Origin of the sequence: Zhongshania guokunii, assembly GCF_040892635.1 — a bacterium.
GTDB lineage: Bacteria > Pseudomonadota > Gammaproteobacteria > Pseudomonadales > Spongiibacteraceae > Spongiibacter > Spongiibacter guokunii.
The window spans coordinates 115344-230686 of the sequence record NZ_JBFRYA010000004.1; the positions used below are offsets into that span (position 1 = coordinate 115344).

Below are 115343 nucleotides of genomic sequence, written 5' to 3' on the forward strand. Positions count from 1 at the left end.
CCCGACTCACCTCTTTTACAAACGACGTACTGGAAAAATCCAACTCGGCATGGCCAACCCGGTCTTTAAAGACCGGGTGGTCAAAATCGATAGTAAAAGACACTTTAAAGCCGTCAAAAGGGAGGAAACTCGCGACTTTATCACCATCTTTTACCGTCACCGGACGCTTTATACGAATGAACTTTTTCGGCGCATTTTGCTCTTCAATCCCGGCAGACTGAATAAGAAAAACAAATGGACCGGCGCTGCCATCCATAATCGGCACTTCCGATGAGCTGACTTCAACATAGGCATTATCGATACCCAAGCCTGCCATCGCCGACAGTAAATGTTCGACCGTTGATACCCGTACATCACCATTCATTAAAGTGGTCGACAAAGTGGTATCACCCACATTCTCCGCGCGAGCGTGGATTTCAACAACAGGATTCAAATCGGTGCGCCGGAAAATCACACCGGTATCCGCTGGCGCTGGTTTCAGCGTCAGGTAGACCTTATCACCCGTATGCAAACCAATGCCCGTAGCACGGATGGTATTGCGCAAGGTACGTTGCTTAATCATGTTCACACTCACTCTATGGGCCGGACGGCTACATTCACGGGGACGTACTTGTCTTGGTGTCAGCAGACTACTGACACCCCGCCCTCGCGCTGTACCGGCTACAGCTAATTAATCGGCTTGGCGCCGCAGAAACGCTGGAATATCCAAATATTCCATGTCTTTGTCTGCCATTGGCGCCGGAGCCACTTCTCGCGCAACCGCAGCTTGCTGGTTATTGCGCATAACAGTTGGCCGATCGAGCTTGCGGTAATCATTGGAACGCGGCTCAACTGGCCGAGTTTCAACTACTTTCAGTGGTATATCAGCGCCAATGCCATCAAGACCAGTAGCAACCACTGTTACCCGCAATTCATCGACCATATCGGGATCGATTACCGTTCCGACAACAACCGTGGCGTTCTCAGAAGCGAACTCCTCGATAGTATCCCCGACATCGTTGAACTCGCCTAGGGACAGATCCAGACCTGCGGTAATATTAACCAAAATCCCGCGCGCCCCTTGCAAATTCACATCCTCGAGAAGAGGGCTGCGAATGGCGGCCTCTGCAGCCTCACGAGCGCGATTTTCGCCGGTGGCCACACCACTGCCCATCATCGCCATACCCATCTCTGACATCACCGTACGCACGTCGGCGAAATCGACGTTGATCATGCCCGGACGAATAATCAGATCGGCAATACCCTGCACTGCACCTAACAATACATCGTTAGCTGCTTTAAAGGCATCGAGTAAACTGGTGTTTTTACCCAAGACAGGTAGCAACTTTTCATTGGGAATGGTGATCAGCGAGTCAACGTGTTGACGCAACTCTTTCATACCCTCTAAAGCAACGGCCATGCGCTTTTTGCCCTCAAAGGGGAAAGGCTTGGTGACTACCGCTACGGTCAGGATACCCAGCTCTTTAGCAACCTGCGCCACAACTGGCGCGGCGCCCGTACCAGTGCCGCCGCCCATACCTGCGGTGATAAACACCATATCGGCGCCCTGCAATGCTTCGGCGATGCGGTCACGATCTTCCATCGCCGACTGGCGACCGATTTCTGGGTTTGCGCCTGCGCCCAAACCCTTCGTGATGGTGGTGCCCAGCTGTAATACCGTCTTAGAGGCGACATTGGTCAGCGCCTGGGCGTCAGTATTGGCGCAGATGAAATCGACACCATCAACATTACAGGCGATCATGTGCTTAACAGCGTTACCGCCACCACCACCGACACCCACCACTTTAATTACTGCGTTCTGTGGAACGTTATCTACTAGTTCAAACATTGGTTTTCTCCCTTTTGCATATTTGACCGTGCTGCCGGCACGGCCGCCTTACACCTTAAAAATTATTTTGAACCCACTGTTTCAAGCTCGCTAAGAAACCGTTGCGCTTAACTCGTCCACGGCCGCCGTGCTCGGCCTGATGCTTAATGCCGTAATGCAGCAAGCCCACGCCGGTTGAATAAATTGGATTGCGCACGATGTCAGTTAAACCCCGCGCATCCTGCGGTACGCCAATACGAACGGGCATATGGAAAATCTCTTCGGCCAACTCAACCACACCCTCCATTTTTGAGGTGCCGCCGGTCAGCACGATGCCCGCCGCGCACAAATCTTCGTAGCCACTGCGACGCAGTTCGGCTTGAATCAAGGTGAACAACTCGTCGTAGCGGGGCTCAACCACTTCGGCCAGCGCCTGGCGAGACAATTCCCGCGGGGCGCGCTCGCCAACACTGGGTACCTTAATCATTTCACCTTCACCCGCGAGCTGAGTCAGCGCACAGGCGTATTTAATTTTGATCTCTTCCGCGTACTGGGTTGGCGTGCGCAGCGCCATGGCGATGTCATTGGTAACCTGATCGCCAGCGATTGGAATAACACCGGTATGACGAATCGCGCCATCGGTAAAGATCGCGATATCAGTGGTGCCACCGCCGATATCCACCATGCACACACCCAGCTCTTTTTCGTCATCAGTCAATACAGCGTAGCTTGAGGCCAGCTGCTCCAGAATGACGTCTTCAACTTCTAGGCCGCAGCGACGTATGCACTTCTCGATGTTCTGCACCGCATTAACTGCGCAGGTCACTAAATGCACTTTGGCTTCTAGGCGAACCCCAGACATACCCAGCGGCTCTTTAATGCCCTCTTGCTCATCGATCACAAATTCTTGCGGCAGGATGTGCAGCACTTTTTGATCAGCAGGTATCGCCACCGCTTGAGCGGCGTCGATAACCCGATCTAAATCAAGCTGAAATACTTCGCGGTCGCGAATCGCGACAATACCGTGGGAGTTGAGGCTGCGAATGTGATTGCCCGCAATACCTACATACACGCTGTGGATCTCGCAACCGGCCATCAATTCAGCTTCTTCTATCGCGCGCTGAATTGAGTGCACCGTCGACTCAATATTGACCACCACCCCTTTCTTCAGACCGCGAGATGGGTGCGAGCCAATGCCTATAATTTCCAGCTTGCCGTCTTCGTTGCTCGAGCCAACGATAGCCACCACTTTCGAGGTGCCGATATCAAGGCCGACAATCATCCGGCTTGCGTGTGAACTAGCCATTGCTTTGCTTCTCCCAAGTTTGCGATCCGTTGTGCGCCGGCAACTCCATTGCCAGAGCAATTTCCTTAGCCATTACCTTTTGCACCTTTTGTTTCATCCCACGCCACCGCCAAGCCATTGATATAACGTGTATCAACACGTTTAACTCGATCAAAATCACCCGCCAACTGGTGGCGATACACCCACATAAAACGGCGTAGCTTTTCCAGCGGTTCTTGACGACCTAAAACCAGCACGGCACCGCCATTAAGGGTTGCCGTCCACGCGCCGCGATCATTCATCTCTAAGCGCTGTAAAATCAAGTCTTCGTCACCAAGCAGCTGACTCATCAAGCGATACTGGCGCATTATTTCTATGGCGCTGCCATCAGGGCCGCTCAGTAGCGGCAGACCAGCATCTTCGGCCATGCCCTTCGCGGGCAAAAATATTTTGCCGCGGTGATTTAGCAAACCGCCATTGCCCCACATCGCGATGGGCGCTTCTTCAACAATCGTAATTTTCAATTCTCGAGGCCAAACCCGCTCAACAATGGCCCGATACACCCATGGCTCTTGCTCTAATTCGCCCTGGATGGCCTCTAAATCTAGTCCCACGTAACCAACCGCTAAATGTCCAGTTACTCGCTCGACCAAAACATCCCGACTCACGTGACGCAGATCACCGGCAAACACCACCCGATCTACAGGAATAGCGTCTAACTGGCGGCCCAGTTGCTCTACGCCGTAAACAAAACCAATTACCGCCGCAACCAAGAGTAGGCGATTGAGAATACGCCCCCACTCACGCTGCACACGCGGGTCCTTTGGCGCCGCAGACTTGCGCGCTTTCAGGCGATTTTGTTTACCGCTCAGTAGCTTCATTTCAAACTAAGTCCGCCTTTATGCTGCCCGCTAAAATAGCTAACACCAACTGCTCAAAATTAAGTCCCGCCTGTTTAGCGGCCATCGGCACTAAACTGTGGTCGGTCATCCCTGGTACGGTATTCACTTCTAATAAATAGAATTTACCGGCGGCATCGCGCATCACATCAACGCGGCCCCAACCAGCACAGCCCAAGCTACTAAACGCTGCTAAGGCCAATTCACTCAGCTCTTGCTCTTCGGCCGCGCTCAAACCGCAGGGGCACAAATAACGCGTTTCATCAGAAATATACTTGGCGTTAAAATCATAAAACGCGGCATCGGTTTCCAATTTAATCGCCGGCAGCGCCTTGTTGTTTAATATCGCTACGGTGTATTCACTACCGCTAATCCACTGTTCAGCGAATACGCGGCCATAGGCCTGCGCGTTTTGCCATGCGTCAGCCAATTCAGCAGCACTCGCCGCGCGAGCCATACCAATACTTGAGCCTTCACAGGCTGGCTTTACAATTACCGGGCCTAAATCATCAATAATGCCCTGCCAATCACTGTCTGCAGTTAACTCGACAAAGCGCGGGGTCGACAGGTCCATACCTAGCCACAGTAGCTTGCAGCGAAACTTATCCATGGCCAGCGCCGACGCCATAACACCGCTGCCGGTATAGGCAATATCCAAACACTCCAGCGCGCCTTGAACTGTGCCGTCTTCGCCGCCGGGACCGTGCAAGGCGATAAACACCTGCTTAAATTCACCGCTGAGTCGCTGCATCCAATTGGCATCGGCCACGTCTATGCCTTCAACCGCAATGCCCTGGCGCTCAAATGCAGCCATTACCGCCGCCCCGCTTTTCAGGGAAATTTCCCGCTCCGCCGAGCGGCCGCCCAGCAGAACAGCTAGCTTGCCGCCAATCGCCCGATTTATGTTTGCTACTGTTATGTCACTCATTGCCGCGACCTACACCCAATCCTGACTGGCTAATTGCAGCGCCAAGGCGCCAATATTTCCCGCGCCCTGAGTGAGCAGTACATCACCAGCGCGAATACGGGGTTTTAATATGTCAAAAGCAGCTTCGGTATTTTCTACAAATACCGGTTCGAGACTGCCCTGCAAACGAATGCTGCGGCACAGGCTGCGACTGTCGGCGCCCGGAACCGGCTCTTCACCTGCGGAGTACACATCCAGCAGCAAGAGACTGTCGACGGTGGACAATACCCGTACAAAATCCTCGTACAAATCTTTGGTCCGACTATAGCGATGCGGCTGATACAGCATCACTAGGCGGCGATCTGGCCAAGCTTGGCGAGCGGCAGAAATCGTCGCGGCCACTTCGGTGGGGTGATGGCCGTAATCGTCCACCAGCATAAACTCGCCATCGGCCAGCGGCAGTTCGCCATAGCGCTGGAAGCGACGGCCCACACCCTGGAAATTGGCAATACCATTGCAAATAGCGTCTACCGGCAAACCTTCGTCCGTCGCTACCGCGACGGCTGCGGTAGCATTTAGCACGTTGTGCACACCGGGCTGCTGAATACTGAGTTCGATATCGCTGCCATCTGGTCGGCTTACATTGAAGCGGCTCTGCATACCCAGTTTTTGTAGGGAATGAATACGAAAGTCGGCGTCTTCACTAAAGCCATAGGTCAAGGTCGGACGGCCAATATCCGGCATAATGTCACGCACCACTGGGTCGTCAACACAAACCACCGCCATGCCGTAAAACGGCAAATTGTGCAAAAACTCGATAAACGTGCGCTTCAACTTACTGAAGTCACCGTCGTAGGTCGCCATGTGATCGGCTTCAATATTGGTAATCACCGACACCATTGGCTGCAGATGCAAGAAGGAGGCATCGCTCTCATCTGCCTCAGCCACTAGGTAGCGGCTTTCGCCCAAGGCAGCATTGGTGCCGGCGCTATTTACTCGACCGCCAATCACGAAGGTAGGGTCTAAACCGGCCTCGGCAAAAATAGCCGTGATCAAACTAGTGGTGGTCGTTTTACCGTGGGTGCCTGCCACCGCGATACCGTGGCGGTAGCGCATCAACTCTGCCAGCATTTCTGCACGGCGCACTATCGGCACCCGCAATTGACGAGCAGCGGCTATTTCTGGGTTGCTCTCGTTCACCGCGCTGGAAACCACCACGACATCGGAGTCGCCAATATTTTCGCCGCGATGACCAAAGGCAATTCGCGCGCCTAGCTGCTGAAGACGCGCCGTACTGGGCGAGGCTTTAAGGTCTGAGCCTGAAATCACATAGCCCAGATTCAAAAGCACTTCGGCAATACCGCACATACCCACGCCGCCGATACCGATGAAATGAATACGTTTAACTCGACGCATTTCAGGAACCACAAAGGGATGCTTAGGACTCATTGGCAAACTCCATACAATAATTTGCGGCAACGTCAGCTGCATCTATTTTGGCAAGCCGTCTTGCGGCCTCAGCACTAGTCAACAATGACTCCCTATTTGCACGAGCACTCCCCAACCAAGCACATAAAGCCTCGGCATTAAAAACCGATTGATCAATAATTTCGCCGGCGCCGCCATCCACAAACCACTGAGCATTGGCGCGCTGGTGGTCATCAATCGCGTGGGGCAATGGAATTAACAGGGCCGGTACGCCCGCGGCCGCTAGCTCGGCTACCGTCAATGCGCCAGCGCGACAGATAACCACATCAGCCCAACTGTAGGCGGCCGCCATATCTTCAATAAACGCTTCAGCGCGAACCGCTATTCCCGCCGCTTGATACGCTTGCTGTACTAGTTCTTCGTGGGCGCGACCAGTCTGATGCCATAAAGTGGGCCGCTGCGTCTCGCTCAGTTGCTGCCACGCCGCCAGCACCACGTCATTTATCGGCTTGGCGCCTAAGCTACCGCCCAGCACCAAAACCCGTAGGCCGTCACTGCGCTCAGCCCAGCGACTGGCCGGCGTAGCTATTTCTGCAATTTCGCGGCGCACCGGATTGCCAATATAGCGATTGCGCTCGCCACCCAAGTCGATGGGGTAACCGGTTAAGCAGAGCTGCGCAATTTTCGCTAGCAAGCGATTAGTGGTGCCCGCGACCGCGTTTTGCTCTTGAATCAATACCGGCACACCCAACAACTTGGCAGCCAAGCCACCTGGCCCAGAGGCGTAACCGCCCATGCCCACCACACAAAAGGGCTTTAACTTCAAAATAAGACGCATACTATGCAAAACTGCAAGCATCGCTTTGCCGATGGCAAGTAGACGAAATACAGGGTTCTTGCCCCGCACGCCAGCCATATTCAAACAGTGCAAGGGCAAACCTGCGGCAGGTACCAAGCGCGCTTCGATGCCCGCAGCAGTACCCAGCCAATGAACACTTACATTGCGTTCAGCCAGTGCAGACGCCACTGCGAGCGCCGGAAAAACATGCCCGCCAGTGCCACCAGCCATCATTAATACTGTTTGCTCAGCGGCCATCTTGCCTCCGGCATTCCAGTTCGATTCGTCCCACCAGCGACACCATTGCCATACACACAATTAAACTACTGCCGCCGTAGCTGAAAAACGGTAGGGTCAAACCCTTGGTTGGCAGCAAGCCGGTGTTAACGCCCATATTAATAAACGCCTGACCGCTAATCATGACCGCGATACCATAGGCCACAAACGCGTGAAATTGCTTACCCATCATTTCGGCGTAACGGCCTATAAACAAAATCCGACCAATTAAGCCCGCAAACAAAACCAACACCAACAAACTGCCGATAAAACCAAATTCTTCCGCAAAAATGGCGTACACAAAGTCGGTGTGCGCCTCCGGTAAATAAAACAATTTCTGCACGCTATTGCCCAAGCCCACGCCACTTATCTGGCCGCGACCAAAAGCAATAAGCGACTGGGTGAGCTGGTAGCCAGTATTGAACTGATCTGCCCAGGGGTCGGTAAACGCGGTTAGGCGCTTCATGCGATAGGGTTCAAAAATAACCATCGCCACGGCGCCAGCAACACAGCTTAAAATCACCAGCAAAAATTGGCCGAGCTTTACGCCGCCCAAAAAGATCATCACAAACGCGGTGCCAGCGGTTACTACCGTTGCACCAAAATCCGGTTCCAGCATTAGCAGTAAGGTCACCGCGAATAGCAGCGCCATGGGCTTAACAAAACCTGACCAACTCTGCCGCACTTCGTCACGGCGGCGCACCAAGTAACCGGCCAGATAAAAAATGACACACAGCTTTACAAACTCCGAGGCCTGCAAAGTCAGTGGCCCTACGCCAAGCCAGCGCCGACTGCCGTTGACCTCTTTACCAACGCCGGGAATCAAGACCAACGCTAACAGCACAAAACCAAATAACAACCACAGCCAACCCGTGCGTTCCCACAGGTCGACCGGCGTTAGATACATGACCACGCTCAAGCCAAAGGCCAAACTAAAATGGAAGAAATAACGCTTAGCAAAAAAGAAAGCGTCGCCGTAACGACTCGCCGCATGCTCAATAGAAGCCGACGTCATCGCGACAAAACCAATCACCAACAAAGCCAACAGCAGCAGCTGTAAGTGACGATCAAATTGACGCAAATCAAGCCAACGCGACTGCAAATATGTCGTCATTGCAGCCCCCCCATCAGCGCCTTTACCGACTCAGTAAAGACGTCGCCACGATGCTCGTAATTAGTAAACATATCGAAGCTGGCACAGGCCGGCGACAGTAGCACCACATCGCCAGCTTGAGCATTGGCCGCCGCGACACGAACCGCAGTAGGCATGTCCACGCATAACTCCGCGGGCAAACGGCCATCAAGCATACTGAGCATCGCTGGCCCAGCTTCACCAATTAATACTACTGCGCGACCTACATCCAGCAGGGTATCAATCAAAGGCTTAAAGTCGGCGCCCTTGCCAACACCGCCGGCTATTAAGACCACCTTACCAGCACCACTCAAGCCTCTCAGCGCCGACACTGCCGCGCCAACATTGGTGCCCTTAGAGTCGTTGTAAAAGCGCAAACCCTGCCACTGTGCAACAAATTGGCAACGGTGCGCTAAACCGGTAAATTCGGTGAGCGTACTGAGCATAGCGCTCATCGGCAGGCCAGCTGCAGCACCCAACGCCAACGCCGCCATGGCATTGCTAATATTATGCAGTCCAGCCATTTTTAAGGCTGACACCGGCAACAAAGCCTCTCTAGCCAAAGCCAAATACTGCTCGCCGTCTTCTTCTATTAAACCAAAGGCGCGAAAATCTGAGCGCCCTAAACCAAAGCTCCACTTTTCGACGGCGTCGGGAATCAACGGCGTGCTTAAGGCGTCATCGCGATTAATAACAACCTTTTTACAATCACGGAATATACGATGCTTGGCTTGGTGGTAAGCGATCATATTGCCGTGATGATCTAGATGATCTTCACTCACATTTAATACCGTCGCCACTTCAGCGCCGATAAACGCGCAGCGCTCTAATTGAAATGACGACAACTCCAGCACATAGAGTTCGGCGCGGTCGTCGAGTAACTCCAGCGCGGGCGTACCAAGATTACCGCCCACCGCACAACGCCAACCGGCATTGACTGCCATCTCTGCGACGAGTGTTGTCACGGTGCTCTTACCGTTAGACCCCGTAATGGCAACGATAGGCGCCGTGGCTTCGCGACAGAACCATTCAATATCGCCGCTAATAAGCACACCAGTCGCTTTAGCTGCTGCTATCGCAGGCTCAGCCAAGGAGATACCTGGGCTAATGACAAGTTCGGTTGCCGACAAAAACTGATCGTCAGTAAATGCGCCGAGAATAGGTCTTACTGTTGGAAACTCTGCATTAAACAGGGCGAGTTCCGGCGGTGCATCGCGACTATCAGCAATCGCAAAGGACAAGCCACGGCTAGTAAAATAGCGGGCGATAGAAAGCCCGGTTTTACCTAGACCGATGATGACCCGTCTATTGTCGGATGCAATTAAACTCACGTTGCCTATAACTCCCGTTTTAATTAGCGCAGTTTTAAAGTGGCCAAACCAAATAAAACCAACATCACTGTAATAATCCAAAAGCGCACAATTACCCGCGGCTCTGGCCAACCTTTTAATTCAAAATGGTGGTGTATCGGCGCCATGCGAAAGATGCGACGACCGGTTAATTTGAACGAGGCCACCTGCAAAATGACCGACACGGTTTCTAATACAAAAATGCCGCCCATAATAAAAAACACAATCTCGTGGCGGGTGATTACGGCGATCGTGCCCAAGGTTGCGCCAAGGGCCAATGCCCCCACATCACCCATGAATACTTGCGCCGGGTAAGTGTTAAACCATAAAAAGCCAAGACCCGCGCCGGCCAGCGCACCGCAAATAACTATGAGTTCACCGGCTCCCGCCACATAGGGAATATGCAAATATTCTGCAAACTTCACGTTGCCAGTTAGATAGGCGATTAAACCCAGCGCCGCGCCAACCATCACCGTTGGCAGAATTGCCAAGCCGTCGAGACCATCGGTTAAATTCACCGCGTTACTCGCGCCGACAATCACGAAATACGTTAATACAATAAACAATGGGCCCATTTGCCAACTTACGTTTTTCAAAAACGGTAAAAACAATTGGGTATTTACCGAGCTGTCAGCAGTCATATACAAATATAAGGCCGCGCCGAGCCCAGCTACGCTTTGCCATAAATACTTCCAGCGCGCAGGCAAACCCCGCGGATTGCGCTCGATGACTTTGCGATAATCGTCGACCCAACCCACCGCGCCAAAAATCGCGGTTACAATTAGTACCGTCCACACATAGTGGTTCTTAAGATCTGACCACAGTAGGGTGCTGATAAAAATGGCGACCAATATCAGTGCGCCGCCCATGGTAGGGGTGCCAGACTTACTGAGATGCGACTGCGGACCGTCGTCGCGCACCGCCTGACCAATTTGATGAAAATTGAGTTTGCGAATCATCACAGGGCCGATCATTAATGAAATCGCCAGTGCAGTTAATACCCCGAGAATGCCGCGAATACTCAGGTATTGAAAAACGGCAAAACCGCTAATGTACTGGCTTAAATATTCAGCTAGAAGCAACAGCATGTCAGTTGCTCCCCCGCGCCAAGTCTGCCGCCATGGCATCTACCACCACTTCCATTGCGGCGCTGCGTGAACCCTTAACCAATACCGTATCCCCAAGCTGTAAATATGTTTTTAATGCCGAGATCAAGCTCGGCTTATCGTTAAACGCGTGACCATTGCTACCAAACTCCGCAGCCATCATGGCAGCGTACTCGCCCACTAAAAACACGCTATCTAAGCGATTGCCACGCGCGTAAGCCGCTATTTCACGATGCTGCTGCGCCGCTTCATTACCCAGCTCGGCCATGTGGCCAAGCACCAAAATTTTTCGCCCTTTGGCTTCTGCCAAGACATCTATGGCCGCGCGCACCGATCCTGGATTGGCGTTATAACTGTCATCAATCAAGGCGATACCGGCGATTTCGCGACGCAATAAACGCCCGCTCACACCGCGCACCGACTCCAGCCCACTAACGACCTCGCCAAGACTAGCGCCCGCCGACAGTGCAGCCGCGGCAGCCGCCAAAGCATTGGCAACCATATGCCGCCCCGACAGCGGCATACACACCTGTGCGCTCCCTTGAAAACTAACCAGTTCAAAACGAACCTTGCCTGGCTCACTCAGATCAATATCACGCGCAAACACATCGACATCCTCCCGCACCAAACTGAATAAGCGCTGCTGTACATCACAGGCATACGACTGCCAGAGCGCACAGTGAGCATCATCAGCGTTGATAATGGCGAGGCCGCCCTTCGCTAAACCGCGAAATATCTCGCCCTTGGTTTCAGCCACGCCGGTCAGTGAACCAAAACCAGCAATATGCGCAGGCTGAGCATTCGTCAGCACGGCGATCGTCGGTTCTGCAAATTCACAGAGGTAGTGGATATCACCTTGTTTTGCAGCGCCCATCTCGATCACTGCAAATTGGTGTTGCGCAGAGATGGCGAGCAAGCTTAAGGGAACGCCAATCTCATTATTTAAATTGCCAACCGTGGCATATACCTCGCCACATTGAGCAAAGATTGCGGCCAACATTTCTTTGGTGCTGGTCTTACCACTGCTGCCAGTAATCGCGACCAGCGGACCTTTGAAACGACGGCGATTTTCCCGCGCGATTAAGCCCAGTGCGCGACGGGTATCTGTGACCCTGACATTGGCCAAAATATCCCGAGTATCGCTAACAATTGCCGCTGCCGCGCCAGCCTCTTTGGCCGCCGCAACAAATTGATTACCATTAAAATTTTCGCCACTGAGGGCAACAAACAAATCGCCACGTTGAACTTGGCGGCTGTCGGTGCAGACCCGCTCAATAGTCACGTTTTCACCCGTCAACACGCCCTGCGTTGCAGCGGCGATGGCTTGTAAATTCATTGCCGCAATCATTCTGTCGGCCTCGCAGCTAGTGCTAGCCGTGCGCACTGAACATCGCTAAAGGGCAACCTACGACCGGCCACTTCTTGATAGTCTTCATGACCTTTTCCGGCAATCAGTACCACATCGCCAGATTTAGCAGCAGCAATCGCCGCAGCAATCGCCGCATCGCGCTCAGAAACCACCTGCGGTGAGCGGGTCATGCCAGCACATATCTCTGCAATAATAGCGGCGGGCTGTTCTGAGCGCGGATTGTCATTGGTCACCATAACGCGGTCAGAAAATTGTTCGGCAATAGCGCCCATCAACGGCCGCTTGCTGCGGTCGCGGTCGCCGCCGCAACCCATGACGCAAATCAATTCGCCTTTGGTAACCGCGCGCAGCGCCTGCAGCACTTTTTCAAGCGCGTCTGGGGTGTGGGCATAATCAATTACCGCCAGCACGCCATCTTCTGAGCGCAAGCATTCCATACGACCGGGAACCGGTTTTAAGCTTGGAATTGCATCAGCTATCGCCGTCGCAGTGACTCCCAAGCCCAATAGCACCGCACTTGCCGCCACCAAATTAGAAAGGTTAAAACTGCCCAGCAGTGGCGACTGCAACTGAAAACTGCCCCAAGGGCTGTGTACCTGCGCTGCGATCCCCTGCATATCGCAGCGTACATCGGCAGCGTAAACTGCGGCTTGGGAATCGCTAATACTAAAATCAATAGTTTGCTTAGCAGTGGATTCAGACAGCAGCTGGCGACCGAATTCATCGTCGCGGTTAATCACCGCCAAGGGCAAATCTGCCCATTTTAATAGACGCGCTTTCTCTGCACCGTAAGCCGCCATGGATCCGTGGTAATCCAAATGATCCTGGCTCAAATTAGTAAACACCGCCGCCGCAAAATTCAAAGCTTCCACCCGGTGCTGAGCAAGTCCGTGCGAAGACACCTCCATCGCCGCCCAATTAGCGCCGCCATCGCGCCAGTCACTCAATAGCGCCTGAATCGATACCGCATCTGGAGTAGTGTTATTGCCGCTATTCAAACGGCCAAAACGGCCATTGCCCAAGGTGCCAATTAAGCCGCAGGGCTGGCCGATAGTTTCCAACAACTGAGCGACCATCCATGCACAAGAAGTTTTGCCATTCGTGCCCGTAATGCCTATAAGCTGCAGCTGACGTGATGGCCGGCCGTAAAACCGGCCCGCAATTTCACTCAAGCGAGCGTCTAAATTTTCAATCACCACCACCGGCAGCGACCACTGGGCGTCGTCAAAGGGAGCGTCAGCAATAACGGCAACCGCACCGGCCGAGATCGCCGCATCAATATAATCACGGCCATCCACTTGGTGGCCTTTAATGGCCAAAAACACATCGCCGGCCTTTATTTTACGACTGTCTATGGCGAGCCCCGTTACCGGCACCGCAGCAACCTCATGACTTAGGCCTGGCAGTAAGTCTCCCAATAAACGCGGTAATGTGTAGTTTTGTTGGTCTGCCATCACGCTGACGCCCCCCCTTTTACTACCGGTTTAGGCTCTGTCTCTTCTAGGTTGTCTGGCGCGATATTCAACAGCCGCAGAGCATCCGACACCACTTTCGAAAACACTGGCGCCGCGACTAGACCGCCAAAATAATCGCCCTTAGGCTCATCTATCGTCACAACTGCCACAATCCGCGGATTACTGGCTGGCGCCACGCCAGCAAAAATCGCAAAATAGCGATCCTCGGCGTAGCCGCCGGCGATAGCCTTGTGCGAGGTTCCGGTTTTACCGGCAATACGATAAGCGTCAACCTGGGCGCGAGTCGCGGTGCCACCTAGCTCCGTCACCTCTTCCAGCATATCTACAACTTGACGGGCAATTTTGGCGGAAATCACCTGCTGCTGTGCCGGCTTTTCAGTGCGCTTGAGCAGTGAGACTTGCTGAAATACGCCGCGATTAGCGAAGACCGAATAGGCCTGAGCTAACTGTAAGTTGGTCACGGTGATACCATAGCCAAACGCAAACGTAGCCCGCTCGATGGGGCGCCAGTTAGCTCTATTCGTCAACACGCCACTGCTTTCACCGGGGAAACCTGAGTTGGTCGAACGCCCCAAGCCAAAGCGATCGAACACACCCCAAATATCGTGTTCATCCAGCGACAGCGCGATTTTAGTGGTACCTACCTGGCTAGATTTTTTCAACACTTCAGCCACGGTGAGCACACCGTAATTACGGTGATCCTCAAGTAATTTTCTACCAACCTTGATATAGCCGGGATTGGTATTAATCTTGGTGTCTGGCTGGTATTTGCCACTTTCCAGCGCGGCCACCATCGTTAGCGGCTTGACGGTTGAACCGGGCTCAAACATGTCAATAACCGCGCGATTACGAAGCGCATCGGGGGTCAACTGATTGCGATTATTGGGGTTGAACGAAGGCTGATTGACCAAGGCCAACACCTCGCCACTATCACTATCAATAATAACGACCGAACCGGCTTTAGCGCCGGTTCGATTTATTGCTGATTTAAGTTCTCGGTAGGCTAGATACTGCAAGCGCAGATCTATACTGAGCTGGACATTTTTGCCGGGGCTGGCCGCCTCCCCGGCGTCGATCTCTCTAATAATATTGCCGTATAAATCTTTTAATACCCGTTTGCGACCCGGCGTACCATTTAGCCATTCGTCATAAGTCAGCTCTAAACCTTCCTGGCCGCGATCATCAATATCGGTAAAGCCCAATAAATGTGCGGTCACTTCCCCTGCGGGGTAAAAACGGCGATATTCCCGCTGTAAATACACACCGGGAATCTTCATTTGCATCAGCGCCTGCGCGGCGACGGGCGGCAAATGACGACGCAAATACATAAACTGGCTGTCACCATAGCGTTGAACTCGGCGCGTCAATTCACTTACCGACATATCCAACGCCCCAGCCAAGCGCGACCAGTCACTTTTTGCGCCGCGCAGTTCTTGCGGGTTTGCCCAGATAGAAGCCACCGGCGTACTCACCGCCAGTGGCTCACCGTTGCGATCAGTAATAATTCCACGATGGGCGGGGATTACTTCGGTGCGGTTGGTGCGCGCATTGCCTTGGCCTTGCAAGAATTGGTAGCCGCGATCAACATCGAGAACTTGCAGGGTAAGGGCGCGCCAAGCCAATAAAAAGGCGAGCAGCAGCAGGCCGCCGAGCACGATACGGAAGCGCCAGGGCGATATTTGAACTTTAGCCTGCTTTGCCATAACCCCGAACCATTTTGACTTCCCGTATATTGGGTGCCTGCATTTTTAATTTCTGTACCGCCATGTCTTGAACTCTATCTGGCGACGCCCAAGTGCTCTGTTCCAACAGCAGGCGCCCCCACTCTTCTTCCAACGACATGGCGTCGCGGCGCAAATCCTGTAGCTGACCAAAAAGCTTGCGGCTCTTATGAGAACTCTGAATAACCGCAATACATGACATCACCACGAGTAACAGCACCGCCGGAACTAGCAACCCACCAAACGGTGCTGGTGTAGATCGCTCCGATGTTTTGCTCCGCTGCCCAGCTGCCCGCATTGCTATGCACACTCATCTAAAGCGATTTTTTCCGCTACGCGCATTACCGCACTGCGCGAGCGAGGGTTTAACGCAACCTCATGCTCGGTAGCCTTAACCGCCTTGCCAATAATTTTTAATTTGCGATTGCGCTGGCTCTCGGTAACCGGAATATATGCCGGTACTTTGTCTCCCTCAGCCTGACGACGCATAAAACGCTTAACGATGCGGTCTTCGAGGGAATGAAAGCTAATCACCACCAAACGGCCGCCCACTTCAAGATTGTCGACAAGTTTGCTCAGCAGCTTTTCTAAATCCGTTAACTCATCATTTATAAAGATCCGTATCGCTTGAAAGCTGCGCGTTGCCGGATGCTTGTGTTTTTCCCAAGCTGGGTTAGCCTCGGTAACTATTTTTGCGAGCTGGAGAGTACGCGTAATCGGCTGCTCTTCCCGTGCAGCAATAATTGCCCGAGCAATGCGCTTGGCAAAGCGTTCTTCGCCATAGTCTCGCAGCACTTTGGTAATTTCAGCTTCGTCTGCTACAGCAATCCACTGGGCGGCACTCATCCCACGATCAACGTCCATGCGCATATCCAAATCGCCGTCGCGCATAAAACTGAAGCCGCGCTCGGCTTGATCTAATTGCGGCGACGAAACACCTAAATCCAGCAGCACACCGGTAAATGGCGCCACCATACCCTCGGCTTCAGCCAGCTCAGCAAAGTCTGCAAATGAACCTCGAGCAATTTGAAAACGCTGATCAGCGGCGCTCAACTCAAGCCCTTCAGAATACGCCTGGGCGTCTTTATCTATACCCAGCAAGCGCCCGTCGGCACTCAAGCTCGCCAGTATCTGCCGGCTGTGGCCACCACGGCCAAACGTGCCGTCGATATAGCGCCCACTGGTGTCTGTTACCAATGCGCTCACGGCCTCGTGCAGCAATACTGTTAAATGTTGTTCCAAATGACACTCTCTCTATAGTGACAGCGACAACATCTCTTCTGGCATATCGTCACCCTCTCCCGCTGCACCAAGCCAGTCGAACCATCCCGACTCACTCCACAGCTCTAATTTTTTACCCTGACCAACCAGTAATAGTTTTTTCTCAAGATCAGCGTAATCGCGTAATGGTTGCGGCAATAGCACTCGGCCGTTGGCGTCCATTTCCAGAGGGGTGGCATAACCCAGCAACAGCCGCTGCGCTAAGCGCGCTTTGCGATGAATATTGGGTAGCGCCTCAATTTTTGGCAATAAGTCCAGCCATTGCGGCTCGGGATACACCAGCAGACAGCGTTCTTCGGTATGGGCGGTAATAACCAAGCGGCCGCCACACACAGACACCAAGGCGTCGCGTATCTTGGCTGGTATCGCCAAACGCCCCTTGCTGTCCATTGTTATGGCATGACTACCTAGGAACACATTCCCCACCTTTTCCCACTGAGAAAACCATTAAAAACCACAAAAAACCACTTTTACCCACTAAGCGACACTATAGGAACTTGCAAGCCCCAGTGTCAAGCTGGGTCTAAGGGAAAATAGAGGGATTTTTCTTAAAAATGTCAGTAACTTGCGTGCAAAAACAGAGAAAGGGGGGCGAGCTAGAACAACTAAACAATGGGAAACAAAGGCATGAGAAAGCGACTTAATGTATTACATTAAGTGTAAAGAGATTTTAGTAAAGAAGAGGGTAAAAAGTGAGTCGGCCGATAAGCCGGGTTCTGTCTTGGACGACCATTCATCTGGGATCTGCGTCACCGCAAACCTCTAGCAGCCTACCCGAATCCACTGTGGGCCACAGCATTGGATTCCTATTTGGCCTTGCTCCAGGCGGGGTTTACCATGCCACGAACTGTTGCCAGTCGCGCGGTGCGCTCTTACCGCACCATTTCAACCTTACCGGCAGCTTGCGCTACGTAGGCGGTGTATTTTCTGTTGCACTTTCCGTAGGCTCGCACCTCCCAGGAGTTACCTGGCGCCTTGCCCTGCGGAGCCCGGACTTTCCTCCCTGCAGCGAACTGCCGAGCGATCGTCTGGCCGACTCAACTGTAAGAATAACCAGTAGTTAGCGCCGACGCAAGCGCTATTTACCGCAACAACTAGAGAGGATTCTCAATACCGTATTGATATAGCTGATTTTTCTTAATGCCCGTGATTTTTGCACACAGCGCCGCCGCCTGCTTCAAAGGCAGCTCAGCACGCAAAACATCAAGCATCTCAATAACCGAAACTGGAATGCCATCATCGCCGCCAAAGCCTGCTATCAACACCACGCACTCACCGCGCTGCTGATTGCTGTCGGCACTGACCCACTCCAGCATTTCAGCGGCGGGCAACCGTTTAACGGTCTCAAACAATTTCGTTATTTCTCTGGCCAACACCACGGTGCGGTCAGGCCCCATCACGGTGAGCACATCCGCCAAGCTGTCGCGAAGCCGATGCGGCGCCTCATAGAAAATCATCGTGCGGCGTTCGCGCACCAAGGCCTTTAAGGTCGCCTGTCGCGCATGTTGCTTAGCCGGTAGAAAACCCTCAAACATAAACCGGTCCGAGGGCAGCCCAGCCACACTCAGCGCCGCGATAACCGCGCAGGCACCGGGTATCGGCACCACCTTAAAACCCTCGCTCAGCGCAAGATCAACCAATCGATAACCTGGGTCAGAAACCAGCGGCGTACCCGCGTCAGAAATCAAAGCAAGATCTTTACCTCCACGCATATGGTCGAGCAAGCGTTCGAGAGCGGCATTATTACTGTGATCATGATAAGCCACCAAGGGTGTATCAATGTCAAAATGCTTCAATAGCGGACGACTGTGGCGAGTATCTTCCGCCGCGATGAGCGCAACTGTTTGTAGGACCTCTATGGCTCGAGGTACCATATCTGCCAAATTCCCTATTGGCGTCGCAACAACGTAAAGGGTGGGGCTAATTTCCACAATGGATGCCTCGCTCATAATGCATGACCGCGCAGACTAACAATGGCTTATCAATGAAGACAAGAACTTTTGCTTTTGCACTTATTTGCGGCTTGCTGGTTAGCTGTGCCTCCACACAGCCGCCCAGCACTATTTACAAGCGGCCAGACACCCAAAAACCCGCGTCGCAGCCCCGCCCAAACTTCAGCGCAGCCACTAACTTTAATCCGGCCACTGCCGATGCCAGTCTAGTCGAGCAGTGGCTGAGCGAGGCCGCGGCCCTAGATACAGATGAAGCAGCAGATCTACTGCTCCGCGCCGCTGACGTTCTCCTCAGGGAAGGCGAGTTCGCCCGCGCTGACGACGTAGTCGGCGAGCTTATCGCCCCAGAACTAAGCTCCGAGCAAGCTCTCCACCTCGCAATTATTCGGGCCAGAGTGCGTCGCGGCCACGCCGAATTCAGCGAGGCTCTGCGCGAGCTGACCGACCCACTAATCGAAGCAGCGGTCATTGACGCACCGATTCGCCAACAACTGCAATACAGCCAACTACGAGCAAGCCTATTCCAAATTGAGGGCGACCACCTCGCCGCTGCGAGAGAGTGGATTTTTATCGATCCGCTGCTCACTCCCAGCCAGCAATCTGCAAACCGCGAGGCAATCTGGCTCTCGCTGATGCAAATCCCAACCAGCACCTTGATCGAGAATATCGGCAGCAATGGCAACCGCGACTACCTCGGCTGGCTGGAACTTGCCTCCATTGCCAAGGATAATCAAGGCGACATCGAAGCCCAGGTTCGTCAGCGCGATGCATGGCTCGCACGCTGGGCCAAGCATCCAGCACGCTACTCACTGCCCGGTGGCCTCGACAAATTAGACGACCTCATCATTGAGCGCCCCGATCAAGTTGCGTTGATTCTGCCGGTGACCGGCCGCCTCGCTGCCTACGGCAAGGCAATCCGCGATGGTTTTTTTGCTGCCTACTACGAAACCCTCAACCTGGGTGGCAGCGTGCCGACAATCAAACAGTACGATAGTAATATCGGCAGTATCGACGCGGTGTACCAGCAAGTCGTTAATGACGGCAACAAACTGGTTATTGGCCCACTAGAGAAAGAAAACCTTAGCGCCCTCACCGCTAGCCATCCACAATCCATGCTTCTGCCAACCCTGGCCTTAAACCGCATTGAGGGCGATCGTTTCCCCAGCGGCCTCTATCAGTTCGGTCTAAATCCAGAGGACGAGGCTGCGCAAATAGCAGATATCGCGCTAGGCAAAGGCTATAAACGCGCACTAATCATTACTCCCGAGGGCGCATGGGGCCAAAAAGTCGCAGACGCGTTTAGCAGCCGCTGGCAGCAATTGGGCGGTAAAATTGTTGCCAGCCAAACCTTTGACGCAAGCAAAAACAATTACTCCAAGCAGATCAAAAGTATTTTAAATATCGACAAAAGCCAAAGCCGCCTGCAGCGACTGCAACAAATTATTGGCCTGCGACCAAACTATGAGCCCTACCGTCGCACCGACCTAGACTTTATCTTTTTACTCGCCCGCCCCAACGAGGGGCGGGCTATTAAGCCTTTATTGGCCTATCACTACGCGGGCGACATACCCGTTTACGCTACCTCGCATATCTATCGCGGTAGTAGCGCACCCACCAAAGATCAAGATATTAACGGCGTGCGCTTCATTGATATTCCATGGATTTTTAATGAAGATTCAGAGATCCGTCAAGCCATAAACAATGGCATTCCCTCGAGTGCGAGCTACCAACGGATGTACGCTCTTGGTGTAGATAGCTTTCGCTTACACTTGCGACTAAAACAGCTGCGCAACGGCGCCGACAGCAAGGTATTTGGCGAAACAGGCACCCTGAGTTTAAATATATTTGGTCAAATTGAGCGAGAGCTATCCCTTGCGGAAATTCAAAATGGCATCGCAGTGGTCAACCCGATCAACACTGCGGAACAAGATCAACCCTAATGTTTTTGCGGGCAACGGCAGCTGACTCTGGCAAACGCGCGGAATTGGCTGCCGGCTGTTATTTAGAAAAACACAAACTTAAAATTATTGAACGCAATTACCGCTGCCGCTTGGGTGAAATTGATATTATCGCCCTTAGCACAACACACTTGGTGTTCGTCGAAGTTCGCTATCGACACAGCAACAGCTTCGGCAGTGGCGCCGAATCCGTCACCCTGCGCAAGCAACAGCGGATAATGCTCACCGCCCGCCACTATCTCGGCAGTCGTGCCTGCAGCGCCAAGTATCGTGAACTTCCATGCCGCTTTGATGTCATTGAAGCTAGCCCCGAAAAAAACGGTGAGCTGCACTTCAACTGGCTACCCAACGCTTTTCAGGAGTGAGACAAAAACACCGTGGATTATTCTGAGCAAGTTATAGACCTGTTTCATCGGCACATAGAAAGCTGCATGTATACAATGGAATCGTTAAGCGACACCATCGTTCAAGCCAGTGAATGCATCGTAGAAAGCATGCTGCACGAGCACAAAATCATTTGCTGCGGGGAAGGCAGTAGCGGCTTGATTGCCCACCATTTGGCCACCAATTTACTAACCAGCTTTCAGCATGAACGCCCTGCACTACCAGCAATGATTCTCAGTGCCGACGCCGCTACCGCCATCGCCGCCGACTCGAGCTACAACGACATCTACGCCAATCAAATTCGAGCCCTCGGCCAAGCGGGCGACTGCTTGGTACTGTGCTACAACGGCAACGGATCCACCGCCACGCTGCGGGCCATTCAGGCCGCCCACGAGCGCAATATGCGAGTGATTTCACTCTGCAACCTAAGCGGCGGCGACGCCAGTTCACTGCTCGCCCCCGAAGACGTCGAGCTCGCCTTCCCAGTAGAGGATCGCGCCCGCGTCACCGAGATGCAACTTATCGCCATTCACAGTATATGTGAGCTTATAGACAGCCAACTCTTTGGAAGCCCCTAATCATGACCTCTTTTCTACGTATCAGCATACCCGTATTGCTCATCAGCCTTCTCTGTGGCTGCACCCAAATACTGACCGCCACTACCGACAAACCCATCGCAGAGGATCCAGGCAGCCGCAGCTTAGGAAGCTATTTGGACGATGAAATCATCGAGACCAAGGCCTTAGTAAACATTCGCAAAACCGACCCCGCACTGCAGAGCGCCCGCATAAGCGTGACCAGCCACAACGGCATCGTATTACTTACCGGCAACGCGCCGAATGAACGCCTCAGGCAATTGGCAGGAGAAGTAGCTAATGAAATTAAGAAAGTCCGCAAGGTGCACAACGAACTAGCCGTAGGCGGCGACGTAGGTATGGTAGCGCGCAGCAATGACACATGGATAAGTACCAAGGTGAAAAGCCGCCTATCTCTTGACGACAAGCTCGATGCGTCGAAAATCAAAGTTGTTACTGAAAATGGGATCGTCTACTTGATGGGCTTGGTATCGAAGGCCGAATCAGACACCGCATCAAGAATCGTTAGCGAGACCAGCGGCGTACAAAAAGTTGTACGGGTATTTGAATACTATTGAAGGTAATCCTGCCTGACACATAATCAGAAACTGACAGGGCAACACGAAAAACGGGCCTGATTCACATCAGGCCCGTTTTTTATTACTTAACCACTTTAAGACTTGGCTTAGATTTACCGCTAGGTAATTTGCTAAGACTCGCCGCTGGCCTCGGCCCAGGTGGCGTAGGCGGTAGATCAGGCTCTTCTGTTTCAAACAGCATGCCCTGACCATTTTCCTTGGCGTACACACCCAAAACCGCCGAAATTGGCGCACTAACTTCCTGCGGTACACCACCGAAGCGACCACTAAAGGTCAAATAATCGTTACCGACATTCAACCCCATCACCGCAGATGGTGATATATTGAGTACAATTTGGCCGTCCTGCACATACTGCTGAGGTACAAACACCCCTTCGTACAGTGCATTCACAAGTACATAGGGAGTGCAGCCGTTATCGACTACCCATTCGTAAATTGCCCTAATCATATAAGGACGGCTTGAAGTCATTGCCATAATAATTCGGCCAGCGGCTTAGGCTACTGACGCCTCGCTACGATTTTCACGCTCTTTCTCAGTCAGGCTTTCCTGGAAGGAAGGCCGCTCAAACAAACGCGCCATATAATCAAACAACGGCTTAGACTGACGAGTTTGCGGAATAACCACACCTAGCTGCGGCAAACGCCACAAAATTGGCGCCAAGCAGCAATCGACCAGAGTAAATTCGTCACTCATAAAAAACGGCTTCTCTGCAAAGATCGGCGCGACTGTAAGCAGGCTATCGCGCAACTCTTTACGTGCTTTGTCAGCGTTCTTTTGATTGCCACCGGCTAGCAGCTCATCAACCAAACGGCACCAGTCACGCTCAATACGATAAATATACTGGCGGCTTTCACCACGGGCAACTGGATATACTGGCAGCAACGGCGGATGCGGAAAGCGCTCGTCCAAATACTCCATCATGACTTTGGACTCATACAAAGCCAAATCGCGGTCAACCAAAGTTGGCAGCGAATTATACGGATTCAATTCGGCGACTTCTTCCGGCAGAGTGCCCGGTTTTACATCGACGATATCAACAGTTACGCCTTTTTCGGCCAATACAATTCTCACCCGATGACAGTAATGACTCGCTGCGTCGGAAAAGAAGGTCATGGTAGAACGCTTGGCAACAACGCCCATTGATCTCACCTCAAATTATCAAACTAAAAACAACAAACGGGCAGCTCCATAAAGAACCGCCCGCTGACTCTTACCCGCCTGCCCAAAAACCGGCGCAAGCTGATGGATTTTTAATGCACGTCTTTCCAGTATTCGCGATTCAGCAAGAAAGCGAATACGAAGAACAGCGCTATAAACAGCAGTACGAATACACCGATGCGGTGACTCTTCACCTTCGAAGGCTCACCGATATATTCCAAAAAGTTGACCAAGTCATAAACGACTTTATCATACTCTGCCGGACTCAGGGCGCCCTCGGGGCTGTAGGTAAATGAACCGCAGGGGTTAAGTGCCTTGCCATCTTCACCAAACAGAATATCTTCGCCAGTCAAAGTATCGCGCAACACACCGCCATTATGAGCGTGAACTGGACCAGGGGCGCACTGCGGCATACCCTGCAATTCAGCCATAACATGGGGCATACCCACGTCTTTAAAGACCTTGTTGTTCACACCATAAGGGCGCGAAGGATCCGCGTAAAAGGTGCGCAAATAGGTGTACAACCACTCAGGACTACGAGCACGCGCCACCAAGGTCAAATTAGGCGGTGCCGCGCCAAACCACTTTTTTGCATCGGCAGGGGCCATTGAATTATCCATCAGTGAACCAATCTTAGCTTCACTATCAAACTTCAAATGGCTTTCGAACAATTCCAACGGAATACCGAGATCTTCCGCCGTGCGCTGGTAACGCGCATAGCTCAGCGAGTGACAACCCATGCAGTAGTTCATATAGGTAGCCGCGCCGCTTTGCAGCGACGGCAGGTCGGTAACGTCAGTATCAATTTGATCACAAGCAACGGTGCCGCAATCAAAAGCAGACTCAGAACCAGCGGCTTTAAGCGGCAGCACAGTTAGCAGAATCACTACCAGCAACACCAACATACTCTTCCAGAAACCCATGCCACCATCGGTAGTCCGAGTCGGCTCTGGCTTAGTAGCCTCCCACTTAGTCCAGAACGGCATCAGTAAGAAGAAGCCAAAGTAGATCACCGAGCAGATACGCGCCAACAAGGTTCGTGCTTCGGTAGGCGCCTTCACACCCAATACACCGAGGATCAAGAAAGAGGCCACAAAAATCAGGATGGCTGCTTTACTGAAATTACCCTTGTAGCGAATCGACTTCACCTTACTGCGATCCAGCCAAGGCAGCAGGAACAAAATAGCTACCGATGCGCCGAAGGCCATAAAACCAAGCAGTTTATCTGGCACTGCGCGCAGTACGGAATAAAACGGTGTGAAATACCAAACCGGCGCTATGTGCTCAGGGGTTTTCAAACCATTAGCGATTTCAAAGTTAGCGTGCTCAAGGAAATAGCCGCCCATCTCTGGCATAAAGAAAACAATGCCACAGAACACAAACAGGAAGACTGCGATCGCCGTCAAATCGTGCACAGTGTAGTAAGGGTGGAAAGCCACACCGTCTAAAGGAATACCGTTGGCATCCTTATTCTTTTTGATCTCAACACCGTCGGGGTTGTTAGAGCCCACTTCGTGCAGCGCTAGCAAATGCAGCACAACCAATGCAATTAGAATAATTGGCAAGGCAACAACGTGTAGAGCAAAGAAGCGGTTTAGGGTGACACCTGAAATCAGGAAGTCGCCGCGAACCCACTGCACAATGTCTTCACCCACTACTGGGATTGCACCAAATAGCGAAATAATAACCTGTGCACCCCAGTAGGACATCTGTCCCCAAGGCAGTACATAACCAACAAAAGCTTCAGCCATCAGCGCAAGGAAAATGAACATGCCGAAAACCCAAATCAATTCACGGGGTTTTTGGTATGAGCCGTAGAGCAGACCGCGGAACATATGCAGATAGACCACCACGAAGAATGCCGAAGCACCGGTGGAGTGCATATAGCGAATGATCCAACCGAAGTCGACATCACGCATGATGTATTCAACTGAGTTGAAGGCTTCTTCAGAACTAGGAGTAAAACTCATGGTTAGCCATACACCGGTCAGCAGCTGGTTAACCAGCACGACTAGCGACAACACCCCAAAGAAATACCAGAAATTAAAGTTTTTTGGCGCGTAGTATTTACCCATATGGGTATCCCACGCACGCATGATTGGCAGACGGGCATCAACCCAGTCGCGCAAACCCACTAACATTTTGACCATTACGCAGCCCCCTGATCAATACCGATAACAAGCACACTGTTACCCTCGAAGGAATAAGGAGGGACAACGAGGTTTTGAGAAGCAGGTGAACCCTGATAAACACGTCCAGCCAAGTCAAAGCGCGAACCGTGGCAAGGGCAAAAGAAGCCACCTAACCAAGATTTGCCACCCAAATCCGGCACGCCAACTTCAGGGTGATGCTTAGGTGCGCAACCCAAATGCGTACACAAGCCGACCAGAACTAAAAATTCAGGACGAATTGAGCGAGTAATGGTTTCAACATAGGTAGGCTGATCTGAACCGTTCGATTCAGGATCTTTAAGATATTGTGTGAGCTCATTAAGGCCAGCAACCTGCTCTTCGGTGCGACGCACCACATAAACAGGCTTACCACGCCACTCAACAACAACCATCTGACCGGGCTCAAGCTTACTGATATCGGCCTTTACTGGTGCACCGGCAGCTTTTGCTTTAGCACTTGGATTCCAAGAACCCACAAATGGCGTTGCTATACCAACGGCCCCGGCGGCACCAACAACAGATGTTGCGGCCGTCAGGAAACGTCGACGCCCTGTATTTACGCCGTCATTACTCATGACGATTCCCCCATAACATACGAAAAGTCAGGCTGGCTCCGCTAGATGAGCGAAACCCACCCCAAAATTCCAAATGGGCCAAATAGTAATGAACTTGGCCCATTCTGACAATAATAATGCGCGACAAAGATCCATCTCCAGATCTTTGTTCAGGCAAAAAAAAACGCCCACATCGTAGCTCGTGGGCGTTTTCCGAAAGCCGCAATGGGCAGTCTCCACAGGCCAAAGGCCGTCGCGGTTAACGCTTGGAGAATTGTGGCTTCTTACGAGCTTTACGCAGACCGACTTTCTTACGTTCAACTTCACGCGAATCTCGGGTTACGAAACCAGCTTTACGTAGCGGGCTACGCAAACCTTCGTCGTATTCCATCAGAGCGCGGGTAATGCCGTGGCGAATCGCGCCGGCTTGGCCGAAACTACCACCACCGCTGACGGTCACCAAAATATCAAACTTTTCAGACATTTCGACCAGCTCTAAAGGCTGACGAACGATCATGCGTGCTACTTCACGACCAAAATACTGATCAAGAGTGCGATCGTTAACTGAAATAGCACCGGTTCCTGATTTCAGGAATACACGTGCTGAAGAGGTTTTACGGCGACCTGTACCGTAATACTGGGTGGCTGACATATTACGCTTCCGTTAGATGTTCAGTTCAACTGGCTGCTGAGCGGTATGGGGATGCTCAGTACCAGCGTAAACTTTCAATTTTTTAAACATAGCACGACCCAGCGGGTTCTTGGGCAACATACCCTTTACCGCTCCCTGGATCACGCGCTCAGGGGCTTTCTCGATCAACTTCTCGAAGCTCATCGACTTCAATCCACCCGGATAACCGGTGTGGTGATGGTAGATCTTACCACTTGCCTTATTGCCGGTAACGCGAATTTTTTCCGCATTAACAACAACGATATAATCGCCAGTATCAACATGAGGCGTGTATTCAGGCTTATGCTTACCGCGCAAACGATGCGCAATTTCACTGGCCAAACGACCCAATGTTTTTTCGGCGGCGTCTACTACGTACCAGTCATGTATTACGTCACTGGGTTTTGCGCTTAAGGTTTTCATGTGTCTCGCCTATAGGGCCCGTACCGAACAAAGAGCGCGAATACTACATAAGCGCCACAGGTTTTTCAAGCGGAATGTTTGCTTTTCTGAATGAATAGCGCCAAACACCATCATGGACGGTGCTCTTGCCCAAGGTAATCCTCAGACTGCATTTCCAGAAGCCGACTCTGAGTCCGCTCAAACTCAAAATCCAACCGGCCGCCAGTATACAGATTCTCTAGCGATACTGCAGCCGACAATACCAATTTAACGTTACGATCGTAAAATTCATCAATCAAATTAATGAAGCGCCGCGCCTGATCATCACGGCCGGCACCCATTTGTGGCACATTACTAATCACCACCGCATGAAACACCCGCGCCAACTCAATATAGTCATATTGACTGCGAGGACCATCGCAGAGCTCGACAAAATCAAACCATGCCACATCGTCGGCCACATAGCGGGCAACAATGTCCCGCCCCTCTATATCGAGAGCGTGATCAGCGACAGCTGGCTCTGGCGCCAAACGCTGAAAGCTGCGCATCAAACTTTGCTCTGCCGCCTCGCCCAGCGGTTGATAATATAATTCAGCCTGCTCAAGAGCCCGCAAGCGGTAATCAACCCCGCCATCGACGTTGACGACTTCGGTACGTTGATTTAGCAACGCAATTGCTGGCAGAAACCGCGCGCGCTGCAAGCCATCTTTATAGAGTCCGTCTGGAACAATATTTGAGGTCGCCACTAAAACCACGCCGCGCTCAAATAACCGCTCAAACAAACCGGCCAATATCATCGCATCGGTGATATCCGAGACAAAAAACTCGTCAAAACAAATCACTCTCGCCTCATCAGCGATGCGATCCGCGACAATCACAAGGGGATTTTTTTCGCCGGAGAGGGATTTCAGCTCTTTATGAACTCGCTGCATAAAACGATGAAAATGCGCGCGCAATTTATTATCAAACGGCAGAGTGTCGAAAAAGGTGTCCATCAAATAGGTTTTACCACGCCCGACTCCACCCCAGAAATACAAGCCCTTAATGTTAGCCACGGGAGGCTTGCGCCTAGCAAAGCGCGCACTAATACCTGACCAGAATCCCGCAGCCCTTGGCGCGGGCTGAGCCACAAGATCATCGTATAAGCGCTGCAGACACATTACCGCTTGCTCTTGAGCCGCATCATAAGAAAAATCCGGCAGTTCAAGATCACGGCGATATCGCTGTATTGGGGTAGCCATAAGCATGGACCTCGTTCAAGACGGCGCAACTTTACCGACCTGCTTGTGAATTGGCAATTTTTTATCTCGGATTACTGAACCACAGAGCGCGAGCAGTTATACTGCCGTATACGAGAGTGACAAACACGTCGACTCACCGGAGGAGCTTCTGTGCAAGACATTACCACACTGATCGCCGTAGCCATTATCTGCCTACTAAGCGGCGCCGCTATAGGCTATTTCGTCTTGGGCCGACTAAAGCCCGAGCAGCAGAACCGCGCAGCACTGGAAAAACAGTTCAGCGAAATGCAACAGCAACAACAGGACTACCAGCAGCACGTGAGCAGCCATTTCGACCGCACCGGCGAACTTCTCAATGAACTCGCCGAAAGCTACCGCAGCGTGCACAACCACATTGTGGAAGGCGCTCAAAACCTACACAGTTCAGGTATTAGCCCACTACAAGCACTACCAGAAGGCCGCCCAGTACTGGAAAGCAAATCCAATAAAGTAGTGCCATCAGCACCACCACTGGATTACGCCCCTCGCCAGCCAGGCAAAAAAGGCGCGCTACACGAAGAGTTCGGCATGGATTCTGAAAAGAAACCTAAAGAACACATCGAGCCACCGGTAGCGCCGCACCTCTGATTTTTCCGGCCGCCACCCACTGGCACCCGAATTAATCCAACCTAAAAGTCGGCCCTAAAAAACTAGGGCCTTTGCAACCTGCGCCACCGCTAAGCGGGGTTATCAATATCGATAAACTCGTGATGCAAATCAAAACGGCTAGCCAACTCACGCGCTAAGGCCTGCACCCCATAGCGCTCAGTAGCGTGGTGGCCAGCGCCAATATAGTGGATACCCAACTCCCGCGCAGCCAAAATAGTAGGCTCCGACACCTCGCCACTAAGATAGGCATCCATACCCAGCGCGACAGCCTTCTCGATATAGGACTGCGCCCCACCAGTACACCAGCCAATGCGCCGAATTGGCCGGTCGTGACCCAACTCGAGCAAGGGACGCCGCCCCAAAACTTTAGCAACGTGACCGGCAAAATCCTGCGCCGATTGCGGAGCCGACAACACCCCAACATTCCCCACCGAGCGAGGATTATTCGGCTCAAGCCCGCCCTCTACCGTAATACCCAGCCGCCTAGCCAGCTGAATATTATTACCCAACTCAGGATGAGCATCTAAAGGTAGATGGTAAGCAATTAAACTAATATCGTGCTGTAACAACAACGCCAAGCGCCGACGCTTCATACCCACAACACAGGGATCTTCGCCCCGCCAAAAATAGCCGTGGTGTACTATGATGGCGTCAGCCTGTGCGTCTATTGCCGCTTCGATCAAGGCCTGCGACGCCGTCACCCCCGACACGATCCGACGCACATCACTGCACCCAGCCACCTGCAGCCCATTAGGGCAGTAGTCGTTAAAATTTTGCGGCGCAAGCAAGTCATCTGCGGCAGCCACTAAGTCGGTCAATGAAACACTCATACAAGCTCCTAGAAATTCGAAAACGGCGCGAATCATGCTAGGCTAGCACGCCGGCACCCAAGCCGAGGCTAAAACGGCCCATTAGCACATCGCGAGGATCAACTTTTGAAACTGCCCAACCCCAAGACCTTGATCTGGCCGACGCTCTGCGGGGTATTATTGGGCCTATGCATACTTGCCTACCTACCAGGCCAACGCGACCGCGACTACGTTTATGCAGTGGAGCACGCCGCACCGGCAGTCGCCAATATATACACCACCAAGGTTGTGCAACAGCGCCACCCACTTGCCAATGACCCGCTATTCAAACATTTTTTCAGCCGCAACGGCAAAGTCAAACAGCAACTCGAACGCAGCCTAGGCTCCGGAGTTATCGTTAGTGATGCCGGCTACTTACTTACCAATTACCACGTCATAAACGGCGCCGACGAAATATTAGTGCTGCTTCACGACGGCCGCCAAGCCCTAGCCAGCGTTATTGGCAGCGATGCCGACACCGACCTTGCGGTACTCAAAATCGATTTGGACGGACTCACCAGCATAACCATCGGCGACCCCAGTAAAATACGAGTCGGCAATATTGTTTTAGCGATTGGCAACCCCTACGGCTTTGGCCAAACAGTAACTCAAGGCATTGTCAGCGCCACCGGCCGTTACGGCCTTGGCCTAAGCCAATTCGAAAACTTTATTCAAACCGATGCCGCAATCAACCCAGGCAACTCCGGCGGAGCTTTAATCGACACCAAGGGCCGCCTGCTTGGAATTAACACTGCCATCTATACCCAGAGCGGCGGATCAACCGGCATAGGCCTTGCCATTCCCACTGATCTCGCGCTGCGCACCATGAGCGACCTAATCAGTTACGGCCGCCCACTGCGCGGCTGGCTGGGCATTGAGGTGCAACCCGTAGGCACTGGCACAAATGGCGTGGTCATCACCGCCCTAGCCAATAGCGGCCCAGCAGAAAAAGCTGGCCTGAAAATTGGCGACATTCTCACCGAGATTAACGGCGAACAAGTGGGCGATGGTCACGCAGGCATGAAACTAATCACTTACACCCGCCCTGGCGAGCGGGTGCGAATTGGCTTATTGCGTGGTGAAGAGATACTTACTATCGAGACGCAAGTGGCCGAGCGCCCGAATAGCTAAGTCAATCAGCTAGGATGGCCTGTAAAGAGGCAAGCAACACGGCATTTTCTTCTGGGCGACCAATAGTAATCCGCAAAAACTGTTCAATACGGGCTTGCTTGAAATGGCGAACGATTACACCATCTTCACGCAAGTCCGCAGCCAAAGCAGCTGCATCGCGGCGGCTGTGACGACAAAAAACAAAGTTCGCCGCCGAGGGCAATACCTCAAAATCCAGCGCCGTTAACGCTTTCACGAGCTCATCCCGCTCACTAATTACCGCTTGCTGACACTGCTCAAAATAGGCTTGATCGGCAAACGAGGCTACCGCGCCACGCTGCGCGAGTCGATCGAGAGGATAGGAGTTAAAGCTATTCTTAATTCGCTCTAAAGCCTCAATCAAATCTGGGTGACCAACGGCAAAACCCACTCGCAACCCCGCCAGCGAACGCGACTTAGACAAAGTTTGCGTAACGAGCAAATTCGGAAAACGATCCACCAAACAAATAGCCGATTCGCCGCCAAAATCCACATAGGCCTCATCAATAACGACCACCGTCTCGGTATTCACCATCAATAGCCGCTCGATCTCTGCAAGGGGCAAAAAGCTTCCCGTCGGCGCATTTGGGTTTGGGAAAATAATACCGCCCTTCATGCCCGTGTAATCGCCAACCCGAATTTGGAAAGATTCGTCCAGCGGTATCGCCTCGTAGGGAATACCGTACAAACCGCAGTAAACAGGATAAAAGCTGTAGGTAATATCGGGAAATAGCAGCGGCTTACCATGCTGAAACAGACCGTGAAAAATATGCGCAAGCACTTCATCGGAACCGTTGCCAACAAACACCTGCGCGACGTCCACGCCGTGATAATCGGCAATCGCTGCTTTTAACAAATCGCTATTGGGGTCTGGGTAGCGGCGCAAATCATCGCCCAACTCACCCTGTATCGCCGCCAACACCTTTGGCGACGGCCCGTAGGGATTCTCATTGGTATTAAGCTTGGTGAGCTTGTGCATTTTAGGCTGTTCACCAGGCACATAAGGCACCAAGCCCTTAACAAAGGGACTCCAAAATCGGCTCATTTCGACTCCTTTCCAGCATTAGCTGCAGGCAACATTCGATACTCTGCACTGCGAGCGTGAGCAGTTAGGGACTCACCTCTCGCCAACACGGAGGCAACCTTAGCCAGTTCTGCAGCACCCGCTGCCGAACAACCAATAACTGATGAACGCTTTTGAAAATCGTAAACACCCAGCGGCGAAGAAAACCGCGCGGTGCCCGAAGTTGGCAATACGTGATTCGGCCCAGCACAGTAATCACCCAGCGCCTCAGGCGTATAGCGCCCCATAAAAATCGCCCCAGCGTGACGAACTCTTGGCAGCAAGACCTCAGCATTATCTACCGACAACTCCAAATGCTCTGGAGCGATGCGATTACTCAGCGCAATGGCTTCGTCGAGATCCTTCACCAAAATCAGGGCGCCACGCGCCAATAGCGACTGACGAATAATCGCTGCCCGCTCCGACTCTGGCAATAATTTGGCAATACTCGCGGCCACGGCATCCAAAAACGCGGCATCGGGGCTCAGCAAAATAGACTGTGCATCTTCGTCGTGTTCGGCCTGGGAAAACAAATCCATCGCAATCCAATCTGGATCGGTTTTACCGTCGCAGACCACTAGTATTTCCGAAGGGCCTGCAATCATATCTAGGCCAACACTACCGAAAACCTGACGCTTCGCGGTGGCCACATAAATGTTGCCTGGGCCAACGATTTTATCAACCTTAGGTATGGTCTCAGTGCCGTAGGCCAAGGCGCCAACAGCTTGCGCTCCACCCACAGTAAACACCCGATCAACACCGGCAATTGCGGCCGCCGCCAAGACCATATCGTTAACAAAGCCCTTTGGGGTGGGCGACACCATAATCAATTCATCCACCCCCGCCACCTTGGCGGGAATCGCATTCATTAATACCGACGAGGGGTAGGTTGCTTTGCCACCGGGCACGTACAAGCCAACCCGTTCAAGTGGAGTGATTTGTTGGCCCAGCACGGTGCCATCAGCCTCGGTGTAAGACCAAGACTCCTGACGCTGATGCTGGTGATAGCTGCGGATACGCTCGGCTGCTTTTTCCAACGCCGCGCGAACATCCGCGGGAATGGATTGCAATGCCGCCTGCATGCGCGCGCGCGGAATCTCTAGCTCAGCAGCCGTTGCTACATCTACGCCATCAAACTGTTTGGTATAAGCCAGCAATGCCGCGTCGCCGTCGCCGCGAATAGCCGCTAACACACTGGCCACGGTGTTGGACACCATCGGATTGGTCGTTGCCTCCCAATCCAGCAAAGCCGTTAGTGCGACATCAAAATCGGCATCTGCCGCGTTCATGCGCCGAATAAGTTCCGCCATTACACAGACTCCGATGCAGCTTGGCGAGCCTCCACAGCGGCCGTCAATTTGCCAATAATATCTTGAATGCTCTGGTGCTTACGCTTCATCGCCGCCTTGTTAACCACCAAGCGCGAGCTGACATCGGCAATCATATCCCGCGGCTCCATACCATTGGCACGCAGAGTATTGCCGGTATCAACAATGTCTACGATCAAGTCAGCCAAATTCATCAAGGGCGCCAGCTCCATCGCCCCATATAGTTTGATCAACTCGACCTGGATACCGCGCTCAGCAAAATGGCGCCGCGCAACGTTGACAAATTTAGTTGCCACTCGCACTCGGCCGTGAGGCAGTGCTTCGCCAACTCGCCCCGCAGTCATTAAGCGACAGCGGGCAATATTCAAGTCCAGGGGCTCATACATATCTGCCGCGCCGATCTCGAGCAGCATATCTTTGCCCGCGACACCAATATCTGCCGACCCCAGTTTCACATAGGTCGGCACATCGGTACCGCGAATCACAATAAGCTGAATATGAGCGTGATTGGTTTCAAAGATTAACTTGCGGCTGCTGCTGATATCTTCGAGCGGCACAATGCCAGCCTCGGCAAGCAGGGGCAGGGTTTCTTTAAGAATACGCCCTTTGGTTAGGGCGATAGTAACCGGCTGATCCACAAGTAAACTCCAGGAACTGATAAATTCTAATTGGCAACTCGGCGAATATCGGCGCCGAGGGCGAGGAATTTCTCCTCAATACATTCATAACCGCGATCGATATGGTAGATCCGGTCAACTAAGGTTTCACCGTCGGCGACCAAGCCAGCAATAACCAAACTTGCCGAGGCGCGCAGATCACTAGCCATTACCGGTGCACCCTTGAGACGGTTAATACCCTTAATCATAGCGGTATTACCTTCAATAGTGATTTTAGCGCCCATACGGTTCATTTCATGGGTTTGAATCAAACGATTTTCAAAAATCGTTTCGGTAACGTGAGATACGCCATCAGCCACAGTATTCATCGCGGTAAACTGAGCCTGCATATCGGTAGGAAACCCCGGATACGGCATGGTCTTAATGTTCACCGCCTTGGGCTGACGCCCTTCCATGTCGAGGGTAATCCAATCGGCGCCACTTTCGATTTTGGCACCCGCCTCTTCAAGCTTAACGAGCACGGCCTCTAAAGTTTCAGGACCAATATCTCGCAGCCGGATCGAACCGCGACTAGCCGCCGCCGCCACCAAATAGGTACCCGCCTCAATACGGTCGGGCATCACTGAATATGTACAGCCATTTAGCCGTTCAACACCATCGATGGTAATGGTTGCTGTGCCGTGACCGGTAATTTTGGCACCCATTGCAATTAGGCAGTTAGCCAAATCGACAATCTCTGGCTCGCGCGCGGCGTTTTCTAGCACGGTGCGGCCTTTAGCCAGCGCCGCCGCCATCATTACGTTCTCAGTACCACCAACGGTAACCATATCAAACAGTACATGAGCGCCTTTCAAACCGCCCTCAGGTGCTCGCGCAGTGATATAACCTTCGTCGATGTCAATGATGGCGCCCATCGCCTCAAAGCCACGCAAATGCTGATCAACTGGCCGACTACCAATAGCGCAACCACCGGGAAAAGACACCTTGGCGTGACCGAAGTGCGCCAATAAAGGCCCCAGCACCAATATCGATGCCCGCATAGTTTTCACTAGTTCATAGGGTGCGGTAGTTTTAGTGGTCGTAGAACCATTGATTTCAACGCCGAGCCGCTCATCAACAATAAGCTCGGTGCCCATGCTGCGCAGCAGTGCAATCATGGTGGTCACGTCGTGCAAGTGCGGGAGATTGCGGATTAATACCGGCTCGCTAGACAGTAAAGTGGCGGCAAGAATCGGCAGCGCCGCATTTTTAGAACCGGACACGCGAATCTCTCCGGCCAAAGGGCCGCAGCCGCGTATAAGCAACTTATCCATGAAATCTCCTGGAAAGTCCCGTCAGCCTCAGGCTTGGGCTTCCTCGGGGGTAATAGCTTTAATATTAATGGCGTGTAACGAGCCGTCGCGTATCCAATCATTCACCGCCGCATAGACCAGTTGCTGGCGCTTAACCGCACGCAAACCGGAAAATGCTGCACTCACAACACGAACATCAAAATGACTACCGTCACCGCTGACAGCCACTTCGCTCTCGGGAAAATGCTCGGCAAGGCGCTGCTCGATATGGTCTGTTTGCATGACAATTCTACCTGTATTCATCACTAGCGATATCAAGCGCGGAATTGTACGCAATTGCGGTCAACATGGCGAGGTGAATACCCGCAAAGGTCAGTCATGCGGGTATTCAATGCGTGCTAACAAGCGAGCCTTACTTTGCCGCCTGCTCTTCCATAACTTCGCGGGGGGCAACAGTCCAGTTGGCAATAACTTTATCAATATCACCATTATATTGTTTTACTGCCGCATCAAACTGGTTCTGGTAAATCCGCCCCAAATTAAGACCCTCAATTACCACATTACGCAATTTCCAGCTGCCGTCGGAACCCTGACGAACGGTGTAAAGCACCTGATACGGCTTAGCGCGCTCACCGTAAATGTCCTGACGAACACCGACACTGCCAGACAAATCAACGTCATCTGCCAGCGGCAAAACTTCAATCCGGTTGCCATTAAAACCCAACAAGCCCTTGGCGTAGGTATTAATCAAACCGTCTTTAAAGTTATTAGTAAAGCGAATAACCCGCTCGCGAAACAAGGCCCGCTCAGCATCGGTCTTCAAACTCTGGTAATAACCTCGGCTACCGTATTTGCCCATAATGCCGCGAGCAAAACTTTGGAAGTCGACAACATCATCCATTATGCGACGCACTTCATTAGTAAAGCGCTCGGGGTCTTTATCTACATAGCTGCGCGCTTCTTCAATTACCTTCACCAACTCTTGAGTGGTGTCGGCAACGACCTCGTAAGGCCCCTTCTCAGTAGCAGATGCCTGAGCCAGCAGGCCAAAAGTCATCAATGCCGCCAGTAAAATTTGCTTAAACATAGTATCCCCTCGATAAATTTTAACCGCATGAAAACGGCACAACACTGCAAACTGCAAGCTTCGACCCCCTTTTACGGGAAAGTCTCCCAATGTAGAGGCCAGCTAATCCTGTTATTTTGTCACATTGGAAATTATCATAGCTAACATTAGCCCCAGCTTAACGGGCAACTCACTAATTCAGGTAATCTCGTGTGACCACTCCATCATCTTATACTAGCTCTGCTCTACGTGTTATCCGCATGGAAAGAGACGCTGTTGCCGTCCTTGCCGAGCGTATCGACGAAAGCTTTAGTAAAGCCTGCGACATTCTACTCGCCTGCAAGGGTCGAGTCGTAGTGACTGGCATGGGTAAATCCGGTCATATCGGCAATAAAATTGCCGCTACCCTCGCCAGCACTGGCACTCCGGCCTTTTTTGTACATCCCGGCGAAGCCAGCCATGGCGACTTGGGCATGATTACCGCCGGCGATGTCGTTATCGCGCTTTCCAACTCAGGCACCACCGGTGAACTCATTACGATTCTACCGCTGCTTAAACTGCTGGCGGTGCCAGTGATTGCCCTCACGGGCAATCCCGCCTCCGAACTCGCCACTACCGCCGACGTGCACTTAAATGTTGGTGTGGCCGAAGAGGCCTGCCCATTAAACCTCGCTCCCACGTCTAGCACCACCGTTACCTTGGTCATGGGAGACGCACTGGCTATCGCTTTACTCGAAGCCCGGGGTTTCACCGCCAATGACTTCGCATTATCTCATCCCGGTGGCGCCTTGGGCCGCAGGCTGATACTGAAAATAGACAGCATAATGCACACTGGCGACAGCATCCCAAAAATTGTTTTGGGCAGCGCACTGAGCGGCGCCCTGCTCGAAATGAGCAGTAAAACCCTCGGCATGACCACGGTGGTTGACGACAGCGGCGCACTCGCAGGCATTTTTACCGATGGCGACTTACGTCGCGCCATTGACCGCGGTATTGATATACACAGCTGCCCGATCGATGACATTATGACCCGCAATTGCCGCACCATTAAACCTGGCACCATGGCCGCAGAAGCACTGCGCATCATGGAAGATAATAAAATTACGGTACTGGTTGCCGTCAACGACAGCGGCCAACCCGTCGGCGTCATCCACACCCACGACCTGCTCAAAGCAGGCGTAGCTTAGGAAACTGCAGCACCATGCACAGCGTGATTGAAAAAGCGAAAACCATCAAACTACTCGCCATGGACGTCGACGGTGTTCTCACTGACGGCAGCCTCTACTTTGGCAACAGCGGCGAAGAGATGAAAGCCTTCAGCATTCTCGACGGACTCGGCATTAAATTGCTACGTGACGCGGGCATTAAGCCGGCGATCATTACTGGACGCTGTTCAGAACTGGTCAAACGCCGCGCAGGCGAGCTAAAGATTGAACTGATTTACCAAGGCCGCGAAGACAAACTCGTCGCCCTCGAAGAGTTGCGCGCCGACCTCGGTCTTGAAATGCAAGACATCGCTTATGTAGGCGACGACCTACCCGACCTCTCAGCCATTCGCCAAGCAGGCCTTGGCATTACCGTTGCTAATGGCCACCACTTCGTCGCCCGCCACGCCGACTGGCAAACTACAGCCGCTGGCGGCAATGGGGCCATTCGCGAGGTTTGCGAGCTGATTCTTAAAGCACAGGGCAAGCTGAATAGCGCACTGGAACAGTACCTCTAAGATGAAGCAAATTAAATTTACCGTATTCTCGGTACTGTCGGCTATTACCGCCATGGTCGGCACCGTGGTGTACCTCACCCAATTCAGTGAAAGCGGTAAATTAAGCATTGTTGAACGCTTTGAAGCCATACCGGACGCCGACTCACATTTAAGCCAAGTCAGTGGCATAAAATACAGCGCTGACGGTCATATTGCTTATAAGTGGCGCGCCACCAGCGCCGAACGTTTGATATCGGATGGCTCGATAGCATTGCAAGAGCCCTTTTATATCGGCAATATCGCCAACCAGAGACCGTGGACAGCCAGCGCCAAGACCGGCAAGCTGACCCAAGATGGCGAGCATTTAACCCTATTAGATACCGTGCTCGTAAAAGACTTGATTCGCCAAGCACAAATAAGCACTGAGTTATTGCGAATTAATTTAGAAAGCAGCGAAGTTAGTACCGACCAAGCATTAACTCTCTCGCTGCGAAATGGCAAAACCCATTCAATGGGCATGAAAGCCAGCATGAAGAATGAACGAGTTGAACTCCTCGACCAGGTAAAAGGCCACTATGACCCTATCTAAAGCTGCGCTAGTCACCACGCTGCTCCTTGGCGTTAGCAGCATTGCGCTGAGCTTACCCGAAGATCGCAAGCAGGCCATAAACCTAAGCTCCGACCGAGCTATTTATGAAAATAACCAAGGTGTCTACATCGGCAATGTCAGCATGAGCCAAGGCTCACTCAAAATTACCGCCGACAAACTTACAATCATCGAGGCCAATCGCAAGGTAGAAAAAGTTATTGCCGAGGGCAGCCCCGCTTATTTCGAACAGCAACCCAGAGCCAATGAAGGCGTGGTCATTGCCAGTGCTCAGCGTATTGAGTACAGCCTAAAGCAGGAAGAGATTCTGCTGCAACGCAATGCCTCCATCACCCACCAGGGCTCAAAGATCTCCGGTGATCGCGTGGTGTACAGCGGCCGCAAACAAATGGTAGTTGCCGACGGCGGCACCGATGAAAAAGAACATCGCGTTAAAATGACCTTACAACCCCAAGCCATCCCCGACAGCGAAACCGCTGCCGACGACAAGCCCGCTAATAGCCCACCAGCGGAAAGCACCAATAGCGAAGAGTCGCGTTAATTATGCCCGTACTGCAAGCCAGTAATCTCGCCAAAGCCTACAAGGGCCGCGAAATCATTAAGGATGTGTCGCTCACCATTAGCAGCGGTGAAATAGTAGGCCTACTCGGCCCCAACGGCGCCGGCAAAACCACCTGTTTTTACATGATTGTAGGCATTGTGAATGCCGACCGCGGCTCGATCCGGCTCGATGACCGCGACCTTACCCGCTTATCAATTAACGGCCGCGCCAAACACGGCGTCGGTTATTTACCCCAGGAAGCGTCAATATTTCGTAAATTGAGCGTCGCCGATAACATCATGGCCATTCTAGAGACCCGCAGCGACCTCAACCGCAAACAGCGCAATGAAAAACTCGAGGCCCTCCTCCAGGAATTTCATATCACCCATATTCGCAAATCCATGGGCATGTCACTCTCAGGCGGCGAGCGCCGCCGAGTTGAAATTGCACGCGCACTTGCGACCGAACCCAGCTTTATCCTGCTTGACGAACCCTTTGCCGGCGTCGATCCTATCTCGGTAAACGATATCCAAAATATCGTCAAACATCTGCAGGCGCGAGGTATAGGCGTACTAATCACCGATCACAATGTTCGTGAAACCCTCGACATTTGCGACAAAGCCTATATCGTTGGCGAAGGCCGTATTGTCGCCGAAGGTGACGCCAACACCGTACTCAACAACCAGATTGTGCGCGACATTTACCTTGGCGATAAATTTACGCTATAAGCCCACCCGACAGGTTTTAACAGTAACTTTGCGGCCACGCCAAAGGTTCTAAACTTGGCTGTCGCAGTGCACGGCCACCGCCATTGCGCAACACGACGTTTTTATTCAAAGACTACCAGTCTTTTACAAATGAACCGGCACAGGTATTGCAGGCAATGATTGTCCCGACTACACTGAGAGAGAGGCATAATCATTGCCGGTAGAACAAACTCATTTGTTCGTGTTGCCACTGTCCTGTTGTAGAAGCCACTGCCTATGAAACAATCGCTACAGCTCAAAGTCGGTCAAAGCTTGACCATGACACCTCAGCTGCAACAAGCGATTCGCTTATTACAATTATCCACCCTCGACCTTCAGCAAGAAATCCAATCGGCGCTAGACTCAAACCCACTACTTGAAATCAGCGACGAGGGCGAAGACATCGAGGTCAATATCGAACCGACCTCCGCCGAACCCAAAAAGGCCGAAAAAACCAGCGATCAAGAGACAGAAGCGCCACAACCAGAAGCCGACGCCGACTGGGCTGAGCGCAGTGATATACCTGAAGATCTGCCCGTCGACAGCCAGTGGGACGACGTTTACCAAACCACCGGCAGCGGCACGGGCTCAGGCTCCTCGTCGGAAGACAGCGACTACAACAACGATTACCGGAACTCCAGCTCCGACTCCCTACAAGACCACCTGCGCTGGCAGCTTAACCTCAGTCGCTTGTCAGAAATTGACCGCATTATTGCCGAAGCCATTATCGATGCCATCGATGAAAAAGGCCGACTAACCGTTAGCGCCGAAGAATTAGTTGAAGGCTTTGCCAATGAAGACATTGAAATTGAAGAGTTCAATGCGGTTTTACACCTCATTCAACAATTTGATCCTCCGGGGGTCGCTGCCCGCGACTTACAAGAGTGCCTCTTAATTCAGCTGAAGCAATTACCCGCAGGCACAGCCTACGTCGAAGAAGCTAGCCTTGTTGTAAGCCAATATATGGCGCAATTGGGAAATCGCGACTATAACCAGATTATGCGCCGCTGCCGCTTGAAAGAAGAACAGCTTCGCGAAGTGATTAAATTAGTTCAATCACTCAACCCCACTCCCGGTGACGGCATTGGTGCCGACTCAACCGAGTATGTGGTTCCCGATGTGTTTGTAAGCAAGAAGGATGATCGCTGGTTGGTCGAATTAAATCCCGACATTGCCCCCAAAATCCAGATTAATGCCCACTACGCGGCACTGGCGCGGAAAAGCAGCAATAGCAGCGACAACGACTATATTCGCGACAATTTGCAAGAAGCGCGCTGGTTCATTAAAAGCTTGCTCAGCCGCAACGAGACTTTAATGAAGGTCGCCACCAAAATTGTCGAATACCAGCGCGGCTTTTTTGAGTACGGCGAAGAGGCCATGAAGCCACTCGTCCTGCACGATATTGCCGAGGCGGTGGGCATGCACGAATCCACCATCTCACGGGTAACCACCCAAAAATACATGCACACCCCGCGGGGAATTTTTGAGCTCAAATTCTTCTTTTCCAGCCATGTGTCCACCGATACTGGCGGTGAATGCTCCTCTACCGCGATTCGCGCTCTAATCAAAAAACTGGTTGCCGCTGAAAACCCGCGCAAGCCGCTGAGCGACAGCAAAATCACTGACTTACTAGGCGAGCAAGGCATCCAAGTTGCCCGTCGCACCATTGCAAAATATCGAGAATCACTGGTTATTCCGCCCTCAAACGAGCGGAAACGACTAGTATAGTGGCAGTGCCCCTGTTACGGTCATTGTCGTCATACACGCGCCGTGAGGCGCTAGTTATATTCAGCGATGAAGGAGTAAAATATGCAGATTACTGTTAGTGGTCACCACGTTGACGTCACCCCGTCTCTTCGCGATTACGTCAATACAAAACTCGGCAAACTTCAACGACACTTTGACAATATCACCAATACCGACGTCACCCTGTCTGTGGAAAAATTGGTCCAGAAAGCCGAGGCCACCGTTCACGTTGCCGGCGCCGATTTATTTGCCACCTGTGAATCGGAGGATATGTACGCGGCAATCGACAGCCTAACCGACAAACTCGACCGGCAATTAATTAAACACAAAGAAAAATCGCTAGGTCGCTGAGACCTTTCGATCCACTCACTCTCTCTGTTGCAAGAAACCATGATACTCAATTCCATTCTCACACTAGGACGCACCCATAGCGGTGCGTCCGTTACCAGTAAAAAACGTCTTCTCGAATACATCTCTACTGAAATCAGTGCCGATAATGACGAATTTAACGCCGACGAATTATTCAATGAATTGCTCGCCAGAGAACGTCTGGGTAGTACCGGTATCGGCCACGGCGTGGCGATTCCCCACTGCCGCAGCAACCGCTGCTCAGCGATCACCGGCATGCTCCTTAAGCTAGAGCAGCCCATCGACTTTGAGGCCATCGACGACGCCCCCGTGGATCTCGTATTCGCCCTTATTGTCCCTGCCGAAGCCCACGATGAGCACCTCAAGGTTCTCGGCGCACTGGCCACAGCGTTTAACGAGGAAGAGTTTCGTCGCGACCTGCGCAATGCCGACTCCGACCAAGCGCTACTTGAACGTGCATTGAAACCCTAATGGAAATGATCATCCTCAGCGGCCGCTCCGGCTCCGGAAAAAGTACCGCCCTTCACCAACTTGAGGATGAAGGCTTTTATGCCATCGACAATTTACCGGTGTCGCTACTACCTGAACTAGTGCGCGAACTAGCGCAAAACCCGCTGAATGCCCACCAGAAAGTTGCGGTCTGTATCGACGCCCGCAACTCTCCAGTTGGCTTAGCAAAGTTTAAATCGCTCTGTGAACAAGTCAAAAAACACGCTCAACTGCGAATAGTGTTTCTCGATGCTGGTGACGACAAGTTAATTAAGCGCTTCAGCGAAACCCGTCGCCGCCACCCCTTAGCAACCGATTCACTGCCGCTGGCCGACGCGATCAAACTTGAGTCGATCCTCCTCGAACCAATTGTGGTAGAAGCATCGCTGGCAATCGACAGCAGCGACATGACCGTCCACGAATTGCGCGCGACCATACGCGACCGAATTCTTGGCACCGACGCCAGCCGCCTAACGGTGCAGCTGAAGTCCTTCGGTTTCAAGCGCGGACTACCCCTCGACGCTGACCTAGTCTACGATTTACGCATGCTACCCAACCCCCACTGGCAGGAAGGTTTACGTGCCTTAACCGGCAGAGACTCCGCCGTACAAGATTTTCTTAGCAAGCAAGCAGATGTTCAGCAAATGCACGCTGATATTCTGCAATATATACAGACATGGCTACCCAAAATTGAAGCCAGCAATCGCAGCTATTTCACCATCGCCATTGGTTGCACCGGTGGCCAACATCGCTCAGTATATATGGTTGAAACCCTCGCAGAGGTGCTTCGCAACAATTACCCAGACCTCCAAGTTCGCCACCGCGAGCTGCAGCACTAGAGATTACGATGGTCGAAACCAAACTAATAATTATTAATAAATTGGGCCTGCACGCCCGCGCAGCAGCCAAACTTGTCGCCACCACCGCCGCCTATAGCGCTGCGGTTACCATTCGCATTGGCGACAAATCAGTCGACGGCAAAAGTATTATGGCGCTGATGATGCTCGCCGCCAGCAAGGGTACCGAGATCGCCGTTATTTGCGATGGCAGCGACGAAGATGCCGCGATGGCCGCAATACAAGATCTTATTAATCAACGTTTTGGCGAGGGAGAGTAAGATTTAACTTTATTTCACCCGCAACTCCTTCGCGGATTGTTGCGCGGCCCGCTTTAAAGGATAATTAGCCAGACTACTCTTTTAACCATCACGGCTCAGGCTAGGGATAGGTATGGCCCAGACTGCAGACAAGCTTCAAACCGAGAGCCAACTCAAAACCCTCAATGACGCCTTGGGTTCCGGTGGTTTCCTGCAAATCCGCCGCATGCTAAATGGCCTGCCCCCCGCAGACGCCGCCCACCTTATTGAATCCACACCACACAAAATTCGTAGTGTGCTGTGGCAGCTGATCGACATTGAGAATGAAGGTGACATCCTCCAACACCTCAATGACGAAGTGCAGAGCCAATTTCTGCGCCAGATGGACGCCGAAGAAGTGGCCGCCATCACCGAAGGCCTTGAAACCGATGATATTGCGGACATTCTCCAGCAATTACCGGATCGGGTTATTCGTGAAGTTCTCGAGTCAATGGATCATCAGGACCGCCTCCGCGTAGAGCACGTGCTGTCCTTTGACGAGGACACCGCCGGTGGTTTGATGAACACCGACACGATCACCGTGCGGCCTAACATCACCCTCGACGTGGCACTGCGCTATTTACGTCGCCACGAAAGCCTGCCCGAAATGACCGACAACCTAATTGTGGTCAACCGCAACGATCAGTACATCGGCATCTTGTCACTGCGCAAACTGCTGGTATCTGACCCCAGCGTCACCGTTCGGGAAATCATGGACACCGAGGTCGAACCGATCTCGGCCAGCATGTCGTCCAACGAAGTTGCCATGCTCTTTGCCCGTCACGACTGGGTGTCGGCGCCGGTTATAGGCGACGACAGCTTACTATTAGGGCGAATCACCATCGATGACGTGGTTGACGTTATCCGAGAAGAATCCGACCACTCGCTGATGAGCATGGCCGGTTTGGACGAGGATGAAGATACCTTCGCCGCCGTACTCACCACCGCACCGCGACGCGCTATTTGGCTGGGCATCAACCTGCTCACCGCGTTTATCGCCTCTGGGGTAATCAATTTATTTGAAGCCACCATTGAAAAAGTCGTGGCCTTGGCCGTGCTCATGCCAATAGTTGCCAGCATGGGCGGCGTAGCGGGCACCCAAACCCTCACAGTCGTTATTCGCGGTATGGCACTGGGCCATATCAGCCGCGACAATAGCCGCTGGCTGATTAATCGTGAAATCATGGTTGGCGCCATTAACGGCCTGCTGTGGGCGGTCATTGTAGCGGGCGCAACCACGCTGTGGTTTGGCGATCCGCTAATGGGCGCAATCATTGCCGCCGCGATGGTCATCAATTTAATTACCGCAGCTCTTGCTGGCGCCGCGCTGCCACTTATTATGAAATCAATGAAAATAGATCCGGCACTCGCCGGTGGCGTGGTATTAACCACCGTCACCGACGTGATTGGCTTTATGTCCTTTCTTGGCCTTGCCACCTTCTTCTACGCTTAATAGCAACGGAATTTAATGTGACTGACCCGATACCCGAATCAGAACGTCCCAGCAAAACAGCTGTAAAAAAAGAGATGCAGGCCCTTCAGCAGCTCGGGGAGCAGCTGGTTAAGCTCAGCAATAATGAATTGGCCAAGATTCCAATTCACGATGAGCACCTCTCCGAGGCGCTGAGCACTGCGCGCAAACTGACCAGTCGCGAAGCTCTGCGCCGCCAGCTGCAATACATTGGCAAGCTGATGCGCGATACCGACCTCACCGAGATTGAAGCCGGTCTCGCCAAGCGCGAAGAGGGCCAACGGGAGCAGGCCAAACAATTCCAACGCCTAGAGTTGCTGCGCGATGAACTCGCCACCACTGGTGTCAGCGCCATTGAAAAGGTATTAGGGGACTTCCCCCACGCCGACCGCCAGCGCCTGCGCCAACTGGTAATGCAAATCGACAAAGACGCCCAAGCCAAGAAGCCGCCAGCGGCCAAACGCAAACTTTTCCAATACCTCAAAGAACTGCAGATCCACAAACCGGCCGACTAAGCTTTTATCGGCGACGGCTATATGCGGCGATGCTGGGCGACCGGCATAAGCCTGCGCACAGCGGCTTGGGCCTCGGCATCATACTCGGCGCTCACACAGGCCTCGCCCAAGCCCGCCTCAGCTAATACCCGCCCCCAACTATCTATAATTACTGAGCCGCCCGAGGTTTCGCGCTTAGGGTCGTGAACACCCCCCTGATTGGCCGCCACAATTAAGCACTGATTTTCAATTGCCCGCGCGCGTAGCAAGGGCAGCCAATGTGCCCAGCCGGTGCTGCGAGTAAACGCTGACGGTAAGGTAATAATATCGAGTTCAAGGTCTAACATCGCTCGGAATAATTCAGGAAAACGCAGGTCGTAACACACTGCCAAGCCCAGCCGGCCGATACTTGTATCTACCACTGTTACCGCACTGCCAGGAGCATAAGTATCGGACTCCTGATAACGGCCGTGACCATCCGCGACATCGGCGTCAAATAAATGTATTTTTCGGTAGCTGCCCACGCAACTGCCGTCAGCGGCAAACACTAGACTGCACGCATAAACTCGACCATCCTCAGCCGGCAGTGGAATAGTGCCGCCAACCAAGATCAATTTATAGCGACTCGCCAAATCACTCAAAAATACCTGTAAAGGCGCCTCTGCGGCTTCCCGCGCTGCCACTTCTTTAATGTCGGAGCTGCCAAACAACGCAAAATTTTCTGGCAACACCGCAAGCTTAGCGCCCCGCGCGGCGGCCTGTGCCACCAATAATTCAGCCCGTCGCAAATTTACGGCAAGATCATTAACAGACACCATTTGCAGTGCGGCAACAATGACCTTAACAGACGCCTGTACGCCAGAATTGTCGTGTTGCACCTCTGGCCGCGGCGCCATTACTGCATTCCCGGCTTGGCGCTTGAGCGCGCCGCTTCGGCTGGGCTAGCGACCTCGTCGTCAAAAATATTTTTAAAGGTCAGCTCAGGGTCTTGGATCGTGCCCGAAATTTCGTACACCGCACTGGAAAAACTGTCCATCTGCTCTTCAAATACCTTGCTCACCACATACACCCCCGCAGCAGCTGGCAGTCCACCAACAAGCGCCGCCAACCACGGCAAATTACTGCCCACGGGCAAAGTTGCCACTAGGCGCAGATCAGGTACATCGGTTTGTAAATTGATGGCACCGGTCATTTGAAACCGGCTCGACGGTCCGTGCACATCGAGCGGTGATGTCAGTTTTAATTGACCGTCGCCAAGTTGTAAGCCGCCCCGCATGCGATCAAAATAAATGCCTTTTTTGAACACATCGCGAAAATCAAACTTTAGACGGCGGACTATATTAGCCATATTAAAAATACTGAATATTCGCAAAGTGCCGCTGGCTGCATCGGAGCTTTTTAAAAAGCGCCCGTCTTTAAACGAGAAACTAAAATTGCCTGCGCTGTCGACTAACGTCCACTGGCTAGGTGCGCCAGGCCACTCCAAATCTAAATCAAAATTGCCACGGCGAGTTTCCATTACCTTGGGGTAGCCAAAGCCCTGTAAAACGCCGCCCAAGTCGCCAAGTCCAAACTGGCCCCGCAATTGCGACGAGACGTGGCCGCTGTCATCCTGCAGCCAATGTAATGTGCTACTGCCCGCCACCGTCGCTAATTCAATGCCCCGCAGGCTGCCGCGCAAATTATTAAAATGCGCCCCGCCACTATCGCTGCGCAAATCAAAGCCGAGCTGTCCCCAGGCCTCGCCGCCAACATACAGCTGCTTTATGTCAAGATCGACACTCTGCAAGGTACGCGGATCGATGCCAGCCAAACCGCTGCCCTCGCCACTGCTGGGCGCGGGTAAATACAAATGTTCCAAAGTAAGATTAAAGGGCCGGCTCGCTGCCGCACTGCCACGGGGTATATTAATATCACCCAATAATTGGGGGCTGCTAACATGTATGAGCCAAGACTCGGGGTGACTAATCAAGCCGATATCTACCGATTCCAGTAAGTTATCGAAGATCATCAACTCGTCAATCCGCAAATCACTGGCGCTAAACATCATCTCGGACTCGCCGCCGCCGTCGCTCTCGGCAAGCTCAAGATAACGATCAAACACTCGCCGCCATTGGTCGAAATCGGCAAATTCAAGGCGCCCACCAATTGCCATTTGACCAGGCGTAAGTAAATAGGAGCTACTGCCAAGAGGCCTTGCGCCCAGCAATAAGTCGCCGCCAAAGACCTTACCCTCGTGAAAGCCCAACAACAGGCTCAATTGCTCGGCCAAGGTGATTTGCATTACCTGCACATCGCTATCTAGGGGCAAAGTGATATTCATATTGCGTTTTTGCTCTGCCGTTTTATAGAGCGGCTGGGGGAGCAAAATATTAACACCCTGTAAATCGCTATTTACCTGCAAGCTCGGCTCGGCGCCGGTTTGAATATGCAGACGCGCCTTCGTACTACCTGAAAAGAAGCCCATAATTGGCTGAGCGGTCCAGCGCTGCAGATCACTCATCGCAATCAGGCCACTGACGTCGACGTCGAGCTGAGCGCCGGTCTGTTTAATCTTTGCCGTCAATGGTTCGCCAAATAGACGCGCGCGCAAATTGCGGCTGCTCAAACCGCGTTCAGTGTCGTAATGTAAATGCCCTTTCGCCGCGTTTAAACTTAGGCGGTAATCCTTCATTTCCACGCTTGAAAAATCGATGTCGGCATCCACATTTATTGCCAACGCCGGATCATCCGTAAAGGCCATACTAAAAGCAAAATCCAATACCGCCTCACCTTCACCTTGCCAGTGATCAAAGGTTTTCCCCACGTACTGGTGAAGTGGCGTCTCGGTTAACAAACGCTGAGCTTGGGTAAAGTTCGGCTTGGCCGCAGCGCTTACCGTTAAGGTAATATCCCCATCCGATGCAGGAGCCACTGCCGCCCGAAGGTCGTTAACCACTATGCCATCTAGCTGGCCGGCGCCCTCAAGCCAAGCGTCAACATGGCCATTATCAATAAACACCTGCGCGGCACCGGCAGACAACGCCGGCCAGTCTGGCCGAAAAGCCAATTCAATATCAGCCAAGTCTAAATAGAGCTGTACAGCGGGATGATCGTCAGTGGACGCTAACAGTGAACCCCGAAAAATAAACCCTGCAACCTCAGCACGACCACCGCGAATACTTTCCTGCAACCAGTCCAGCAAGGACGCATTTAGCACATTAGGCGTATAGCGCTCGTGCACCCCCACATCCGCATCGCGAGCGCCGATCATCAAGCTCATTTGAGGTTCGACTTCCGTATCTTTGCGCAGTGGCAAGTCCAAACTCAGCAAGGCCGCTATTGGCACGCCCCCATTTTCACCGCGAATCAAGCCACTGTTTACCTGTACCCGCTCATCGTCATAACGCCAATTGAGCTCGGCACTGACCTTTTGCAAAGCAAACGCTTCGTCATATAAATGCGGAAAAGCTAAGGCTAATTGATCGGACTTAAGCAGTAATTTACCCTGTTTGGGCTTGATCTCTAAATACCCAGAAAGCCCACTAGCGGCCGGTGCACCCTGCCAAGCCTCAACGCTGAGTCCACGGGCTTCCGCCCGCATCGTAAAGTCCTCAAGGCCGTCGGCCGAGGTCAATAAATCAAACTGTATATTACGCAGCAGCCCTTTGGGCGCCAATTCTTCAAGGGTCGACTGCAAACCCGGACTAAGGGCATCACTGCCAAGTAGCACGCTATTTGAGACATCGAGGTCGAGCTGGGGAAGGCTAAATTGCCATTTCGACTGCTCTGGGCGGCTCGCCGTGAGCCCAGCCAAATCCAAATCTAAATCCTGCCACCGCGCCTCGAACTCGGAAAAACCTATCCTCCAGAAGCCGTCGCGATGGCTGCCGCTAAAGCGCATATTTACATCGTTAAGCACCACATCGTGGGAGCCCCACAACACCCCAACCGACAGCGCAGGGGTTGCGAGCACCCCATTCAAGCTAACCCGCTGCCCCTGCCGCCAGTTAAGCCACAGCTCGCCACTAACCTCGCTGTCAATTAACGCCGCGCTATCTTGAAACAGCGGTCTTAACGCACTCAAACGGCTGTCTTTTATCACCATATACGCACCGGCGCTAAAGCGCTCAGTATTGCGCGGGTCACCGTAGGCTTCGACCAATAACTGAATATCACCGTCACTGTCGGTATTGAGCTTGGCGTAGGCGCGACGAAATTTATCATCGCTACGCAAAGAGAAATCCTGCGTACTGATCTTCGTTTGAACACCATTAAGATAATGCAGGTTAATTGCAAACAGCTCGAGACTCGCGTTGCGAACCCCAAGCACTGAGTCAATCAGTGCATCTGGGCTGCCACCGCCTTCGGTACTTAGCCCTGGAATAAACCAGCGTCCATCGTCGGCTTGCGCCAAATCTAAATTGAGCTGGCCAATATCGATCTGGCGAATTGTCGGCCGCCCCACAAGGAGGGAGCCAATAACATCAATTTCGATCCGCGCCCGATCGAAACGCAGTGCGGCACTATCCCCGAGTTGGAAATCCAGCAGCTCAATAACCGGAGAAAGTCCCTGCCAAGTCCCGCGCATTGCGCTGGCCTGAAGTTGAACGCCGGAAAAAGCCTCAGCCTGCTGAAATATTTCGTTCTTATAGCGCTCGACCAAACCAATATACTGGCGCCCCAAGCTGGCATAGAGCGCCAGCAGCACTAATACGATAAGTGCGAGACTCCACAGTAGGGTATAGGTTTGGCGAAGTAGGCGCGTAAACACTAATAATCACCCACGACTACCAACGGCCTTGATTGGGGCGAGCCCGCTCACAGCAACACCACGTCATATTGCTCTTGGGTGTATACCGCCTCTACTTGGAAGCGAATACTGGCGCCGATAAATTCTTCTAAATCGGCCACGCTGGACGATTCTTCATCCAGTAAGCGATCAACAACCTCTTGGGATGCCAACACCAATAAACGCTTACTCTCGTAGGCGCGAGCTTCGCGCAGTATTTCTCTAAACACTTCATAGCACACCGTTTCCGGTGATTTCATCGAGCCACGGCCATGGCAGTAGCGACAGCTTTCACACAGAATGTGCTCCAAGCTTTCGCGGGTGCGCTTGCGCGTCATCTCCACCAAACCCAATTCCGACACGCCCGTAATCGAGGTCTTGGCGTAGTCTTTTTCCATGGCTTTTTCCAAGGCACGCAAAACTTGGCGACGGTGCTCGGGATCTTTCATGTCGATAAAATCAATAATGATAATACCGCCGAGATTGCGCAAGCGCAGCTGCCTGGCGAGCGCCGCTGCCGCTTCAAGATTGGTTTTGAAAATAGTTTCTTCAAGATTACGGTGCCCAACAAAGGCGCCGGTATTAATATCAATGGTACTCATCGCCTCGGTCTGATCGATAATCAGATAGCCCCCAGACTTTAATTCCACTTTGCGGCCCAGCGCTTTTTGAATCTCGTCCTCAACACCGTAAAGATCAAAAATCGGACGCTCGCCAGGGTAGTACTCTAATTGCGAGGATATTTCAGGCAGATAATCTTCAGCAAATTGCGCCACGCGCTGAAAGCTCTCACGCGAGTCGATACGAATTTTTTCCAGACCCGGCCTAACTAGGTCGCGCATAGTGCGCATAAATAGCGGCAGGTCTTCATAAATAACGCTCGGCGCCACATCACGCTTCATTCGACGCTCGACAGCACCCCACAAGCGCCGCAAAAATTGCACGTCGGCGAGCATCTCTTCTTCGCCGGCGCCCTCTGCGGCAGTACGCAGAATATAGCCGTCACGCAGCTCACCGCTCTCATCGAGGGCCGCCGATTCCAACAAGCTCCGCAGGCGCTGACGCTCTTCCTCGTCATCAATACGATGCGAAACCCCAATATGCGCTGCGCCGGGCATATACACCAAATATCGCGATGACACAGATAAGCGCGTGGTCAAGCGCGCGCCCTTGGTGCCCATCGGGTCTTTACTGACCTGCACGGTCAGTAACTGGCCCTCCCGGATTTTGGTGCGAATATCCGCGTGCTCGCCATCAGCGGTGTCTAGACTGGCAATATCAGAGGCGTGAATAAACCCAGTGCGCTCTAAGCCAATCTCGACAAAGGCCGCCTGCATACCCGGCAGCACCCGCACTACCTTGCCCTGATAAATATTGCCGGCAATCCCGCGCGAGCGGCTGCGCTCAATATAAACCTCTTGCAACACACCGTTTTCGACCACCGCTACCCGCGTTTCTACCGGCGTAACATTGATTAGAATCTCTTCGCTCATGATCTTACTCTAACCCGATTCCGGCTTCGCTCAGCAAAGCCGCTGTTTCATATAAGGGCAGTCCGACCACCCCAGAATAGCTGCCGGCCAAATGCTGCACAAAATACCCCGCAGCGCCCTGTATTCCGTAGCTACCGGCTTTATCATCGGCCTCGCCAGTAGCGAGATAGGCACTGATTTGGGCTGAACTCAATACTGCAAAGTTAACCTCGGTCACCGACAGTGCCTGCCGCAGTTGACCATCAGCGTACAGCGCCACCGCAGTCATTACCTGATGGCTGCGCCCACTTAACAAATTCAGCATCGTCTCGGCATGGCGACGGTTTTCTGGCTTACCCAAAATTTCACCATCAACAATCACCGAAGTGTCCGCCGCAAGCACTGCTCGATTTGGCGCGAGCGCCACAACCGCCATAGCTTTCTCTGTCGCCATACGCCGCACATACTGCTGTGCATCCTCACTCGCAGCAGGCGTCTCATCAATATCTGCCGCCATCACCTCAAAGCGCAGACCAATCTGCTGCAATAATTCCGCACGGCGCGGCGACTTAGATGCCAAAACCACAGCTTCGACCATATTAATAAACCGCAAACAGGCGCTGAAACCAGCCGACGATAGGCCTCAAGAACAACCATAACAGACCTGTGGTCAACACGGGTAAAAACACCAGCCAATGTGTTTGGGCAACACCATTTATATTTTGTGCCCACTGATCGACCAGTATATGGAACAATTCCAGCAAGGAAATAAACGCAGCCTGCTTGCGCAAACTAAACATCCGCAAACGCTGGTAGGAGACTTGAATAATGTAGGCGATCACTGCCAATGCAAAGGCATTTTGGCCCAGCACCACGCCCTGTAAAATATCCAGAACAATGCCGCACAACCAACTGACAAACACCCCTATACGCTCGGGCAATGCCAACAGCCAATACGCCAACATTAATAAGACAAAGTCGGGACGGGCCCAGGCCCAATCACCGCTTAGAGGCGAGATACTCAGCAGCAGCGCTGCCAACAAACTTACTACAACAAACCACAGCCCGTGCGCATGCGATTCCATGCGCTACTCCTCCGACTTCTGCTCACTGAACACCAGCAAGACATTGCGACTGCGATCAAGTTGCGCCATAGGCCTGGCCCGCACTTCCGCAAAAGGCTGACCAGGATCGATCGACACCTCAATCACCTCGCCAACGGGGTAGCCGCCCGGGAAGCGTCCACCCAAGCCCGAGCTAACCAGTAAATCACCGACCTGAATATCGGTTGTCGCGGCCACATGGGTTAGCGCCAGCTCATCGATAAGTCCGGTTCCTTCGGCAATAGCCCGCAAGCCATTGCGGCTAACCCGCACAGGCAGGGCGTGGGCACTATCGGTAATGAGTAAAACTCGGCTCTGCAACACACCCACTTCAATAATTTGGCCGAGCAGGCCGGTAGCATCAATTACCGGCTGGCCAACAAAAGCGCCGTCGCGACTGCCCTTGTCCACCACCAGCTGGTGACGATTTGGGTCTGAGGCAACAGCCACCACTTCTGCAACCACCACGGTGTCGTTAAGACGCTCAGCAGAGTTCATCAACTCCCGCAGCCGAACATTTTCGGCGCGCAATTCAATGTATTTTTGAAGTTTAGCGTTGAGGATTAGAGACTCGGCGCGCAGCCGCTCATTGTCGGCCATGAGTTCACTACGACTGCTCAGCGTGTCACTGAACTCGCCCATCATGCGACTGGGTACATCAACCACCCAGTAAAACGGCGCTGCCACCAACGACAACTGGGTCCGTACCGGCGCCATAAAATCGAGGCGCTGACCAATAAGAATCAGGGCTAGCGCCACACCGCCAAACAGCAGCAGACGCCCACCCACAGAAGACTCATTGGAGAATACCGGTTTAATTGCTGCGTCCTCCCGCTACGGGGCGAATCATTATTACTCTGCAGACAATATGTCGAGGTGATGACGATCCATCATTTCCAGCGCCTTGCCACCACCGCGGGCAACACAGGTCAGCGGATCTTCAGCAATAATGACAGGTAAGGCACTCTCGTCGGCAATTAACTGATCTATGCCGCGCAGTAGTGCGCCGCCGCCGGTCAAAACAATACCGGTTTCAGCAATATCCGCGGCCAATTCTGGCGGCGATTGCTCCAGCGCGCGTTTCACGCCCTGAATAATCACTTGCAGCGGCTCTTGCAGGGCCTCAAGGATTTCATCGCTATTCAAGGTGAAGCGACGCGGAATACCTTCGGCCAAATTGCGACCGCGCACATCAATTTCACGCAACTCACTACCAGGGTAGGCACAGCCAATTTCTTGTTTAATTCGCTCTGCCGTCGCGTCGCCAATCAAGCTGCCGTAGGTGCGGCGCACATGGGTCACAATCGCTTCATCGAAACGGTCACCGCCCACGCGCACAGAATCAGAATACACTACGCCGTTTAGCGAGATAATCGCGATTTCAGTGGTGCCACCACCAATATCCACTACCATCGAACCAGAGGCTTCGCCAACCCGCAGGCCAGCGCCAATAGCGGCCGCCATGGGCTCTTCGATCAAACGCACTTCACGGGCGCCGGCACTCAGCACCGACTCGCGAATCGCACGACGCTCAACTTGAGTACTTTTACAGGGCACGCTCACCAAAACCCGAGGGCTGGGGCGAATAAAACTATTTTGATGAACTAATTTTATAAAATGCTGGAGCATTTTTTCGGTAACTTGGAAGTCGGCAATAACACCGTCTTTTAGCGGCCGAATAGCAGTAATATTGCCAGGCGTTCGGCCCAACATGCGCTTGGCCTCCATACCCACGGCTTCAATAGTCTTTTGACCATTGTGCACGCGAATCGCCACTACCGAAGGCTCATCGAGAACGATGCCCTGGCCTCGAACATAAATAAGCGTATTTGCCGTTCCAAGATCGATAGATAAATCGTTGGAGAACATGCCACGAATTCGTTTAAACATTAGTATTTATCACCTTATACGGCTCGTATATAGAGACTAGAGCCAGGCTAATGAGACTCGAAGAGATTGCCGCCCGGCAATTTTCGCATGCCCCTGAATTGAAAACTTTGCCACTCTATCAATGGCAGGGATTTAGGGCAAGGCGCAAATATGATAAGTTTAACGGTTTACTGCTGCCTGCCAAGCAATCTCGGTGCCACGCTCTGTTTTTAGCCACAATAGCGGCCCCGAAAAATACGCCTGCGCCAGCCTCAAACCGCCCAAATCAGGTGAACCATGAGTTTAGACCAGAACGAAATTAGCAAACTGGCCCGACTGGCGCGCATTAGTATTGCCGACAGCGACACCGCCGAACTTAGCCAGCGCATTGGCGACATTTTAGATATGGTCGATGTCATGCAAGCGGTAGACACCAGCAATGTGGTGGCCATGGCCAATCCCCACGATGCCGTTCAGCGCCTGCGCGCCGACGAAGTGAGCGACACCAATCAGCGCGAGCATTTTCAAGCTATCGCACCGCAGACCGAAGACGGCCTGTATTTGGTTCCCCAAGTTATTGAGTGAGACCACTGGGCGCGAGCCGCCCACTGCGAAACACCCACTTTAAACATATTGCCAAGAGCCACATATATATGCCCAATCACACGGTTGCCGACATCCTCCGCGGACTGGAGGCCAAAACCTTCTCCAGCGAAGAAATTACCCAACAGTATCTAGACGCCATTGGCGCCCACGACCCACGGTATAATAGCTACATCACCGTGACCGCCGACGCCGCCTTAGCGCAAGCTCGCGCCGCCGATCAAGCCCGCCAAAATGGCAGCGGCGGATTGCTGTGCGGGGTACCCATCGCCCATAAAGATATTTTCTGCACTGAGGGCGTGCGCACCAGCTGCGCTTCCAAAATGCTCGACAATTTTATCGCCCCCTATAACGCCACCATCGTCACTAAATTGACACAAACGGGCACCGTCACCTTGGGTAAAACCAATATGGACGAATTCGCCATGGGTTCATCCAATGAAACCAGTTTTTACGGCGCGGTGCGCAACCCCTGGAATACCGACTGCGTACCCGGCGGCTCCTCTGGCGGCTCGGCGGCGGCAATTGCTGCAGGGCTGGCACCTGCAGCAACCGGCACCGACACCGGCGGCTCTATTCGCCAACCCGCGGCGCTGTGTGGTCTCACCGGCCTCAAGCCGACCTATGGCCGCGTATCTCGCTACGGCATGATCGCCTTCGCATCTAGCCTCGATCAAGCTGGCCCCATGGCCAAAACCGCCGAAGACAACGCCCTGCTCCTGCAAGCGATGGCGGGCTTTGACCCGTTGGACAGCACCAGCATGCAACAGGCGGTGCCGGATTATGTAGGCGGCCTGAACAAAGATCTTAAGGGATTAAAAATCGGCGTGCCCAAGGAGTATTTCAGCGAAGGCCTAGACCCCGCCATCGGCGCAGCTGTTGAAACCGCACTGGACGAATACCGCAGGCTCGGCGCCGAGATCAAAGCCATTAGCCTGCCCCACACTCATTTGGCCGTGCCCTGCTACTATATTATTGCCCCTGCAGAAGCCTCGGCGAACTTGTCCCGCTTCGACGGCGTGCGCTACGGCTACCGCTGCGAAAATCCTAAAGACCTCGATGACCTTTACACCCGCACCCGCGCCGAAGGCTTTGGCGCCGAGGTTAAACGCCGCATATTAATTGGCACCTATGCACTGTCATCGGGTTTTTACGACGCTTACTACCGCAAGGCCCAACAGATTCGTCGCCTGATCAAACAAGACTTTGACGAAGCCTTTAAAGAAGTCGACATCATCGCCGGACCGACCACACCCAACCCCGCTTTTGCATTGGGCGAGAAGGTTAGCGACCCCCTCACCATGTATTTAGAAGACATTTACACCATTGCCGTGAACTTGGCGGGCCTACCCGCCATCTCGCTACCGGTGGGCCTCACCCAAGGCAAGCCTATTGGCCTGCAATTGATTGGCCGCGACTTTGACGAGGCGAGCTTGCTCGCCGCCGCCCATCAGTATCAGCAGCGCAGCGACTGGCACCGCCAAGTCGCGCCCGGCAGCGTATAAGGAAAGCATTATGGAATGGGAAGTAGTTATTGGCCTGGAAGTCCACGTCCAGCTCAACACCAAAACGAAGATATTCTCTGGTTCCAGCACCGCCTTCGGCGCTGAGCCCAACACCCAAGCTAGCGCAGTTGACCTCGCGCTACCTGGCACCCTGCCAGTACTGAACGAACAGGCACTGAAAAAAGCCATTTTATTTGGCCTCGCCATCGACGCCGATATTTGCATGGCCTCGGTGTTCGACCGCAAAAATTATTTTTACCCCGATCTGCCCAAGGGCTACCAAACCACCCAAATGGACTTTCCCATAGTTGGCCCCGGCATTGTCACGATTAGCCTGAGCGATGGCAGCAGCCGCGACATTCGCGTGCACCACGCCCATTTAGAAGAAGATGCTGGCAAATCCCTGCACGAAGATTATCACGGCATGACGGGCATCGACCTCAACCGCGCTGGCACGCCCTTAATCGAGATTGTCTCTGAACCCGATATGCGCAGCGCCGAAGAAGCAGTGGCTTATCTGCGCAAGATCCACTCTATTGTGACCTACCTCGACATTTCCGACGGCGACCTATCGCAGGGTTCCTTGCGCTGTGACGCCAACGTCTCGGTGCGCCCCAAGGGACAAGCGGAGTATGGCACCCGCGCCGAAATTAAAAACATCAACTCCTTCCGCTTTGTTGAGCGCGCAATCAAAGTTGAAGTGCAGCGCCAAATTGAATTAATCGAAGATGGCGGCAAGGTTAAGCAGGAAACACGACTCTACGACAGCGACAAAAACGAAACCCGCGCCATGCGCAGCAAGGAAGAAGCCAATGACTACCGCTACTTCCCCTGCCCAGACTTGCTGCCGGTAGTCATCGAACAAAGCCTAGTGGACCAACTCAAAACCACCATGCCCGAGTTGCCCGACGCCAAGCGTCAGCGCTTTGAACAAGCCTATGGCCTGTCGAGCTACGATGCCGCCCTGCTCACCACCGAGCGCGCCATCGCCAATTATTTTGAAGCAGCAGCAGATGCCGCTGGCGATGCCAAGCTCGCCGCCAACTGGGTAAACGGCGAACTCTCTGCCGCCCTCAATCGCGACAGCCTTGGCATTGCCAATAGCCCCGTTAGCGCCGACCAGCTCGGCGGCTTAATCCAGCGCATTGTCGACAACAGCATCTCCGGCAAAATCGCCAAGCAGGTCTTTGAAGCGCTGTGGAACGGCGAAGGCGACAGCGCCGACGCGATCATCGACAGCAAGGGTTTAAAGCAAGTTTCCGACACCGGCGCCCTCGGCGCGATGGTCGACGACGTACTCGCCGCCAACCCCGATCAAGTTGAACAGTTCCGCGGCGCCGACGAAGGCAAGCGCAAAAAAATGCTGGGCTTCTTTGTTGGCCAAATCATGAAAGCGTCCAAGGGCCAAGCCAACCCTGGCGTTATCAACAAAATTTTAAACGAAAAGCTGGGCGGCTAAGCGCTGCCCCTACAAGCCACAAGGTAATCGATATTATGAAAAAAGATAAAGAAAAGGTTCTTGACGAAGTATGGACCGAAGATCGGGTTAGAGAATTTTTGGCTTCCGAGCCCAAAGCCGGCACCGACGCGGATTTTCACGCCCTGCTCAAAGCCTACCAAAGCATGCGCGCCGACGATTTCGAATTGTTTATTAACATGTTCCTAGAGACCAATCGCAACCTTAATGCCACCGACAAAGCCGGTCGCACGGTGCTTAGCTACGCCAAAGAACACCGCAATTCTGGCGAGCACGTCGCCGCCTTAGCGAGCAAAGGCGCTATTTAAATAGCACCCTTCAACTGCCGCGACTGCGACTAAAGCGGTCGCGGTTTTCCTGTTTTTTAGTCTCACTTTTACGCAGCATAATATACACCGCACCCGCACCGCCGTGTTGGGGCTGCGCGCTGCAATAAGCCTGCACATCCTCCATTTCCGGCAGCCAGCGATTCACATAAGACTTTAATACCGCGCCCTTGGAACTGCTATTGTGGCCGCGACCGTGGACAATAATCACCGCCCGCAAATCCAATTTCATGGCCTCGCGAATAAATTCAAAAACCTCTAGCCGCGCCTGTTCAACCGTCATTTTATGCAGATCTAAACTCGCCTCAATGCGGTATTTACCCTGCTTTAAACGCCGAAATACGCCGTGTTGCACACCTTCACGCTTAAATTCCAAAATATGGTAGGGGTCGAGTAATTCAATATCACCGGTTGATAAAAAATTTCGGCGCTCGCTGCGCGCAGTGGCCGCCTCACGACGGGCGGCAATATTAATATTGTCGACGTCCTGTTTCTTCAGGGCAACCCGCGCATCTAGCTCAAGGCGTTTGACACCGCTCATCTCTTGGGCGAACAATTGCTCTTCTTCGTCCATGCTCACCTCCGTATACGGTAAATTTATGCTCAATAGCCAAGCCCCGCTAACCGGCCCGAATACATCAGCCGCCCAATGCCCACTCTGCGGCCAAGACAATCAATGTGCGGTTGCGGCGGGCAGCGAGCCAAGCAATTGTTGGTGTATGGCCGCTACCCTCGACACCGCCGCCAAACAGCAGGCGGCGAGCATGGCTGGGCCACAGCGCTGTATCTGTGCAGCCTGCGGCCGTCCTAGCATTAGCTAATGCTAAGGCGCTGTTGCCGCCATTTTCTCATAACGGGCGCACTCTGGGGTCGATTGATCGCCCCTGTTTTCAATTTCCTCGCAACTTAAGGCCGCCATTGACTCCATGCAAGCGCTCGCTGGCGCATAGAGCGGATGGGCGCTCGCCACATTGGCGAACTGTTGCTGTATGCTAACGCAGGCCCCCTCCATGCTCTGTAAAATCATGGCGCGCATCTCTGGCGACAAATCACTTTCAGCAACGTCCTTTAAGGCGCAAGATTTCAGCTTTTCGCACATCTCATGATAAGCGTCATCTAGCGAAGCGGCCTGCGTCGCGGCCCCAAAACCCATTAAGGCAAATACTAAAACCAGCAAATTCCTTTTCATCCAGCCTATCTCCCCGCAAATAAATATTCAGACCGCCGCTACGCTTTTTAAAATAGCCAAACAAGGATAAGCTGAAAATCCGATGCAGGCCAGACAGCAGCGAATTCCTATTTAATTGCGACAGCGGTAATACACTATGACAGCAAGCCCACTTAGCGGCCCAGATTATTTATTACGGGGTTTTAAAATAATACGTCAGCCCGGCATTCGCCTATTTGTTGCGATTCCGCTGCTGATTAACATCATTATTTTTGGCGCCTTCACCACGCTCACCCTCGACGCCATGAGCGGCTGGATTAATCAGGTAATTGAGTGGTTGCCAAGCTGGCTGGATTTTCTGCGCTGGATACTGTGGCCGCTGGCGGTGATTTTGGTGCTGGCAATTGTGATGTATATCTTCAGTACCGTGGCCAATATTATCGCCGCGCCCTTTAACGGCTTGCTGGCCGAGAAAGTGGAAGAAATGCTCACCGGCGAGGAAGTGGCAGGCCGCGAGACCATTGCCATGGCAGTCGCCAGCTTCCCCAAAAGTATCGGCCGCGAATGCCAAAAACTACTCTACTACCTTGGCTTTGCCATACTCACCTTAATCGCTAGTTTTGTGATTTCGCCCTTGGCGCCCTTGCTGTGGTTCGCGCTTAACGCGTGGATGATGGCCATCGAGTATTGCGACTACCCCATGGACAATCACAAACTAAGTTTTAAAGAGGCGAGAAAGCGTGTTGGCAGTCACCGCGGCGCCAGCTTTAGCTTTGGCGCCTTAGTGATGTTGGGCACCATGGTGCCCATTTTGAATTTATTTATTATGCCCGCCGCCGTGTGCGGCGGCACCTTGATGTGGGTGGAAAGATTTAAAAACCAAGACTAATTAACGCAACAAATGCTCTGGGGGACGAGTGCAGGGCAGTTTCATACCCAAGGCCTCTTCAATATTAGGCAACAAAAAGGCATCGTCTTCGCAGGCAAAACTGATTGAGGTACCGGTTGCACCTGCGCGTCCGGTGCGGCCAATACGGTGCACATAATCTTCGGCGTCTTCTGGCAGCACGTAGTTAACAACATGACTAACACCGTCGACGTGAATACCTCGGCCAGCTACGTCGGTAGCAACTAAGCACTCGATCTCGCCGTCCTTGAATTGCTGTAAAGTCCGCGAGCGTTTGTTCTGAGGAATTTCACCCGACAAGATACCGCAGCGAATACCCGCTTTTTGCATTTTCTCAAACAGGCGGCGGGTTTCATCGCGACGATTGGCGAAAATAATCACGCTCTTGGCGTTTTCTTCTTTAACAATATTCAGCAATAAGCGGAATTTGTCCTGCGACTCAACCAAATAGACTTTTTGATCTACCGTGTCAGTGGCCACGCTCTCGGGTTCAATTTCAATTTTAACCGGCTCTTTAGTCCACTGCTCGGTGAGCCGCATAATATCATCGGTGAATGTGGCACTGAAGAGCAGAGTTTGACGATGGTTCGTACTCGGTGTTGCCCGCACAATCCGTTTTACCTGTGGGATAAAGCCCATGTCGAGCATACGATCGGCTTCATCAATAACCAAAATTTCGATCTGATCCAAATATAGATCTTTGCGGCCTTCAAAATCCAGCAGCCGACCAGGGGTAGCCACGACAATATCGACCATCCCCGCCAATTTATCCTGCTGCTTTTGGTAATCCATACCACCGATCAAAGTAACCACATTCAAACCAGCGTATTTACCTAAGGCACGGGCGTCTTCGCCAATCTGTACTACCAATTCACGAGTGGGCGCGATAACCAAGGCGCGAGGCTCACCGGCAAAACGCTCTTCGTCAATGGGATTGCTGAGCAGGTCATTAAAAATTGTGATCAAGAATGCTGCCGTTTTGCCGGTGCCGGTCTGAGCCTTACCAATTACATCGTTGCCGCGCAGCGTATGAGGCAGTGACACGCCTTGGATCGGCGAACAGTATTTAAAACCGGTGTCGGCGATGCCGCGCATTAAACGTAGATCGAGATCGAGATCGTGGAAGCGGACCTTGCCCTCTTCTGCAGGTACCGGAAACTGATCCAGACTCCACGCCACTTCCGCCACAGCCTGACCATCGGCGCGAGCGCGCCCCCGTGGCGAGCGTTTGCGACCTTCGTGGGCTTTGACTGGAGCAGCGGCTGGGCCGGCCTGTCCGTGCTGATTATCGACAGTCGCGACTTTTTCTGGCGCTGACGATGCTTTACCTGAGCCGAACAACTTTTTTAACAAAATTCACTCTTCTTAAATTGCACAATAATTACCCATTCTATCACCATTCACTGGTGACACGCCCAAATGCAATTACAGCCGACTAATTAGCTATTTCACTGGAGTTTAGCCGCTTGTTCATCAACGGACTTGTCGCGAGGATCTTCCTGAGACTCAGTTGTAAGCTCGACTGGAGCGTCGGCCTTAGGATCGACTTTCGCTTCCGCTTCAGCTTCGGGCGCCCATACGACAACCTGCGGCTCCGCCGCGTCAGCGGCCTCCTGTTTAGCCACCTTGGCCGCTTTGCTGGCCTGCACGCGAGCCCGAGCGTGACGATCTAAATAATAATCCACGCTAAACCAGCGACCACCCCCGCTAAACAGTAAGCTGAGGAGCATAATAAAATAGGTGGCGGCAAATTCAATACCGTTGTTCAGCACCACAATATTGCCTTTTGCACTTAACCAAGCGTAGTTGCCGTATTCATCGAGAATGCTCCGCGCACTTGCCAAACGGTCGGCCACCCCCTGACTGTTTTCCATGCTGGCGCGCGCCGCGGGCAACCCTAAATCTGCCAAAGGTTTTGCGGTACTCGTCGCTGGGTCGCTGGGGGCGATGGCAAACCAACCATTATCCCAATGCACCGTTATCGCCGCCACTAACATGGCCACCATTAAGGGAATGCTGGCCCAGCGCACCGCAAGACCAAACAGCAACAAAAAGCCGCCAACCAATTCCGCATAGGTAAGCAATTGTGCCAGCAGCTCTGGCTCTGGCATGCCTAAACCGCTGCCTAACCACTGAGTGATGGCGTCGAGGTGGTGAAATTTATACAGGCCAGCAGCAATCATCACTGGCGCCAAATACAGTCGAATAAGCAGTGGCGCCAAGCCGTCTAGTTTAGCCAGCAAGCCAAATAGGAAATCGTGTAAGCCGTAATATGCCCTGAATAACAAAGCCATAATCGCCCCTCATTTTTATAATTATCGTTATCGTGCTTACAAAGTATAACTAGATGCGGGCAGAACTGCACACCGGGCAAGCAGAGTCGCGACGCAGGTTTAATTGGCGCAGCTCCATATTAACGCCGTCGATCAATAATAAGCGCCCCACCAAAGGCTCGCCCAAACCCGACAAACACTTCAATGCCTCCAGCGCCTGCATACTGCCAATAATGCCAACGACAGGCGCCAACACCCCACTCTCGGAACAATTAAGCGCCGCATCATCAGCCTCGTGATACAGGCAGCGATAACAGGGTGAGTCCTCACGGCGAAAATCAAATACCGACAATTGGCCTTCACCGCGAATTGCCGCGCCTGAAACCAGTGGTTTGCGCGCGCTATAGCATGCTTGATTTAAGGCAAAGCGGGTGCTGAAGTTATCACTGGCATCCACCACTAAATCGACCTTAGCCACCGCGCTTAGCAAAGTATCACCACCCAAACGCAAGGGGTATTTCAGCAATTTAGTATCACTGTTTAAAGCGCAAATACTATCCGCCACTGAGTCCACTTTGAGGCGGCCAACATCATTACTGCCATGAGCGATCTGGCGCTGTAAATTACTCAAATCAACGGTATCGTCATCGGCCAAATGAAGCTCACCCACCCCCGATGCAGCCAAATACAAGGCTACCGGGCAGCCCAAACCGCCCATACCAACAATCAGTACGCGACTGCCCAGCAGCGCCTCTTGGCCACCCACATCCAAACCTGGCAATAAAATATGGCGGCTATAACGCAATAATTGTTCGTCATTCATCGCGCCACACTCCCCAGCTAATTCGCTCATTACCGCCATAGTCGCGGCGGGATTCTACACCGCTAAAACCGCGTTCACTCAAAACCTCGCGCACCGCCGCAGCTTGTTGAAAGCCGTGCTCTAACAAGAGCACTCCACCGGCGACCAAATAGCTCGGCGCGTGGCTAATAATATGTTTAAGATCCGCCATGCCGCCATCGGCCGCAACTAGGGCCGAACGCGGCTCAAAGCGCACATCGCCCTCTAGTAAATGGGGGTCTTCAGCGTCGATATACGGTGGGTTGCTCACAATCAATTGATAAAGACTGGAGCCAGCGTCGGCAAACCAGTTGGACTGCTGAAAGCGCACATTAGTCAAACCCAGCGCCGCTCGATTTGACTCGGCCAGGGCCACAGCCTCTGCCACACAATCCAGCCCCAGCACTTGAGCATCAGCACGTTCCGACGCCAATGCAAGAGCAATCGCCCCTGTGCCGGTACCCAAATCAAGAATCAGAGGTTGTTGTTGAGCGTCGATTACTTCAAGGGCGCGCTCAACTAGGCACTCGGTGTCTGGACGGGGAATTAAACTAGCTGGCGACACCGCCAGCGACAGCGACCAGAAATCACGGTGTCCGAGGATATGAGCGATAGGCTCGCCCGCCAGACGTCGGGCAAAAAGCGCCTCAAACTGGGCCAGCTCAATCGCCGTCAATTCCCGCTCCGGCCAACTGTATAAATAGCTGCGGGGCTTACTAAGACAGTGACAAAGCAGTAGCGCCGTATCGAGATCGGCGCTATCACTCAGCGCCGCTAATTGGCCCCGATATGCTAGGGCCTCAGCAATGCTGAGAGTCGACATTATTCCGCCAGTGCCGCCAAGAGATCGGCCTGGTATTCTTGACGCAGCGGCGAAATAATATGATCGACATCGCCCTGTACAAATTCATCTAATTTATACAGCGTAAGGTTTATACGGTGATCAGTTACCCGACCCTGCGGAAAATTATAGGTGCGAATCCGCTCTGAGCGGTCGCCGCTGCCAACCAAATTACGGCGCTCAGTCGCCTGCTCCGCCAAGTTTTTACTACTCGCGGCATCGTTCACTTTTGCTGTTAACAAGGACATCGCTCGGGCCTTGTTTTTGTGCTGCGAGCGCTCGTCCTGGCACTCCACCACAATACCAGTCGGGATGTGAACAATACGCACCGCCGAATCGGTGGTGTTAACGTGCTGACCACCCGCGCCGCTCGAGCGAAAGGTATCGATACGCAGATCGCCCTTATTAATTAAAATCTCGTCGGCTTCCTCTGGCTCAGCCATCACCGCCACGGTACAGGCCGAGGTATGAATGCGGCCCTGAGATTCGGTTTCTGGCACCCGCTGTACGCGGTGCGCGCCCGATTCAAATTTAAGGTGGCCGTAGACCTCTTGGCCAGCCACTCGGCTAATCACTTCTTTGTAACCGCCATGCTCTCCGTGGCGCTCACTCAAAACTTCAACACGCCAACCCTTGCGCTCGGCATAGCGAGAGTACATTCGAAATAGATCACCAGCAAAAATTGCTGCTTCATCGCCGCCAGTGCCCGCGCGAATTTCCAAAAACACGTTATGGGAATCATTGGGGTCTTTGGGCAACAGCAAAGTTTGCAGTTCTAGCTCCAAAACCTCTAATTTGGCCTTGGCTGCTTTAACTTCGTCCTCGGCCATTTCCCGCATTTCGGCATCGTCTTCGCTCAACATAGCCGTGGCTTCGGCGAGATCTTGTACAACCTGACGATAGTGGCCATAGCCTTGTACTACGGGCTCTATTTCTGAGTACTCTTGGGACAGACCGCGAAACCGATCCTGATTACCTATAATTTCCGGATCGCTGAGCAGTGCGCCGATCTCTTCATAACGGTCAAGTAAATTGTCGAGTTTACTGACAAGGGAGGCCTTCATATTAACTCACTTAATTTGGGTGGTGATGTTCAGGATTCGCTGTCTTTAAGCTGAAATAGTTCTCGCGCCCAGTGGACCAAATCGGTTCGGCCCTTAGCGCCCGCCGCTTTTATTTGAGTTGTTGGGCTGTGTATTAATTTATTCGTTAGACCCCGAGCTAATTGTTCAAGTACCTGCTCGGCGTCGTCACCCTTCGCCAATTGGCGCAGCGCCCGCTCTAGCTCGGCATCGCGAAACTCTTCGGCTTTGGCGCGATAATCGCGCACGGTTTCGACCGCGTCCAGTGCTCGTATTTGGATTTGCCAGTCAACAAGGGCTTTGGCAATAATATCATCGGCTTTGCGCGCCTCACTTTGGCGAGCGCGCTTATTTTCTTCAACAATCTCGCGCAAATCGTCCACGGTGTATAAATACACATCGGCCAGTTCAGCGACCTGCGGCTCAATATCGCGAGGCACTGCAATATCGACCATCACCATGGGGCGGTGTTTGCGCTTTTTTAGCGCACCCTCGACCGCGCCTTTACCTAAAATTGGCAGCTGACTGGCAGTCGAAGCCACCACAATATCGGCATCAACTAAATATTTAGGCATATCTGAGAGCATCACTGCCTCAGCGTCAAACTGCTCAGCCAATACCCGCGCGCGATCCAAGGTCCGGTTAGCGATAATAATACGCTTCACACCTTTGTCATGCAGATGGCGAGCGACCAGTTCGATAGTTTCACCAGCGCCAATCAATAGCGCGGTGCAGCTGCGCAGGGAAGAGAACACATGCTGGGTTAAGTTAACGGCGGCATAGGCTACAGAAACGGGGTTTTCACCAATACCGGTGTCAGTACGCACCCGTTTAGCCACCGAAAACACCTGAGCAAAGGTGCGGTGCAAGGCACCGTTGGCGGTGCCGGCGTCTACTGCTTGGGCATAAGCGGTTTTCATTTGACCAAGAATTTGCGGTTCGCCCAGCACCATCGAATCGAGACCGGCAGCCACCTCCATCATATGTTTAAGAGCTAACTGACCACGGTGATCATAGATGCAAGCCGCAAGCTCGGCGCGATCAATATGATGATAAGCAGCTAGCCAGTCCAGCATACCGTGCACGGTGGCATCGGCCTCATCGCTAATAATGCCGTATAACTCAGTGCGATTGCAGGTCGACAAAATCGCCAGCTCAGACACCCCGATACTGGCTAGCGCATCGCGCAGCGCAACTGGCATTTGCTCGGGCACAAACGCCACGCGCTCGCGCACCGCGACCGGAGCCGAGTTATGGTTTATGCCAATTACGAGCAAATTCATTAAATAATGGGCGCCTAGCTTTACGGGTTTACGCGGGAACAGCGGTGAATTTTAGCAAGATGAAGGCCAAATGTGGATTTTATTCCAAGCTTGTTCCAAACAATGTTTTTCTGCGAATTTAATAGAGGCAATAATGTCCTAGCTAATTGCCCTGCAATCACCGAAAAAGCAGGGCCTAAAACAGCCCAAAACTTTGACTCTAACTCATACGTAATAGCCATGCTAAGATTGGCCTTCAAATTCTGTGGTGATATATAAGCTATGCGTTCTGTCTTTCCCTACCTGCTGCTGACAATAGTGCTTCTTAGCGGCTGTGCGAGCCAAACACCAACCAGTGACGCAGAACTCGCAGCGAACTCAAGCCCCAGCCAGCAAACCAAACAAAAGACCATCCGGCCCTTCCCCGAAGACACTTTTTTCGATTTATTGGTTGCCGAGATGGCCCTGCGCTACCACGACCTCGACACCGCGCTGGACAACTACAGCTACCAAGCAGATACAACCGGCGACCCAGGTGTGATCACCACCGCCGCTAGACTCGCTCAGTACCTAAATCGCGACGATGTCGCCGAAAATTATGCGCGGCAGTGGTTGCAATTTGAACCCGAAAACGCAGAAGCCCACTATATAATGGCCTCAGCCCTATCTCACGGTCAGCGCCCATTAGACGCATTTCCCCACATGACCAAGGTTATGGAATTGGGCGGCGACAGTAATTTTGCCGCCTTGGCCGCCACCGTATTGTCTCGCGATGAGAAAGACCAGGGGGCTTTCCTCACCCTTTTAGATAATCAACTTGAGCGTCATCCCAATGAAAACAGCCTCAAAATTGCCAAAGCCCTAATCCTGCAATACCAACAGCAAGAAACCGCGGCACTAGCCCTAATTCAACAAGTGCTTAATGACGAGCCCGACAATCCTCACGCCCTGCTCATCGAAACCCGAACGCTTGCGCAACTGGGCCGCGACGACGAAGCCCTCGACCGCCTGCGCTACGCGGTCGACCAAAACCCCAACCACAAGCGCCTGCGTCACGACCTAGCGCGACGGCTGGTAAAGACCGACTTATTCCAAGCCAAAGCCCAATACGAACTTCTGGTTAGGCAGAATCCCGACGACAGCGACCTGTTGCTGGAGCTCATGCTGATCAATCGCGAACTCAGCAATACCGACGAGGCCGCCCAGCAACTCGAGTCTCTTAGCGATACCCCAGCCCACAGTAGCCGCGCCCACTATGTACTGGGCCGCCTTGCCGAGGAAGATCGCAACTGGCCCGAGGCGATTAACCACTACCAACAAGCCACCGCCAACCCCGAGTTCACTCCAGCCAGCCAGCGCCTAACCAGTATCTCGCTAAGCCTCGACGGCGCTGAAAAGACTCTGGAGCTATTACAAGTGCTGCGCCTGCGCCTACCGGAACACAGCAGTCGAATTTATCTACTTGAAGCGGAAATACTGCGCAAAGAAGCTCACTACCAGCGCGGTTACGACTTACTGAGCACCGCCCTAAGCAACAACCCAGACGAGGAGCAACTGCGTTACGCCCGCTCCTTATTCAGCGAAAAGCTCGGCAATCTCAAGGCCGTAGAAGCAGACCTCAGACACATTATTACCCGCGACCCAGAAAACGCCACCGCACTCAACGCCCTCGGCTACAGCTTGGCCAACCTCAGTTCACGACTAGACGAAGCCGAGGCCCTAGTGAAGCGCGCGCTTGTGCTTGAGCCAGAAGACCCCGCCATTATCGATAGTTACGGCTGGATACTGTTTTTAAAGGGCAATACCGGTGGCGCCATTAAGATGCTGGAAAAAGCCTATAACAAGAGCCAAGACCACGAAATAGCCGCTCACTTTGGTGAAGCCCTGTGGACTAGCGGCGACAAGCAGCGCGCCCAAAGTGTTTGGGAAACAGGCTTAAAGCACACGCCCGACAGCCCCATAATTTACGATACCCTGCGCCGCCTGGAGCTATTCAATGATTAAACCCACGCAGCGCCAACTTGCTAAATTTAGCGCCGCCCTATGCCTGCTATTACTTGCTGGCTGCGCAACAAGCCCCGAGCGCTATCCCAACAACAGCGCCGAGCAATGGCAATTAAAGGGCAAGATCGGGCTTTGGCATGACGACAAAAAAGAAAGTGCCACTATTGATTGGCAGCAATGCAGCGCCGAACAGCTACACATTCGTCTCAGCGGACCGCTGGGCAGCGGCGCTATTGAATTATTTTCCGACCAACAGGGCGCCAGCCTCAGCCAAAACGGCGAAACCCGTCGCGCCGAGAACATTGAAAGCCTCGCCGCCCAAGCTCAGTGGCCCCTACCCGTCAACGCCCTGCGCCGCTGGGTGCGAGGACGCGCTGCGCCGCAGCTAGAGCTGAGCACCCGCATCAATACCAGCGGCCAACTTGAGCAACTGGAACAAGCCGGCTGGACCATACTCTATCGCTACAGCCACCCCCAACAAACACTCCCCGAGCGAATCGAAGCCAGCTCCGCCGACACTCGGCTAGTACTTATGGTGCGCGACTGGAGCGAGCAAGTGAGCGCGTGCACCCCACAATGACCAGTCTTGAGCTGCCCTGCCCCGCAAAAATAAATTTATTTTTGAATATTACCGGCCGCCGCGCCGACGGTTACCACGAACTGCAAACCGTCTTTCAGTTGCTCGACTACGGCGATAGCTTGCGGCTCTCGCGCCGCGCCGACGACCAACTGCGCCTGCTTCCCGCGCTCGACGGCGTCGCCGACGACGATAATTTAATTATGCGCGCCGCGCGGCAATTACAGGCACTTCACCCCCTCAAGCGCCTTGGCGCCAACCTCTCGCTAATCAAGCGTCTCCCCATGGGCGGGGGTATTGGGGGCGGCAGCTCGGATGCCGCGAGCACTCTAATAGGCCTTAACGCGCTATGGGACCTACAGCTCGATTTGGCGCAACTCGCCGAAATCGGCTTAAAACTCGGTGCCGACGTACCCGTTTTCGTGCTCGGCAAGACCGCCTGGGCGGAGGGAATCGGCGAAAAACTGAGCCCCATACAGACCCCAGAAAGCTGGTTTGTGGTGCTAAAACCAGACTGCCATGTGTCGACAGTAGAAATTTTTTGTCATGAACAATTGACACGCCATAGCTCACCGATCAAAATAGCCGCCTTTCTTGAGGGAGGTAACGGAAATAGTTGCGAACCACTGGTTCGAAAACTGTATCCAGATGTTGATAAGGCTTTGATTTGGCTGAATCAATTCTCTCCCGCAAAGCTGACCGGAACAGGCGCATGCGTGTTTGCCAGCTTTCAAGATCAGGCAACTGCCGAGGCAGTTTGCGCGCAGCGACCGAATAATATTGACGGTTTTGTTGCCCGAGGTGTAAACACCTCGCCACTGCATAAAGCACTGGGCATTCTCTAACGCAGACCTGAAAAGTTTAATTGGGGTGTCGCCAAGTGGTAAGGCACTGGGTTTTGATCTCAGCATTCGTAGGTTCGAGTCCTACCACCCCAGCCATTTTAAAACTCGCCGCGTAAAGCGGCTTGTAGCTTCAAATCAGCGGCCTGAGCTAGATACGATAAGCACAGGCCCTGAGAGCCAGCCAATTGCGATAAATTGGCAACGCACACCACCCGAAATTCATTAACACCAGCCCTACAGGACGCCGACCGTGCCCAAGATGATGGTCTTCACCGGCAATGCCAACCCCGAACTTGCTCGTAAAGTCGTAGAACATCTGCACCTGCCACTAGGCGATGCGATCGTTGGCAAATTCAGTGACGGCGAAATTTTCGTCGAAGTGAACGAGAACGTACGCGGTGCCGATGTCTTTTTGCTGCAACCCACCTGCGCGCCAACAAACGACAACCTGATGGAACTCATCGTAATGGCCGACGCCATGCGCAGAGCCTCCGCCGGCCGTATCACCGCCGTTGTCCCCTACTTTGGTTACGCACGCCAAGATCGCCGAGTGCGCTCACAGCGCGTACCTATTTCGGCCAAAGTGGTTGCCGATATGATGAGCGGCGTTGGCATCAACCGAGTATTAACGGTTGACCTACACGCAGAACAAATTCAAGGCTTCTTTGATGTGCCCGTCGACAATGTCTACGGCTCGCCCATCTTGCTAGACGACATCAGCCGCCAGCAATATGAAAATCAAATGGTGGTTTCACCCGATATCGGCGGCGTTGTCCGCGCCCGCGCCGTTGCCAAGCAATTAGACGACGCCGACCTCGCCATTATCGACAAGCGCCGCCCCGCAGCAGGCATAGCGCAAGTTATGCACATTATCGGCGAAGTTGAAGGAAAAACCTGCATCTTAGTCGACGACATGGTCGATACCGCAGGTACGCTTTGCAAAGCTGCAGAAGCGCTCAAACAGCATGGCGCCGCAAAAGTTGTCGCTTACTGTACACATCCTGTATTATCCGGCTCCGCCATTGCCAATATCAATGGCTCACAGCTGGACGAATTGGTGGTAACCGACACCATACCGCTGTCGGAAGACGCAAGAAAATGCAGCAAAATTCGCCAGTTAACCCTGGCAAATCTATTGGCCGAGTCAATCCGACGGGTCAGTAATGAAGAGTCGATCAGCGCCCTGTTCCGCTAAGCACAACGTTTAGCACCTAGGTTTTTCGACATTTACCGCCGCACTGGTCGCAAGTCGGCGGTTTTCGCGTTATTAAGGAGACAAATATGTCTAGCGATTACACAGTTAGCGCAACAGCACGCGCAGATGTAGGGAAAGGTGCGAGCCGCCGCCTACGTCGTCTGCAAGGTGAAATTCCAGCTATCGTTTACGGTGGCGAAAAAGCACCACAAATGCTCAACCTGATCCACAAAGACTTGATCAGATTACTCACCGACGAAGCTTTCTTCACCTCCATCCTGACCTTGGATGTTGATGGCCAGAAAGAGTCTGTGATCCTGAAGGATCTGCAACGTCACCCTGCGAAGCTGCGCGTACTTCACGCCGACTTCCTGCGCGTTGATGCCGACACCCCAATCACACTTCACGTACCACTGCATTTCATTAATGAAGACAGCTGTGTTGGCGTTAAGCTTGCTGGCGGTAACATCACTCACGCAATGACCGACATTGAAGTTCAGTGCTTGCCGAAAGACTTGCCTGAGTTCATTGAAGTGGATATGGCTGCAGTAGAAGCCGGCACCATTCTTCACATTTCTGACATCGTATTGCCTGCTGGCGTAGAAAGCACAGCATTGGCTCTGGGCGAAGATCACGATCACCCAGTAGTTCACGTCCACGCTCCACACGGCGGCGCTGACGAAGAAGAAGCTAGCGACGAAGAGTAAGCAATAAACTAACGGCCCCTCGGGGCCAATAGTAACAGGCGCCCCATTGACTACGATAAAACTGATCGTTGGACTGGCTAATCCCGGCCCGCAATATCACGATACTCGTCACAATGCGGGCGCTTGGTTCGTTTCAGAACTAGCTCGCCAGCATCATTGCACCCTCAGCGGTGAATCTCGGTTTTTTGGCGACACCGCCAGAATCCAGTACCAAGGCGGCGATCTACGCCTATTAATACCTACCACATTTATGAATCGCAGCGGCCAAGCTATTGCTGCACTCGCTAATTTCTACCGAATTCCGCCAGAAGCCATTCTCGTCGCCCACGACGAACTGGATCTTGCTCCCGGCTCCGCCCGTTTTAAAACCGCTGGCGGTCACGGCGGCCACAACGGCCTGCGCGACACCATTGCCCAACTGGGCAATAACAACAACTTTCACCGCCTGCGGATTGGCATTGGCCACCCCGGCAGCGCAGCACAAGTTACCAATTATGTTCTTGGCAAGCCCCCCGCAGACGAACGCATCAGCATCGACCGCTGTATCGACGAAGCCCTGCGCAGCCTCCCCGACGCCGTCAACGGCGACTGGGCAAAAGCCATGAACCAACTACACAGCTACAAACAAGGGTAATATCACATGGGATTTAACTGCGGCATCGTCGGACTACCCAATGTCGGCAAGTCCACCCTCTTCAATGCATTGACCAACGCCGGCATTGACGCGGCCAATTTCCCGTTCTGCACCATAGAACCCAACTCGGGCATAGTGATGGTACCGGACCAGCGCCTACATGCCCTGGCGGCCATTGTTAAGCCCGAACGCGTACTGCCCGCCACCATGGAATTTGTCGACATTGCCGGCCTCGTAGCCGGCGCCTCCAAAGGTGAAGGCCTAGGCAACAAATTTTTGGCCAATATTCGCGAAACTGACGCAATCGCCCATGTGGTTCGCTGCTTTGACAACGACAATATTATTCACGTTGCCAATAAAATCGACCCCGCCGCCGACATCGACATTATCAACACCGAGCTCGCGCTGGCCGACATGGAAAGTATCGAAAAACAATTGCAAAAGGTAGTTCGCGTTGCCCGCAGCGGCGACAAAGAAGCCACCGTACTTAAAAACCTGTTTGAGAAGCTCCTCGCCCACCTCAACGAAGGCAAGCCCGTGCGCTCGCTAGCACTAGACAGCGATGAAATGGCCCGCACCCGCACCTTGCATCTGCTCACCATCAAGCCGACCATGTACATCGCCAACGTCAACGAAGACGGTTTTGAGAACAACCCCCACCTTGACGTAGTGCGCGCCATTGCCGCTGAAGACGGCGCCATTGTGGTGCCGATATGCAATAAACTTGAATCTGAAATCGCCGAACTCGACGACGAAGAAAAAACCGAGTTTCTCACCGACCTCGGCATGGAAGAGCCTGGACTAGACCGCGTTATCCGCGCCGGCTACCAACTGCTAGGCCTGCAAACCTATTTCACTGCCGGCGTGAAAGAAGTACGCGCCTGGACCATTCCTGTCGGCGCCACCGCCCCCCAATCGGCCGGTGTTATCCACACCGACTTTGAAAAAGGCTTCATCCGCGCAGAAGTGATCGCCTACGACGACTTCATCCAATACAGCGGCGAACAGGGCAGTAAAGACGCCGGCAAATGGCGATTGGAAGGCAAAGATTACGTTGTTAAAGACGGCGACGTCGTCCATTTCCGCTTCAATGTTTAAACTGCACTTATCCGCACTTGACATAAGAGCCGGAAGCTTGGAAAATGCGCGCCTTCTCTGAACACAGAGAACTGTGGCAAGGTAGCTCAGTTGGTTAGAGCACAACACTCATAATGTTGGGGTCGGCGGTTCGAATCCGCCCCTTGCTACCATTATTCTAAAGGCCTAGCCGGTTAGTAACCGCTAGGCCTTTTTTTATGGATCACATTTGGTTCACATTCCCCTAACAAAAAAAGACAATCCATCTAGACGCCAGCCCTCTTAATGACATTTAATTTCGTGTAATCTTCGCTCGTTAGTGAGATCGTCGGCCTAATGTCGCTACATTCACTATTAATTTCATAGTGGACGGGCACTTTTCAATACCAAGGAATAGGTATGCAAGTTAGCCAGTTAATAATCCAAAACTTCCGCGGCATTAAGAACGCCGATATCGCCTTTGATGGCCACTCTCTTCTTGTGGGCACAAATAATGTCGGGAAATCTACCATTTGCGAAGCCCTAGAGCTTGCCCTCGGACCAGATAGACATCGCCGATTCCCAGTAGTCGAAGAGTTTGATTTTTACAATGCCGAGTATTTATGTGAGAAAGAGCTCCCAATCGAGATACGCATCGAAGTTCTTTTAACCGACGTAACATCTACTGTTCAAAAACTATGTTTTAGCCATTTAGAACGCTGGGACCCGGTGAATAAGCGCCTGCTATCTCAAGGGGAACTCGATCAAGTAGACCGGGATGGCCTCCTGTGGGCACTTCGAGTGTTAACCGTCGCCAGATACAACAAAGAGGAAGACGAGTTCGAGGCTTCTAGCCATTACGCCAGCAGCTACGACCCAGCAAATGAAGACGATAGTCGTATACGCCAGTCTATAAGACGAAGCTTCGGATTCATCTATCTTCGGACCATTCGAACAGGGTCAAGGGCGCTTAGCCTAGAACGAGGCTCACTTCTCGACGTCATACTTCGCCTACAGGGTGTAAAAACTGGGATCTGGGAGCACTTACGAAGCCGACTAGAGCACCTAGACCCACCAATTGAAACCGGCGCCAAAGAGCTTACCCCAGTCCTGAACGCAATCGAAGCTAGACTGGCTGAATATATCCCAATTTCAAAGCCCGGCGAATCCACCAAGCTATTTGTCTCCCAGCTTACTAGGGAACACCTTCGTAAAACGTTAAGCTTTTTCATCTCAATAACCGCAGACCAAAAACCCGTCCCATTTCAACAGGTTGGAACCGGGACGCTAAACACACTCGTACTAGCACTTCTCAGCTTCATCGCCGACTTAAAAGAAGAAAACATTATCTTTGCTATGGAAGAGCCGGAGATCGCCCTATCACCCCACACCCAGCGCAGGATAGCGTCTTACTTAATCACCAAAACAAATCAGTGCTTTGTCACATCACACTCTCCATACATTATTGAAACTTTCGACCCTGATCGAATTGTAATATTAAAACGAGACGCCAAAGCCAATGTCACCGGAACTCGGATTAACATCGGAAGCGCCGTGAAATTAAAAACTTACAGGAGGTATGTCCGACGAGGCTTTGCCGAAGCAATGCTGGGTGTCGGTGTCATCGTCGCTGAAGGCCTTACAGAAAAGCTTGTGCTTCAAGCAGCGGCTGAAAAAATGGAAATCGCAGATCCTGACTTGTATCCACTTGACTTATCTGGCGTGACTATCATCACCACCGATGGAGACGGGGGCATCCCAGAGTTCGGTCGTTTTTTTGTATCTCTAGATATGCCAACGTTCGCTTTCTTCGACAAAAAGCAACGCACGCCAAAAGATGAACAATCACTTCAAGAAGCCGGTTTTACACTTATCAAAGAAATTGACTACCTAGGCATGGAGGCCCTGTTAGCGAAGGAAGTGCCAATCATGTGTCAGTGGGGCTACCTGACAAACCTGAGAATTTCAGGGGTCGCAACAGGTGTCGCAATCCCAGAAGCACAACCTACCGATGAAGCAATTCAAGAGATAACACAAAAAGTACTAAAAGATGGCAAAGGCCAAGGACGAGCCGCTGACCTAATAGACGCTTGTCCGACAGGCCAAATGCCCGACAGCATCGTCAGCTTTCTAAAAGCTATTTATGCACAATTCAGTCGCCCTAATAGCGCTTCAAGCTTTACTACCGAAGAGGTCGATTTACCGGCTGCCAGTCCAGTAAGCTTCATGTAAGACACTGAGCGAATAACTACAATGTTTATAACTTGCCCAAATCGTACCCGCATCCTCGAGGAAGAAGGTCACATCCTCGTAACAGGTGGGCCAGGCTGTGGGAAAACAACTATTGCCATTAAAAAAGCATTATTAAGAATTAATGCCGGACTCTTACCCGGACAAAAAGTACTATTTCTAAGCTTCTCTAGGGCGGCGGTAGCTCGAATCATTCAAGCTTCACGACAAGAACTAACAGGTGATACCAGAAGCCTCCTAGAAATCCAGACATTCCATTCATTATTTTGGCACTTTGTAAAAGGACACGGCTACCTACTAGGGGCAAAATCACCTATCAGGCTAATGGCACCGCACGACGAAAGAACCCACCGAAGCGGAAAAAAAGAAGACTCTCCAGATTGGAGCATCGAAAGAGAACGACTATTTATCGAGGAAGGCCAATTGACCTTTGAATTATTTGCGCCTATGGCACTCGCATTAATATCCAAAAGCCTAGAACTCAGAAACTTAATTGCCGCTCGATACCCGCTAATTATCATCGATGAAGCACAAGATACAGGTACTGATCAATGGGCATTTATTGAAGCTCTCGCCAATCAAACGCAAGTATTGTGCTTAGCAGATCTAGATCAACAAATTTATGACTTTAGAAACGATGTAAGCCCAGATCGAATCAATCAGATCATGCGCTCACTGATGCCATTAGAAATAGACCTTGGTAGCGAAAATAACCGCAGCCCAAGATCAGAGGTTGTACAATTCGGAAACGACATACTCACAGGCAAACCACGAGGGTCTCCCTACAAAGGAGTAAAGCACCTAAAGTTTCAGCCACGCACCCAACATCGCACCACGGCTATTCGTCGCGCAATTGGAATAATCAACTCAGAGGTCATAAAGTCAACTGGTAGCCCACCGCAAAACATCGGTTTTTTAACTAACTGGGGAAAAGGCGTAACTATCATTGCCCAAGCACTCCAAGGCGGCGACGGCATCCAAGAAATACCTCATAAGGTGATAATGGATGAAGCCGAAGTATTGCTTGCCACCAGAGTAGTTGCTCTTTGTATTGAACCGATAACAGACAAGTGGAATTCACTAGCCACCGGGCTAAACTTAATAGCAGACCTCTATCAAGCCAAGGGCAATACCGCCAAAGCATTAAAACTACGGCAATATTCCGAGGATGCGACGAGTAAAAAACTCAAAGGAAATGCCAAATGCCCCAAGGTCTTATCTTCATTACTTGAACATTTCAACGACAAATACTTTAGCGGAAACCCCAGTGAAGATTGGATGAAAGTCCGCAAAGCTTTTGAATCAAGCGCGGTAGTAGAGCTTCAATTAATTGCAAAACTAGTTATCTATCTAATGGGCTTTAATCGGGGTCGGAAAATAACCGACGCACTCTCTGAGCAGTGGCTCAAAAATGGGAGCTATACTGACGCACGCGCTTTAATTGAAGCCGCAATCGCAGAGGATCAAATTATTGGCAGCGATGGAGACCTAAAGGGTATCAGTGTTATGACCATTCATAAATCTAAAGGTAAAGAATTCGATGCCATAATACTCCTTCATATCGGAAACAATATTTCACCATTTTCTTCCGACTACGAACAAGCCCCGCACCAAAAAAGTCGCCGCTTACTTCGCGTAGGCATTACTCGAGCAAAAGAAAATGTATTACTTCTAACTGACGTATTCACACCACCGGTACTACTTCAAGGTCACAAATTTTAACCCCCCCAAACAAATTGATTTATCTTTCACAAGCTACCGCAACGGCGATCACCAACGCGCTGATAAGGCCCCTGACCAAGCAGGGCCACCGCTACAGATTCCAGTGCCGCTTAACAGTCGCTATACTAATACCCAACCGCCTAGCCGCTCCCGACTGGCTCAGACCATCTATTTTGGCCTCCTGAACGCGCCTCGTTGTTCCAGCCGCTACCGGCCTACCTAACTTAACACCGCCAGCCTTGGCGCGCTCTAGCCCCTCTAGCGTGCGCTCTCTGATACGGTTACGTTCAAATTCACTAAAAGCACTGAAAACCTGAAGCATCAGCTTACCTTCAGCGCTGGTAAGATTTACATTTGGCAAGTCTAGGCTACGAAGACTAACACCGCGATCCAACAGCATGTCGATAGTCTTCTGTACATCTATGGCATCACGACCAAGACGGTCAAGCTTCAAAACCACCAATGTATCGCCTTGCTCTAGGCTATGCTCAACCATTGCGCGGAAGGCAGGACGCTTCATTGCCTCAGTTGAACCAGAAACAGTCTCAGATACGCAACGCTCACGCGTAACTGCAAATCCAGCCTTCTTAATAGCAAACAGCTGGTTTTCCGTGGTCTGCTCTGTGGTACTAACTCGGCAGTAGGCAAATACTCGTGACATGGTGATTGCCCATCGATTCAAGGCGGTATCATCAAACGGTATCAACAAACAATTATATAATGCGACCAACACTTTAGCCGCCGATAGCTGCCAGCAGGGGGCAAAACGGGCCCCAGTCCGCTTCTAATCAACCCGCACCTAAGCGCGCCTTTTCTGAAAAGCCACTGTCCCCAACGAGCAAAAGGTTTTCAACACAGATATCCAGGTAGAAAGCTTAGGCTTGGGCTGTTTTCCTTTACCAATGCGCTCCAGCTGATGCTCGTACCACGTTATTTCTAGCATGGCTAAGGTATCTAGCGCTTTGATACCAGTACTAAGCTTCGGAAGCTGCATAGCGTGTGCATCGTCGGCTATGAGCTTGTTTGGAAGAGCCGGATCTAAGGCCAATGGCCGTGCTAGACCAATCATATCTGCCGCACCAGTTTGAATTGCACCGTTCATCGCCGCCGCAGAGCGAAAACCACCGGTGACAACTAGCGGTACACTCATTATCTTTTGCGCCTTCTCTGCATAATCTAAGAAATAAGCTTCGCGCTTAAGCGTGCTTTCGCTTACGCCGTCGCCGACCATACTCGGCGTTTCGTAGTTACCCCCAGAAATTTCAACGAGATCAATACCCTCTTCCTGCAAGACCTTAATCACCTCAATGGAGTCGGTTTCATCGAACCCACCTTTCTGAAAATCGGCAGAATTTAATTTCACGCCTACTGGGAAATCATTTCCCACCGCCGCTCGTATCGCGCGGTAAATCTCCAACAAAAATCGCATACGGTTCTCTAGATTACCGCCCCATTGATCGTCGCGACGATTCTGATGTGGAGACAAAAACTGATTCACTAAATAGCCATGGGCGCTGTGAATTTGAACGCCGGTAAAACCACACTCCTTGGCTCGCGCACTCACCCAAGCAAATCGCTTTATAATTTCCAGAATTTCGGTTTCAGTTAATGCCCGCGGACACGCAAAGGCACTCTCCATACCTCCGGCAAGTGGAACCGCAGACGGCGCTACCGGCGCTTTACTTAAAAAACTCGGCACTTGCTTGCCAGGATGATTCAATTGCATCCAGACTTGGGTGCCATTTTCTGAGCTAGCCTCTGCCCAGAGTTTAAACTTAGCAAGATCAGAGAGCTCATCTAGCACCACGTTACGCGGTTCACCTAGGGCATTGCGGTCAACCATTACGTTGCCAGTGACCAGCAAGCCTGCGCCGCCTTGGGCCCAGGCTCTATAGAGGCGAATAAGCTTCTCGGTCGGCGCGTTTTGGGCATCAGCTAACTGCTCACTCATTGCTGATTTAAACAGGCGATTTTTTACATCCACCTTGGTATTAATATCCAATGGACTGGCTATGGTAGTTATTGAAGTCAAAAAATTAGCCTCTTGCTCATAAATGTAAGGACCACAGGCTTTACTCTACAGCAACCCAGCTGAGTAGCTTGCCAGACGATACGTGTTTGTTAATTAACTGGTTTTCTCGTCCATATACCGACAATTGGTGTACCTTGGGCGCGAAGTATCGGCTCAATCTCTTTATGCAGCGCGTGATAACGATAAAAAGGCACCCGCGGAAATAAATGATGTATCGAATGCAGATTTTGCCCCAACCAAAGCCATTCAAAAGGGCGCATCCAAATCGGCATGATCAAGCTACTGGTGTTTTGGTAGCGCGCGGTGTTGTCGTAGGGAAAGTGCGGACGATAAGCAAACCAGTAAGCAGTGAAGAACCCGCCAAAAAAATAGCCCACAAGCAGCACCGCAGCAATGCCAGGCTGATCTACAAGCACAATAACCAATACCCGCCAGCCAAGTGAAAAGCTTAACTCTCCACAATAAATCAATCGCTCTTGCACGAATGCCCTTCCCCAATTATTTTTGGCAAAAAAGCTATTTTGGGTATAAAAGAACTTGAGCGTAGTGAGCAATGCACCAGCAAGCCCCTTGCTCATACCGCTGATCAGAAAGTCTGGGTCTTTACCATCAATATTCGTAAATCGATGGTGCGTGAAATGTTCGTGTTTGTGGGACGCGTAAGGCACTGCAATGATAGGGGCAACCAGGTAGCCGCAAAGGCTATTCAACCACCGAAAATTCGACTTATTGCCATGAATATTACCGTGCACAGCCTCATGCAAGGTCGTATAAGACATATACGTGAACACACTAAGCAGCGGCGTCGCCAGCCAGGCAGTAATTAACCCATTAGCAAAAAGCGCGATATTTAGAATAAAAAGGCTAATAGTGAGCAAGGTAAACACAATCGTCGGCCACGCTACCTTACCCATATGATTTATCGCCGCGCCAAGCGCGCGTTTGTTCAGAGCATTCAAGTCTTCTGGGATGAGCATTTCCAAGCCAAGGCCACTACAATTAATTTTTTACAATACATCGTAGAGCGCCTAACACGCTAGGCGCGAGCTGCCACTTATGTCCGATCATGCCTAACTGGCAGCCCGACATCATTTGTGTCGCTCATGACACCGCAGCGCCTGCGTTTCACTATTAGCTTCACAGCAGTTTTTCAACACTGAAGTATCAGCTAATTTTTATAGGCATAGCGCGAGGAGAAAGATTTTTTGTGCGCCACAACCAAACGATAACGACTCAGCAGTATATACTGAGCACAGTATAAGCGTCGAAGATTGAGATTATGGATCCAGAATGGGACAAAAAACGCAAAGCCCTGATTACTCGCTTAAAAAGAGTGGAAGGACAGCTGCGCGGTATTCAGAAAATGATGGAAGAAGAGCAGAGCTGCGAGCGGGTCGCTCAGCAACTTTCGGCGGCCCGCAAGGCCCTCGACAAAACCTTTTTTGAAACCATGGCTTGCGCGATGCAACAAGAGCTGTCTAAAAACGATGGTGCCGGCGACAAGGCGGTAACGAACGATCAAATCAGTCACATCACCGCGCTGTTAAGTAAATACAGCTAGCAGAAGCTTGCTTAGCGCCTCAAGCAGGCGCTAAGCCATCGTTGTTGGCCAGGCCGAGGATCTTAGGCTGCTTCGGCGATAACAGCGGTACGCTGCCTTTATTGCGCAGCCATTCACCCACCACATCCCAAATTGGCTCTCCCTCTACGCCCTCACCCACCGGCGCCCAGCCCGCCACTTTATAGGTTTTGCCGGCATCCAATAACTTGCCGTTAAGCCGCAAATCAGAAATTCGCTGACCGCTGTCGGCGAGGGGATTAATACTGTAATCCAGACCGCCAACCCTAACCATATCGCCACCTTGCTGGTAGTAAGGGTCGGGGTTGAATAGATTATCGGCGACGTCTTCGAGTATGTATTTAATCCGCTCACCAGTTAGTTCGTTCAAGGTGGTCTGGGGATAGGTGATGGCGACTTGGCTCATCAAGTCTTCCATGGTGATGTCTTCACCTGGCAATAGTGAGGTTCCCCAGCGGAAGCCTGGCGAAAAGGCTATTTCTGCATCTTTTACGTCCATTAGGGCATCGACAATAAGTTGGTCGAAACTGCCATTGAAATTGCCACGGCGATACAGCAAGCCTTGGGTACTGGCCAACTTTTCTTCTAGCTTGGGCAGCCAGGGTTTGCGCACCGAGTCGATTAAGGCGCTCATCTGCGGGTCGGCGGGAAGTAAGTCGGCAAAAACAGGCAGCAAGTTGTACTGCCAGTTTTTTATGCGCCCGCCTTGTACGTCAAAATCTAAAACGCCAAGAAATTTGCCGTTGCTGCCGGCATTGGTCACCAAGGTCATTCCATTGGGGCTTTTCACCTCGATGGCTTGGGGAATCGCATCGTGAGTATGCCCCCCCAAAATGGCATCAAGCCCCCGCACCCGTGAGGCCAGCTTAATGTCGACGTCGGCACCGTTGTGCGACAGCAACACCACAACTTGCGCGCCTGCGGCTCGCACCGCATCAATCTCTTGCTGCAGCTCGCTCTCGCGAATACCGAATGTCCAATCGGGCGTGAAGTGGCCCGGATTGGCGATAGGCGTGTAAGGAAATGCTTGGCCAATGACGGCCACTGGCACACCATTCATTTCGCGCATACTGTGACCAGCAAAAACGGGGTCGCCAAAATCATTGTCACGTACATTCTGCGCGACAAAGTCGATATGGCCTTTAAGGTCTTTATCAAGAATCTGCTGCAGGCGCTCTGCACCCAAAGTGAATTCCCAGTGCCCCGTCATTATGTCGATGCCAAGCGCTTTACTGGCATCGACCATGTCTTGCCCACGGGTCCACAGCGCGGTCGCCGAACCCTGCCACAGATCACCACCATCCAGTAGCAGTGCGCCCGGCCGACCCGCGCGCAGCTGTTTAACCAAGGTCGCCAAGTGGGCAAAACCGCCAACCTTGCCATAACGCTGAGCCGCTTCGGTAAAGTCTAGGTAGCTCAACGCGTGCGCCATACGCGAATCTTGGGGCAGGCCATACTCCTTTAATAAAGCCTTGCCCACTAAATGTGGCGGCCGGTTGCGCGCATCGTGCACACCAATATTAACGGCTGGCTCACGGTAATAAATTGGCATTAGCTGAGCGTGAACATCCGTCATATGCATCAAATGCACATTACCGAAACGAGGCAGTTCGTATATCCCTGCGGGGCCGCGCTGGGTGCCAGTAAAGCTGGCGCAACCATTAAGCATGGGTAGGGTCATACCGGCCGTCAAACCCATGCCTAGTATTTGTGCAAATTCGCGCCTATTCATGGACTAGCTCCGCATTAACTGGTGACGTGGGATCCATCAATAAGGCCATTACATCTTTGAGCTGCTGCTCGGTGAGAATACCGGCATCGCCAAAACGCGGCATATGAGAGCACAACACATAGGCGTTGGGATTCCATATTTTTGCCCAGGTGTATTTGAGCATGGCCTCTGACTGGCCGCGCTGCCCATAATTTAATAGCGAGGGGCCTACGGTGCCGTAAGCCATTTCCTGTTTGTCGAGCTGATGACAGGCATAGCAATTACCACCATTGGCCGCCTTGGGGTCGTCTGACCACTGCAGGCCAGTGCCATCGGCAGCAATCATCTGGCCACGGCGCCAGTCGCCAAGGTACTTACCGTTAGCTGGGTAGCGCACCGATGCCTGCGCCGCCTCGCGCAGTTGGCGAGCCTGCTTGTCATTGGCGACGGTATCGGCGGCGTTAGAGCAGGCGGTTTGCAAGGCATTCTGCTCGATGCGGTCCATCCTAGCCTGATTTTTGGGTTTCATCGACTCACGCAATACCGCTTCGGTATTGTCGGCATGCGCAGCCAGAGCGAGGCCCGCGGCAATGCCAAGAGAAAGCACTTTAAGTATATTCATGGTCATCTTCCCCTATCGCTTAAGACCAGGCGCCTGCATTTCTGCGCCTTGCGCGTTAACGCCCATAAACACCAGTAATGCGGTAATCGCGTCTGAACCAGCCTGCAGTTCTGGCAGGCGCTGCTGGCGAGCGCAATTTTGCATGCGCCACCCCATGGTGCGCACTAGCCCCTGAGAAACTCGGTAGGCGGGCCAACTACTGTATGCGGCGGCAGCACCCTCAGCTTCGGTAAGGTTCGGTAAATCTTGCAAGCGAATGCGTTTGCCGGTCTGGCGATGACAACTGGCACAGGAAAAATCATGGGGACCAGCGCGATAGTAAAAAATATTTTCGCCCAAGGCGTAGGCCGTTTTTTCTTGGGGATGACTCTGGGGCAGCGCAATGGCTTGGCCATTAGATTGGTCGGCAATATAAGTAACCAATGCCTCTAACTCAGTGCCCGTATCGCCTTTGCCCGAATAAGGTTTACGGCGCGCCTCAGCCGGTGTTAAGCCCTGCAGTGTTTCCATGCAATGAAATAGTCGCGCTTCTAAATCCATCACCTGAGCAGTGTCGGCAAAGTAACGCGGCAGCTGGGCGTAAGCGCCCTTTACCACGCCAGCGCCCAAGCCAAGATCGCAAGCTTCCAAAGACGCTTTTTTCGGCCCCCTTGGCTCGCGCCACAAGTCTGCGCCCTCCTCGATGACGAAAATGGCCGGATTATCATCACCCATCATTTCTCGATATTGGCTAAACACATCATCTTGAGCCAACGCAGCTCCGCTATAAATTACAAGTGCTGTCACGCCAAAGTTTTTAGGGTTTAGCCATTTAAGGGACTTGAGTAGACCGCGCATAACGTCACCTTTTTATTTTGAAATTTATCGGATGTTAAGCAATTTTTGCAGTGCCACTACCCGACTCACCTTTGTTGTCCAGCCATTTAACCTCTACCGCATCGCCTGCTTTTGCGCCGCTAAAACGAAAACCAAGAAATGGATTTTGCGACACCGCCGCGCCCCAGAAACTGCGCATAACCACGCGCTCCCCCACCGTGGCGCTTACCTCAGTAATATAGTGGGCAGGGATTGTTTGACCGCTGCTATCTTTGCGCTGCCCAGTCTCCATCGGGTGACGCATGAGCGCTTTAACCTCAGTAATACCATCGCTAAGTTTTGCGCGAATTCGAATTGAAGCTGCCATAACATATTCTCCTTATTTATTAGCCGCCGCAGCCGCCAAGGGTAACTTTGGTTTCTCGGCCTGCGCGATAAAGCTTGCCACCCGCTTCGACAACCGCATAAATAGTGCTGGTCTGGGCGACCTTCACTCGGGTTTGCACAAAGGCCTCGGTGCCCTCGGGAATGGCAAACGCCGCCGCTAGCGGATTAGGGTTTTTCTCAATAACAAAGTACATCCTGGTGGTGCCCGGAATGTTACTGGTGGCTGCCACGGGAACTACCGCACCGTTTTCGGCGATGTCTGGGGTTTCTAAAATAATGTCGGCGCTGTCCTGCATCGGTCCGAGTGCAGCGAATGCGCCCTCGGCCGCGGTTGCGCCAAAGGCTTTCTCCGAGCGCACAAAATCTGCCAGTAGGCGCAGGGGCAAAATCGCTAAGCCCAGCCCCGCCACGGCCATTTTGAGAAATCCACGTCGTTTACTATTCATATCACTCTCCACTACTTGTTGAATCTGCGCCTCCCAGCGGGAGTCACCAGGGGTTTTCTATTATCCAGCGCGCAATTTGCTCGGCCTGTGGCGCACTCAGCTGTGGCATCGGCGGCATCGCGCCACCCCAAACACCGCTGCCGCCACTGCGAATCTTGGTGCTGAGATAGCTCACTGCGTCGCTCCGGTCGCGGTATTTACGGCCAATTTCAGCGAATGCTGGGCCAACCAGCTTGCTGGTCATTTGATGACAGCCAGTACAAGTATTTGCTGCCAACAATTGTTTAATTTCTGGAGATGGGCCGCTGCTCACCAGCGCTGCGGACAGCGGCTTATTCGAGGCCGTTGGGTCGCTTTCAGCCACGGTATTAATGCCTTGATGGGGCCCAAAGATACGCATCTGATCGCGTAGATTCCCGTGGGCATTGCGCGCAAAAGGCGGTATAGAAGAGCTGACCTTATCGCCTAGCTCACAGTCGCGCAGACAGCGCTCGGCGACCACATCGGGGCGGCCATCGACCTTCCACAAACCGTGGTCATCACTCATGCCGTTGCGGTTGGGCATCCGCGCCTGAACCTCGGCGATATTGTCCTTGGACAAAACATAATCACCATCGACGATGTAGGCTAAATTCAATAGGTAGGCCAATACCGCATACACGTCGTCATCGCTGAGGGATTTAGGATCATTCCAGGGCATGGCGCGGCGAATATAGTCCCAGAGAGTCGACACCGTAGCCACTTTCATCAAGGTCGTCCGCACGCGGGTGGGATCCTTGAGCGCGGCAACATGACCACTGGCAATATCGGCTTCTGTGATATTGCCCAGCACCAGCGGCGAGAAGAATTTATTCGAGTCGCCAAAATCGCCGTGACAGCTCGCGCAGCGATTTATCCACACTTCTTCACCGTCGCTCACCGAACCTTGGCCCGGTGGAAGTCCGGCAAAATCTGGCCGCACATCAATATCCCAAGCTGTCACTTCGGCTGGCGTGGCTGGGCGCCCCAGCGCGTCCATCGTTAGTACATAAGGGCTCTCCCGCCGCGCTAACTCCGCCGCGGGGGTTTTGTTGTTGTCGGCGCCGCAGGCGCTCAGCCCCAAGATGAGGAGCAGGCCGGCTAGGGTTTTGCGATCAGCTAAGTTGGACATTTTCCACCTCACCCGATGCATTGACCCGCCAAGACTGGATGGCATTGTTGTGGTAGACCGAGCGCCTGCCCCGCACCTCTCTAAGCTGGCGCATAGCAGGCTGAACATAGCCGCTGCTATCGGTGACTCGGCTCTGAAGAATGGCAGACTGACCATCCCACTCCCAGCCAATATTGAACCGGGTTAAGGCCTTGGGCAGTACCGGCCCTTCTAACTTCGCCGAGTACCAGTTGCGGCCAGCATCGAAAGAAACATCAACTGCCTTCACCGTACCGCGGCCACTCCAAGCCAACCCCGTTACATTGTAAAACCCTTTGCTAAGCAGCTTTTGGCCGCCCGACGGACTGGTAATAACCGATTTTGCTTCTTGAATCGAGGTGTACTGACGGTGCTGGCCGTCGGGCATTAAATCCACATAGTGAATAGATTCATCCTTAGTTGCATACGGCTTGTCACCCACCTCAATCCGCCGCAACCACTTCACCCACGACACCCCCTGGGCGCCGGGTACCACCAAGCGCAAGGGGTAGCCATTTTCAGGGCGCAGCATTTCGCCGTTCATGCCGTAGGCCACTATTGCGTCGTCAAGGGCGCGGTCAATATCAATGGTGCGGGTCATTCCCGAGCCGTCAGCGCCCTCGGCCAAAATGTATTTAGCGCGACTTTTATCAATGCCCGCCTGCTCTAACAACAGCGACAGCGGCACACCTGTAAATTCGCTGCACGACAGCATGCCGTGGGTATACTGCACCGTTGGCACCGCCGAGTTGCCCCACTCCATGCCAGTGTTGGCGCCGCACTCTATAAAGTGAATACGCGACACCGACGGCATGCGCATTAGGTCTTCAAGGCTGAATACCTTTGCAGTTTTTACCAAACCATTAATCATCAAACGATGGCGACGGGGATCAACATCGACCCAGCCCTGATGATGACGCTCAAAGTGCAGGCCGCTGGCGGTAATCATGCCGAACATACCTTGGAGCGGACTAAAAGAAACACTAGACTGCGCCGTTTGGGTCAAGCCAGGACTTTGGCGACGCTGCAGATTACTTTCATATTTTGACGGCATACCATACGGACGGCTGGCGACAGGATTACCCAAGCTGCGGGACCAGCTAGGCAGCTCTAGAATAGCGGGGTCGCCCGCATTATTAGCCAACGCTCGCGGCGCAATTACACTCGCCAAGGCCATCGCAAAACTACTGCGAATTAGCGACCGTCGACTAGCATCAACACCTTGCTGTTGAATGGCGCTAACCGTTTCCGAATCAAGGAAAAACTCTGGCGCCGGTCGCAAAGCACCAAGCCCCACAGGCTCACCGCTGCGGGCAGTCACTAAAGGGGAATCCTGACCTAGCTTGCTATTATTATTCGACATCCGAGCTCCTGAAAGTCGTATTTCGCAGCACTAATTCATCGATTGGTTTTAGATAGCGACTTGTATACTATACCCCCCATGGTATATTGCAAGCCTAATATTGCGCCCCACCAAACGCAGCCTTAGCACTAAGCTTAGCCCAACGCAGCATTTTTGCGCGGCAATGACCACGATTAAATAAAAGCGGATACACTGGGAGAATATGGCGTAATATTTAGAAAAAACGGAACGTTCGTGTATTTCAGAGAGGCGATTAATGACCACAACAACAAACTTCTCTCACCGCAGGCAGCAGCGAATTTTTTACTGCTCACTAATACTCGGCGTGTTGCTCAGCGTTTGCCAAATTATGCCCGCGCGGGCTATAGAAACAGATATTAGAGCACCCCATGTGGTGTTCCACATAGACCAACCGGAACAAGCAATTATTGCCATTCGCGAGATTAATAATCAGCGCAAAGTCATGCCTAATGCGCAGATAACGGTTATTGCCCTTGGTGCTGGCATCGCCTTTTTACTCGACGACGCTAAAGACCCTAACGGCAACGCCTATGCCGCGCTTTTCGACACCCTGTTACTTGAGGGCGTCAAATTTAGCGCCTGCCTCAACACCCTAGATGCCAAAGGCATACCGCCCAGCGAATTATCCCCAGGAGTTGGCACGGTGCGCTCCGGCATCGCCGAGATTACCCGCCTTCAATGGGAGGAAGGCTATGCCTACATCAAACCCTAACACCTTGAATATGCCGCTTAAAATACTGGTACTGGTTATTGCCACAAGCCTGCCATTCAAAAATGCTTGGGCAGCAGAATTACTGTTTTTTCATGACGCCCACTGCGGCGCCTGCCTAAGCTTTGAGAAAGACGTAGGTGGCATTTACCACAAAACCCAAGAAGCGATACTTGCTCCACTGCAACGTGTTGAATTTTATAGCGAAGACGGAAAAATTTCAGACACCACCAACATGCCAGGCCTCACCACCCCCGTGGCATGGATACCCAGTTTTGTCGTAATGGATAACGGCCGCGAAATTGGCCGAATAGCAGGCTATCAGTCAGCAGAATTATTCTGGATGGCCCTAAATCAGATACTGGGGCAACTCCCCAAAAAACCAGAAACACCCGACCCAGCGCAATGACAAGACTCAGGGCAAGCCAACCACCAAAAAAATCGAAGCCATAACGCAGACGGCGTATTTAAAAATACTTAATCGCAAGTTACGCGGCACGCCTAATAACGGGCTAACATCTGAGCCCACACCTAATGCCCCAAGCCATTAGCGACAAACAAGTGCTTGCCAAAGGGTTAAGTCCAACTCGATCAACATGACAATAGCTGGTTGCTAGTTTAGAATCCCTACTCATTAAAGAAAAATATTTAAAATTAATGACCAGTAGCAAACGATTAGCGACAACTTACAGATCAGCTACGTCAAAGGCTAAGCAGGAAAAAACATCTCAATGAGTAAACTAAAGACACGAAGAGAATCTCGCGCCAAATCTGGTAAAACGCTTTACAACGACCGCAAAGATATTATTCGCCGCGCAGCTGGGAACATATTTTTAAAGAAAGGGTTTCTAGCCACAAAACTCAGCGATATTGCTGAAGAGGCCGAAATGGATCGAGCCAGCCTTTATTACTACGTCGGTTCCAAACAAGACCTTTACGAGGATATCTATTCTAGGATAGTAGGCGATGATATTCAGCAGGCGAAAGTAATTTCTGAAGAAAACATCCCTGCACCAGAAAAACTTGCCAAGTTAATGACCGCACTCATGTCGTCATTTGAAGAGAATTATCCGTACTACTATATTTTTGTGCAAGAAGACCTACGAAAAATTAAATCTATGGACGACCCTAAAAATGAAAAATGGCTAGCGACAAGTAATAAGCTGTCAAAAGAATACTTTAGTCTTGTCAATATCGTCATTACCAATGGCATGACAAATGGCGAGATTCGGTCGACATTACCACCCAGACTAGTCACGCACGCCCTAATTGGCATGTTAACATCGTCGTCGCAATGGTTTCGCCCCAACGGTATCATGAAATCTAAGGAAATCGGCGTCGCTCTAGCAAAAATGATTTTAGAAGGAATCGATAATAGTTGAGCGGCACATACATTAGTAACGCCCTTTAAGCATTTTACACCACCACTCACATGCATTCTTTAATGCTTATTTATTCTAAACGCGATACGGCGCAATTAAGCGATTTAAGGCATATTCCGCAATCAAACCTTGTATTCCGTCGCGCTAGCCGTCAGTGTGGTGACATCATTAGCAATTTCTCCCCTCCATGCAAAAGACCCTATATCCGGCCTCGGCCAGCACTTCGTTCACCCTCAATACCGAGTCAGTTCATCAACTCTATATTGAAACCAGTGGCAACCCACTGGGGATTCCCGTGGTGTTTTTGCATGGCGGGCCGGGATCGAGCTGCAATAATAATCACCGCCGCTACTTTAACCCCGAGCATTACTACATTATCTGCTTCGATCAGCGCGGCTGTGGCCTCTCTACGCCCCACGGCGAATTGACTGACAACACCAGCCAGCACCTTGTCGCCGATATAGAACGCATTCGGGAGCATCTTAATATTCCGCGCTGGTTAGTATTTGGTGGTTCGTGGGGCGCGAGTTTGGGGCTACTATATGCCCAAGCCCACCCCCAGCGGGTGAGCGGTATGATTCTGCGCGGCAGTTTTTTGGCCAGAGAGCAGGACTTATTTTGGTTTGCCCAACACGGCGCGAGCGAGGAATTCCCAGAAGCCTGGCAGGCATTTATACAAGACATCCCGCAAGGCGAAAGACACGATCTGGTTGCCGCTTATTACCAGCGCCTGCATCACGGCGACAACGATACCCAGTTAAAATACGCCGCTATTTGGTCGGTCTGGTCTGGCAAAGTCGCTACCTATAATTTAGGCCAGCGTACTGACAAACATTCAGCTAACAACGCCATTACAAACGACGCCCAGCGGCAGACCGATCCCGCCCTCGTTCGCAAAGTTAAAATAGAAACCCACTACGCCCAGCACCGCTATTTTATTGCCGAAAACCAAATACTCGACAATCTTCACCAGCTGCCCAAGGTGCCGGTAACGATTATTCATGGTGAATTAGACAAAACCTGCCTGCACACCGCCTCCCGCGCGCTTGCCGCCGGCATTGCCAACAGCGAATTTATTCAGCTTGCCGACACTGGCCACCTCATAGAAGAGGCCAATATGATTGCCGCCTTGGTGGATGCCACAGATCGCTTCGTCAGACAATATCAGTGAGCGCGGCATATTAAGTTGCACGTTTATCCGCCACCCCTACTAAGTAAGGTCACTTCCGCTACTTTTGACGAATACCCCCTTCCAAGCCTCGCTGCTAAGCTTCGCGCAAAACTTTCTGCGAGATCTCCACCATGGAAAACATCGTTATTGTCGGCGGCGGCGCCGGTGGCTTGGCCCTAGCCACTCAGTTAGGCCAAAAATTTAAACGCAGTAACACCATCCAAATTATCTTGATCGACAAAAGCCCGATGCACATCTGGAAGCCCCTACTCCACGAAGTCGCCGCTGGCTCTATCGACTCTTCCTTCGACGAGCTTAACTACCGCTATCACGGCAAAAAAAAGCACTTCAACTTTCTACTTGGCAGCTTAGAAACCGTCGATCCCCAACACAAAATTCTACACTTGGCCGAACGCCGCGATGACCAAGGCGAGCTTATTACCCCCAAGCAAAGCCTAGCTTACGAGTATTTAGTAATTGCGATAGGTGGCGTTAGCAACGACTTTGGCGTGACCGGCGCCCGCGAGCACTGCTATTTTTTAGACGACAAAAACCAAGCCGAACGCTTTCACCAACACCTGCTAAATCAAACCGACAAACTCAGCTGTAGTTCATTGAGCAACGACAGTGCAGACCGGGCAACGCCGGTATTGCGCATTGCCATTGTCGGTGGCGGCGCCACAGGCGTCGAGCTAGCCGCAGAGCTGCAACACACCGCGCTGGGTTTGTCTGGCTACCAGCGCAGTGAAGCAGGCAAAGTTAATTACAAAATCACCTTAATAGAAGCAGGGCCGCGCATTCTCCCCGCCCTGTCCGAAAAACTATCCAAAGCCGCCACGCGCACCTTAGAGCGCATTGGTATTGAAGTGCGCTGCAACACCGGCGTAAAGCGCTGCGCAAGCGAGGGCTTTACCACCGGCAACGATGAAACCATTCAATGTGATATTCGGGTGTGGGCTGCGGGCATCAAAGCGCCGCCGCTACTCAGTAATATTCCAGCGCTGGAAGCCAATAATCGCAATCAGCTCTTGGTGCTGCCCACCTTACAAGCGAGCAAGAACGAACATATCTTTGTGATTGGCGACTGCGCCAGCTGCCCCCTACCAGAGGGCGGCTTTGTTCCCCCCAGAGCCCAAGCCGCCCACCAAATGGCCAGCCTTGTTTACACCAATCTGCTGCGCAGCAGGCGTAACAAACCATTAAAGAACTTTCGCTACCGCGACTTTGGCTCACTGGTGTCGCTCAGCAACTACAATACCGTGGGCGGTTTAATGAGCGGTTTTGTGGGCAGTGAAATGCGTATTGGCGGGCCAATCGCCCGCCTCGCCTACCTGTCCCTCTACCGCATGCACTTATTAGCGATTCACGGCCTATACAACTCGCTACTCATTGCGGTTGCAGGGCGTATTCACCGCGCAATAAAGCCCAAACTTAAATTGCACTAACACTTGTATCAACAGCTACGGTTACAGCTAAACCAGCACTTGGCGGGTATTGGCAATGTAGTGATGAACCTGCCGCTCAACCTCGGGATCAACCATCTCGTCTGGGCGGCGATCATTTGGGCAGGGCATACGCGGGGTAGTACCAAACAAACGACAAATCAAAGGCCGTTCGCCGTACACCGTGCAACCCTTAGGCCCAAGGTGTACACAACTCAGCTCGCCTAAGGCCGCTTCATGCTCGGCATCGGTTTTTACTGGCAGCCGCGACATTTCTTCCGAAGACGTCGTCACAGGCCCACAGCAATCGTGACAACCCGACACACATTCAAACGACGGAATACGCTCGCGCAGCCTCGCGATGATATCTCGATTTTGGTACATTTAATTTTGCCTTATGTGCAGCACAGCAGTAACAACCCTGCACCTTGCTCATTAGAATTTTACGACTTTTTTATACTAACTTGGCATCTAAATACTTCGCCAATGCGGCGCAATAAGCAACGTACATGCTAAAGATATTTCGACGCTCGTTATTCCGAATTTTCGAGATTGATATGCCGTTCGTCGCGGCGCTTACCGCGTGTAAGCCGATAATTTTCTTAGCACTATTGTTACATTCAAGCGAGTATTGTAGCAGATATAAAGGAGCGCCGGATTAACAGGCGCTATCAAACCCCGACCCCACCACTAAACTCTCATAAATAGCATTGCTTGCGCCTGCTAAATCTGCCTCAGACTTTTGACAAACTCATTCGCTGAGCGATGACCACTTTTTCCGGTACTGAGCCGGAGACTCGCCAACCCATGCTTTAAACGCTTTGCTAAACGCTGCGGTTTCCTCAAATCCTAATTGCTCAGCAATTTTTGCTATCGAGATATTGTGGTTAGTAAGTAATTGCGTGGCCTTATCTAATCGAACACTTTTCTTAATTTCATTAAAGTTTACATCTTCTTTGCGCAATCGCGTTCCCAGCATTTTTGGGGTTAGGTTAAACCTTTCAGAGACGTCAGCAAAGCTTGGCATTTCGGGGCTTGGCCACGTTTCCAGCAGATGGCGGACTTCGGTGTGAAAGCTGCGCATATTGTCTTGAGGTGTCAGTATAAACGACGGCGATGACAGTAATAGCGCTGCGAGTGACCCTGCATTTTGAACAATTTTTTGTTTTAAATACGTCGCGCTAAAAGTGAACTCTAGATAGTCGCAATCAAAGTATCGCCGACAGGGAAATAATGTCTGAAACTCCACCTCATACTCTGGACGGGGATAGTCAAAACTCACACTTTTGAGTGCAATCCGGCCGCCAATTAACCAACTGGCAAACTGATAAAAACCGATAAGCAAGTAATCGGCGAGCAAATGGTTTGGATCATTTAGGCGACTATTTCTTTGTATGCGAAAGCACGCCTGCTTTTTATCGTTAAAAAACTCAGGCTCCCAAGACTTACCCACATAGCAATAAAAACAGGCAGCGACGCGTAATGCTTCGCCTAGGTTTGGCGCATTAATCATTAGATTACTCGCGTAAAAAAAGGCCCCAGGCTTTAGCGGCGGGCCGTCACCCAAACCCAAATCTTCGTCGTCAAGTAAATACCAGCCGGCTTGCAGCAAGCGCTGACAGACCAATAAATCGTATCGCGGACTATCGATAGCGTGGAATGGCGCAAAGTCACTAAGTAATGACGTCACGTCAATACCCCTAGCCTCCAGTGCCGCAGTCAAGGCTTGGCGGATATGTGGCGGTATGAAGTACTTACTCATAGACAAGCTCACAAGCGGTAAGTTTAGGACAAAATATTAGTCCAGATATGACATTGTTGCGAGCCCTAATTTGGCGGATATTTCAAACTTCGTACAAAAACCAAAATAATTTAGGCGAATTATGAAACGTAATAAAAAGCATTTAATAGCCGTATCGATGAAACCCAGCTTGCCCTGCATTCCACTTAGCTTGGCCATCATTTTTGCTATGCCGCTGCCATTGTTAGCACAGAATGCCGTCGACCCTGAACCTGCAAGTAACTCGACACGGAAGCCGCGCACCACCATCTTAGAAGAAGTTATCGTCTCGGCGACCAAGCGCGATGCCGACTTGCGCGACATACCGCTGAGTATCGACGCGTTCACGGGTGAGTCCTTGCGCGACATTGGCGCCGCCAATATCGAGTCCATCGCGCGGTTTTCACCGGGGGTCTCGGTAAGCCCCGGGCTTGATCCAGAAGCGGCGCAGGTCATCATTCGCGGCGTTTCAACAGACACCTTCTTCACCTTTTTTACACGAACCTTCGGTATGTTTTACGAGGATGTATCGATGGTGAACCCCTCTATTCTTGGCCCTCAACCGAATATAGACCCCTATGACATGAAGACCGTCGAGATTCTTAAAGGGCCGCAAGGCACCTTATTTGGCGGCTCGGCATTGGCGGGGGCCATTCGCTATGTACCGAATAAGCCCGACTTTGAAGAGGCCTACGGTCAGCTCGCCGCTGCGACGACTGAACACGCCCGCAGTGACGGCATGTCACACCGTTACGATGTGATGGCTAACGTGCCGCTGGGCGAAAAATTCGCCGCGCGGGTTGTCGCCAGTAAAACTGCGCGACCTGGCTATATTAAAGATCTTCGCTCAGGTCGCGATGACATCAACTCCTCACAATCAGAGCAGGTTCGCGGCTTGTTAAGCTGGCGCGCGACAGAGTCGTTTACCCTAAATTACAGCGGTATTCGCCGCGAGACCCATCAGGATGACGGTGCCTTTGCCAACACCATTGGCGAGCCAACCCATTCTCAGCGCTTTTTTCCAGATGAGCTCGATTCTCGCACCGACATTCACACTTTGACGGCAGACTGGAGTTTTAACAGTTTTGACGTAGTTGCCATTGCTGCGAATATGACCAAAGACTACCCCCAACGGCTGGACTACTCCCAGTTTTTTGGCACCGCCACACTCGGTGTAGGCACCTATGGCGACACCTTTATCAACTCCGACCAACCCAGTGCAGAGCTGCGAATTGTGTCTAATGAACCAACGGAATCGAATTGGTGGATACTCAACGATTGGAGCTATGTAGCAGGACTATTTTACATATATAGCGATCAGTTCTTGGCTTTAAATATTGGCACAGAATTGACTGGTGACCTATTACGCCTGCGAGGCAATGTAGAGGCCGAGGAATACGCCACATTTGTGGATGTGACACGCGGGTTAGGCGAACATTGGGAGCTAGGGTTAGGGGGACGCTTTTTCCGCCAGAGCACCGACGCCGACATTGAAACAACGCTGTTGCCGGTCGCTGAATTACCGCTTATTGGCGAAATTGGCAGTAATTTACCACCGCTCTTAGGTAGCCTCGGTGGTTTAACACAGGGCTCACTTGGTCGCGACGTTGGCCGCGTTGCAGAAACCGTTTTCAATCCTAAACTGACACTCAAATGGGCTCATTCAGATTCATTGTCTATTTTTGCGTCGGCGGTTAAAGGTTTCCGCTATGCAGGTGCCAACCAAAACCCCACACGTGACCCAAAAGTCCCTCTGTTCTTTAAATCCGACAATATCTGGAATTATGAATTGGGGATGCGCACCGAGTGGTTTGAAGGCGCGGTTCAGTTTGATGTTACCGCGTTCTATTTAGAATGGACGGATATGCAAGTACAGCAACGTGAATACACTGGCGCATTTGCCTACACCACCAACGTAGGGGGAGCAGAAAACACTGGGGTGGAATTTGGCTTAAATACACTACTGCCAGGCGGCTTTGCCATCAAACTTAACGGCTCCTACGTTGACGCCCACACCACCACATTCTTCGACGACTTCCAGGGCCCAGCAGAGGCCGGCACCGAACTGCCGGGTTCACCACCAGTTTCAGGGTCCATAATGGTGGCTTGGCTTGGCAATCTTGGCCCCGCAGAGATTGTATCCACGGTCAATTACACCTACCAAAATCGTAACTACAATAATTTGGCGCAAACCTATGAACACCCACCAATGAAATTATTGGGCGCGAGCATTAATTTCCGCTTTCCAGAATTATGGGGTGAGCCATCAATTAATTTAGTGGGCAATAATTTAACCAATGAATTCGAGCCGGGCGTCGTATTTGATACCCCAAATACTGGGGGACTGTTAACCATTTATAATCCGCCGCGCTCGGTATCATTGGGTATCGAATTCAATCTCCACTAAGCAGGCTGAACACCCGAATGTTTAATTTGCGCCCCCTATGGTCATTAGTGATCGTACTTTTAGTGGTAACCAGTCAAGCCTCTGCGGATCAGGGGCAAGACCTTGACAGCGGCTGGACGCTCCGCCGCGAATCTGCCGATCTCAAAATTTTAACGCGGGATATCATTGGCTCAGATCTTAAAGCTGTTCGCATTGAAACGACGCTAGCCGCGCAACTCGATGAGGTCGCAACATTACTAATACAGCCATTGCGTCGCCGCGACTGGGATGAGATGTGTAAGAGCGTCAAGATTCTGTCTACGTCGGAGCACACTACGCGAGCCTACTATCACTACGATATGCCTTGGCCAGTGCACGATCGCGACATTATTCTACAAACAGACGTGCACCGAGAGGGGGAAAGTCTCGTGATTAACAGCAATGCGATTAGTGATGCCTATGCGCCAGACCCCGAACGAGTAAGGGTATCCGAGGCCTGGTATCACTGGCAGCTTAGCCCCGCCGCCAATGGTAACACTGCGGTGATCGCAGAGATGTTCATGGACCCCGCAGGGCCAATTCCAGCGTGGTTACTGAATCGTTTAGCGCTTACGCAACCAGTCAAAACTATCGAGCGTTTAAATCAGGTTCTTAAATTAGAGGCATCCAAGTCCAATGAATGAATCACTTATTAGTACGCCGCCCCCAAACAAAGCAGAAACCGTATTACTACTGCACGGCGCGACCTCCGTTCACGACATATGGGCGCCACTGCTGCCGTTGTTCCCAGCCAACTACAGGATCATTCCGCTAGCGCTGCCGGGCCACCTCGATGGCGAGCCGGTGGATCTAACGCAGCCAATTAGCCTAGACTTACTCAGTAAAAAAATCGTGCTGGAAATGCATCGCCAAGGTATTGAATCTGCCCATGTGGCAGGTAACTCGCTGGGCGGCTGGTTAGCGCTCGAGCTAGCGCGCTGCGGCTTTGCCAAATCTGTAACTGCTTTTTCACCGGCGGGGAGCTGGCCCAATCACAAAGCGTTTTTACGTATTGCTCGGGCAATGGTGTTTGCATGCCGAGTGTTCCCGCTATTGCGTCCCTTGTTCGCACCGCTGATGGTATTCACTACAGTAAGGCAATGGCTATTTGCCAGCCAAATGAGACACGGAGAACGGATATCACCAAGCGCCGCAAAGCGATTATTACTGGCCATTTGTCGGTGTCCTGTCATTCCGCCGCTGATAAAGGCTTTTGGTGACCATGGCGCAATTAGGCCGCTTCCCGATCCTAGCATACCAGTAAATATTGTGTGGTCTGCAAACGACGCCGTGCTGCCGCCTGCGGAGTTTCTGGAACCCATGCGCGACGCTGTGCCGTCAGCGCGTTTTATATTACTAGGAGAAGCAGGCCACGTGCCTATGTATGACCAGCCCGCAGCGATGGTGGCGCATATCCAAGAAAGCATTGAGCAAACCACCGCTAACGTGACGATGAACGCATAGTCGACAGCGCAAAGTTGCCGGTAAAACACATTCCGATAGCACCGACACCGCGCCCGCCGCACAAGCCTCGATTGCAATGCCAAAGGCATCTTGCTAGCATGCGCATTACCAATACGCATTATGTCTGCGAGGTAAAGCTAAAATGCGCGAAATTTTCGACAGAGACGCCCCAAAAAAGGCGACAAATCTCAGCATAAACAGCAGCTTACTTGCCCAAGCTAAAAGCTTAAAAGTGAACCTTTCTGCTACTTTGGAGCGCGCCCTCGAGGCCGAGCTAAGGCAAAGCAAGCGCCAACAGTGGCTTGAAGACAATAAGCAAGCCATCGAGAATTGCAACGACTTAGTGAAATCTGGCGGTCTATTTGCTGATAAGCACCGGAGCTTCTAATGAAGCAATTCGATCTGTACCACAACACAGACCCAGATAGCTGCCAAACGTATCCCTTTTTCGTCGATGTACAAACGGACTTACTAGAGCAGCTGACTAGTCGCGTAGTTATTCCAATCGCGGCAGCGAATAATGCTAAATCCTTCCCCAAAAATCTGTGCCCAATAGTCGAAATTAACAATAAAAATTATGCACTTCTCAGCCATCAAATCACGACAGTTTCATCAACTTTTTTAGTAAAGAGAGAGGACTCTCTACTATTAAACAGAGACGAAATTATCTCTGCACTCGATTTTTTACTCACAGGCATTTAAGCGTTTTATTCAAGACGCTTACGTCATATGACTCTGGCTTAATTGCTTCGAAATCACCCGCAAAAAAGCCCCACTTGATCCAAGCGGGGCTTTCGTCGTTTTACCAGCCTTAGCAGCCTATACTATCCAAACACTTAGTTCTTCGGAATTTTAAAGGTCCACACACTGCCACCTTGGTTCAGGTTTTTAATGCGTTTGGCCACTTCGCCTCCCCATAATGGAATTGCGCCGCCCCAGCCAGACACGATGGTCACGTATTGTTCGCCGTCTTTGTCCCAGGTGATGGGCGAGCTAACAATGCCGGAGCCGGTGTTGAACTTGTACAGCACTTCGCCAGTTTTGGCGTCGAAGGCCATTAAGTAACCTTCGGGGTTACCCATAAACACCAAGTTGCCCGCGGTAGCGAGTACCCCACCCCACAGTGGCGCGTTGTTTTTGAACTCCCACTTTACGGTGCCAGATACGGGGTCTATGGCTTTGAGTGAACCAATATGGTCTTCAAATATCGGTTTAATGGTAAAGCCTGAACCTAGGTAAGCTGCACCTTTTTTGTAGTTTACTGGCTCGTTCCAAATATCCATGCCCCATTCGTTAGAAGGTACATAGAAGTAGCCGGTATCTTGGCTGTAGGCCATTGGCATCCAGTTCTTACCGCCGAGGAAGGAGGGCACCGCAAATACGGATTTGCCCTTTTTGCCATCGGTGCCGGTAGTGGCGGGATTACCTGGGCGCATGGCCTCGTCGAAGATCGGCGTGCCGTCTTTATTTAAGCCCTTGGCCCATGTCATCTCCTTGATGAAGGGCAGGCCGCGAATGAATTTGCCGTTGGTGCGGTCTAGTACGTAGAAGAAACCATTGCGGTCGGCGGTTGCCGCTGCCTGAATGGTTTTACCACCTTGCTTATAGTTAAACGACACTAGTTCGTTTACACCGTCGAAATCCCAGCCGTCGTGAGGCGTGGTTTGGAAATGCCAAACGATCTTGCCGGTGTCGGGGTTAATTGCAAGGCGCGAGGCGCTGTAGAGGTTGTCGCCAGGACGCAAATGGGAGTTCCACGGCGCGGGGTTACCCGTACCAAAAAACAGCAGATCGACCTCTGGGTCGTAAGTGCCGCCAAGCCATGTTGCTGCGCCACCGGTTTTCCACATATCGCCGGGCCATGTTTTACCGGCTTTGCCACCGGTAATGCCATTTTCTTTACCGTTTAAATAGCCCATGTGGCCTTCAACGGTGGGACGGCTCCAAATCATTTCGCCGGTTTTTGCGTCGCGGGCTTCTACCTTGCCCACAATGCCGAATTCACCCCCAGATACCCCGGTAATGACCTTGCCTTTCACAATTAGCGGCGCGGCGGTCATGGAGTAGCCGGCTTGGTAATCGCCAACGGTTTTACGCCAGATTGGCTTGCCGGTTTTAATATCCAGCGCGACTAGCTTAGCGTCGAGGGTGCCAAAAATAACGAGATCGCCATACAGCGCCGCACCGCGGTTAACCACGTCGCAGCAGGGCATTATGCCGTCTGGGAGGCGCGCATCGTACTGCCAAATTTCTTCGCCAGTAGCGATATCAACCGCGTAGATACGGGAATAAGAGGCGGTTACATACATAACGCCATCTTTAATCAGCGGCTGAGATTCTTGCCCGCGCTGCTTTTCACCGCCAAAAGAAAATGACCAAATTGGCGACAGGGATTTTACGTTTTTGGTGTTTACAATTTTTAGCGGGCTGTAGCGCTGACCCTGCGGCCCCAAACCGTAAGACACCACATCGCCAGTGGTGGTGGCGTCGTTTAAAATATCTTGGTCTGTTACGCCCGCACTAACAAGGGAACTGAAACCAAGCGTTGCGACGGCGGCCGCCACGGTAATTGATCTTGCCAAGTACTTTATTTTCATCGGAAATCTCCTTCCTTATACTTAGATTTTATTGTTGAACAGGTATTAAAATATTTTTGGTTATCAATTTTTCAGTACTTTTCTTTCAAATATCTATTTCTATAAATTGCTATTACAGATCTATCGCAAAGGCCTGCCCACCAACTTTTTAAATTACATGGCGAGCACGCCATTGCGATCTGTGCCTGAGTATGTGGCGACGCAGCCACACTCACAATTGGTCTAGAGGTGTGTAAACATCGTCCATTGGTATTGCTTTAGTACTAATAAATTCATGAGGTTTTGCAGCGACGGGCGCTATAACAACGCGGAAAATTTTCATTCCGCGTCTAGCTCATAGGTCGAGGGGAGTTCGTAGCTAACACCATACTGAGTGAATACTTTTGCCATATCACCGCTATCTATCATTGCGGTGATAACCGCTTCTACGGCATAGCCGAGTTGGCGGTAGTTCTCTTTTATGGCGATACCAATATCCCAACTTTTACGGCCAAGGGCTTCGAGGCCATCGTCGTCGATGTCGAAATTGCTGGGCTTATTCGGCAAGCCCCACTCTAACTGACTACGCATACCGGCAACCGCGCTGAGTTTGCCCGCGTTTAAATCAGCAAGTGCGCCGTAGACGGTGGAATAATGATGGACATTCTCACGCAGGCGGCCCTGATAAGTGCCTACTAGGAAGAAGTCAGGGAGGCTGTCGATCTCGACGCCAATGGGCTGATACTGAAAAATAGCGAGGTTGCGGACCTCGCCAGTCTTTTTAATATCGCGCACCAACTGCCATGATTCTTTATGGTAGGGCGCCAACATAACGACCATATCGTTGCGCGGCAGGCCGTAGCCGTCTTGGGCGTAAGCGTATTCGCGGTCGTAGGGCACCCGCAACATCACATCGGCCACTTTGCGCTCCACAACACTGCCCTTCCAGATGGCATTGCGCAGGTCATCGTCTACGGTTTCATCTGCGGTCAGCCATTGCCAGCGAGCCTCTAGCCCTAGCTCGCTCGCAATGCGCTTTGCAATATCAACATCAATGCCGGCGGGCACACCTTCTTTTAAATAGGAGTAGGGTGGAAAATCCCGATACACTGCAAATTCGATGTACTGAGATTTAATAACATCATCGTATTCCCGCGCATGGACGGTGCTTGCCGCGAGCACAGCCAAAAGCAACACCCCTAGCAGGTTTAGCAGAGGTCTACCGAGAATGGCGCGCAGCAACTTCATGATGCTGCGTTCACTCGTCAAGCTTGCGGGTATCTAAATACGAGCGAATTGCCCACATCGCCTCTTGGCTTAGAATGCCTTCAAATGGTGGCATATATACGCGACCGTCAATCACCGCACCGCCGCGAATACGAGTCATAAACCACTGGTCAGATTCTTGAATATCAATGTATTCAGCGGGGTCATTCAACTTTCTTAAGTCTGGGGTCATGCCGCCAGAAATCGCTTGCAAGCCGTGGCAGCGCGCGCAATTCTGGTTATACCCAGAAGCGCCCACCCGAATGGCCTCTTCATTGCCGCGATAGGGGTTTTCTTCAAGCCAAGTTTCACCCAGTTGTGGCAGGGTTTCGGTGTTAACCGCCTGCGGCGTTACATCACCGTGGGCCAAGGTCAAGCTCGCCTGAACTCCAAAAAATATAACTGCACCGCTACGCAGAGCGCGTTTAACAGATAAATTACGCATAGTATTCCTCAATCATTCTGACATTATTTTCGAAAAGACGGCACCGCGCTCAGCCAATCCGTATTGTGCTGATAGCCTAACAAACGGGTCATTTCAGGCAATTGTGCTTTGGTGCCGAGAAGCACAACAACAACTACTCCCTAAGTAGTAGCGGCCAGAAAATTAAGTGACGGGGGAGTAAAGCGAATTTATTCAGGCATTTATCTACTACTTTAGGCCTAGTTCATTGCGACCTTTTGCATATATCAATAGTGCTGCGCTAGCCATAGCATGAGCATTAAATAAAGGAGGTGTCGCTATTACGCTGCCGCCTTCTTGCTTATTAAGATTATAAAAATAGAGATGTAAGCTGTATGCAAAGCACGCAACCACGCAGCGGCTCGCTTGTATTGCAATGCAAGTTGTAGCGCTTATGAGAACTCCCCTGCGCTTTAGCGGCATTGCGCTATGCCTTTCACTTTTATCTGGCGCCGCGCTAAGCGCGACTACTGAGCAGCGCGCAGTATCGGTATTGTTTCTTGAACAAACGCAAATAGCGCGCCCAGTGCTGTCGCGCATACGCACCACCCCCGCCAGCGCCGGCCTAGACGGCGCCAGTGTTGGCATTAGCGACAATAATGCCAGCGGTCGTTTTACCGGAGATCACTACCAACTTAAAGCCGAATTAGTAGACGACAGCGCCGCCGTCGTGGCCGCTGCAAAAATGTGGTTAAGCAGCGGCAATAGTCTGATTATTGCCAAGCTGCCCGCCGCGAGTTTGCTTGCCCTAAGCGCTGATAAAGCCATTGCTAAACAGGCGATTATTTTTAATATTTCGGCCACCGACGATGCCCTGCGCAGCAGCCAATGTCGGCCACGCTTGCTGCACACCATTCCCAGCCGCGCCATGCTCACCGATGCCCTTGCGCAATTTTTAATCTCAAAACGCTGGAATAAATGGCTATTGCTGCGCGGCCAGCAGAACGAAGACAAACTCTATAGCGCCGCCCTAAAGCGCTCGGCCCACCGCTTTGGAGCAAAGATTATCGACGAGCGGGAGTGGCAATTTAACGCCGATTTACGCCGCTCGGCCCAAAATGAAATTAGCTTGTTTAGCCAAGCCAAGGATTACGACGTAACGCTAATCGCCGATGAAATAGGCGATATTGGCGAATACATTCCCTATAACACCTGGCTTGCCAGACCCGCCGCTGGCACCCAGGGTCTTACCCCAACCGCCTGGCACTGGAGCATAGAACAATGGGGCGCGGCGCAATTGCAGCACCGCTTTGAAGACTACGCCAAGCGCGATATGAACGACCTCGACTACGCCGGTTGGCTGGCGGTTCGCGCCATAGGTGAGGCGGTTAGCCGAAGTAAAACTGTTGACGTTAATGCTTTATATCAATACTTACTCAGCGATAACTTTCAGCTCAGCGCCTTTAAAGGCCGCGCCTTAAGTTTTCGCAATTGGAATGGTCAGTTACGCCAGCCTATTCCGCTGGTGCAACCCAATGCACTGGTTAGTCAGTCGCCCCAAGAAGGCTATCTTCACCCCACATCAGAAATGGACACCCTCGGCTACGACCGCCCCGAAGTAGACTGCCCATTTGCGGGGCCAACACTGTGAGAACATCATGAACAGCGCTTACCAAATTCCCGCGCTTAGCGCGCTACTCTTACTTGGCGTGTTGGCTCGGCCAACATTTGGCATGGCGGAAGAAGTCTATGTCTCTAATGAGAAGGACAATACCCTGTCGGTGATTGATCTTGATAGCCTCAAGGTCATTGCGACTATTCCGGTTGGTTTACGGCCCCGTGGCATTACCTTTAATCGCGACTACAGCCAGCTGTATATTTGCGCTAGCGACTCCGACAGCGTGCAAGTGATGGATGTAAAGAGCCAAAAAATCATTGCCAACCTGCCCTCCGGTGAAGACCCCGAGCAGTTTGCTCTGCACCCCAACAACAAGCACCTCTATATTTCCAACGAAGACAACGCCGTGGTCACGGTGGTGGATACCGAAAAACGCGAGGTTATTGGCCAAATCACCGTGGGCCTAGAGCCAGAAGGCATGGCAATAAGCCCCGATGGCAAATGGGTGGTTAACACCTCGGAAACCAGCAATATGCTGCATTGGATTGACAGCGGCAGCCACGAACTGGTCGACAATACCTTAGTAGACCAGCGCCCTCGGCATGTGGTGTTTAGCCGCGACGGCAAAAATCTGTGGGCCTCTTCAGAGATTGGTGGCACGGTCAGTGTTATCGACGTGGCAAGCCGAACCAGCAAGCACGTTTACAATTTTCATATTGCCGGTGTTCACCGCGACAAAATACAGCCGGTGGGCATTGTGCTAAGCAAAGACAATCGCTACGCCTTTGTCGCCCTTGGCCCCGCCAACCATGTTGCGGTTATCGATATTGCCAGCCAAAGCGTCATTAAGTATTTGCTGGTTGGCCGCCGCGTTTGGCATTTGGCCTTGAATGGCGACGAGTCGCGGCTCATTAGCAGCAATGGTATTAGCGGCGATGTGTCGGTAATCGATGTGACGTCCCTCACCGTGCTAAAGAGCATAAAGGTGGGGCGTTTCCCATGGGGGGTCGCGGTAAAGCCGTGATAACACGCCCATGACACACAGCGCCCTGCACATAGAAAATCTCAGCTACTACTACGGTGCCCGCTGCGCCCTAGACAAGCTCAAGCTCGATATTAGCGAGGGCGTGTTCTTCGGCCTGCTCGGCCCCAATGGCGCGGGCAAAACCACCTTAATGTCGCTGCTCACTCGGCTGTTAAAACCCGCGAGCGGCGAGATTCGAGTTTTCGATTACGCCTTACACAAACAGGCTAGTCAGGCGATGCGCAATATCGGTGTGGTATTTCAACAAAGCACCCTCGACCTAGATTTGAGCGTAGCCCAAAACCTAGCCTACCACGGTGCCCTGCACGGCATTGCACCGCGTGAAGTGCGGATTCGTATTAAACAGGAACTGGCGCGCTTTGAACTCAGCGACCGCCAACATGAGCATGTGCGCAATTTAAACGGCGGCCACCGCCGCCGTGTAGAACTCGCCCGCGCCCTGCTGCACCGCCCCAAGTTGCTCTTACTCGACGAAGCATCGGCGGGCCTAGACATCGACACCCGCGCCAGCTTAAACCAGCATGTGCGCACCCTGTGCCGCGAAGACGGCATAGCCGCGCTGTGGACGACCCATTTAATTGAAGAAATACACAGCGGCGATCAGCTGCTCATACTGCACGGCGGCCGCAGCCTTGCCCAGGGCCAAACACAAAGCCTAATTGCGCAGCACGGCGCGGCCGACCTGCCCGCCCTCTTCTCTCAGCTCACAAGGCCAGCGGCATGACGATCTCGGCTTACTACTTCTGCTTTGTCGGCATTCTCAAACGCGAGATGTACCGCTTTGTGCAACAGCGCTCGCGCTTCTTATCATCACTTGTACGCCCGCTGTTGTGGTTGGCCGTATTTGCAGCGGGCTTTCGCTCAGCCCTCGGTATTTCGATTATTCCGCCCTATGAAACCTATATTACTTACGAGGTGTATATTGCACCGGGCTTAATTGGCATTATTCTGTTGTTTAACGGTATGCAAAGTTCGCTGTCGATGGTCTATGACCGCGAGATGGGCAGTATGCGCGTGCTGCTCACCAGCCCCATTCCCCGCGCTTATCTGCTGGTCTGTAAGTTGCTGGCCACGTCCTTGGTATCGCTGTTTCAGGTCTATGCCTTTATTGCGATTGCGCGGCTGTTCGACATTACCCCGCCACTGCTGGGCTATGTATATCTATTACCCGCCGCGCTGCTACCGGCGCTAATGCTGAGCGCACTGGGCTTGTTCTTATCGTCGGTGATACGGCAGTTAGAGAATTTTGCGGGGGTAATGAATTTTATTGTATTCCCCATGTTCTTCTTGTCGTCGGCGCTTTACCCGCTGTGGAAAATGCGCGAATCCAATGAGCTTATTTATCAGATCTGCGCCCTCAACCCCTTTACCCACGGCGTAGAGCTGATTCGCTTTGCGCTCTACGGCCAGTTTAATACCCAAGCCTTTGTGGTGTGCGCCACCACCACTGCTGCATTTATGGCACTGGCAATTTTTGGTTACGATCCCAAGCACGGACTGCTAAAACGCAAAGCCGGTGGTGGCTAAGCTTATGAGCGAAGCGCTTCAAATTCATGTTTTAACGCCGGCATTGCGCTATATTAAGGCTGCGCGCGCCACGTAAAATAATTAGCTTATCGCCGCACGAGGTATAAAGACCATGATTCACATCATTATTGCCGACGACCACCCCTTATTTCGCGAGGCAATACGCAATGCCACCCAGCAGCAGTTTCCCGAGGCCTTAATTGCCGAAACAGCCTCGCTAGACGAAAGCCTTGCCTATATTGAAGAACACCCCGATGTAGACTTGGTGCTGCTCGACTTGAATATGCCGGGCATGGATGGACTTAATGGCATTGTGACCCTGCGCAGCACCTACCCCGATGTGCCAGTGGTGGTATTGTCGGCAGAAGAAGACAAAAATATTGTATTGCAGTCGATGACCTACGGCGCTGTTGGCTTTATTACCAAGTCGATGCCCCGCGAAAAAATTATTGCGGCTATTGAACAAATTCTCGACGGCCAAGCCTTTCTGCCCCCCGACATTATTCGCCGCAGTGGCAGCGACACCAGTCACAACCGGCGCCGCGAAAACACCGGCATCCCCAGCGAGATCATCTCATCCCTCACCCGCCGCCAATTACTGGTGTTTGAGCGCATGGCCAAAGGCGAGTCAAACAAGCAGATAGGCTATGAATTAAACATTGCAGAAACCACGGTTAAAGCCCATGTCTCGGCGATTTTACGCAAGCTCAAAGTACAAAACCGCATGAAAGCAGTGCTGTGTGCGTCGGCCATTGATTTTGAACACTATTTGCATCGTTCGCATTGATTGTGACGTCAGACGTAAAATCTTACTTTTCGGATAGTAAATAAACCAATACCGATTTCAATTTTAAGGGCTTAATCGGCTTATTCAAAAGATGAAAGCCCAATTCCTTAACCCGCTGACGCAGCTCATTGCTGTAATTTGCAGTGATCATTACGCTCGGCACCGACCGCGCCAAGTGTTCTCTTATTATTTCTTCGGCATCCAAGCCCGTGGTGTCATCGTCTAGGTGGTAATCTAAGATCAGGGCGTCTGGCGGCGGATTCAATAACGCCGGCTTATTGCGTAAATCGTCCAAGCTTTGGGCGGCAACTAAATCGCAGCCCCAATTCGCCAAGACCTGCGCCATGCCCTCGCAAATTGCCCAGTCGTTATCCACCAGCAGTATCCGCTTACCGCGCAGTGGGTCCAGCTGTGAGGTGGGCCGCTCGTCCTCGTCGAGCATACTGGCTTCGTTCTCGCCGCCGTAGGGAACGCACACCGAGAACACCGAACCCTTGCCGAGCGTAGATTGCAGTTTAATCTCGTGGTTTAACACCGTAGACAGCTTATCGACGATGGCCAAACCAAGACCCAAGCCCTTATCTTCGCGCTGTTTTTTGGCGTTCACCCGTTTAAATTCTAAAAATATTTCTTTTAGCTGATCCTCCGGTACGCCAACACCGGTGTCCCACACTTGTATTTCTAGGTAGTTGGCGCGACGACGGCAGCCCAGCAGTATCCGACCTTGATCGGTATAGCGAATGGCATTACTCAAAAAATTACGCAAGATACGCGCAAGTAACTGACTGTCGGAATGAACCGAAATATTGCAGGGCTCAAAACTAAAGGCCAAACCTGCTCTGGCGGTTTGCTGTTCAAACTCATTGGCCAAATTGCGCATTAATTCATTTACGGGAAAATAATCTAAAATCGGCTCAACTATCCCCGCTTCTAATTTTGAAATATCAACCAAGGTGCCTAGTAACGACTCTACATCACTAAGCGAATAACTGAGGGAGTTAATTAATTTAATCACGTTCGCTGGCAGATCGTAGTCCATTAGCGCCGTAGTAAAGAGCCGCGCTGCATTTAACGGCTGTAGCAGATCGTGACTGGCCGCGGTCATAAATTTTGTTTTAGAAATATTGGCGTCTTCAGCCTCGCGCTTGGCCTCCAGCAGCGATTTTTCAACCACACCGCGCTCGTCAATCTCAATACGCAGTTGGTGATTTAGTGCAGACAATTCCACGGTGCGTTCATGCACGCGTTTTTCCATGTGTTTGTAAGCATTTTTAAGTGCTTCTGCGGTGCGGCGCTGCTCAGTAACATCTTGGTAAGTATTTACATTGCCGCCACCGGGAATAAGGTGACTTTTAATGGCGATAACGCGGCCATCATCTAACAATTGCTCCGCCTCAAACAGCGAGCGCTGGCCGCGATGGCTGGCAGTGTCTGGCGCGTATTTAAAACTCTGTAAGGGCGAGTCTACAAAGAGGGTGTCAAACTGAATTCCACGACGAAGTTTTTCAGACTCTAGGCCAAGCACATTGGTGAACTGATCGTTCCATGCCTCTACATTGCGCTCGCCATTCACCAACACAACGCCAAGGGGGAGGTTGGCGATAAGCGATTGTAAAATTCTATTTTGCTCGGCCAGTACTTTTTCCTGTCTGGCAATTTCACTTTCTTTAACCTGGGTAATATCGCTGTAAGCAACCACTAGGCCGTCGTCAGCAGTGGGCCGCTCTGAAATTTGCAACCAGCGGCCGTCTGCCAAGCGAATTACGGTATCCCGAAAGATATCGCCGCGCTGCACTAATTTTTCAAAGGGTTTGCCTTCCGGGTCGTAAATACCGTGTTCAAGGGCCATCGGCGTTAGTTCTTTAAAGGTGGTTACTCCCACCTCAATTTTTGCATTGGTATTGCGCCAGAATTCATAAAAATGGCTATTTGCCAACACCAGCCGACGGTTCTTGTCGAACAGCACAATGGCGTCGGAGATACTTTCGATGGTGTCTAATAAACGCTGCTGGGAGTGCGCCGTTTCCAACCGTGTTTCAGTCAGGCTTTGATTGGCTTCTTCGAGCTTATAAAGAGTTTTACGCAGTTTGATGGTGCGATCTTTAACCTTGTCGGCAAGCAGCGCAGCATTCTGAAACGAGCGGTAGGCGTCGCCGTAATTGGCCCAACCCTGCTCCACCCGCTCGATAAGCACTTGATTGGTTTTTTTAAGCTTTTCGTTCTCGTAGCGCAAAGCTTCAATCACGCTTTCCACGCCATCACTTTGCGCGATATTACTGTCCATTCTCAAATACCTATTGCCGGCGGTTTACGCGGGCCTTAAACAGAAAACTCGCTGGCCTCACCAATCACCACCCCAGTAAACGTATGGTTTACATGCATGGCATCGCAGTGCTCGCCATAGGTGTTAAATCCAACCACTTTATAGCGCTGATACAAGGTCGATAACTCCTCGTAAATACCCTTGCCCTCGGCTTCAATACGGCGGTGAATGCAGTCGTAACCAATGACTAATTGCGGTTCGCCAATTTCGGCAACAACGCTTTCCATACGTTGTTCAAACTCGGCGACTAAACCACCATCGCGCATTTTGGTAAGCACTATGCCGGTATCAATTGCGCAGAAGAAGGTTAGGCTAAGATCGTCATTAACTTGCTGAATAGAGCGGGCAAAGAAGTTTTCACCCACCTGCACCGACAGGGGGTGCAGGGCGTATGACGCGGAATTCAATTCATCGAGAGAAATATCCATCACCCGGCAATATTCCAAGGCGGCGGGTTCGGCATTTAATTCATGGGCAATGCGCTTAGCGGGATCGGCTTTGGTCACCACCAGTTTTTCAAAGTCAGACACCAAATGGTGGCCGCTCAGCACACTAAACGAGCAGGTGGTGTTGATCAGAATAATCACCGCTGCATTACTAAAAAACTGTTTGTCGTAGTAAACATGGGTATCGCGAAAATGGAGGTTGTCGCCCGCCGAGCCGCCCACAAGGGGAATGCCCGACAGCGCTTCATTTAAGGCGCTGAGCACCAGTTCTTCGCGAATAGACATACCGTCGAGCAGCGATAAGGCAAAACTATTGTAGAGCATTGGCGCCAGCGAACGGCTGTCCAAACGCCGCATCATGCCTTTAACGGTGTCGTAGGCACCGCGCTCAGAAAAGCTGGCCAAATTCTTTAAGAGTGCGGTTTCCACCACAAAATGGTCGGCAGACAGGCAAAAGCCGGTAATTGAACCTGCCGACAAACCCAGCGGCGATATCTCGCCCGCAGTAGTACACCCCAACACCGGCACGTCGCCAAATAATGTGGCCAAGGTATCGCTGAGCTGCTCGCGGTCGTAATCTACACAGCAAAAAAATATTACGCAGGCTGGGCGCGCCATTAATAGCGAGTTAAACAGTTCCTGTGCGGCTTCAACCGCATTGGGATTATCGGAACCGCCATAGCGTACTGCTGGGCCAGTTCTTAGTGCTGAATCTGCGGAATTTAAGTACTGCTTTTCTGCGGTGTTCATGTACTGACCCTCGATGCGCTTCATTATTCTTATTGAAACTTTTATTTTGCAATGACGATGCGTATTGGCGTTGCCATTTATACCGATATTTATACCCGCTAACAGCTAGTCCATGCAGCCACTCAACAAACCGGCTCTGCCGCGCAAGCTCGCGCCGAGCGCGTCAATATTCTGCTGCTGCCGTGGCCGCGGTAAGTCGATGATTTCTTCCTTGATAATCCGTGCTGGCGACGTCGACAAAAACAAGATTCTGTCTGCCATGGCAATAGCCTCATCCAGCTGATGGGTAACATACACCACCGTGAATTGGCGCGCCTGCCACACGTTGTGCAATAACTCGCGCAACTGCGTAGCAGCGGGCTGATCCAATGATACCAGTGGCTCATCCAGTAGCAGTATATCCGGCTCGGCCATTAGCGCTCTAGCCAAAGCTACCCTGCGCTGCATGCCGCCAGAAAGCTGGTTGGGGTATTGCCCAGCCAAGCCAGCAAGACCAACATCATCGAGCAGCGCATGTGCACGTTTAATAACCAGTGTACTCTCTAGCGAATCTGACACCAAGCAGACATTTTCCAGCAGTGTAAGCCACGGCATCAGTCGCGGTTCTTGAAACATAATACCTATTGTTAAGGGTTTAGCGTCTGGTGTTTGCGACGCTATAGCCCCCTCAAACTTGGTATCTACCCCAGCAATTAAATTCAACAAACTGCTCTTGCCCGCCCCAGAAGGCCCGACAATGGCGAGGAATTCGCCGCGTTCAAGATTAAAGTTTAAATCCTTAATAACTGGCGCAGCCGAGTTGGCATAGGCCTTTGTTGAGATACGCACATTCATCATAGTCGCCACCGCATTACTGCGTTCTCCCAGCGGCGAATTACGCAGCCGTCGAGCAGCAACACAATACCAACAAAGGCAAAGGTGTAAGCGAGAATGCCGCCAATATCAAAGTATTGAAAATAAATCCCCAGCTGAAATCCAACCCCGTCACTGCAACCCATGAGTTCTGCAACTAAGACAATTTTCCATACCAATGCCAAACCGGAACGGGTCGCCGCCAATAAATAAGGATATAACTGGGGAAGGTAGACCTTAAGCAGAGTGCGCCAGCGCGAAATATTAAAGGCTTTGGCAACAGCCATAAGTTTAAAATCAATCGCTTTGCCACCCTCGCGTAGGGTGACCACAATGACGGGTATTTTGTTAATTACCACCGCCGCTACCGTCGCCAGTTCGTTTAGGCCCAACCACAAAAAGCACAGAATAATCACCACCAGTGCGGGAATATTCATAAACACGGTGACGATACCGTCTAGCAGTAAGTCGGCACGACGTGAATAGGCCATCCACAGCCCCAGCGGCACGCCGAGGGCCATGGCGAGCACAAAGCTCAGACCAACCCGCTGCAAGGTCGCCAGTAGATTGGCCAGCAAACTGCCATTGATGGTTTCTTGCCAAATTCGCAAACTAATCACATAGGGACTGGGCAGCATTTCTGGCTGCCAATACATCACCGTGGCCTGCCAGAACACCAGCAAGCCAAGAAAAGACATAAACCGCCACTTTGCTGCCACCACTTAGTTCACATCAGGACTCCTGGCGCCGCACAAACTGCCACCAGAACATCCCCTCGTCGAATTTATTATTTTTGTCATTTCTATTGGGCTCGGTATTTTTTAAACTCATCATTGTTGCGGTATCCACCTCGCCCACTAATTCAGTGCTATTAGACGGATACAAAAGATCGTATATTTTCCGTATTGCTTGGGCATTGTCGCGACTCAGCGGCTCGGGTATGCCAGCACGATATGCCGCTTTTAACGCGGTAAATACCGCGTCATTGTCGGCTTTTAGTAGAGGCCGGATGACGTCCCACTCGGCATCTGAACTCGCCAGCAAGGTCTTAGCCTCAGCCGAGGCGGCAAAAAACGCATTCATTAAAGCGGGGCGTTGCTCTGCAACGCGACGATCAAACACCCAACCCAACATAGGTACTTTGCCTGCCACACCGAAGGCTTCTAGCAGCTGCTCGGTACTCAATAAGCTCTGCATACCTGCGGCCACTAATCGCGCGTTGTAATGCCAGTAGTTGATTACTGCGTCTAGCTCGCCATTAAGTAATAAATGATTTAATAAGGGCGGCGCGGCGTATTTAATGTCGCTGATCTCGGCCAAATCCACGCCAAGCTTTTTTTGACCATAGGCGCGAAACAGCAACCAGCCCTTGTCGACTGGCCCCCCAGCAACGCCAATACGCTTGCCGCGCAAATCAGCTAGGGTATGGATGTTTGAATGTGGCGCAACCACCAAGCCGCCAATGGCGGTGGAGTATGGCGAATAGCCGTACTCACGACGGCCGTTTTTTTGCTTATTCACCCACACCCAGTCGTTCACCACCAAATCGACTCGGCCGCCCTGCAGGGCAATCACTGTCGCCTGTGGCGAGCCAAGTTCGACCAGCGCTAATTCAAAACCGTGTTTACGGTCTAGGCCATGACGCTTTATCACGTCCAGCTCCCAGTTTACGGTGCCGTACTTAAGTGCGCCGACGCGCAGTTCTTCGGTCGCACTGGCACTGAAACTGGCAAGGCTGAGTAGTACCGCGCACAGCCACCGTAAATTCCCGAATAAGCAAGGCGGGCGCTTCATGACTCTGCCAACTGCCGTGAGTTTTTAGCGTTTCTGAACAGCAGTGGCCGCACGTCATTAGAACGTTGGGCCTGCGCCACAGCAGCTTGAATTAAATGGTGATGTGAAGATTTATCGCACACCGGATCGGCATTCTCGGCGCTGCCGGTCAGATGATAGGCCTGGCAGCGACAGCCGCCAAAATCGTCGCCCTTCTCGGGGCAGCTGCGGCATGGTTCGGCCATCCAGTCATCGCCACGATATTTATTAAAGCCGTCTGAGCCATACCAAATATCCTTCAATGGCGTGCTTTTCACACTGGGAAAGCTAATCGGTAAATCTCGCGCGCTGTGACATGGCAACGCCAAGCCGTCTGGCGCAACGGTAAGAAACAGCGAACCCCAGCCATTCATGCAGCCCTTGGGGCGAGTCTCGTAATAATCGGGCACCACAAAAATAAGCTGCATTTTATTTTGATACTGCTTGCGAAAGCGCTGCGTTACTTCCTCGGCATGGCGCAGTTGCTCCGCCGAGGGCATTAAATTATCGCGGTTGTGCAAACCCCAGCCGTAATACTGCACATTGGCCAGCTCGACATAGTCGGCGCCAATCGCCACACAGAGATTCAGTATTGATTCAATATGGTCGATATTATGGCGATGCAAAACAAAGTTGATGACCATGGGATAGTCATACTCTTTGACGACTTGGGCCATTTCCAATTTTTTATCAAAGGCTTTGTGGCTGCCGGCAATTTGATCGTTTAGCTCTTTGTCGCTGTCTTGAAAGCTAAGCTGGATATGATCGAGGCCAGCAGTTTTTAAGGCGGCAACCCGCTCTCGGCTCAGGCCCATGCCCGAGGTAATTAAATTGCTATAGTAGCCTAGGCTGCGCGCCTCAGCCGCTAGGTCTTCTAGGTCTTGACGCAGCAATGGTTCACCGCCAGAAAAGCCCAGTTGCGCCGCGCCCAGTGCCCTGCCCTGCCGCAATACATGCAGCCACTGCTCGGTTGTGAGTTCGTCCTTAATGTTCGCGAACTCAAGGGGATTCGAGCAATACGGGCATTGCAGCGGGCAGCGGTAGGTTAGCTCCGCCAGCAGCCACAGCGGTGGGCCAATAC

General features: G+C 52.1%; 116 protein-coding genes, 2 tRNA genes and 1 other RNA gene (2 of these 119 cut by a window edge). 51 read left to right on the forward strand and 68 right to left on the reverse strand.

The window, feature by feature from the left end:
- From lpxC to rsmI, 18 genes are all read right to left on the reverse strand, one after another.
- Window positions 1-562 carry the 5' portion of a UDP-3-O-acyl-N-acetylglucosamine deacetylase gene (gene lpxC, locus AB4876_RS05940; protein ID WP_368380730.1) on the reverse strand. 350 nt of this gene lie to the left of the window's left edge, so only the first 562 of its 912 coding nucleotides appear in the window; its start codon is at window positions 560-562; its stop codon lies off the left edge, out of view.
- Window positions 563-670: 108 nt separating this feature from the next.
- Complete coding sequence (gene ftsZ, locus AB4876_RS05945) at window positions 671-1828, reverse strand: cell division protein FtsZ (protein ID WP_368380731.1); 1158 nt, start codon at window positions 1826-1828, stop codon at window positions 671-673.
- A 55-nt stretch (window positions 1829-1883) separates the two neighbouring features.
- The gene (ftsA, locus tag AB4876_RS05950) at window positions 1884-3113 is read right to left on the reverse strand and encodes a cell division protein FtsA (protein WP_368380732.1); all 1230 of its coding nucleotides are present in this window, start codon (window positions 3111-3113) and stop codon (window positions 1884-1886) included.
- A 65-nt stretch (window positions 3114-3178) separates the two neighbouring features.
- Window positions 3179-3973: a cell division protein FtsQ/DivIB gene (locus AB4876_RS05955; protein WP_368380733.1), complete on the reverse strand. Its 795-nt coding sequence runs from the start codon at window positions 3971-3973 to the stop codon at window positions 3179-3181.
- Between the two features lies 1 nt (window position 3974).
- The gene (locus tag AB4876_RS05960; RefSeq protein WP_368380735.1) at window positions 3975-4919 is read right to left on the reverse strand and encodes a D-alanine--D-alanine ligase; all 945 of its coding nucleotides are present in this window, start codon (window positions 4917-4919) and stop codon (window positions 3975-3977) included.
- Between the two features lie 9 nt (window positions 4920-4928).
- On the reverse strand, window positions 4929-6347 hold the full coding sequence (gene murC / locus AB4876_RS05965; RefSeq protein ID WP_368380736.1) for a UDP-N-acetylmuramate--L-alanine ligase: 1419 nt from the start codon (window positions 6345-6347) through the stop codon (window positions 4929-4931).
- Window positions 6337-7422 (reverse strand): undecaprenyldiphospho-muramoylpentapeptide beta-N-acetylglucosaminyltransferase, encoded by a 1086-nt coding sequence (gene murG, locus AB4876_RS05970; protein WP_368380737.1) that lies wholly within the window; start codon window positions 7420-7422, stop codon window positions 6337-6339. The genes murC and murG overlap by 11 nt, the downstream gene beginning before the upstream one ends.
- Window positions 7412-8554 (reverse strand): putative lipid II flippase FtsW, encoded by a 1143-nt coding sequence (gene ftsW / locus AB4876_RS05975; protein ID WP_368380738.1) that lies wholly within the window; start codon window positions 8552-8554, stop codon window positions 7412-7414. Before ftsW ends, murG begins: the two co-directional genes overlap by 11 nt.
- Window positions 8551-9903, reverse strand: a complete 1353-nt coding sequence (murD, locus tag AB4876_RS05980; RefSeq protein WP_368380739.1) for a UDP-N-acetylmuramoyl-L-alanine--D-glutamate ligase — start codon at window positions 9901-9903, stop codon at window positions 8551-8553. Before murD ends, ftsW begins: the two co-directional genes overlap by 4 nt.
- 23 nt (window positions 9904-9926) lie before the next feature.
- On the reverse strand, window positions 9927-11009 hold the full coding sequence (gene mraY, locus AB4876_RS05985) for a phospho-N-acetylmuramoyl-pentapeptide-transferase (RefSeq protein ID WP_368380740.1): 1083 nt from the start codon (window positions 11007-11009) through the stop codon (window positions 9927-9929).
- A gap of 1 nt (window position 11010) precedes the next feature.
- Window positions 11011-12411 (reverse strand): UDP-N-acetylmuramoyl-tripeptide--D-alanyl-D-alanine ligase, encoded by a 1401-nt coding sequence (locus AB4876_RS05990; RefSeq protein WP_368380741.1) that lies wholly within the window; start codon window positions 12409-12411, stop codon window positions 11011-11013.
- Entirely contained in the window at window positions 12372-13850 is a 1479-nt protein-coding gene (gene murE / locus AB4876_RS05995) for a UDP-N-acetylmuramoyl-L-alanyl-D-glutamate--2,6-diaminopimelate ligase (protein ID WP_368380742.1), read from the reverse strand. Before murE ends, AB4876_RS05990 begins: the two co-directional genes overlap by 40 nt.
- On the reverse strand, window positions 13850-15574 hold the full coding sequence (locus AB4876_RS06000; RefSeq protein ID WP_368380743.1) for a peptidoglycan D,D-transpeptidase FtsI family protein: 1725 nt from the start codon (window positions 15572-15574) through the stop codon (window positions 13850-13852). The genes murE and AB4876_RS06000 overlap by 1 nt, the downstream gene beginning before the upstream one ends.
- Entirely contained in the window at window positions 15558-15890 is a 333-nt protein-coding gene (ftsL, locus tag AB4876_RS06005; RefSeq protein ID WP_368380744.1) for a cell division protein FtsL, read from the reverse strand. The genes AB4876_RS06000 and ftsL overlap by 17 nt, the downstream gene beginning before the upstream one ends.
- Before the next feature lie 2 nt (window positions 15891-15892).
- Window positions 15893-16834, reverse strand: a complete 942-nt coding sequence (gene rsmH, locus AB4876_RS06010; RefSeq protein WP_368380745.1) for a 16S rRNA (cytosine(1402)-N(4))-methyltransferase RsmH — start codon at window positions 16832-16834, stop codon at window positions 15893-15895.
- A gap of 12 nt (window positions 16835-16846) precedes the next feature.
- Window positions 16847-17290: a division/cell wall cluster transcriptional repressor MraZ gene (gene mraZ, locus AB4876_RS06015; protein WP_368380746.1), complete on the reverse strand. Its 444-nt coding sequence runs from the start codon at window positions 17288-17290 to the stop codon at window positions 16847-16849.
- A 272-nt stretch (window positions 17291-17562) separates the two neighbouring features.
- An RNA gene (gene rnpB / locus AB4876_RS06020) (RNase P RNA component class A) lies at window positions 17563-17913 on the reverse strand.
- Window positions 17914-17967: 54 nt separating this feature from the next.
- Window positions 17968-18822 (reverse strand): 16S rRNA (cytidine(1402)-2'-O)-methyltransferase, encoded by an 855-nt coding sequence (gene rsmI / locus AB4876_RS06025; RefSeq protein ID WP_368380747.1) that lies wholly within the window; start codon window positions 18820-18822, stop codon window positions 17968-17970.
- 35 nt (window positions 18823-18857) lie between these two features.
- On the opposite strand from rsmI, the gene AB4876_RS06030 reads away from it, so the two are divergent.
- From AB4876_RS06030 to AB4876_RS06045, 4 genes are all read left to right on the forward strand, one after another.
- Window positions 18858-20765, forward strand: a complete 1908-nt coding sequence (locus AB4876_RS06030; RefSeq protein WP_368380748.1) for a penicillin-binding protein activator — start codon at window positions 18858-18860, stop codon at window positions 20763-20765.
- The gene (locus AB4876_RS06035) at window positions 20765-21148 is read left to right on the forward strand and encodes a YraN family protein (RefSeq protein WP_368380749.1); all 384 of its coding nucleotides are present in this window, start codon (window positions 20765-20767) and stop codon (window positions 21146-21148) included. The genes AB4876_RS06030 and AB4876_RS06035 overlap by 1 nt, the downstream gene beginning before the upstream one ends.
- Before the next feature lie 66 nt (window positions 21149-21214).
- The gene (locus AB4876_RS06040) at window positions 21215-21745 is read left to right on the forward strand and encodes an SIS domain-containing protein (protein ID WP_368380750.1); all 531 of its coding nucleotides are present in this window, start codon (window positions 21215-21217) and stop codon (window positions 21743-21745) included.
- Window positions 21746-21747: 2 nt separating this feature from the next.
- Window positions 21748-22320 (forward strand): BON domain-containing protein, encoded by a 573-nt coding sequence (locus AB4876_RS06045; protein ID WP_368380751.1) that lies wholly within the window; start codon window positions 21748-21750, stop codon window positions 22318-22320.
- Between the two features lie 82 nt (window positions 22321-22402).
- Here the strand turns inward: AB4876_RS06045 and AB4876_RS06050 are convergent, their stop codons facing one another.
- The 7 genes from AB4876_RS06050 to zapE all read right to left on the reverse strand — a co-directional run bounded on the left by AB4876_RS06050 (window position 22403) and on the right by zapE (window position 28544).
- Window positions 22403-22810, reverse strand: a complete 408-nt coding sequence (locus tag AB4876_RS06050) for a ClpXP protease specificity-enhancing factor (RefSeq protein WP_368380892.1) — start codon at window positions 22808-22810, stop codon at window positions 22403-22405.
- A gap of 24 nt (window positions 22811-22834) precedes the next feature.
- Window positions 22835-23482: a glutathione S-transferase N-terminal domain-containing protein gene (locus AB4876_RS06055; protein ID WP_368380752.1), complete on the reverse strand. Its 648-nt coding sequence runs from the start codon at window positions 23480-23482 to the stop codon at window positions 22835-22837.
- 110 nt (window positions 23483-23592) lie between these two features.
- Window positions 23593-25650 (reverse strand): ubiquinol-cytochrome c reductase, encoded by a 2058-nt coding sequence (locus tag AB4876_RS06060; protein ID WP_368380753.1) that lies wholly within the window; start codon window positions 25648-25650, stop codon window positions 23593-23595.
- Window positions 25650-26246, reverse strand: a complete 597-nt coding sequence (gene petA / locus AB4876_RS06065; RefSeq protein ID WP_368380754.1) for a ubiquinol-cytochrome c reductase iron-sulfur subunit — start codon at window positions 26244-26246, stop codon at window positions 25650-25652. The genes AB4876_RS06060 and petA overlap by 1 nt, the downstream gene beginning before the upstream one ends.
- A gap of 238 nt (window positions 26247-26484) precedes the next feature.
- Window positions 26485-26877, reverse strand: a complete 393-nt coding sequence (rpsI, locus tag AB4876_RS06070) for a 30S ribosomal protein S9 (RefSeq protein ID WP_368380755.1) — start codon at window positions 26875-26877, stop codon at window positions 26485-26487.
- Between the two features lie 12 nt (window positions 26878-26889).
- Window positions 26890-27318 carry a 50S ribosomal protein L13 gene (rplM, locus tag AB4876_RS06075; protein WP_008251607.1) on the reverse strand — a complete coding sequence of 143 codons (429 nt, stop codon included), beginning with the start codon at window positions 27316-27318 and terminating at the stop codon, window positions 26890-26892.
- Window positions 27319-27428: 110 nt separating this feature from the next.
- Window positions 27429-28544 (reverse strand): cell division protein ZapE, encoded by a 1116-nt coding sequence (zapE, locus tag AB4876_RS06080; protein ID WP_438273402.1) that lies wholly within the window; start codon window positions 28542-28544, stop codon window positions 27429-27431.
- 144 nt (window positions 28545-28688) lie between these two features.
- On the opposite strand from zapE, the gene AB4876_RS06085 reads away from it, so the two are divergent.
- On the forward strand, window positions 28689-29165 hold the full coding sequence (locus AB4876_RS06085; RefSeq protein ID WP_368380757.1) for a Z-ring associated ZapG family protein: 477 nt from the start codon (window positions 28689-28691) through the stop codon (window positions 29163-29165).
- Between the two features lie 89 nt (window positions 29166-29254).
- On the opposite strand, the gene AB4876_RS06090 is transcribed toward AB4876_RS06085, so the two are convergent.
- Window positions 29255-30016, reverse strand: coding sequence for a Nif3-like dinuclear metal center hexameric protein (locus AB4876_RS06090; RefSeq protein ID WP_368380758.1), 762 nt, complete (start codon window positions 30014-30016; stop codon window positions 29255-29257).
- A 105-nt stretch (window positions 30017-30121) separates the two neighbouring features.
- Here AB4876_RS06090 and AB4876_RS06095 point away from each other — a divergent pair, with 105 nt between their 5' ends.
- The gene (locus tag AB4876_RS06095; protein WP_368380759.1) at window positions 30122-31165 is read left to right on the forward strand and encodes a trypsin-like peptidase domain-containing protein; all 1044 of its coding nucleotides are present in this window, start codon (window positions 30122-30124) and stop codon (window positions 31163-31165) included.
- Window position 31166: 1 nt separating this feature from the next.
- On the opposite strand, the gene hisC is transcribed toward AB4876_RS06095, so the two are convergent.
- The 6 genes from hisC to AB4876_RS06125 form a co-directional block, all read right to left on the reverse strand.
- Window positions 31167-32228 (reverse strand): histidinol-phosphate transaminase, encoded by a 1062-nt coding sequence (gene hisC / locus AB4876_RS06100; RefSeq protein WP_368380760.1) that lies wholly within the window; start codon window positions 32226-32228, stop codon window positions 31167-31169.
- A complete protein-coding gene (gene hisD / locus AB4876_RS06105) occupies window positions 32225-33556 on the reverse strand; it encodes a histidinol dehydrogenase (protein ID WP_368380761.1) in 1332 nt (443 codons plus the stop codon). Before hisD ends, hisC begins: the two co-directional genes overlap by 4 nt.
- A complete protein-coding gene (gene hisG, locus AB4876_RS06110) occupies window positions 33556-34212 on the reverse strand; it encodes an ATP phosphoribosyltransferase (protein WP_301029104.1) in 657 nt (218 codons plus the stop codon). The genes hisD and hisG overlap by 1 nt, the downstream gene beginning before the upstream one ends.
- Before the next feature lie 26 nt (window positions 34213-34238).
- The gene (gene murA, locus AB4876_RS06115; RefSeq protein WP_368380762.1) at window positions 34239-35504 is read right to left on the reverse strand and encodes a UDP-N-acetylglucosamine 1-carboxyvinyltransferase; all 1266 of its coding nucleotides are present in this window, start codon (window positions 35502-35504) and stop codon (window positions 34239-34241) included.
- A gap of 27 nt (window positions 35505-35531) precedes the next feature.
- Window positions 35532-35765 carry a BolA family protein gene (locus AB4876_RS06120; RefSeq protein ID WP_368380763.1) on the reverse strand — a complete coding sequence of 78 codons (234 nt, stop codon included), beginning with the start codon at window positions 35763-35765 and terminating at the stop codon, window positions 35532-35534.
- Window positions 35766-35895: 130 nt separating this feature from the next.
- Entirely contained in the window at window positions 35896-36570 is a 675-nt protein-coding gene (locus AB4876_RS06125) for an MlaC/ttg2D family ABC transporter substrate-binding protein (RefSeq protein WP_368380764.1), read from the reverse strand.
- Between the two features lie 239 nt (window positions 36571-36809).
- Between AB4876_RS06125 and AB4876_RS06130 the strand changes: the two genes are divergently transcribed.
- From AB4876_RS06130 to yjgA, 12 genes are all read left to right on the forward strand, one after another.
- Window positions 36810-37736 carry a KpsF/GutQ family sugar-phosphate isomerase gene (locus tag AB4876_RS06130; RefSeq protein WP_368380765.1) on the forward strand — a complete coding sequence of 309 codons (927 nt, stop codon included), beginning with the start codon at window positions 36810-36812 and terminating at the stop codon, window positions 37734-37736.
- A 14-nt stretch (window positions 37737-37750) separates the two neighbouring features.
- Window positions 37751-38272, forward strand: a complete 522-nt coding sequence (locus AB4876_RS06135; RefSeq protein ID WP_368380766.1) for a KdsC family phosphatase — start codon at window positions 37751-37753, stop codon at window positions 38270-38272.
- Between the two features lies 1 nt (window position 38273).
- On the forward strand, window positions 38274-38840 hold the full coding sequence (gene lptC, locus AB4876_RS06140; protein WP_368380767.1) for an LPS export ABC transporter periplasmic protein LptC: 567 nt from the start codon (window positions 38274-38276) through the stop codon (window positions 38838-38840).
- A complete protein-coding gene (gene lptA, locus AB4876_RS06145; protein ID WP_368380768.1) occupies window positions 38827-39399 on the forward strand; it encodes a lipopolysaccharide transport periplasmic protein LptA in 573 nt (190 codons plus the stop codon). The genes lptC and lptA overlap by 14 nt, the downstream gene beginning before the upstream one ends.
- 2 nt (window positions 39400-39401) lie before the next feature.
- Window positions 39402-40127, forward strand: a complete 726-nt coding sequence (lptB, locus tag AB4876_RS06150; RefSeq protein ID WP_368380769.1) for an LPS export ABC transporter ATP-binding protein — start codon at window positions 39402-39404, stop codon at window positions 40125-40127.
- A 255-nt stretch (window positions 40128-40382) separates the two neighbouring features.
- On the forward strand, window positions 40383-41873 hold the full coding sequence (locus tag AB4876_RS06155) for an RNA polymerase factor sigma-54 (protein WP_368380770.1): 1491 nt from the start codon (window positions 40383-40385) through the stop codon (window positions 41871-41873).
- Between the two features lie 81 nt (window positions 41874-41954).
- On the forward strand, window positions 41955-42242 hold the full coding sequence (gene hpf, locus AB4876_RS06160) for a ribosome hibernation-promoting factor, HPF/YfiA family (protein ID WP_368380771.1): 288 nt from the start codon (window positions 41955-41957) through the stop codon (window positions 42240-42242).
- Window positions 42243-42281: 39 nt separating this feature from the next.
- Window positions 42282-42731 carry a PTS sugar transporter subunit IIA gene (locus AB4876_RS06165; RefSeq protein ID WP_368380772.1) on the forward strand — a complete coding sequence of 150 codons (450 nt, stop codon included), beginning with the start codon at window positions 42282-42284 and terminating at the stop codon, window positions 42729-42731.
- Entirely contained in the window at window positions 42731-43588 is an 858-nt protein-coding gene (gene rapZ / locus AB4876_RS06170) for an RNase adapter RapZ (RefSeq protein ID WP_368380773.1), read from the forward strand. Before AB4876_RS06165 ends, rapZ begins: the two co-directional genes overlap by 1 nt.
- A gap of 8 nt (window positions 43589-43596) precedes the next feature.
- Window positions 43597-43866 carry an HPr family phosphocarrier protein gene (locus tag AB4876_RS06175; protein ID WP_368380775.1) on the forward strand — a complete coding sequence of 90 codons (270 nt, stop codon included), beginning with the start codon at window positions 43597-43599 and terminating at the stop codon, window positions 43864-43866.
- A gap of 112 nt (window positions 43867-43978) precedes the next feature.
- Window positions 43979-45337 carry a magnesium transporter gene (mgtE, locus tag AB4876_RS06180; protein WP_368380776.1) on the forward strand — a complete coding sequence of 453 codons (1359 nt, stop codon included), beginning with the start codon at window positions 43979-43981 and terminating at the stop codon, window positions 45335-45337.
- 17 nt (window positions 45338-45354) lie between these two features.
- Complete coding sequence (gene yjgA / locus AB4876_RS06185) at window positions 45355-45870, forward strand: ribosome biogenesis factor YjgA (RefSeq protein WP_368380777.1); 516 nt, start codon at window positions 45355-45357, stop codon at window positions 45868-45870.
- Window positions 45871-45887: 17 nt separating this feature from the next.
- Here yjgA and AB4876_RS06190 read toward each other — a convergent pair whose 3' ends face one another.
- The 7 genes from AB4876_RS06190 to AB4876_RS06220 all read right to left on the reverse strand — a co-directional run bounded on the left by AB4876_RS06190 (window position 45888) and on the right by AB4876_RS06220 (window position 55085).
- Entirely contained in the window at window positions 45888-46745 is an 858-nt protein-coding gene (locus tag AB4876_RS06190) for a carbon-nitrogen hydrolase family protein (protein WP_368380778.1), read from the reverse strand.
- Window positions 46745-50602 carry a YhdP family protein gene (locus tag AB4876_RS06195; protein WP_368380779.1) on the reverse strand — a complete coding sequence of 1286 codons (3858 nt, stop codon included), beginning with the start codon at window positions 50600-50602 and terminating at the stop codon, window positions 46745-46747. Before AB4876_RS06195 ends, AB4876_RS06190 begins: the two co-directional genes overlap by 1 nt.
- 47 nt (window positions 50603-50649) lie before the next feature.
- Window positions 50650-52113: a ribonuclease G gene (gene rng / locus AB4876_RS06200; RefSeq protein ID WP_368380780.1), complete on the reverse strand. Its 1464-nt coding sequence runs from the start codon at window positions 52111-52113 to the stop codon at window positions 50650-50652.
- Between the two features lie 4 nt (window positions 52114-52117).
- Window positions 52118-52690: a Maf family protein gene (locus AB4876_RS06205; RefSeq protein ID WP_368380781.1), complete on the reverse strand. Its 573-nt coding sequence runs from the start codon at window positions 52688-52690 to the stop codon at window positions 52118-52120.
- A gap of 1 nt (window position 52691) precedes the next feature.
- A complete protein-coding gene (mreD, locus tag AB4876_RS06210) occupies window positions 52692-53177 on the reverse strand; it encodes a rod shape-determining protein MreD (protein WP_368380782.1) in 486 nt (161 codons plus the stop codon).
- 3 nt (window positions 53178-53180) lie between these two features.
- On the reverse strand, window positions 53181-53984 hold the full coding sequence (mreC, locus tag AB4876_RS06215) for a rod shape-determining protein MreC (RefSeq protein WP_368380783.1): 804 nt from the start codon (window positions 53982-53984) through the stop codon (window positions 53181-53183).
- A 63-nt stretch (window positions 53985-54047) separates the two neighbouring features.
- Window positions 54048-55085 carry a rod shape-determining protein gene (locus AB4876_RS06220; protein WP_008251661.1) on the reverse strand — a complete coding sequence of 346 codons (1038 nt, stop codon included), beginning with the start codon at window positions 55083-55085 and terminating at the stop codon, window positions 54048-54050.
- 276 nt (window positions 55086-55361) lie between these two features.
- On the opposite strand from AB4876_RS06220, the gene gatC reads away from it, so the two are divergent.
- The 4 genes from gatC (at window position 55362) to AB4876_RS06240 (ending at window position 58957) form a co-directional block, all read left to right on the forward strand.
- Window positions 55362-55649 (forward strand): Asp-tRNA(Asn)/Glu-tRNA(Gln) amidotransferase subunit GatC, encoded by a 288-nt coding sequence (gene gatC / locus AB4876_RS06225; protein ID WP_368380784.1) that lies wholly within the window; start codon window positions 55362-55364, stop codon window positions 55647-55649.
- Window positions 55650-55717: 68 nt separating this feature from the next.
- Entirely contained in the window at window positions 55718-57172 is a 1455-nt protein-coding gene (gene gatA / locus AB4876_RS06230; protein ID WP_368380785.1) for an Asp-tRNA(Asn)/Glu-tRNA(Gln) amidotransferase subunit GatA, read from the forward strand.
- Between the two features lie 10 nt (window positions 57173-57182).
- Window positions 57183-58631, forward strand: coding sequence for an Asp-tRNA(Asn)/Glu-tRNA(Gln) amidotransferase subunit GatB (gatB, locus tag AB4876_RS06235; protein WP_368380786.1), 1449 nt, complete (start codon window positions 57183-57185; stop codon window positions 58629-58631).
- A gap of 35 nt (window positions 58632-58666) precedes the next feature.
- Window positions 58667-58957: a PA4642 family protein gene (locus AB4876_RS06240; protein WP_368380787.1), complete on the forward strand. Its 291-nt coding sequence runs from the start codon at window positions 58667-58669 to the stop codon at window positions 58955-58957.
- A gap of 10 nt (window positions 58958-58967) precedes the next feature.
- On the opposite strand, the gene smrA is transcribed toward AB4876_RS06240, so the two are convergent.
- On the reverse strand, window positions 58968-59549 hold the full coding sequence (gene smrA, locus AB4876_RS06245) for a DNA endonuclease SmrA (protein WP_368380788.1): 582 nt from the start codon (window positions 59547-59549) through the stop codon (window positions 58968-58970).
- A gap of 25 nt (window positions 59550-59574) precedes the next feature.
- Between smrA and AB4876_RS06250 the strand changes: the two genes are divergently transcribed.
- Complete coding sequence (locus tag AB4876_RS06250; protein WP_368380789.1) at window positions 59575-59796, forward strand: cysteine-rich CWC family protein; 222 nt, start codon at window positions 59575-59577, stop codon at window positions 59794-59796.
- Window positions 59797-59798: 2 nt separating this feature from the next.
- Here AB4876_RS06250 and AB4876_RS06255 read toward each other — a convergent pair whose 3' ends face one another.
- Window positions 59799-60164, reverse strand: a complete 366-nt coding sequence (locus tag AB4876_RS06255; RefSeq protein WP_368380790.1) for a hypothetical protein — start codon at window positions 60162-60164, stop codon at window positions 59799-59801.
- Window positions 60165-60300: 136 nt separating this feature from the next.
- Between AB4876_RS06255 and cysZ the strand changes: the two genes are divergently transcribed.
- Window positions 60301-61032, forward strand: coding sequence for a sulfate transporter CysZ (gene cysZ / locus AB4876_RS06260; protein ID WP_368380791.1), 732 nt, complete (start codon window positions 60301-60303; stop codon window positions 61030-61032).
- Here the strand turns inward: cysZ and rhlB are convergent, their stop codons facing one another.
- From rhlB to hemA, 6 genes are all read right to left on the reverse strand, one after another.
- A complete protein-coding gene (rhlB, locus tag AB4876_RS06265; protein ID WP_368380792.1) occupies window positions 61033-62403 on the reverse strand; it encodes an ATP-dependent RNA helicase RhlB in 1371 nt (456 codons plus the stop codon).
- 95 nt (window positions 62404-62498) lie between these two features.
- Entirely contained in the window at window positions 62499-63344 is an 846-nt protein-coding gene (locus AB4876_RS06270; RefSeq protein ID WP_368380793.1) for an HvfX family Cu-binding RiPP maturation protein, read from the reverse strand.
- Between the two features lie 49 nt (window positions 63345-63393).
- Window positions 63394-64146, reverse strand: a complete 753-nt coding sequence (locus AB4876_RS06275) for a HesA/MoeB/ThiF family protein (protein ID WP_368380794.1) — start codon at window positions 64144-64146, stop codon at window positions 63394-63396.
- Complete coding sequence (gene prmC, locus AB4876_RS06280; RefSeq protein WP_368380795.1) at window positions 64139-64987, reverse strand: peptide chain release factor N(5)-glutamine methyltransferase; 849 nt, start codon at window positions 64985-64987, stop codon at window positions 64139-64141. Before prmC ends, AB4876_RS06275 begins: the two co-directional genes overlap by 8 nt.
- Window positions 64987-66069 carry a peptide chain release factor 1 gene (prfA, locus tag AB4876_RS06285; protein ID WP_368380797.1) on the reverse strand — a complete coding sequence of 361 codons (1083 nt, stop codon included), beginning with the start codon at window positions 66067-66069 and terminating at the stop codon, window positions 64987-64989. The genes prmC and prfA overlap by 1 nt, the downstream gene beginning before the upstream one ends.
- A gap of 29 nt (window positions 66070-66098) precedes the next feature.
- The gene (hemA, locus tag AB4876_RS06290) at window positions 66099-67370 is read right to left on the reverse strand and encodes a glutamyl-tRNA reductase (protein ID WP_368380798.1); all 1272 of its coding nucleotides are present in this window, start codon (window positions 67368-67370) and stop codon (window positions 66099-66101) included.
- Between the two features lie 261 nt (window positions 67371-67631).
- Between hemA and AB4876_RS06295 the strand changes: the two genes are divergently transcribed.
- From AB4876_RS06295 to AB4876_RS06345, 11 genes are all read left to right on the forward strand, one after another.
- A complete protein-coding gene (locus tag AB4876_RS06295; RefSeq protein WP_368380800.1) occupies window positions 67632-69353 on the forward strand; it encodes a tetratricopeptide repeat protein in 1722 nt (573 codons plus the stop codon).
- Window positions 69346-69933: a lipoprotein insertase outer membrane protein LolB gene (lolB, locus tag AB4876_RS06300; RefSeq protein ID WP_368380801.1), complete on the forward strand. Its 588-nt coding sequence runs from the start codon at window positions 69346-69348 to the stop codon at window positions 69931-69933. Before AB4876_RS06295 ends, lolB begins: the two co-directional genes overlap by 8 nt.
- Entirely contained in the window at window positions 69930-70775 is an 846-nt protein-coding gene (ispE, locus tag AB4876_RS06305) for a 4-(cytidine 5'-diphospho)-2-C-methyl-D-erythritol kinase (protein ID WP_368380893.1), read from the forward strand. The genes lolB and ispE overlap by 4 nt, the downstream gene beginning before the upstream one ends.
- Window positions 70776-70796: 21 nt before the next feature.
- A tRNA-Gln gene (locus tag AB4876_RS06310) sits at window positions 70797-70871 on the forward strand.
- A gap of 166 nt (window positions 70872-71037) precedes the next feature.
- Complete coding sequence (locus tag AB4876_RS06315; protein WP_438273403.1) at window positions 71038-71970, forward strand: ribose-phosphate diphosphokinase; 933 nt, start codon at window positions 71038-71040, stop codon at window positions 71968-71970.
- 86 nt (window positions 71971-72056) lie between these two features.
- Window positions 72057-72677, forward strand: coding sequence for a 50S ribosomal protein L25/general stress protein Ctc (locus AB4876_RS06320; RefSeq protein WP_368380803.1), 621 nt, complete (start codon window positions 72057-72059; stop codon window positions 72675-72677).
- Window positions 72678-72723: 46 nt separating this feature from the next.
- Window positions 72724-73311, forward strand: a complete 588-nt coding sequence (gene pth, locus AB4876_RS06325) for an aminoacyl-tRNA hydrolase (RefSeq protein ID WP_368380804.1) — start codon at window positions 72724-72726, stop codon at window positions 73309-73311.
- A 6-nt stretch (window positions 73312-73317) separates the two neighbouring features.
- Window positions 73318-74409 carry a redox-regulated ATPase YchF gene (ychF, locus tag AB4876_RS06330; protein WP_368380805.1) on the forward strand — a complete coding sequence of 364 codons (1092 nt, stop codon included), beginning with the start codon at window positions 73318-73320 and terminating at the stop codon, window positions 74407-74409.
- A gap of 75 nt (window positions 74410-74484) precedes the next feature.
- A tRNA-Met gene (locus tag AB4876_RS06335) sits at window positions 74485-74561 on the forward strand.
- A gap of 226 nt (window positions 74562-74787) precedes the next feature.
- Window positions 74788-76599, forward strand: coding sequence for an ATP-dependent nuclease (locus tag AB4876_RS06340; RefSeq protein WP_368380806.1), 1812 nt, complete (start codon window positions 74788-74790; stop codon window positions 76597-76599).
- 21 nt (window positions 76600-76620) lie between these two features.
- On the forward strand, window positions 76621-78339 hold the full coding sequence (locus tag AB4876_RS06345; RefSeq protein ID WP_368380807.1) for a UvrD-helicase domain-containing protein: 1719 nt from the start codon (window positions 76621-76623) through the stop codon (window positions 78337-78339).
- 91 nt (window positions 78340-78430) lie between these two features.
- On the opposite strand, the gene AB4876_RS06350 is transcribed toward AB4876_RS06345, so the two are convergent.
- From AB4876_RS06350 to AB4876_RS06360, 3 genes are all read right to left on the reverse strand, one after another.
- The gene (locus AB4876_RS06350) at window positions 78431-79000 is read right to left on the reverse strand and encodes a recombinase family protein (RefSeq protein WP_368380808.1); all 570 of its coding nucleotides are present in this window, start codon (window positions 78998-79000) and stop codon (window positions 78431-78433) included.
- Between the two features lie 138 nt (window positions 79001-79138).
- Window positions 79139-80371 (reverse strand): NADH:flavin oxidoreductase/NADH oxidase family protein, encoded by a 1233-nt coding sequence (locus tag AB4876_RS06355; protein ID WP_368380809.1) that lies wholly within the window; start codon window positions 80369-80371, stop codon window positions 79139-79141.
- An 89-nt stretch (window positions 80372-80460) separates the two neighbouring features.
- Window positions 80461-81258 carry a fatty acid desaturase family protein gene (locus AB4876_RS06360; protein ID WP_368380810.1) on the reverse strand — a complete coding sequence of 266 codons (798 nt, stop codon included), beginning with the start codon at window positions 81256-81258 and terminating at the stop codon, window positions 80461-80463.
- Between the two features lie 392 nt (window positions 81259-81650).
- Between AB4876_RS06360 and AB4876_RS06365 the strand changes: the two genes are divergently transcribed.
- Complete coding sequence (locus AB4876_RS06365) at window positions 81651-81932, forward strand: metal-sensitive transcriptional regulator (RefSeq protein WP_368380811.1); 282 nt, start codon at window positions 81651-81653, stop codon at window positions 81930-81932.
- Window positions 81933-81951: 19 nt separating this feature from the next.
- Here AB4876_RS06365 and soxB read toward each other — a convergent pair whose 3' ends face one another.
- Genes soxB through soxC form a run of 7 tightly spaced genes read right to left on the reverse strand, consistent with a single transcriptional unit; the run spans window position 81952 to window position 88463 of the window.
- Window positions 81952-83682, reverse strand: a complete 1731-nt coding sequence (soxB, locus tag AB4876_RS06370) for a thiosulfohydrolase SoxB (protein WP_368380812.1) — start codon at window positions 83680-83682, stop codon at window positions 81952-81954.
- Window positions 83675-84283, reverse strand: a complete 609-nt coding sequence (soxX, locus tag AB4876_RS06375) for a sulfur oxidation c-type cytochrome SoxX (RefSeq protein WP_368380813.1) — start codon at window positions 84281-84283, stop codon at window positions 83675-83677. The genes soxB and soxX overlap by 8 nt, the downstream gene beginning before the upstream one ends.
- Before the next feature lie 12 nt (window positions 84284-84295).
- A complete protein-coding gene (gene soxA / locus AB4876_RS06380) occupies window positions 84296-85120 on the reverse strand; it encodes a sulfur oxidation c-type cytochrome SoxA (RefSeq protein WP_368380814.1) in 825 nt (274 codons plus the stop codon).
- Between the two features lie 34 nt (window positions 85121-85154).
- A complete protein-coding gene (soxZ, locus tag AB4876_RS06385; RefSeq protein WP_368380815.1) occupies window positions 85155-85466 on the reverse strand; it encodes a thiosulfate oxidation carrier complex protein SoxZ in 312 nt (103 codons plus the stop codon).
- Between the two features lie 19 nt (window positions 85467-85485).
- Window positions 85486-85932 carry a thiosulfate oxidation carrier protein SoxY gene (soxY, locus tag AB4876_RS06390; RefSeq protein ID WP_368380816.1) on the reverse strand — a complete coding sequence of 149 codons (447 nt, stop codon included), beginning with the start codon at window positions 85930-85932 and terminating at the stop codon, window positions 85486-85488.
- Between the two features lie 43 nt (window positions 85933-85975).
- Window positions 85976-87082, reverse strand: coding sequence for a c-type cytochrome (locus tag AB4876_RS06395; RefSeq protein ID WP_368380817.1), 1107 nt, complete (start codon window positions 87080-87082; stop codon window positions 85976-85978).
- Window positions 87066-88463, reverse strand: a complete 1398-nt coding sequence (gene soxC / locus AB4876_RS06400; protein ID WP_368380818.1) for a sulfite dehydrogenase — start codon at window positions 88461-88463, stop codon at window positions 87066-87068. Before soxC ends, AB4876_RS06395 begins: the two co-directional genes overlap by 17 nt.
- 256 nt (window positions 88464-88719) lie before the next feature.
- On the opposite strand from soxC, the gene AB4876_RS06405 reads away from it, so the two are divergent.
- The 5 genes from AB4876_RS06405 to AB4876_RS06425 all read left to right on the forward strand — a co-directional run bounded on the left by AB4876_RS06405 (window position 88720) and on the right by AB4876_RS06425 (window position 93191).
- Window positions 88720-89196, forward strand: a complete 477-nt coding sequence (locus AB4876_RS06405) for a DsrE family protein (RefSeq protein ID WP_368380819.1) — start codon at window positions 88720-88722, stop codon at window positions 89194-89196.
- Entirely contained in the window at window positions 89177-89602 is a 426-nt protein-coding gene (locus AB4876_RS06410) for a thioredoxin fold domain-containing protein (RefSeq protein WP_368380820.1), read from the forward strand. Before AB4876_RS06405 ends, AB4876_RS06410 begins: the two co-directional genes overlap by 20 nt.
- A gap of 322 nt (window positions 89603-89924) precedes the next feature.
- Window positions 89925-90575, forward strand: a complete 651-nt coding sequence (locus AB4876_RS06415; RefSeq protein ID WP_368380821.1) for a TetR/AcrR family transcriptional regulator — start codon at window positions 89925-89927, stop codon at window positions 90573-90575.
- Between the two features lie 187 nt (window positions 90576-90762).
- On the forward strand, window positions 90763-91746 hold the full coding sequence (gene pip / locus AB4876_RS06420) for a prolyl aminopeptidase (protein WP_368380822.1): 984 nt from the start codon (window positions 90763-90765) through the stop codon (window positions 91744-91746).
- 131 nt (window positions 91747-91877) lie between these two features.
- Complete coding sequence (locus AB4876_RS06425; protein ID WP_368380823.1) at window positions 91878-93191, forward strand: NAD(P)/FAD-dependent oxidoreductase; 1314 nt, start codon at window positions 91878-91880, stop codon at window positions 93189-93191.
- Window positions 93192-93218: 27 nt separating this feature from the next.
- On the opposite strand, the gene AB4876_RS06430 is transcribed toward AB4876_RS06425, so the two are convergent.
- Window positions 93219-93572 (reverse strand): YkgJ family cysteine cluster protein, encoded by a 354-nt coding sequence (locus AB4876_RS06430; protein ID WP_368380824.1) that lies wholly within the window; start codon window positions 93570-93572, stop codon window positions 93219-93221.
- A gap of 367 nt (window positions 93573-93939) precedes the next feature.
- The gene (locus AB4876_RS06435; RefSeq protein WP_368380825.1) at window positions 93940-94950 is read right to left on the reverse strand and encodes an AraC family transcriptional regulator; all 1011 of its coding nucleotides are present in this window, start codon (window positions 94948-94950) and stop codon (window positions 93940-93942) included.
- Window positions 94951-95071: 121 nt separating this feature from the next.
- On the opposite strand from AB4876_RS06435, the gene AB4876_RS06440 reads away from it, so the two are divergent.
- The 5 genes from AB4876_RS06440 to AB4876_RS06460 all read left to right on the forward strand — a co-directional run bounded on the left by AB4876_RS06440 (window position 95072) and on the right by AB4876_RS06460 (window position 99559).
- A complete protein-coding gene (locus AB4876_RS06440) occupies window positions 95072-97375 on the forward strand; it encodes a TonB-dependent receptor (RefSeq protein WP_368380826.1) in 2304 nt (767 codons plus the stop codon).
- Window positions 97376-97392: 17 nt separating this feature from the next.
- Window positions 97393-98037 carry an START domain-containing protein gene (locus tag AB4876_RS06445; protein WP_368380827.1) on the forward strand — a complete coding sequence of 215 codons (645 nt, stop codon included), beginning with the start codon at window positions 97393-97395 and terminating at the stop codon, window positions 98035-98037.
- Window positions 98030-98857, forward strand: coding sequence for an alpha/beta fold hydrolase (locus tag AB4876_RS06450; protein ID WP_368380828.1), 828 nt, complete (start codon window positions 98030-98032; stop codon window positions 98855-98857). Before AB4876_RS06445 ends, AB4876_RS06450 begins: the two co-directional genes overlap by 8 nt.
- A 142-nt stretch (window positions 98858-98999) precedes the next feature.
- The gene (locus AB4876_RS06455) at window positions 99000-99245 is read left to right on the forward strand and encodes a type II toxin-antitoxin system CcdA family antitoxin (protein ID WP_368380830.1); all 246 of its coding nucleotides are present in this window, start codon (window positions 99000-99002) and stop codon (window positions 99243-99245) included.
- Window positions 99245-99559 carry a CcdB family protein gene (locus AB4876_RS06460; RefSeq protein ID WP_368380831.1) on the forward strand — a complete coding sequence of 105 codons (315 nt, stop codon included), beginning with the start codon at window positions 99245-99247 and terminating at the stop codon, window positions 99557-99559. The genes AB4876_RS06455 and AB4876_RS06460 overlap by 1 nt, the downstream gene beginning before the upstream one ends.
- Before the next feature lie 134 nt (window positions 99560-99693).
- On the opposite strand, the gene AB4876_RS06465 is transcribed toward AB4876_RS06460, so the two are convergent.
- From AB4876_RS06465 to pedF, 3 genes are all read right to left on the reverse strand, one after another.
- Entirely contained in the window at window positions 99694-101454 is a 1761-nt protein-coding gene (locus AB4876_RS06465) for a PQQ-dependent methanol/ethanol family dehydrogenase (protein ID WP_368380832.1), read from the reverse strand.
- Between the two features lie 318 nt (window positions 101455-101772).
- Entirely contained in the window at window positions 101773-102702 is a 930-nt protein-coding gene (locus AB4876_RS06470) for a substrate-binding periplasmic protein (protein WP_368380833.1), read from the reverse strand.
- Window positions 102692-103144 carry a cytochrome c-550 PedF gene (gene pedF / locus AB4876_RS06475; RefSeq protein ID WP_368380834.1) on the reverse strand — a complete coding sequence of 151 codons (453 nt, stop codon included), beginning with the start codon at window positions 103142-103144 and terminating at the stop codon, window positions 102692-102694. Before pedF ends, AB4876_RS06470 begins: the two co-directional genes overlap by 11 nt.
- A gap of 412 nt (window positions 103145-103556) precedes the next feature.
- On the opposite strand from pedF, the gene AB4876_RS06480 reads away from it, so the two are divergent.
- The 5 genes from AB4876_RS06480 (at window position 103557) to AB4876_RS06500 (ending at window position 108079) form a co-directional block, all read left to right on the forward strand.
- Complete coding sequence (locus AB4876_RS06480) at window positions 103557-104753, forward strand: ABC transporter substrate-binding protein (protein ID WP_368380835.1); 1197 nt, start codon at window positions 103557-103559, stop codon at window positions 104751-104753.
- 7 nt (window positions 104754-104760) lie between these two features.
- The gene (locus AB4876_RS06485; RefSeq protein WP_368380836.1) at window positions 104761-105744 is read left to right on the forward strand and encodes a YVTN family beta-propeller repeat protein; all 984 of its coding nucleotides are present in this window, start codon (window positions 104761-104763) and stop codon (window positions 105742-105744) included.
- Between the two features lie 10 nt (window positions 105745-105754).
- Window positions 105755-106489, forward strand: a complete 735-nt coding sequence (locus AB4876_RS06490; RefSeq protein ID WP_368380837.1) for an ATP-binding cassette domain-containing protein — start codon at window positions 105755-105757, stop codon at window positions 106487-106489.
- Window positions 106486-107292 carry an ABC transporter permease gene (locus AB4876_RS06495; RefSeq protein ID WP_368380838.1) on the forward strand — a complete coding sequence of 269 codons (807 nt, stop codon included), beginning with the start codon at window positions 106486-106488 and terminating at the stop codon, window positions 107290-107292. Before AB4876_RS06490 ends, AB4876_RS06495 begins: the two co-directional genes overlap by 4 nt.
- 112 nt (window positions 107293-107404) lie before the next feature.
- Window positions 107405-108079, forward strand: a complete 675-nt coding sequence (locus AB4876_RS06500) for a response regulator (protein ID WP_368380839.1) — start codon at window positions 107405-107407, stop codon at window positions 108077-108079.
- 22 nt (window positions 108080-108101) lie between these two features.
- Here the strand turns inward: AB4876_RS06500 and AB4876_RS06505 are convergent, their stop codons facing one another.
- From AB4876_RS06505 to pqqE, 6 genes are all read right to left on the reverse strand, one after another.
- Window positions 108102-110363 (reverse strand): hybrid sensor histidine kinase/response regulator, encoded by a 2262-nt coding sequence (locus AB4876_RS06505; protein WP_368380840.1) that lies wholly within the window; start codon window positions 110361-110363, stop codon window positions 108102-108104.
- Between the two features lie 35 nt (window positions 110364-110398).
- Window positions 110399-111598, reverse strand: a complete 1200-nt coding sequence (gene nosP / locus AB4876_RS06510; RefSeq protein WP_368380841.1) for a nitric oxide-sensing protein NosP — start codon at window positions 111596-111598, stop codon at window positions 110399-110401.
- Window positions 111599-111703: 105 nt separating this feature from the next.
- Window positions 111704-112435 carry an ABC transporter ATP-binding protein gene (locus AB4876_RS06515; protein ID WP_368380842.1) on the reverse strand — a complete coding sequence of 244 codons (732 nt, stop codon included), beginning with the start codon at window positions 112433-112435 and terminating at the stop codon, window positions 111704-111706.
- Window positions 112432-113148, reverse strand: coding sequence for an ABC transporter permease (locus AB4876_RS06520; protein WP_368380843.1), 717 nt, complete (start codon window positions 113146-113148; stop codon window positions 112432-112434). The genes AB4876_RS06515 and AB4876_RS06520 overlap by 4 nt, the downstream gene beginning before the upstream one ends.
- A 34-nt stretch (window positions 113149-113182) precedes the next feature.
- A complete protein-coding gene (locus AB4876_RS06525; protein ID WP_368380844.1) occupies window positions 113183-114244 on the reverse strand; it encodes an ABC transporter substrate-binding protein in 1062 nt (353 codons plus the stop codon).
- A protein-coding gene (pqqE, locus tag AB4876_RS06530; RefSeq protein ID WP_368380845.1) for a pyrroloquinoline quinone biosynthesis protein PqqE crosses the window boundary here: on the reverse strand, window positions 114241-115343 show its 3' portion. The gene runs 55 nt beyond the window's last position; only the last 1103 of its 1158 coding nucleotides appear in the window; its start codon lies off the right edge, out of view; its stop codon occupies window positions 114241-114243. Before pqqE ends, AB4876_RS06525 begins: the two co-directional genes overlap by 4 nt.

Bases quoted from the DNA above. Each gene is read 5' to 3' on its own strand.
- AB4876_RS05955 (WP_368380733.1), bottom strand. From the start codon at position 3,973: ATGAAGCTACTGAGCGGTAAACAAAATCGCCTGAAAGCGCGCAAGTCT.
- murA (WP_368380762.1), bottom strand. From the start codon at position 35,504: ATGGATAAGTTGCTTATACGCGGCTGCGGCCCTTTGGCCGGAGAGATT.
- prmC (WP_368380795.1), bottom strand. From the start codon at position 64,987: ATGTCGACTCTCAGCATTGCTGAGGCCCTAGCATATCGGGGCCAATTA.
- AB4876_RS06130 (WP_368380765.1), top strand. From the start codon at position 36,810: ATGGAAAGAGACGCTGTTGCCGTCCTTGCCGAGCGTATCGACGAAAGC.
- petA (WP_368380754.1), bottom strand. From the start codon at position 26,246: ATGAGTAATGACGGCGTAAATACAGGGCGTCGACGTTTCCTGACGGCC.
- ftsL (WP_368380744.1), bottom strand. From the start codon at position 15,890: ATGCGGGCAGCTGGGCAGCGGAGCAAAACATCGGAGCGATCTACACCA.
- soxB (WP_368380812.1), bottom strand. From the start codon at position 83,682: ATGAATAGGCGCGAATTTGCACAAATACTAGGCATGGGTTTGACGGCC.
- lptC (WP_368380767.1), top strand. From the start codon at position 38,274: ATGAAGCAAATTAAATTTACCGTATTCTCGGTACTGTCGGCTATTACC.
- smrA (WP_368380788.1), bottom strand. From the start codon at position 59,549: ATGGACGAAGAAGAGCAATTGTTCGCCCAAGAGATGAGCGGTGTCAAA.
- AB4876_RS06410 (WP_368380820.1), top strand. From the start codon at position 89,177: ATGCCTACATCAAACCCTAACACCTTGAATATGCCGCTTAAAATACTG.
- AB4876_RS06255 (WP_368380790.1), bottom strand. From the start codon at position 60,164: ATGAAAAGGAATTTGCTGGTTTTAGTATTTGCCTTAATGGGTTTTGGG.
- rplM (WP_008251607.1), bottom strand. From the start codon at position 27,318: ATGAAAACCTTAAGCGCAAAACCCAGTGACGTAATACATGACTGGTAC.
- soxZ (WP_368380815.1), bottom strand. From the start codon at position 85,466: ATGGCAGCTTCAATTCGAATTCGCGCAAAACTTAGCGATGGTATTACT.
- AB4876_RS06135 (WP_368380766.1), top strand. From the start codon at position 37,751: ATGCACAGCGTGATTGAAAAAGCGAAAACCATCAAACTACTCGCCATG.
- AB4876_RS06175 (WP_368380775.1), top strand. From the start codon at position 43,597: ATGGTCGAAACCAAACTAATAATTATTAATAAATTGGGCCTGCACGCC.
- AB4876_RS06320 (WP_368380803.1), top strand. From the start codon at position 72,057: ATGTCTAGCGATTACACAGTTAGCGCAACAGCACGCGCAGATGTAGGG.
- AB4876_RS06520 (WP_368380843.1), bottom strand. From the start codon at position 113,148: ATGTCTTTTCTTGGCTTGCTGGTGTTCTGGCAGGCCACGGTGATGTAT.
- AB4876_RS06190 (WP_368380778.1), bottom strand. From the start codon at position 46,745: ATGGCGCCGCGGCCAGAGGTGCAACACGACAATTCTGGCGTACAGGCG.
- ftsA (WP_368380732.1), bottom strand. From the start codon at position 3,113: ATGGCTAGTTCACACGCAAGCCGGATGATTGTCGGCCTTGATATCGGC.
- lptA (WP_368380768.1), top strand. From the start codon at position 38,827: ATGACCCTATCTAAAGCTGCGCTAGTCACCACGCTGCTCCTTGGCGTT.
- AB4876_RS06515 (WP_368380842.1), bottom strand. From the start codon at position 112,435: ATGATGAATGTGCGTATCTCAACAAAGGCCTATGCCAACTCGGCTGCG.
- AB4876_RS06165 (WP_368380772.1), top strand. From the start codon at position 42,282: ATGATACTCAATTCCATTCTCACACTAGGACGCACCCATAGCGGTGCG.
- AB4876_RS06055 (WP_368380752.1), bottom strand. From the start codon at position 23,482: ATGGGCGTTGTTGCCAAGCGTTCTACCATGACCTTCTTTTCCGACGCA.
- AB4876_RS06155 (WP_368380770.1), top strand. From the start codon at position 40,383: ATGAAACAATCGCTACAGCTCAAAGTCGGTCAAAGCTTGACCATGACA.
- AB4876_RS06495 (WP_368380838.1), top strand. From the start codon at position 106,486: ATGACGATCTCGGCTTACTACTTCTGCTTTGTCGGCATTCTCAAACGC.
- rng (WP_368380780.1), bottom strand. From the start codon at position 52,113: ATGAGCGAAGAGATTCTAATCAATGTTACGCCGGTAGAAACGCGGGTA.
- AB4876_RS06435 (WP_368380825.1), bottom strand. From the start codon at position 94,950: ATGAGTAAGTACTTCATACCGCCACATATCCGCCAAGCCTTGACTGCG.
- AB4876_RS06425 (WP_368380823.1), top strand. From the start codon at position 91,878: ATGGAAAACATCGTTATTGTCGGCGGCGGCGCCGGTGGCTTGGCCCTA.
- AB4876_RS06455 (WP_368380830.1), top strand. From the start codon at position 99,000: ATGCGCGAAATTTTCGACAGAGACGCCCCAAAAAAGGCGACAAATCTC.
- AB4876_RS06415 (WP_368380821.1), top strand. From the start codon at position 89,925: ATGAGTAAACTAAAGACACGAAGAGAATCTCGCGCCAAATCTGGTAAA.
- AB4876_RS06205 (WP_368380781.1), bottom strand. From the start codon at position 52,690: ATGGTCGAAGCTGTGGTTTTGGCATCTAAGTCGCCGCGCCGTGCGGAA.
- AB4876_RS06485 (WP_368380836.1), top strand. From the start codon at position 104,761: ATGAACAGCGCTTACCAAATTCCCGCGCTTAGCGCGCTACTCTTACTT.
- rsmI (WP_368380747.1), bottom strand. From the start codon at position 18,822: ATGAGCGAGGCATCCATTGTGGAAATTAGCCCCACCCTTTACGTTGTT.
- hisC (WP_368380760.1), bottom strand. From the start codon at position 32,228: ATGAGCCGATTTTGGAGTCCCTTTGTTAAGGGCTTGGTGCCTTATGTG.
- nosP (WP_368380841.1), bottom strand. From the start codon at position 111,598: ATGAACACCGCAGAAAAGCAGTACTTAAATTCCGCAGATTCAGCACTA.
- gatB (WP_368380786.1), top strand. From the start codon at position 57,183: ATGGAATGGGAAGTAGTTATTGGCCTGGAAGTCCACGTCCAGCTCAAC.
- hisD (WP_368380761.1), bottom strand. From the start codon at position 33,556: ATGGCGGAACTTATTCGGCGCATGAACGCGGCAGATGCCGATTTTGAT.
- AB4876_RS06490 (WP_368380837.1), top strand. From the start codon at position 105,755: ATGACACACAGCGCCCTGCACATAGAAAATCTCAGCTACTACTACGGT.
- AB4876_RS06350 (WP_368380808.1), bottom strand. From the start codon at position 79,000: ATGTCACGAGTATTTGCCTACTGCCGAGTTAGTACCACAGAGCAGACC.
- soxY (WP_368380816.1), bottom strand. From the start codon at position 85,932: ATGAATAGTAAACGACGTGGATTTCTCAAAATGGCCGTGGCGGGGCTG.
- AB4876_RS06445 (WP_368380827.1), top strand. From the start codon at position 97,393: ATGTTTAATTTGCGCCCCCTATGGTCATTAGTGATCGTACTTTTAGTG.
- AB4876_RS06340 (WP_368380806.1), top strand. From the start codon at position 74,788: ATGCAAGTTAGCCAGTTAATAATCCAAAACTTCCGCGGCATTAAGAAC.
- AB4876_RS06450 (WP_368380828.1), top strand. From the start codon at position 98,030: ATGAATGAATCACTTATTAGTACGCCGCCCCCAAACAAAGCAGAAACC.
- AB4876_RS06275 (WP_368380794.1), bottom strand. From the start codon at position 64,146: ATGAATGACGAACAATTATTGCGTTATAGCCGCCATATTTTATTGCCA.
- AB4876_RS06040 (WP_368380750.1), top strand. From the start codon at position 21,215: ATGTATACAATGGAATCGTTAAGCGACACCATCGTTCAAGCCAGTGAA.
- AB4876_RS06030 (WP_368380748.1), top strand. From the start codon at position 18,858: ATGAAGACAAGAACTTTTGCTTTTGCACTTATTTGCGGCTTGCTGGTT.
- AB4876_RS06430 (WP_368380824.1), bottom strand. From the start codon at position 93,572: ATGTACCAAAATCGAGATATCATCGCGAGGCTGCGCGAGCGTATTCCG.
- hpf (WP_368380771.1), top strand. From the start codon at position 41,955: ATGCAGATTACTGTTAGTGGTCACCACGTTGACGTCACCCCGTCTCTT.
- AB4876_RS06035 (WP_368380749.1), top strand. From the start codon at position 20,765: ATGTTTTTGCGGGCAACGGCAGCTGACTCTGGCAAACGCGCGGAATTG.
- AB4876_RS06125 (WP_368380764.1), bottom strand. From the start codon at position 36,570: ATGTTTAAGCAAATTTTACTGGCGGCATTGATGACTTTTGGCCTGCTG.
- gatA (WP_368380785.1), top strand. From the start codon at position 55,718: ATGCCCAATCACACGGTTGCCGACATCCTCCGCGGACTGGAGGCCAAA.
- ychF (WP_368380805.1), top strand. From the start codon at position 73,318: ATGGGATTTAACTGCGGCATCGTCGGACTACCCAATGTCGGCAAGTCC.
- rapZ (WP_368380773.1), top strand. From the start codon at position 42,731: ATGGAAATGATCATCCTCAGCGGCCGCTCCGGCTCCGGAAAAAGTACC.
- prfA (WP_368380797.1), bottom strand. From the start codon at position 66,069: ATGAAGGCCTCCCTTGTCAGTAAACTCGACAATTTACTTGACCGTTAT.
- AB4876_RS06395 (WP_368380817.1), bottom strand. From the start codon at position 87,082: ATGTCCAACTTAGCTGATCGCAAAACCCTAGCCGGCCTGCTCCTCATC.
- AB4876_RS06240 (WP_368380787.1), top strand. From the start codon at position 58,667: ATGAAAAAAGATAAAGAAAAGGTTCTTGACGAAGTATGGACCGAAGAT.
- pedF (WP_368380834.1), bottom strand. From the start codon at position 103,144: ATGCGTAATTTATCTGTTAAACGCGCTCTGCGTAGCGGTGCAGTTATA.
- AB4876_RS06345 (WP_368380807.1), top strand. From the start codon at position 76,621: ATGTTTATAACTTGCCCAAATCGTACCCGCATCCTCGAGGAAGAAGGT.
- AB4876_RS06000 (WP_368380743.1), bottom strand. From the start codon at position 15,574: ATGGCAAAGCAGGCTAAAGTTCAAATATCGCCCTGGCGCTTCCGTATC.
- gatC (WP_368380784.1), top strand. From the start codon at position 55,362: ATGAGTTTAGACCAGAACGAAATTAGCAAACTGGCCCGACTGGCGCGC.
- AB4876_RS06505 (WP_368380840.1), bottom strand. From the start codon at position 110,363: ATGGACAGTAATATCGCGCAAAGTGATGGCGTGGAAAGCGTGATTGAA.
- AB4876_RS06060 (WP_368380753.1), bottom strand. From the start codon at position 25,650: ATGGTCAAAATGTTAGTGGGTTTGCGCGACTGGGTTGATGCCCGTCTG.
- AB4876_RS05960 (WP_368380735.1), bottom strand. From the start codon at position 4,919: ATGAGTGACATAACAGTAGCAAACATAAATCGGGCGATTGGCGGCAAG.
- soxC (WP_368380818.1), bottom strand. From the start codon at position 88,463: ATGTCGAATAATAATAGCAAGCTAGGTCAGGATTCCCCTTTAGTGACT.
- pip (WP_368380822.1), top strand. From the start codon at position 90,763: ATGCAAAAGACCCTATATCCGGCCTCGGCCAGCACTTCGTTCACCCTC.
- AB4876_RS06440 (WP_368380826.1), top strand. From the start codon at position 95,072: ATGAAACGTAATAAAAAGCATTTAATAGCCGTATCGATGAAACCCAGC.
- AB4876_RS06220 (WP_008251661.1), bottom strand. From the start codon at position 55,085: ATGTTTAAACGAATTCGTGGCATGTTCTCCAACGATTTATCTATCGAT.
- murC (WP_368380736.1), bottom strand. From the start codon at position 6,347: ATGAGTCCTAAGCATCCCTTTGTGGTTCCTGAAATGCGTCGAGTTAAA.
- AB4876_RS06365 (WP_368380811.1), top strand. From the start codon at position 81,651: ATGGATCCAGAATGGGACAAAAAACGCAAAGCCCTGATTACTCGCTTA.
- cysZ (WP_368380791.1), top strand. From the start codon at position 60,301: ATGACAGCAAGCCCACTTAGCGGCCCAGATTATTTATTACGGGGTTTT.
- AB4876_RS06405 (WP_368380819.1), top strand. From the start codon at position 88,720: ATGACCACAACAACAAACTTCTCTCACCGCAGGCAGCAGCGAATTTTT.
- ftsW (WP_368380738.1), bottom strand. From the start codon at position 8,554: ATGACGACATATTTGCAGTCGCGTTGGCTTGATTTGCGTCAATTTGAT.
- ftsZ (WP_368380731.1), bottom strand. From the start codon at position 1,828: ATGTTTGAACTAGTAGATAACGTTCCACAGAACGCAGTAATTAAAGTG.
- AB4876_RS06465 (WP_368380832.1), bottom strand. From the start codon at position 101,454: ATGAAAATAAAGTACTTGGCAAGATCAATTACCGTGGCGGCCGCCGTC.
- zapE (WP_438273402.1), bottom strand. From the start codon at position 28,544: ATGCTTATGGCTACCCCAATACAGCGATATCGCCGTGATCTTGAACTG.
- lptB (WP_368380769.1), top strand. From the start codon at position 39,402: ATGCCCGTACTGCAAGCCAGTAATCTCGCCAAAGCCTACAAGGGCCGC.
- AB4876_RS06500 (WP_368380839.1), top strand. From the start codon at position 107,405: ATGATTCACATCATTATTGCCGACGACCACCCCTTATTTCGCGAGGCA.
- murE (WP_368380742.1), bottom strand. From the start codon at position 13,850: ATGGCAGACCAACAAAACTACACATTACCGCGTTTATTGGGAGACTTA.
- ispE (WP_368380893.1), top strand. From the start codon at position 69,930: ATGACCAGTCTTGAGCTGCCCTGCCCCGCAAAAATAAATTTATTTTTG.
- mgtE (WP_368380776.1), top strand. From the start codon at position 43,979: ATGGCCCAGACTGCAGACAAGCTTCAAACCGAGAGCCAACTCAAAACC.
- AB4876_RS06090 (WP_368380758.1), bottom strand. From the start codon at position 30,016: ATGAGTGTTTCATTGACCGACTTAGTGGCTGCCGCAGATGACTTGCTT.
- AB4876_RS06525 (WP_368380844.1), bottom strand. From the start codon at position 114,244: ATGAAGCGCCCGCCTTGCTTATTCGGGAATTTACGGTGGCTGTGCGCG.
- lolB (WP_368380801.1), top strand. From the start codon at position 69,346: ATGATTAAACCCACGCAGCGCCAACTTGCTAAATTTAGCGCCGCCCTA.
- rpsI (WP_368380755.1), bottom strand. From the start codon at position 26,877: ATGTCAGCCACCCAGTATTACGGTACAGGTCGCCGTAAAACCTCTTCA.
- AB4876_RS06270 (WP_368380793.1), bottom strand. From the start codon at position 63,344: ATGGCTTTGTTATTCAGGGCATATTACGGCTTACACGATTTCCTATTT.
- hemA (WP_368380798.1), bottom strand. From the start codon at position 67,370: ATGAATTTGCTCGTAATTGGCATAAACCATAACTCGGCTCCGGTCGCG.
- soxA (WP_368380814.1), bottom strand. From the start codon at position 85,120: ATGCGCGGTCTACTCAAGTCCCTTAAATGGCTAAACCCTAAAAACTTT.
- AB4876_RS06315 (WP_438273403.1), top strand. From the start codon at position 71,038: ATGGTCTTCACCGGCAATGCCAACCCCGAACTTGCTCGTAAAGTCGTA.
- mreD (WP_368380782.1), bottom strand. From the start codon at position 53,177: ATGGAATCGCATGCGCACGGGCTGTGGTTTGTTGTAGTAAGTTTGTTG.
- AB4876_RS06250 (WP_368380789.1), top strand. From the start codon at position 59,575: ATGCTCAATAGCCAAGCCCCGCTAACCGGCCCGAATACATCAGCCGCC.
- soxX (WP_368380813.1), bottom strand. From the start codon at position 84,283: ATGAATATACTTAAAGTGCTTTCTCTTGGCATTGCCGCGGGCCTCGCT.
- AB4876_RS06045 (WP_368380751.1), top strand. From the start codon at position 21,748: ATGACCTCTTTTCTACGTATCAGCATACCCGTATTGCTCATCAGCCTT.
- mraY (WP_368380740.1), bottom strand. From the start codon at position 11,009: ATGCTGTTGCTTCTAGCTGAATATTTAAGCCAGTACATTAGCGGTTTT.
- AB4876_RS06120 (WP_368380763.1), bottom strand. From the start codon at position 35,765: ATGCAAACAGACCATATCGAGCAGCGCCTTGCCGAGCATTTTCCCGAG.
- AB4876_RS06460 (WP_368380831.1), top strand. From the start codon at position 99,245: ATGAAGCAATTCGATCTGTACCACAACACAGACCCAGATAGCTGCCAA.
- AB4876_RS06480 (WP_368380835.1), top strand. From the start codon at position 103,557: ATGAGAACTCCCCTGCGCTTTAGCGGCATTGCGCTATGCCTTTCACTT.
- murG (WP_368380737.1), bottom strand. From the start codon at position 7,422: ATGGCCGCTGAGCAAACAGTATTAATGATGGCTGGTGGCACTGGCGGG.
- AB4876_RS06295 (WP_368380800.1), top strand. From the start codon at position 67,632: ATGCGTTCTGTCTTTCCCTACCTGCTGCTGACAATAGTGCTTCTTAGC.
- AB4876_RS06050 (WP_368380892.1), bottom strand. From the start codon at position 22,810: ATGACTTCAAGCCGTCCTTATATGATTAGGGCAATTTACGAATGGGTA.